Source organism: Streptomyces sp. NPDC026538, from assembly GCF_055567535.1.
Genome location: NZ_JBVHQG010000005.1, coordinates 98,650 through 210,022, shown reverse-complemented (window position 1 = coordinate 210,022; position 111,373 = coordinate 98,650). Strand labels below are relative to the sequence as shown.

At 71.6% G+C, this 111,373-nt stretch carries 109 protein-coding genes, 2 pseudogenes and 2 riboswitches (2 of these 113 running past the window's edge); of the genes and pseudogenes, 42 read left to right on the top strand and 69 right to left on the bottom strand.

Features of this window, described 5'->3' with window-relative positions; translation table 11 throughout:
* Positions 1-602: the start of an acyl-CoA mutase large subunit family protein gene (locus ACZ4N4_RS21435; protein ID WP_467590995.1), read on the bottom strand. It extends 979 nt beyond the left edge of the window; only the first 602 of its 1,581 coding nucleotides appear in the window; the start codon lies at positions 600-602; its stop codon lies beyond the left edge, outside the window.
* A 97-nt stretch (positions 603-699) separates the two neighbouring features.
* On the opposite strand from ACZ4N4_RS21435, the gene ACZ4N4_RS21430 reads away from it, so the two are divergent.
* Positions 700-1,599: a L,D-transpeptidase family protein gene (locus ACZ4N4_RS21430; protein ID WP_467590992.1), complete on the top strand. Its 900-nt coding sequence runs from the start codon at positions 700-702 to the stop codon at positions 1,597-1,599.
* 217 nt (positions 1,600-1,816) lie between these two features.
* Here the strand turns inward: ACZ4N4_RS21430 and ACZ4N4_RS21425 are convergent, their stop codons facing one another.
* Together ACZ4N4_RS21425 and ACZ4N4_RS21420 are read right to left on the bottom strand one after the other, a co-directional pair.
* A complete protein-coding gene (locus ACZ4N4_RS21425) occupies positions 1,817-2,848 on the bottom strand; it encodes a hypothetical protein (RefSeq protein WP_467590989.1) in 1,032 nt (343 codons plus the stop codon).
* The gene (locus tag ACZ4N4_RS21420) at positions 2,848-3,513 is read right to left on the bottom strand and encodes an RNA polymerase sigma factor (RefSeq protein WP_453568945.1); all 666 of its coding nucleotides are present in this window, start codon (positions 3,511-3,513) and stop codon (positions 2,848-2,850) included. The genes ACZ4N4_RS21425 and ACZ4N4_RS21420 overlap by 1 nt, the downstream gene beginning before the upstream one ends.
* Positions 3,514-4,231: 718 nt before the next feature.
* Between ACZ4N4_RS21420 and ACZ4N4_RS21415 the strand changes: the two genes are divergently transcribed.
* The gene (locus tag ACZ4N4_RS21415; RefSeq protein ID WP_467590987.1) at positions 4,232-6,496 is read left to right on the top strand and encodes a peptidoglycan recognition protein family protein; all 2,265 of its coding nucleotides are present in this window, start codon (positions 4,232-4,234) and stop codon (positions 6,494-6,496) included.
* A 6-nt stretch (positions 6,497-6,502) separates the two neighbouring features.
* On the opposite strand, the gene ACZ4N4_RS21410 is transcribed toward ACZ4N4_RS21415, so the two are convergent.
* The 5 genes from ACZ4N4_RS21410 to ACZ4N4_RS21390 all read right to left on the bottom strand — a co-directional run bounded on the left by ACZ4N4_RS21410 (position 6,503) and on the right by ACZ4N4_RS21390 (position 10,430).
* Positions 6,503-6,670 (bottom strand): hypothetical protein, encoded by a 168-nt coding sequence (locus ACZ4N4_RS21410; RefSeq protein WP_467590984.1) that lies wholly within the window; start codon positions 6,668-6,670, stop codon positions 6,503-6,505.
* 8 nt (positions 6,671-6,678) lie between these two features.
* Positions 6,679-7,059, bottom strand: a complete 381-nt coding sequence (locus ACZ4N4_RS21405; protein WP_450754470.1) for a hypothetical protein — start codon at positions 7,057-7,059, stop codon at positions 6,679-6,681.
* 156 nt (positions 7,060-7,215) lie between these two features.
* On the bottom strand, positions 7,216-7,755 hold the full coding sequence (locus ACZ4N4_RS21400; protein WP_467590981.1) for a hypothetical protein: 540 nt from the start codon (positions 7,753-7,755) through the stop codon (positions 7,216-7,218).
* Between the two features lie 199 nt (positions 7,756-7,954).
* Complete coding sequence (locus ACZ4N4_RS21395) at positions 7,955-8,743, bottom strand: DUF4328 domain-containing protein (RefSeq protein ID WP_467590978.1); 789 nt, start codon at positions 8,741-8,743, stop codon at positions 7,955-7,957.
* A gap of 76 nt (positions 8,744-8,819) precedes the next feature.
* Positions 8,820-10,430 (bottom strand): beta-N-acetylhexosaminidase, encoded by a 1,611-nt coding sequence (locus ACZ4N4_RS21390; protein WP_453568949.1) that lies wholly within the window; start codon positions 10,428-10,430, stop codon positions 8,820-8,822.
* 209 nt (positions 10,431-10,639) lie between these two features.
* On the opposite strand from ACZ4N4_RS21390, the gene ACZ4N4_RS21385 reads away from it, so the two are divergent.
* The 5 genes from ACZ4N4_RS21385 (at position 10,640) to ACZ4N4_RS21365 (ending at position 14,822) form a co-directional block, all read left to right on the top strand.
* On the top strand, positions 10,640-11,212 hold the full coding sequence (locus ACZ4N4_RS21385) for a 2-oxo-4-hydroxy-4-carboxy-5-ureidoimidazoline decarboxylase (protein ID WP_467590976.1): 573 nt from the start codon (positions 10,640-10,642) through the stop codon (positions 11,210-11,212).
* A 188-nt stretch (positions 11,213-11,400) separates the two neighbouring features.
* The gene (sdhC, locus tag ACZ4N4_RS21380) at positions 11,401-11,781 is read left to right on the top strand and encodes a succinate dehydrogenase, cytochrome b556 subunit (protein ID WP_043406142.1); all 381 of its coding nucleotides are present in this window, start codon (positions 11,401-11,403) and stop codon (positions 11,779-11,781) included.
* Between the two features lie 5 nt (positions 11,782-11,786).
* Positions 11,787-12,269 carry a succinate dehydrogenase hydrophobic membrane anchor subunit gene (locus ACZ4N4_RS21375; protein WP_453568951.1) on the top strand — a complete coding sequence of 161 codons (483 nt, stop codon included), beginning with the start codon at positions 11,787-11,789 and terminating at the stop codon, positions 12,267-12,269.
* Between the two features lie 19 nt (positions 12,270-12,288).
* Entirely contained in the window at positions 12,289-14,043 is a 1,755-nt protein-coding gene (sdhA, locus tag ACZ4N4_RS21370; protein WP_453568952.1) for a succinate dehydrogenase flavoprotein subunit, read from the top strand.
* Positions 14,043-14,822: a succinate dehydrogenase iron-sulfur subunit gene (locus tag ACZ4N4_RS21365; protein WP_453568953.1), complete on the top strand. Its 780-nt coding sequence runs from the start codon at positions 14,043-14,045 to the stop codon at positions 14,820-14,822. The genes sdhA and ACZ4N4_RS21365 overlap by 1 nt, the downstream gene beginning before the upstream one ends.
* 16 nt (positions 14,823-14,838) lie before the next feature.
* Here ACZ4N4_RS21365 and ACZ4N4_RS21360 read toward each other — a convergent pair whose 3' ends face one another.
* Positions 14,839-15,315 (bottom strand): hypothetical protein, encoded by a 477-nt coding sequence (locus tag ACZ4N4_RS21360; RefSeq protein ID WP_453568954.1) that lies wholly within the window; start codon positions 15,313-15,315, stop codon positions 14,839-14,841.
* 136 nt (positions 15,316-15,451) lie between these two features.
* Here ACZ4N4_RS21360 and ACZ4N4_RS21355 point away from each other — a divergent pair, with 136 nt between their 5' ends.
* The 4 genes from ACZ4N4_RS21355 to ACZ4N4_RS21340 all read left to right on the top strand — a co-directional run bounded on the left by ACZ4N4_RS21355 (position 15,452) and on the right by ACZ4N4_RS21340 (position 17,596).
* The gene (locus ACZ4N4_RS21355; protein WP_453568955.1) at positions 15,452-15,862 is read left to right on the top strand and encodes a VOC family protein; all 411 of its coding nucleotides are present in this window, start codon (positions 15,452-15,454) and stop codon (positions 15,860-15,862) included.
* 94 nt (positions 15,863-15,956) lie between these two features.
* The gene (locus tag ACZ4N4_RS21350) at positions 15,957-16,364 is read left to right on the top strand and encodes a hypothetical protein (protein WP_453568956.1); all 408 of its coding nucleotides are present in this window, start codon (positions 15,957-15,959) and stop codon (positions 16,362-16,364) included.
* Complete coding sequence (locus ACZ4N4_RS21345) at positions 16,361-16,855, top strand: thiol-disulfide oxidoreductase DCC family protein (RefSeq protein WP_453568957.1); 495 nt, start codon at positions 16,361-16,363, stop codon at positions 16,853-16,855. Before ACZ4N4_RS21350 ends, ACZ4N4_RS21345 begins: the two co-directional genes overlap by 4 nt.
* A 9-nt stretch (positions 16,856-16,864) precedes the next feature.
* Positions 16,865-17,596, top strand: coding sequence for a TetR/AcrR family transcriptional regulator (locus tag ACZ4N4_RS21340; protein WP_467590969.1), 732 nt, complete (start codon positions 16,865-16,867; stop codon positions 17,594-17,596).
* A 21-nt stretch (positions 17,597-17,617) separates the two neighbouring features.
* Here the strand turns inward: ACZ4N4_RS21340 and ACZ4N4_RS21335 are convergent, their stop codons facing one another.
* Positions 17,618-20,026, bottom strand: a complete 2,409-nt coding sequence (locus ACZ4N4_RS21335) for an MMPL family transporter (RefSeq protein WP_467591802.1) — start codon at positions 20,024-20,026, stop codon at positions 17,618-17,620.
* Between the two features lie 175 nt (positions 20,027-20,201).
* On the opposite strand from ACZ4N4_RS21335, the gene ACZ4N4_RS21330 reads away from it, so the two are divergent.
* Positions 20,202-20,891: a response regulator transcription factor gene (locus ACZ4N4_RS21330; RefSeq protein ID WP_360487851.1), complete on the top strand. Its 690-nt coding sequence runs from the start codon at positions 20,202-20,204 to the stop codon at positions 20,889-20,891.
* Positions 20,888-22,321, top strand: a complete 1,434-nt coding sequence (locus ACZ4N4_RS21325; RefSeq protein ID WP_467590966.1) for a sensor histidine kinase — start codon at positions 20,888-20,890, stop codon at positions 22,319-22,321. The genes ACZ4N4_RS21330 and ACZ4N4_RS21325 overlap by 4 nt, the downstream gene beginning before the upstream one ends.
* A 34-nt stretch (positions 22,322-22,355) precedes the next feature.
* Here the strand turns inward: ACZ4N4_RS21325 and ACZ4N4_RS21320 are convergent, their stop codons facing one another.
* The 3 genes from ACZ4N4_RS21320 to ACZ4N4_RS21310 all read right to left on the bottom strand — a co-directional run bounded on the left by ACZ4N4_RS21320 (position 22,356) and on the right by ACZ4N4_RS21310 (position 24,887).
* A complete protein-coding gene (locus ACZ4N4_RS21320; RefSeq protein WP_453379403.1) occupies positions 22,356-22,778 on the bottom strand; it encodes an ATP-binding protein in 423 nt (140 codons plus the stop codon).
* A gap of 61 nt (positions 22,779-22,839) precedes the next feature.
* Entirely contained in the window at positions 22,840-24,396 is a 1,557-nt protein-coding gene (locus ACZ4N4_RS21315; RefSeq protein WP_453568961.1) for an ABC transporter substrate-binding protein, read from the bottom strand.
* 251 nt (positions 24,397-24,647) lie between these two features.
* Positions 24,648-24,887, bottom strand: a complete 240-nt coding sequence (locus tag ACZ4N4_RS21310; protein ID WP_360487833.1) for an SCO4848 family membrane protein — start codon at positions 24,885-24,887, stop codon at positions 24,648-24,650.
* 91 nt (positions 24,888-24,978) lie between these two features.
* Between ACZ4N4_RS21310 and ACZ4N4_RS21305 the strand changes: the two genes are divergently transcribed.
* Positions 24,979-26,277 carry a D-alanyl-D-alanine carboxypeptidase family protein gene (locus tag ACZ4N4_RS21305; protein ID WP_467590961.1) on the top strand — a complete coding sequence of 433 codons (1,299 nt, stop codon included), beginning with the start codon at positions 24,979-24,981 and terminating at the stop codon, positions 26,275-26,277.
* Here ACZ4N4_RS21305 and ACZ4N4_RS21300 read toward each other — a convergent pair.
* From ACZ4N4_RS21300 to ACZ4N4_RS21285, 4 genes are read right to left on the bottom strand one after another with little or no spacing between them, the layout of a single operon-like run.
* Positions 26,225-27,130, bottom strand: coding sequence for a YihY/virulence factor BrkB family protein (locus ACZ4N4_RS21300; protein ID WP_453568965.1), 906 nt, complete (start codon positions 27,128-27,130; stop codon positions 26,225-26,227). The two genes, ACZ4N4_RS21305 and ACZ4N4_RS21300, sit on opposite strands and share 53 nt — an antisense overlap.
* Positions 27,118-27,543, bottom strand: a complete 426-nt coding sequence (locus tag ACZ4N4_RS21295) for a GtrA family protein (protein ID WP_467590957.1) — start codon at positions 27,541-27,543, stop codon at positions 27,118-27,120. The genes ACZ4N4_RS21300 and ACZ4N4_RS21295 overlap by 13 nt, the downstream gene beginning before the upstream one ends.
* The gene (locus tag ACZ4N4_RS21290; protein ID WP_467590954.1) at positions 27,540-28,694 is read right to left on the bottom strand and encodes a decaprenyl-phosphate phosphoribosyltransferase; all 1,155 of its coding nucleotides are present in this window, start codon (positions 28,692-28,694) and stop codon (positions 27,540-27,542) included. Before ACZ4N4_RS21290 ends, ACZ4N4_RS21295 begins: the two co-directional genes overlap by 4 nt.
* Complete coding sequence (locus tag ACZ4N4_RS21285; protein WP_467590951.1) at positions 28,691-29,215, bottom strand: phosphatase PAP2 family protein; 525 nt, start codon at positions 29,213-29,215, stop codon at positions 28,691-28,693. The genes ACZ4N4_RS21290 and ACZ4N4_RS21285 overlap by 4 nt, the downstream gene beginning before the upstream one ends.
* A gap of 150 nt (positions 29,216-29,365) precedes the next feature.
* Between ACZ4N4_RS21285 and ACZ4N4_RS21280 the strand changes: the two genes are divergently transcribed.
* Positions 29,366-30,766, top strand: a complete 1,401-nt coding sequence (locus tag ACZ4N4_RS21280; protein WP_467590948.1) for an FAD-binding oxidoreductase — start codon at positions 29,366-29,368, stop codon at positions 30,764-30,766.
* Between the two features lie 15 nt (positions 30,767-30,781).
* Positions 30,782-31,537: a decaprenylphospho-beta-D-erythro-pentofuranosid-2-ulose 2-reductase gene (locus tag ACZ4N4_RS21275; RefSeq protein WP_450754424.1), complete on the top strand. Its 756-nt coding sequence runs from the start codon at positions 30,782-30,784 to the stop codon at positions 31,535-31,537.
* Positions 31,538-31,694: 157 nt separating this feature from the next.
* Here the strand turns inward: ACZ4N4_RS21275 and ACZ4N4_RS21270 are convergent, their stop codons facing one another.
* From ACZ4N4_RS21270 to ACZ4N4_RS21260, 3 genes are all read right to left on the bottom strand, one after another.
* A complete protein-coding gene (locus ACZ4N4_RS21270; protein ID WP_467590946.1) occupies positions 31,695-32,273 on the bottom strand; it encodes a 2'-5' RNA ligase family protein in 579 nt (192 codons plus the stop codon).
* 236 nt (positions 32,274-32,509) lie between these two features.
* On the bottom strand, positions 32,510-33,523 hold the full coding sequence (gene trpS, locus ACZ4N4_RS21265) for a tryptophan--tRNA ligase (protein WP_453568975.1): 1,014 nt from the start codon (positions 33,521-33,523) through the stop codon (positions 32,510-32,512).
* A 142-nt stretch (positions 33,524-33,665) separates the two neighbouring features.
* A complete protein-coding gene (locus tag ACZ4N4_RS21260) occupies positions 33,666-35,120 on the bottom strand; it encodes a glycine hydroxymethyltransferase (protein WP_467590943.1) in 1,455 nt (484 codons plus the stop codon).
* A gap of 32 nt (positions 35,121-35,152) precedes the next feature.
* Positions 35,153-35,242: riboswitch (ZMP/ZTP riboswitch) on the bottom strand.
* Between the two features lie 102 nt (positions 35,243-35,344).
* On the opposite strand from ACZ4N4_RS21260, the gene rocD reads away from it, so the two are divergent.
* On the top strand, positions 35,345-36,550 hold the full coding sequence (gene rocD, locus ACZ4N4_RS21255) for an ornithine--oxo-acid transaminase (RefSeq protein WP_467590941.1): 1,206 nt from the start codon (positions 35,345-35,347) through the stop codon (positions 36,548-36,550).
* A gap of 121 nt (positions 36,551-36,671) precedes the next feature.
* On the opposite strand, the gene ACZ4N4_RS21250 is transcribed toward rocD, so the two are convergent.
* The gene (locus ACZ4N4_RS21250; protein WP_467590938.1) at positions 36,672-37,880 is read right to left on the bottom strand and encodes a glutathionylspermidine synthase family protein; all 1,209 of its coding nucleotides are present in this window, start codon (positions 37,878-37,880) and stop codon (positions 36,672-36,674) included.
* A 7-nt stretch (positions 37,881-37,887) separates the two neighbouring features.
* Positions 37,888-38,238 (bottom strand): hypothetical protein, encoded by a 351-nt coding sequence (locus ACZ4N4_RS21245; protein WP_453568982.1) that lies wholly within the window; start codon positions 38,236-38,238, stop codon positions 37,888-37,890.
* A gap of 14 nt (positions 38,239-38,252) precedes the next feature.
* On the opposite strand from ACZ4N4_RS21245, the gene ACZ4N4_RS21240 reads away from it, so the two are divergent.
* The 4 genes from ACZ4N4_RS21240 (at position 38,253) to ACZ4N4_RS21225 (ending at position 40,148) form a co-directional block, all read left to right on the top strand.
* Positions 38,253-38,429 carry a hypothetical protein gene (locus ACZ4N4_RS21240; protein WP_467590935.1) on the top strand — a complete coding sequence of 59 codons (177 nt, stop codon included), beginning with the start codon at positions 38,253-38,255 and terminating at the stop codon, positions 38,427-38,429.
* A 111-nt stretch (positions 38,430-38,540) separates the two neighbouring features.
* Positions 38,541-39,368 (top strand): DMT family transporter, encoded by an 828-nt coding sequence (locus ACZ4N4_RS21235; RefSeq protein ID WP_453379470.1) that lies wholly within the window; start codon positions 38,541-38,543, stop codon positions 39,366-39,368.
* 67 nt (positions 39,369-39,435) lie between these two features.
* Positions 39,436-39,927 carry a DUF2975 domain-containing protein gene (locus ACZ4N4_RS21230; RefSeq protein WP_467590932.1) on the top strand — a complete coding sequence of 164 codons (492 nt, stop codon included), beginning with the start codon at positions 39,436-39,438 and terminating at the stop codon, positions 39,925-39,927.
* Positions 39,927-40,148 (top strand): helix-turn-helix domain-containing protein, encoded by a 222-nt coding sequence (locus ACZ4N4_RS21225; RefSeq protein ID WP_450754410.1) that lies wholly within the window; start codon positions 39,927-39,929, stop codon positions 40,146-40,148. Before ACZ4N4_RS21230 ends, ACZ4N4_RS21225 begins: the two co-directional genes overlap by 1 nt.
* 75 nt (positions 40,149-40,223) lie before the next feature.
* Here ACZ4N4_RS21225 and pdxR read toward each other — a convergent pair whose 3' ends face one another.
* Positions 40,224-41,654 carry a MocR-like pyridoxine biosynthesis transcription factor PdxR gene (pdxR, locus tag ACZ4N4_RS21220; RefSeq protein WP_467590929.1) on the bottom strand — a complete coding sequence of 477 codons (1,431 nt, stop codon included), beginning with the start codon at positions 41,652-41,654 and terminating at the stop codon, positions 40,224-40,226.
* A 46-nt stretch (positions 41,655-41,700) separates the two neighbouring features.
* On the opposite strand from pdxR, the gene ACZ4N4_RS21215 reads away from it, so the two are divergent.
* Positions 41,701-42,198 (top strand): carboxymuconolactone decarboxylase family protein, encoded by a 498-nt coding sequence (locus ACZ4N4_RS21215; protein WP_453568990.1) that lies wholly within the window; start codon positions 41,701-41,703, stop codon positions 42,196-42,198.
* Between the two features lie 96 nt (positions 42,199-42,294).
* On the opposite strand, the gene ACZ4N4_RS21210 is transcribed toward ACZ4N4_RS21215, so the two are convergent.
* The 3 genes from ACZ4N4_RS21210 to ACZ4N4_RS21200 form a co-directional block, all read right to left on the bottom strand.
* On the bottom strand, positions 42,295-42,963 hold the full coding sequence (locus ACZ4N4_RS21210) for a chaplin (RefSeq protein ID WP_467590925.1): 669 nt from the start codon (positions 42,961-42,963) through the stop codon (positions 42,295-42,297).
* A 335-nt stretch (positions 42,964-43,298) separates the two neighbouring features.
* Positions 43,299-43,574, bottom strand: a complete 276-nt coding sequence (locus tag ACZ4N4_RS21205; RefSeq protein ID WP_453568994.1) for a hypothetical protein — start codon at positions 43,572-43,574, stop codon at positions 43,299-43,301.
* 75 nt (positions 43,575-43,649) lie between these two features.
* Positions 43,650-44,336 (bottom strand): hypothetical protein, encoded by a 687-nt coding sequence (locus ACZ4N4_RS21200; protein WP_467590922.1) that lies wholly within the window; start codon positions 44,334-44,336, stop codon positions 43,650-43,652.
* A 462-nt stretch (positions 44,337-44,798) separates the two neighbouring features.
* Between ACZ4N4_RS21200 and ACZ4N4_RS21195 the strand changes: the two genes are divergently transcribed.
* From ACZ4N4_RS21195 to ACZ4N4_RS21185, 3 genes are all read left to right on the top strand, one after another.
* Positions 44,799-45,284, top strand: coding sequence for a hypothetical protein (locus ACZ4N4_RS21195; RefSeq protein WP_453568998.1), 486 nt, complete (start codon positions 44,799-44,801; stop codon positions 45,282-45,284).
* A gap of 206 nt (positions 45,285-45,490) precedes the next feature.
* Complete coding sequence (locus tag ACZ4N4_RS21190; protein ID WP_453569000.1) at positions 45,491-45,778, top strand: hypothetical protein; 288 nt, start codon at positions 45,491-45,493, stop codon at positions 45,776-45,778.
* A gap of 220 nt (positions 45,779-45,998) precedes the next feature.
* Complete coding sequence (locus ACZ4N4_RS21185) at positions 45,999-46,286, top strand: hypothetical protein (RefSeq protein WP_450754398.1); 288 nt, start codon at positions 45,999-46,001, stop codon at positions 46,284-46,286.
* Positions 46,287-46,348: 62 nt separating this feature from the next.
* Here the strand turns inward: ACZ4N4_RS21185 and ACZ4N4_RS21180 are convergent, their stop codons facing one another.
* The 16 genes from ACZ4N4_RS21180 to ACZ4N4_RS21105 form a co-directional block, all read right to left on the bottom strand.
* Positions 46,349-46,693: a hypothetical protein gene (locus ACZ4N4_RS21180; protein WP_453569002.1), complete on the bottom strand. Its 345-nt coding sequence runs from the start codon at positions 46,691-46,693 to the stop codon at positions 46,349-46,351.
* Between the two features lie 300 nt (positions 46,694-46,993).
* Complete coding sequence (locus tag ACZ4N4_RS21175; protein WP_453569004.1) at positions 46,994-47,314, bottom strand: hypothetical protein; 321 nt, start codon at positions 47,312-47,314, stop codon at positions 46,994-46,996.
* A gap of 96 nt (positions 47,315-47,410) precedes the next feature.
* Positions 47,411-47,776 carry a hypothetical protein gene (locus ACZ4N4_RS21170; RefSeq protein ID WP_467590917.1) on the bottom strand — a complete coding sequence of 122 codons (366 nt, stop codon included), beginning with the start codon at positions 47,774-47,776 and terminating at the stop codon, positions 47,411-47,413.
* Positions 47,777-47,783: 7 nt separating this feature from the next.
* Positions 47,784-48,029 (bottom strand): hypothetical protein, encoded by a 246-nt coding sequence (locus ACZ4N4_RS21165; RefSeq protein ID WP_453569007.1) that lies wholly within the window; start codon positions 48,027-48,029, stop codon positions 47,784-47,786.
* 229 nt (positions 48,030-48,258) lie between these two features.
* Positions 48,259-49,671, bottom strand: coding sequence for a condensation domain-containing protein (locus ACZ4N4_RS21160; protein WP_467590913.1), 1,413 nt, complete (start codon positions 49,669-49,671; stop codon positions 48,259-48,261).
* Positions 49,672-49,795: 124 nt separating this feature from the next.
* A complete protein-coding gene (locus ACZ4N4_RS21155) occupies positions 49,796-50,746 on the bottom strand; it encodes an ABC transporter substrate-binding protein (protein ID WP_467590911.1) in 951 nt (316 codons plus the stop codon).
* Between the two features lie 2 nt (positions 50,747-50,748).
* Entirely contained in the window at positions 50,749-52,683 is a 1,935-nt protein-coding gene (locus ACZ4N4_RS21150; RefSeq protein WP_467590908.1) for an ABC transporter permease, read from the bottom strand.
* Positions 52,683-54,062, bottom strand: a complete 1,380-nt coding sequence (locus tag ACZ4N4_RS21145; protein WP_467590905.1) for a quaternary amine ABC transporter ATP-binding protein — start codon at positions 54,060-54,062, stop codon at positions 52,683-52,685. The genes ACZ4N4_RS21150 and ACZ4N4_RS21145 overlap by 1 nt, the downstream gene beginning before the upstream one ends.
* Positions 54,062-55,588, bottom strand: a complete 1,527-nt coding sequence (locus ACZ4N4_RS21140; protein WP_453569016.1) for a GMC family oxidoreductase — start codon at positions 55,586-55,588, stop codon at positions 54,062-54,064. The genes ACZ4N4_RS21145 and ACZ4N4_RS21140 overlap by 1 nt, the downstream gene beginning before the upstream one ends.
* A gap of 114 nt (positions 55,589-55,702) precedes the next feature.
* Complete coding sequence (locus ACZ4N4_RS21135; protein ID WP_467590902.1) at positions 55,703-57,214, bottom strand: aldehyde dehydrogenase family protein; 1,512 nt, start codon at positions 57,212-57,214, stop codon at positions 55,703-55,705.
* 163 nt (positions 57,215-57,377) lie between these two features.
* Positions 57,378-58,121: a DUF2637 domain-containing protein gene (locus ACZ4N4_RS21130; RefSeq protein WP_467590900.1), complete on the bottom strand. Its 744-nt coding sequence runs from the start codon at positions 58,119-58,121 to the stop codon at positions 57,378-57,380.
* A gap of 23 nt (positions 58,122-58,144) precedes the next feature.
* Entirely contained in the window at positions 58,145-58,324 is a 180-nt protein-coding gene (locus ACZ4N4_RS21125) for a hypothetical protein (protein ID WP_467590897.1), read from the bottom strand.
* A gap of 178 nt (positions 58,325-58,502) precedes the next feature.
* Entirely contained in the window at positions 58,503-59,291 is a 789-nt protein-coding gene (locus ACZ4N4_RS21120) for a hypothetical protein (RefSeq protein ID WP_467590894.1), read from the bottom strand.
* A 278-nt stretch (positions 59,292-59,569) separates the two neighbouring features.
* A complete protein-coding gene (locus ACZ4N4_RS21115; protein ID WP_467590891.1) occupies positions 59,570-59,920 on the bottom strand; it encodes a hypothetical protein in 351 nt (116 codons plus the stop codon).
* The gene (locus tag ACZ4N4_RS21110; RefSeq protein WP_467590888.1) at positions 59,910-61,664 is read right to left on the bottom strand and encodes a hypothetical protein; all 1,755 of its coding nucleotides are present in this window, start codon (positions 61,662-61,664) and stop codon (positions 59,910-59,912) included. Before ACZ4N4_RS21110 ends, ACZ4N4_RS21115 begins: the two co-directional genes overlap by 11 nt.
* A gap of 115 nt (positions 61,665-61,779) precedes the next feature.
* Positions 61,780-62,007 (bottom strand): hypothetical protein, encoded by a 228-nt coding sequence (locus tag ACZ4N4_RS21105; protein ID WP_467590885.1) that lies wholly within the window; start codon positions 62,005-62,007, stop codon positions 61,780-61,782.
* On the opposite strand from ACZ4N4_RS21105, the pseudogene ACZ4N4_RS21100 reads away from it, so the two are divergent.
* Both ACZ4N4_RS21100 and ACZ4N4_RS21095 read left to right on the top strand, forming a co-directional pair.
* Positions 61,907-62,301, top strand: a pseudogene (locus ACZ4N4_RS21100) (MFS transporter); the annotation flags it as partial. The gene ACZ4N4_RS21105 and the pseudogene ACZ4N4_RS21100 overlap by 101 nt on opposite strands.
* 39 nt (positions 62,302-62,340) lie before the next feature.
* Positions 62,341-63,027, top strand: coding sequence for a siderophore-interacting protein (locus ACZ4N4_RS21095; protein ID WP_453569030.1), 687 nt, complete (start codon positions 62,341-62,343; stop codon positions 63,025-63,027).
* Between the two features lie 9 nt (positions 63,028-63,036).
* On the opposite strand, the gene ACZ4N4_RS21090 is transcribed toward ACZ4N4_RS21095, so the two are convergent.
* From ACZ4N4_RS21090 to ACZ4N4_RS21060, 7 genes and pseudogenes are all read right to left on the bottom strand, one after another.
* Entirely contained in the window at positions 63,037-63,684 is a 648-nt protein-coding gene (locus tag ACZ4N4_RS21090; protein WP_467590882.1) for a hypothetical protein, read from the bottom strand.
* Positions 63,685-64,617: 933 nt separating this feature from the next.
* Positions 64,618-65,607 (bottom strand): malate dehydrogenase, encoded by a 990-nt coding sequence (locus tag ACZ4N4_RS21085; RefSeq protein WP_362731749.1) that lies wholly within the window; start codon positions 65,605-65,607, stop codon positions 64,618-64,620.
* 349 nt (positions 65,608-65,956) lie between these two features.
* Positions 65,957-67,003 carry a helix-turn-helix domain-containing protein gene (locus ACZ4N4_RS21080; RefSeq protein ID WP_467590879.1) on the bottom strand — a complete coding sequence of 349 codons (1,047 nt, stop codon included), beginning with the start codon at positions 67,001-67,003 and terminating at the stop codon, positions 65,957-65,959.
* A gap of 345 nt (positions 67,004-67,348) precedes the next feature.
* Complete coding sequence (locus ACZ4N4_RS21075) at positions 67,349-67,810, bottom strand: helix-turn-helix domain-containing protein (RefSeq protein ID WP_453569036.1); 462 nt, start codon at positions 67,808-67,810, stop codon at positions 67,349-67,351.
* 259 nt (positions 67,811-68,069) lie between these two features.
* Positions 68,070-68,278, bottom strand: a pseudogene (locus ACZ4N4_RS21070) (response regulator transcription factor); the annotation flags it as partial.
* Positions 68,279-68,441: 163 nt separating this feature from the next.
* Positions 68,442-68,870 (bottom strand): DUF3017 domain-containing protein, encoded by a 429-nt coding sequence (locus ACZ4N4_RS21065; protein ID WP_467590876.1) that lies wholly within the window; start codon positions 68,868-68,870, stop codon positions 68,442-68,444.
* On the bottom strand, positions 68,860-69,714 hold the full coding sequence (locus ACZ4N4_RS21060; protein ID WP_450754350.1) for a bifunctional methylenetetrahydrofolate dehydrogenase/methenyltetrahydrofolate cyclohydrolase: 855 nt from the start codon (positions 69,712-69,714) through the stop codon (positions 68,860-68,862). Before ACZ4N4_RS21060 ends, ACZ4N4_RS21065 begins: the two co-directional genes overlap by 11 nt.
* A 230-nt stretch (positions 69,715-69,944) precedes the next feature.
* Between ACZ4N4_RS21060 and ACZ4N4_RS21055 the strand changes: the two genes are divergently transcribed.
* A complete protein-coding gene (locus ACZ4N4_RS21055; protein WP_453569040.1) occupies positions 69,945-70,541 on the top strand; it encodes an RDD family protein in 597 nt (198 codons plus the stop codon).
* A gap of 97 nt (positions 70,542-70,638) precedes the next feature.
* Here the strand turns inward: ACZ4N4_RS21055 and purH are convergent, their stop codons facing one another.
* The gene (gene purH / locus ACZ4N4_RS21050; RefSeq protein WP_467590872.1) at positions 70,639-72,204 is read right to left on the bottom strand and encodes a bifunctional phosphoribosylaminoimidazolecarboxamide formyltransferase/IMP cyclohydrolase; all 1,566 of its coding nucleotides are present in this window, start codon (positions 72,202-72,204) and stop codon (positions 70,639-70,641) included.
* Complete coding sequence (gene purN / locus ACZ4N4_RS21045; protein WP_453569044.1) at positions 72,201-72,830, bottom strand: phosphoribosylglycinamide formyltransferase; 630 nt, start codon at positions 72,828-72,830, stop codon at positions 72,201-72,203. The genes purH and purN overlap by 4 nt, the downstream gene beginning before the upstream one ends.
* A 358-nt stretch (positions 72,831-73,188) precedes the next feature.
* Here purN and ACZ4N4_RS21040 point away from each other — a divergent pair, with 358 nt between their 5' ends.
* On the top strand, positions 73,189-73,938 hold the full coding sequence (locus ACZ4N4_RS21040) for a hypothetical protein (protein WP_467590869.1): 750 nt from the start codon (positions 73,189-73,191) through the stop codon (positions 73,936-73,938).
* Positions 73,939-74,090: 152 nt separating this feature from the next.
* Here the strand turns inward: ACZ4N4_RS21040 and ACZ4N4_RS21035 are convergent, their stop codons facing one another.
* Entirely contained in the window at positions 74,091-75,578 is a 1,488-nt protein-coding gene (locus tag ACZ4N4_RS21035) for a cell division protein PerM (protein WP_467590866.1), read from the bottom strand.
* On the opposite strand from ACZ4N4_RS21035, the gene ACZ4N4_RS21030 reads away from it, so the two are divergent.
* Entirely contained in the window at positions 75,522-76,712 is a 1,191-nt protein-coding gene (locus ACZ4N4_RS21030) for an RNA polymerase sigma factor (RefSeq protein ID WP_467590863.1), read from the top strand. The genes ACZ4N4_RS21035 and ACZ4N4_RS21030 overlap by 57 nt on opposite strands.
* Positions 76,713-76,950: 238 nt before the next feature.
* Here ACZ4N4_RS21030 and sucD read toward each other — a convergent pair whose 3' ends face one another.
* From sucD to ACZ4N4_RS20995, 7 genes are all read right to left on the bottom strand, one after another.
* Positions 76,951-77,835 carry a succinate--CoA ligase subunit alpha gene (gene sucD, locus ACZ4N4_RS21025; protein WP_351318330.1) on the bottom strand — a complete coding sequence of 295 codons (885 nt, stop codon included), beginning with the start codon at positions 77,833-77,835 and terminating at the stop codon, positions 76,951-76,953.
* Between the two features lie 27 nt (positions 77,836-77,862).
* Positions 77,863-79,041 (bottom strand): ADP-forming succinate--CoA ligase subunit beta, encoded by a 1,179-nt coding sequence (sucC, locus tag ACZ4N4_RS21020; RefSeq protein WP_351693433.1) that lies wholly within the window; start codon positions 79,039-79,041, stop codon positions 77,863-77,865.
* A 426-nt stretch (positions 79,042-79,467) separates the two neighbouring features.
* Positions 79,468-79,866, bottom strand: a complete 399-nt coding sequence (locus ACZ4N4_RS21015; RefSeq protein ID WP_467590860.1) for a hypothetical protein — start codon at positions 79,864-79,866, stop codon at positions 79,468-79,470.
* Between the two features lie 222 nt (positions 79,867-80,088).
* The gene (locus ACZ4N4_RS21010) at positions 80,089-80,985 is read right to left on the bottom strand and encodes a hypothetical protein (protein ID WP_467590857.1); all 897 of its coding nucleotides are present in this window, start codon (positions 80,983-80,985) and stop codon (positions 80,089-80,091) included.
* Between the two features lie 599 nt (positions 80,986-81,584).
* Complete coding sequence (locus tag ACZ4N4_RS21005; protein WP_467590853.1) at positions 81,585-82,769, bottom strand: VWA domain-containing protein; 1,185 nt, start codon at positions 82,767-82,769, stop codon at positions 81,585-81,587.
* The gene (locus ACZ4N4_RS21000; protein ID WP_467590850.1) at positions 82,766-85,192 is read right to left on the bottom strand and encodes a DUF5682 family protein; all 2,427 of its coding nucleotides are present in this window, start codon (positions 85,190-85,192) and stop codon (positions 82,766-82,768) included. The genes ACZ4N4_RS21005 and ACZ4N4_RS21000 overlap by 4 nt, the downstream gene beginning before the upstream one ends.
* Positions 85,189-86,307: an ATP-binding protein gene (locus ACZ4N4_RS20995; protein ID WP_467590847.1), complete on the bottom strand. Its 1,119-nt coding sequence runs from the start codon at positions 86,305-86,307 to the stop codon at positions 85,189-85,191. Before ACZ4N4_RS20995 ends, ACZ4N4_RS21000 begins: the two co-directional genes overlap by 4 nt.
* A gap of 132 nt (positions 86,308-86,439) precedes the next feature.
* On the opposite strand from ACZ4N4_RS20995, the gene ACZ4N4_RS20990 reads away from it, so the two are divergent.
* Together ACZ4N4_RS20990 and ACZ4N4_RS20985 are read left to right on the top strand one after the other, a co-directional pair.
* Positions 86,440-87,795, top strand: coding sequence for an SWIM zinc finger family protein (locus ACZ4N4_RS20990; RefSeq protein WP_467590845.1), 1,356 nt, complete (start codon positions 86,440-86,442; stop codon positions 87,793-87,795).
* Positions 87,796-87,943: 148 nt separating this feature from the next.
* On the top strand, positions 87,944-89,578 hold the full coding sequence (locus ACZ4N4_RS20985; protein WP_467591799.1) for a DUF5691 domain-containing protein: 1,635 nt from the start codon (positions 87,944-87,946) through the stop codon (positions 89,576-89,578).
* A gap of 184 nt (positions 89,579-89,762) precedes the next feature.
* Here ACZ4N4_RS20985 and ACZ4N4_RS20980 read toward each other — a convergent pair whose 3' ends face one another.
* Complete coding sequence (locus tag ACZ4N4_RS20980; RefSeq protein ID WP_467590842.1) at positions 89,763-90,179, bottom strand: cobalamin B12-binding domain-containing protein; 417 nt, start codon at positions 90,177-90,179, stop codon at positions 89,763-89,765.
* 316 nt (positions 90,180-90,495) lie between these two features.
* Between ACZ4N4_RS20980 and ACZ4N4_RS20975 the strand changes: the two genes are divergently transcribed.
* Together ACZ4N4_RS20975 and ACZ4N4_RS20970 are read left to right on the top strand one after the other, a co-directional pair.
* Positions 90,496-91,350, top strand: a complete 855-nt coding sequence (locus ACZ4N4_RS20975; RefSeq protein WP_467590839.1) for an esterase/lipase family protein — start codon at positions 90,496-90,498, stop codon at positions 91,348-91,350.
* A 268-nt stretch (positions 91,351-91,618) separates the two neighbouring features.
* Positions 91,619-93,148: a M23 family metallopeptidase gene (locus ACZ4N4_RS20970; RefSeq protein WP_467590836.1), complete on the top strand. Its 1,530-nt coding sequence runs from the start codon at positions 91,619-91,621 to the stop codon at positions 93,146-93,148.
* Between the two features lie 125 nt (positions 93,149-93,273).
* Here ACZ4N4_RS20970 and pcrA read toward each other — a convergent pair whose 3' ends face one another.
* Positions 93,274-95,760, bottom strand: a complete 2,487-nt coding sequence (gene pcrA, locus ACZ4N4_RS20965) for a DNA helicase PcrA (RefSeq protein ID WP_467590833.1) — start codon at positions 95,758-95,760, stop codon at positions 93,274-93,276.
* A 323-nt stretch (positions 95,761-96,083) separates the two neighbouring features.
* Positions 96,084-96,257: riboswitch (cyclic di-AMP (ydaO/yuaA leader) on the top strand.
* 8 nt (positions 96,258-96,265) lie between these two features.
* Here pcrA and ACZ4N4_RS20960 point away from each other — a divergent pair.
* Complete coding sequence (locus tag ACZ4N4_RS20960; protein WP_467590830.1) at positions 96,266-97,426, top strand: C40 family peptidase; 1,161 nt, start codon at positions 96,266-96,268, stop codon at positions 97,424-97,426.
* Between the two features lie 78 nt (positions 97,427-97,504).
* Positions 97,505-97,666, top strand: a complete 162-nt coding sequence (locus ACZ4N4_RS20955; protein ID WP_467590827.1) for a hypothetical protein — start codon at positions 97,505-97,507, stop codon at positions 97,664-97,666.
* Positions 97,667-97,669: 3 nt separating this feature from the next.
* On the opposite strand, the gene ACZ4N4_RS20950 is transcribed toward ACZ4N4_RS20955, so the two are convergent.
* A complete protein-coding gene (locus ACZ4N4_RS20950) occupies positions 97,670-98,023 on the bottom strand; it encodes a hypothetical protein (protein ID WP_467590824.1) in 354 nt (117 codons plus the stop codon).
* Between the two features lie 496 nt (positions 98,024-98,519).
* Between ACZ4N4_RS20950 and ACZ4N4_RS20945 the strand changes: the two genes are divergently transcribed.
* Positions 98,520-99,578, top strand: coding sequence for a C40 family peptidase (locus ACZ4N4_RS20945; RefSeq protein WP_467590821.1), 1,059 nt, complete (start codon positions 98,520-98,522; stop codon positions 99,576-99,578).
* A 44-nt stretch (positions 99,579-99,622) separates the two neighbouring features.
* Here ACZ4N4_RS20945 and ACZ4N4_RS20940 read toward each other — a convergent pair whose 3' ends face one another.
* Complete coding sequence (locus ACZ4N4_RS20940) at positions 99,623-100,336, bottom strand: response regulator transcription factor (RefSeq protein ID WP_351742085.1); 714 nt, start codon at positions 100,334-100,336, stop codon at positions 99,623-99,625.
* A complete protein-coding gene (locus tag ACZ4N4_RS20935) occupies positions 100,333-101,625 on the bottom strand; it encodes an ATP-binding protein (protein ID WP_450754309.1) in 1,293 nt (430 codons plus the stop codon). The genes ACZ4N4_RS20940 and ACZ4N4_RS20935 overlap by 4 nt, the downstream gene beginning before the upstream one ends.
* Before the next feature lie 183 nt (positions 101,626-101,808).
* Between ACZ4N4_RS20935 and ACZ4N4_RS20930 the strand changes: the two genes are divergently transcribed.
* Positions 101,809-103,236: a PspC domain-containing protein gene (locus tag ACZ4N4_RS20930; protein WP_467590819.1), complete on the top strand. Its 1,428-nt coding sequence runs from the start codon at positions 101,809-101,811 to the stop codon at positions 103,234-103,236.
* Positions 103,223-103,432 (top strand): hypothetical protein, encoded by a 210-nt coding sequence (locus ACZ4N4_RS20925; protein ID WP_453569077.1) that lies wholly within the window; start codon positions 103,223-103,225, stop codon positions 103,430-103,432. Before ACZ4N4_RS20930 ends, ACZ4N4_RS20925 begins: the two co-directional genes overlap by 14 nt.
* A 15-nt stretch (positions 103,433-103,447) precedes the next feature.
* On the opposite strand, the gene ACZ4N4_RS20920 is transcribed toward ACZ4N4_RS20925, so the two are convergent.
* Together ACZ4N4_RS20920 and ACZ4N4_RS20915 are read right to left on the bottom strand one after the other, a co-directional pair.
* Positions 103,448-103,978: a DoxX family protein gene (locus ACZ4N4_RS20920; protein ID WP_467590816.1), complete on the bottom strand. Its 531-nt coding sequence runs from the start codon at positions 103,976-103,978 to the stop codon at positions 103,448-103,450.
* Positions 103,979-104,178: 200 nt separating this feature from the next.
* The gene (locus ACZ4N4_RS20915; protein WP_467590812.1) at positions 104,179-105,456 is read right to left on the bottom strand and encodes a hypothetical protein; all 1,278 of its coding nucleotides are present in this window, start codon (positions 105,454-105,456) and stop codon (positions 104,179-104,181) included.
* Between the two features lie 188 nt (positions 105,457-105,644).
* On the opposite strand from ACZ4N4_RS20915, the gene ACZ4N4_RS20910 reads away from it, so the two are divergent.
* The gene (locus ACZ4N4_RS20910; protein WP_467590809.1) at positions 105,645-106,532 is read left to right on the top strand and encodes a DUF4429 domain-containing protein; all 888 of its coding nucleotides are present in this window, start codon (positions 105,645-105,647) and stop codon (positions 106,530-106,532) included.
* 138 nt (positions 106,533-106,670) lie between these two features.
* On the opposite strand, the gene ACZ4N4_RS20905 is transcribed toward ACZ4N4_RS20910, so the two are convergent.
* Entirely contained in the window at positions 106,671-107,465 is a 795-nt protein-coding gene (locus ACZ4N4_RS20905; protein WP_467590806.1) for a class II aldolase/adducin family protein, read from the bottom strand.
* A 139-nt stretch (positions 107,466-107,604) separates the two neighbouring features.
* Between ACZ4N4_RS20905 and ACZ4N4_RS20900 the strand changes: the two genes are divergently transcribed.
* Complete coding sequence (locus ACZ4N4_RS20900) at positions 107,605-108,108, top strand: pyridoxamine 5'-phosphate oxidase family protein (protein WP_467590803.1); 504 nt, start codon at positions 107,605-107,607, stop codon at positions 108,106-108,108.
* An 11-nt stretch (positions 108,109-108,119) separates the two neighbouring features.
* On the opposite strand, the gene guaA is transcribed toward ACZ4N4_RS20900, so the two are convergent.
* On the bottom strand, positions 108,120-109,700 hold the full coding sequence (gene guaA, locus ACZ4N4_RS20895; RefSeq protein ID WP_453569089.1) for a glutamine-hydrolyzing GMP synthase: 1,581 nt from the start codon (positions 109,698-109,700) through the stop codon (positions 108,120-108,122).
* A gap of 286 nt (positions 109,701-109,986) precedes the next feature.
* Between guaA and ACZ4N4_RS20890 the strand changes: the two genes are divergently transcribed.
* Complete coding sequence (locus ACZ4N4_RS20890) at positions 109,987-110,292, top strand: chorismate mutase (protein WP_467590800.1); 306 nt, start codon at positions 109,987-109,989, stop codon at positions 110,290-110,292.
* Between the two features lie 661 nt (positions 110,293-110,953).
* Here ACZ4N4_RS20890 and ACZ4N4_RS20885 read toward each other — a convergent pair.
* A protein-coding gene (locus ACZ4N4_RS20885) for a hypothetical protein (RefSeq protein ID WP_467590797.1) crosses the window boundary here: on the bottom strand, positions 110,954-111,373 show its final stretch. 726 nt of this gene lie beyond the right edge of the window; 420 of the gene's 1,146 nt are visible here — the last part of the coding sequence; its start codon lies beyond the right edge, outside the window; it ends in the stop codon at positions 110,954-110,956.

Genomic DNA, 111,373 nt, shown 5'->3' with positions numbered 1-111,373 from the left:
CTCGGGATCTCGGTACGGCAGTATCGGAAGATGTCCGCGGTGAGCCGCAGGGACGGTCCGGGCGGGTAGATGTACGTGCCGCGCGCGATGTACTCCTTGAGGACGTCGTTCTGGATCGTCCCGGTCAGCCGGTCGGCGCTCACCCCCTGTTCCTCGGCCACCAGCTGGTACAGCAGCAGCAGCACGGCCGCCGGGGCGTTGATCGTCATCGACGTCGACACCTGGTCCAGTGGGATCCCGCCGAACAGCACCCGCATGTCGTCGACCGAGTCGATCGCCACGCCCACCTTGCCGACCTCGCCATGCGCCAGGTGGGCGTCGGAGTTGTGACCCATCTGGGTGGGCAGGTCGAAGGCGACGGACAGCCCCGTGGTGCCGTGGGCGATCAGCCGCCGGTAGCGGGCGTTGGACTCGGCCGCCGTACCGAAGCCGGCGTACTGGCGCATGGTCCAGGGGCGGGCGGTGTACATCGTCGGGTAAACGCCCCTGGTGAAGGGGTACGACCCCGGGTCGCCGAGTTTCTCCGCGGGGTCCCAGCCCGCGAGGGCCGACGGGCCGTAGACCGGCTCGACGGGCAGTCCGGACTCCGACTCACGAACCATGGCGGCTGACCTCCGCGGTGCGCCGGTGCGGCGGGGCGTCTCACTTCCCACCATGCCCCCTTGTTCGGCGACGGTCACGCGGGGAAGCATCCTCCGCATGAAGGTCTCGGGGTACTCAGGGATCGTGGGGCGGCCCGCCGGCACGCTCGCCTCGGCCGCCGTACTCGCGGCACTCACCGCGCTCTGCGCCTGCACGGTGCAGCCGCCGGACGGCCCGGACGGCAAGGGGAACTCGCCCGTCCATATCGAGCTCCCGCACAGCCGGACACCCGCCGGAACAGGAGGTCCGGCACCCGGCGAGGCATCGAGCCGGCCACCCCGTGAGACCCCCGCCCCGACGCCGTCCGTCGTCGAGACCGACCCGCCGCACATCGTCTTCACCCGCGGCGACACCGGTACCGGCGTGCGTGAGCTGCAGGCCCGGCTGCGCCAGGTCGCCTGGCTGTTCGACGGGCCGACCGGGACGTACGACGACCTCACCGCCGAGGCCGTCAAAGGCTTCCAGGGCAGGCGCGGGCTGCCGCAGACGGGCGAGACCGACGCCGTGACCTGGCAGCGGCTGCGTCGGATGACGCACACGCCGGGGAAGTGGGAGCTGTACCTGATGGGCGGTCAGCCGGCCGCCGCGCCCGATCCGCGGTGCCTGACCGGACGGGTGCTGTGCATCAGCAAGACCAGCCGGACGCTGCGCTGGATGATCGACGGACGCACGGTGTCGACGATGTCGGTGCGGTTCGGAGCCCAGTACACCCCGACCCGTGAGGGCGTGTTCCACATCTACTGGAAGTCACTCCACCATGTGTCGACGCTCTACCACTCGCCGATGCCGTACGCGATGTTCTTCAGCGGCGGCCAGGCGGTGCACTACTCGTACGACTTCGCGGCCCGGGGGTACGCGGGCGGCTCGCACGGCTGCGTCAACGTCCGGGACGAGGCGGCCGTCTCGGCTCTCTTCGATCAGGTACGCAACGGCGACAAGGTCGTCGTCTACTGGTGAGTGACGGAGTGTGTTTGGGGCGCGGGCGGGACCGGGGGAACGTGTCCCGCCCGCGCCGATGCACGAGCCACGGGTACGGGGGGAACCCCGGCTCTGTGCGACGGCCGATGACCAGTCGGCTCACTCTGTACTGCGCCACCACCGCTGAAAACGTCACACCCTGCCGGAAAAAAGTTCAGGGGGTTTCGAAATCGCAGGTCACAGCGGTGCGTAAAGGTCAAAGCGCTCCGTATGCGGGGTCGGTCGAGGGACCCGGCCGGTTCGGCAGCAGGGGTGCGAAGGCCGTCGGGGCGGGTGCGGCCACACCGTCCTGTCGGTGGTCGTGGCCCCGGCCGTCACCGCCGCGTCGGCCGGGACGGCCGTCGTCGTCACCGCCCTGGCCGGTGCCGTTGCCGCCCGAGCCCTTGTTCTGATCGTCCTGGCCGCTGCCGTCGCCCTTGTCGGCGTCGGAGTCGCCGTCCTGGCCGGCCGAGCCGACGCCGAGGAGGACCTTGCAGAACCTGTCGACCCGTCGGGAGCCGCCCGCCATCCCCTCCAGGGCACGTCTGCGGTCGGTACCCAAGGACTTGCCGTCCTGGATGTCCCGGCAGAACCTCAGGGCACGGTGCCACCGGTTCCCGGGGGTGCCGTCCGAAGAGGTGCCCCGGTCCTTCGGCTTGCCGGACGGGTCGGGCGAGGGGCGGACGGGGGCCCGGGGGGTGGCGTCCGCGGAGGGCGCGCCGGTCTCGCCGCCGAGCAGGGACTCGGTGGACGGCGAGTCCTGCGGGTGTGCGGGGGTGCCGGCCGCCGAGACGGAGGCTCCGGGCGCGGGGCGGTGACCGTCGAACGGCGACGGCAGCACCCCGGTGCCCGCGGCCACCGCGACCCCGCCGAGCATGCCGACGGTCAGCACGGCGGCCAGGGCGAACCGCGCGGGGCGGGCCCAGCCGGGGACACGGAGCGGCCGGGGACCTGCTCCGATGCGGACGAGGCCCGCGTCGGAGCCCCGCCCCGGCCTGCGCGGCTGCCGCGCCACGGACGTCCACTCGTCCTCGGCGGATTCGCGCGCTTTGCGGAAGGCAGCCAGCGCGGCTTCCTCGCCGGGGAGTTCGGCGGTGTCCGGCACGCTCCGCACGGAGAGCGCCCCGAGCGTCCTGGCGAGGCGTTCTGCCTGGTCACGGGCGGATTCGTCGACGGCTTCCAGCGACTCACCGCGCAGCAGACGTTCCGCCGTCACCCGGTTCAGCCACTTGTTCTGCTCGTCGGCCATCACATGTCCTTCTGCGTCCGCGAACGCGTATGCGTCACAGTGGCGGACGTCACCGCACGATCCTTCGGTTCTCGCTGGGGCGGGAGCGCGTCGAGGACGACGCCCGCCTGCTCCGGGTCGGCGCCGAGCAGTTCCGCGAGTTTCTTCAGGCCCCGGTGGGCGGCCGTACGGACCGCGCCGGCGCGTTTGCCGAGCGTCTCGGCCGCTGTCTTGGCGTCGAGGCCCATGACGACCCTGAGGACGACCGCCTCGGCCTGGTCCTGGGGCAGCCGGGCGATGAGGGAGAGGGTGGAGTCGGTGGTCAGCGCCTCGATGGCCTCGCCGGCGGTGTCCGACTCGGCGGCCCGGCCGGTCAGTTCCGTCTCGTCGCCGCCGATCGCGGGGCGGCGGCCGCGCATCCGTATATGGTCGAGGGCGCGGTTGCGGGCGATCCGGGCGGCCCAGCCGCGGAACCGGTCCGCGTCGCCCTCGAACCGGTCGAGGTCGCGGGCTATCTGCAGCCAGGTCTCGGAGGCGACGTCCTCGGCGTCCGGATCGCCGACCAGCGTGCGGACGTATCCGAGCAGGCGAGGCTGCACAGCGCGATAGACGATGCGGAAGGCGGTTTCGTCCCCGTCCTGTGCCGCACGTACCGCGGTGGTCAACTCCGCGTCGTCCCCCAGCACCCGATCCCTCTTCGCGCCTAATCCGGCGCCGCTCTCGCGGACGTGGTTCTCGCCGTCGTGGTTCCTCAATTGATGGTTGCGGTAATCGGGACGCAGATGGTTGCGGTGGTCATGCGTCCTCCGCGGCCCGGCGCGAAAGGCACGTTACGACCTGAAACCGCTCGCCGTCCACGTCCGTACAAAGTGCAACTAACTCGTGACGCCCTGAGGTGTGACAGAAAACGCACTCACGGCGCTGAAGAGAGTACGGGCCGCCGCGCGGTCCGTGCCGCGCGACGACCGGGGCCTCTCCTGTGGGGGGTGGCGGCCCCGGTCGTTGCTTCGGTGCCGCGCGGATGCGCCAACGCCGAGCGATTCAGGGCCGGTTGGCCACCTCGATGCCCGATACGCGGGATCGGTGGCCCTCTTCGAACCGCCCGTGGTGTCGGGCTGGTTCGTATTGCTGGACTTGCCCTTCTCCTTTCCATTCGTGATCGTCTGCGGCAGCACCTGGGCGCGGTACACGGTTACGTTCGTCTCACCGCCCCCCGGCCCGCATCGACCGCTGCCAGGCCGTGTTCACATCGGCGGCCATCGGCGAGTGACGTTTGGTCAGGACCGGACGCTGTCTCTAAGGGTTACCTGTGCGACAGGTGTGCCAGGTGCGACAGCCGTGGTCTTTTTCTAGGGGTGGGGACGAGTGAGTTCACGCGGAAAGCGTGCGTACAGACCGTTGAGCATGAAGCGACGGGCATGGCTGACGCTCGGCGCGGTGGTCCTGGGTGGCGGGGGTGTGGTGACATACGCCGTCGCCAGCCCGTCCGCCGGCCACGGCGTCCAGGGGCGGGCCAAGCGGCCGGTGAAGGTCTACGAACTGGCCCTGAAGGGCAGCGCGAGCGGCGAGCGGGAGCTGCCGCGTACGAACACCGAGCAGTTCTCGATGCTCGGCGTGTCCTGGACGGGGGCGACGAAGCGGCTGCACGGCACGGCCCAGGTACGCACCCGGAGTGTCGCCACCGGGGAGTGGACCGCCTGGCAGGACCTGGAGGCGGCCGACCCGCTGGAGGACCCGAAGGCCGAGCCCGACGCGCGCGGCGCGTCCGAGCCGCTGTGGGTCGGTCCCTCCGACGGTGTCCAGGTCCAGGTCGTCCACCGGGACGGCTCCACCAGCTCCGGTCTGCCCAAGGGGCTCCAGGTGAACCTGGTCGACCCCGGGGTGGCGACCAGCGCGGAGACGAAGGCCGAACCGGCCGCGTACGTGGCGGAGGGCACCCCGAGCGACAGCGCTGAGCCCACCGACAGCGCCTCACCCGCCGACTCCGTCTCGCCCAGCGAGTCCGTGACGGCCTCTGCCCCGGCTTCCCCGAGCGACAGCGCGTCGGCGTCACCGAGCAGCTCGGCCTCCGCGTCGGCGTCCCCCTCGGCGTCGGCTTCGCAGAGCGCGTCCGCGAGCCCGTCGGCCACCGCGCCCACCGCGCCGCCGTCCACCGTCCCCGAGCCGCCGATCGTCTCGCGCGCCGGCTGGGGCGCCGACGAGTCGCTGAGTCCCGACCCGTCGGAGTACAACGCCGACGTGAAGGCCGTCTTCGTCCACCACACCGACGGGGCGAACGACTACTCCTGCTCCGACTCCGCGGCGATCGTGCGGGGCATCTACGCGTACCACACGCAGACCGAGCTGTGGAACGACATCGGCTACAACTTCCTCGTCGACAAGTGCGGCACGATCTTCGAGGGCCGCAAGGGCGGTGTCGACCGGCCCGTGCTCGGCGCGCACACCTACGGCTGGAACCGGGAGTCGGCCGGTATCGCGGTGCTCGGTGATTACACCTCCACCGGCGCCACCGACGCGGCCCTCGCGTCGGTCGCCCGGATCGCGGCCTGGAAGCTCGGCCAGTACGGCGCCGACCCCGCCGGCACCGTCAAGCTCACGGCGGGCGCGACCCAGACGAACTTCTTCGGCACCAGCTTCACCGCGGGTAGCGCGTACACCTTCAACCGGATCTCCGGTCACCGCGACGGCTACAACACCGAGTGCCCCGGCAACTCCCTCTACCCGCAGCTGCCGACGATCCGCGCCTGGGCGGCCGGCCCGGTGCAGGGCCTGAAGCTCACCTCGCTGTCCGGCGCGAGCCTGTCCGGCTCGACGTACTACAGCAAGGGCGCGATCACGGCGAAGTGGTCGACCACCACCCCCGGTTCGCTGATCTCGAAGTTCGAGCTGCTGGTGGACGGCAAGGTCACCGCCACCGCCGCCGGCACGGCCACCTCGGTGAGCGCCACGCTCGGCACGGGCAGCCACAGCGTCGCTGTACGGGCCGTGCACCAGTCGGGCAGGACCACGACGACGGCCGCGGTGACCGTCGTCACCGACACCACCGCGCCGACGTTCACCACCGCGCCGAAGCTCTCCCTGCGCACCGGCACCGTCAGCACCACGGCCGTCCCGGTCACCCTCGGCTGGAAGGCCACCGACAGCGCCGCGCTGAAGTCGGTGAGCCTGCTGACCCCGACGACGGCCACCTTCGGACCGACCACGACCGGTTCCAGCCGCACGGCCAAGTCCGGTACCGCGAGCACCTGGTCGATGAAGGCGTACGACTACGCGGGCAACACCCGCACCTCGTCGTCGTCCTTCACCCCGGTGATCCTCCAGGAGACCTCGGCCACCAAGTCCGGTACCTGGACGGCCCGTTCGTCCACCAACTACCTGGGCGGCAAGTCGTACTCCAGCGGTTCCAAGGGCGCGAGCCTGACCTGGACCTTCACCGGACGGTCCGCGTCCTGGGTGGTCTCCCGGGCGTCCACCTCGGGCCAGGCGTACGTCTACGTCGACGGCACCAAGGTCGCGACCGTCGACCTGAAGTCCTCGACGACCTCCTACCGCCAGGCGATCTGGACGAAGACCTGGTCGTCCAGTGCCAAGCACACCGTGAAGATCGTCGTGGTCGGCACCAGCGGCCGTCCGACGATCACGACGGACGGCCTGGTCTACCTCAAGTAGGCGGGCTCAAGTAGCCGAGTCGACCGGTTCGGGCGTCCACTCCCGCGCAGTCCGCGGGGTGGGCGCCCGGTCCGCGTTCACGACCACTCCGGCGACGAGCGCCGCCGGCAGCAGCGCGGCCATCGCCCACCAGGTGGCGACGTTGGAGCCGTGCACCAGCGGTGTTCTCGCCAAGCCCCCCGCTATCCCATGGCGTCCCGGCACAGCAGCCGCAGCGAGCCGTGGCCGCCGTAACACCGCCGGGCCTCGTCGACGGGGTCCCAGAGCCGGCCGTCGGGGGTGCGGACCCAGTGGTCGCCGCCGGACGACCACCATTCTGCGCCGGTGTGACGGGCGATCACCTCGCCGGCGTAGCACCCGAGGCCGCGCAGCATCTCCCGTACCGCGTCGTACGGCGCGCCCTCCCGGCGTATCTCCTCGATCATCCGGTCGACCCGCCACAGACTCTGTGCGGAGTAGTCGAGCCGGACCCGCGCGCCCTCGCGCATCATGGCCACCGCGTCCGCCGCCCAGCGGGCCGGTTTCGTGGCGGCGTGCGGCCTGGTCTGCTGCTGTGCTGTCACGTAGTGAACTGTCACATAGGGAAAAGCGAGGTCAGCAACGGTTTCGTCACTCCGGTTCGGGGTGTTCCGGCAACCGGTGCAGGACCCCCGCAAGTCCGCCGCAGCTCCGTCGCACAGCGCTCACAGGAACCTCTCGGGCGGACCTTCGCGGCCGGTTCAGCCGCGCCCGCGGGCCCGGCGTGACACCACCGCGCGCAGCACCCGGCGGCCCTCGGTGGAGACGTCCAGCGCGCGGCGCAGCCCGGCCGCGCCGTGTCCGGCGAGCAGTTCGAGGACGGTGACCTGGCGGCGCAGTTCGGCGGCGACCAGCGGGGACATGTCCTCGGTGCCGCCCTCGCGGCGGGTGTCGACGGAGGGTGCCGGGTCCTCGGCGGGGTCGAGGAGCCGGTGGATGCGCAGCGAGGCGACGGAACAGGCGTCGGCCCACAGCCGCACCTCGTCGGGGGCGCGGTGCACGGGGGCGGCGTCGAGCATGCGACGGGCGAGCAGCTCGGCCTCGGCCTCGCCGGTGTCGAGCGCGTCCCGGGCCTGCTCCAGACCCGCACCCCATCCGGAGCCGTCGGCGAGGCTCGTCCACAGCGGCCGCAGCACCAGGTCGTCCCCGCCGAGCAGCGGCACGCACCGATCCAAACAAGCCAGTCCGCTGGCGGCCAGCCCGCGTTCATCGGCCTGCGCGATCAGCTCCACCAGGCTCATCCCACGCCCCCAATAGGTATGTACCAAGGCGCCGACCTGTACGGAGCCCGCACTTCCCCTTACTGCGTGCAAGGGCCCGGGAGTGTCACAGCGGTGGGACGCCCAGCAGACCGGGCACCCGGAAGAAAGGGTTTTCGGCCAACGGCGCCGACGGATCGGGGCCGGCGGTCAGTACCGGGGAGACGCGTGCGGCCGTGGATCAGAGCGCGGCCGGGGCGGTGCCCGCCAGCGCCTTCTCGTGCTGCATCCGGGTCAGCCGTACGACGACGAGGATCGCGAGGACGGCGGCGGCGATGTCGAGGGCGTCCGAGACCAGCATCCCCAGGGCGTCGTCACGGGCCTGGGCCGCGCCCTCGGCGTCGCCGTTGCCGCCGGTCACGGCACGGCCGACGAACAGCGAGGCCAGCCAGAGCGTCCACCAGGCGTTGACCAGCGCATGCGAACGGGTTGTCCCCCAGGGGCTGCTGGCGTCCCAGATGTCGAGGGTGATCCGGCGCGGCATCCAGAGGTTCGCGACCGGCACGAACCAGCCGCCGATCGCCCAGCCCGGCGATCTGCGGTGCCCGAGCGGGTTGAAGACCTGGGCGTTGGCCCGCACCCGCTGGAACCAGCACAGGTACACCACCGCGCAGCTGACCAGCGACACGGCCTGGGCACCGGCGGCGAGCCCGGAAAGCGCGTCGGCGCGGTCGGCTCGGCGGAACGCGGCGGCGCCGGTCTCCCCGTCGGCCAGGGCGCCCGTGGTGTCGTACTGGAGCAGGTCCGCCCAGACGGCGAACAGGTCGGCGGCGACGACCGCGCCGAGCAGCACGGCGGCGGCCCAGCCGAGCCCCGCGGGCGAGCGCGGCCACAGCCCCGGCGCGCCGCCGAAGACCGGGACGGGCTCGGGCGAGGCGCCCAGGCAGCGTTGGCACAGGGTGGCGCCGGGCGCGGCGGCGAAGTGATGGCAGCGGGCGCAGATCAAGACGGTTCCCCCGGGGTAGGGCACGGGACCCTCCCCTGGTCCGCGCGCGGAAGCGGAACATACGGCCCGTCACCGCCGTACGTCCACCTCTCGTCGCATGTCAGCCCAGCTTGCCCGCCAGCGTCTTGAAGTCGGTCCAGGACATCGCCGGGGTGCCCGGGTCCCAGAGTTTCTGGATGGTGGCCCGCAGCGGCATCCGGATGCCGGCGGCGACCTGGTCCTGCGTCTGGGAGTTGGCGAGGTCGCACCAGACGGCGAAGGAGCCGCCGAGGATCTGGGGGTCGTACCGCGTGGCCACGGCGCCGGTGCCGCGCAGCACGCGGGGGGTCCACTGCTGGTAGATCCGCTGCCCGGTCGGATAGACGAAGGTGTTGGGCTCACCGAGGACGTAGTAGAGGAACTCGTCGTTGTAGTTGAGCACCTTCCGGCCCGCGCGGAGGTACTCCACCGGCTGCCGGGCGCCGATCTCCTTGCCGGTCCAGTAGGCGACCTGGAGGTCCTCGGCGGGCTGCACGGAGGTGCCCCGGAAGAAGCCGTCGTTCCAGACCCGCATGGTGCGGTCGTGGGCGCGGACGGTGTCGGCGCGGTCGTTGAGCCAGCCGGTGGTGAGGTCGGCGACGGTGCCCGAGGCGCCGTACGCCTGCTGGGCGGCGTCCGCCAGCTGCGGGTAGGAGGCCTGCGGGTCGGTGACGGCGAGCGCCTGGTACTCGTCGCCGCCGAGGTTCCAGTAGGAGCCCGGGAACAGGTCGGCGTACTCGTCGAGCAGGTCGTCGACGATCTCCGCCGAGTCGTCCTGGGAGATGTCGATGGCGCCCTTGGTGGCGACGCCCTGCGCGTTGCGCAACTGCAGATCCGGGTGGGCGGCGAGGACGGCGCCGAGGTGACCGGGCGAGTCGATCTCGGGCACCACCTGGATGTGCCGGCTGGCGGCGAGGGCCACGATCTCCTTGACCTGCGCCTTGGTCAGATGGTCCGAAGAGACGATCTCCGGGTGGGTGCTGGACTCGATCCGGAACCCCTGGTCGTCGGAGAAGTGCAGCCCGAACTGGTTGAACTTCAGGTCGCCCAGTTCCTTTATCCGGCTCTCGATCCAGCCCGCCGTGAACGGCTTGCGCGCGATGTCCAGCATGAACCCGCGCTGCGGCTTGGCCGGCTGGTCCTTCACGACCCCCTCCGGGGCGCTGCCGCCGCCGCGCACCTCCTGCTTGAGCGTCCGGGTGCCGTAGAAGACACCCGCGTCACCGGCCCCGCTGATCCGCACCGACCCGCCGCGCACGGTCATCGTGTACGACTCCGGGTCCCCCGTCCCACCGAGGTCGAGCCGCAGGTCGCCCGCCTTGACGTCCTCGTTCGCCGCCTTCTGCCCGGCGTACGACAGCCCCAGCTCACCCGCTGTCAGCCGCCCCTCGTCGACCAGTGCCGCGTCGCTCACCACGACCCGCTCGCCCTTCCGGGGGCGCCAGCCGGGTCCGCGGGCGGCGGTGTGGGAACGCACGGCGGGGATGGTGCGCGGGGCCTGGGACAGGGGGTAGCTGCGGGTCGGCGTGGGGGTCGGGGTCGCGGCCCGATCGGCGGACGAGGCGGCCGTCCCGCTGCCGGACGGTTGCCGGGCGGCCGATCCGGCCGGGGTCCCGCCGTCGCCCGAGGTGGCGGCCCACACACCGATGCCGGTGCCGATCGCGACGGTCCCCACGAAGGCCGCGGCGATCATCGCCCGTCTCCGTGTCCCCTGCCGTGCCGAGGGCCTGCGCTTGTGCTGGCTCACCGGTCCAACCTATGACGCATCCACCGCTCAGGCGTCATCCAACCGCTCCGAAACTCTCCCCTTCGGGTGAAATTGAGGCAACCAACCGACACACCATGAACGTCCTCGATAACGTCGACGACACATCTCTCACAGCATCCCCTGCCATACCGCATGTGACGCGAGGACCCACGCTGCCCGCCCACCGCCCGCCCCAGCTCCCCACTCCGCTGGACGCGTTCAACGCCGCCCCGGACGACGAGGTCGGCGCCCTGCTCCTGCACTGCCTGCGCAGCCCGCGCTGGTCCCGGCGACTCGCCGACCACCGCCCCTACCCGGACATGGAGTCCCTGCTGGCGGCGGCGGACGAGGCGGCCTACGACCTGTCCCCGGCAGACCTCGCCGAGGCCCTGGCGGGCGAGTGCCTCCCCGAGCTGCCCGAGGACACCTACTCGGCGGCCCACACGGCCCTGACCGCGGCCCACGCGGCCTACGAGGCCAAGTTCGGACATGTGTTCGTCATCTCCCTGGGCGACACATCCCCGGGCGAGTCCCTGGACCGCGTCCTGGAAGGCATCCGGTCACGTTTGACAAACGATCCGGAGGAAGAGCGGGTCGTGGCCGCCGATGAGCTTCGGTGCCTGGCAAGGGAACGGCTGGCGAGCTACCTGAGGGGTGCGGGGCTGCGTACATCAGCGGCTCCGCCGCGGGGCGCGGCCAGCCCCAACGCTCCCGCACCCGGCAAATAACCGGACCCCCCACCCCGGATGCCGCCCGGCTAACCCATACGCGTGCCACTTTGATCACACCGGTAGGCCCGGCGTAAGCCCAGCCGCACCGCATCGCTACGATGCTGGGGGCCGGTGGACCGTACCCGGCCGGGCCCGACCGACACCAAGCCGGCGCGGCCCCAATCCCCGCTCCCGGAGGGACTTCCGTGCCGGCTGGAACGCTGTACCGCGGCCGGGAAGGAATGTGGTCCTGGGTGGCTCACCGAGTCACCGGCGTCCTCATTTTCTTCTTCCTGTTCGTTCACGTGCTGGACACCGCTCTCGTCCGTGTCTCCCCAGAGGACTACGACAAGGTCGTAGCCACGTACAAGACGCCGATCGTCGCGCTGCTGGAGTACGGCCTCGTGGCCGCCATCCTCTTCCACGCGCTCAACGGCCTGCGCGTCATCGCCGTCGACTTCTGGTCGAAGGGCCCGCGCTACCAGAAGCAGATGCTCTGGACGGTCGTCGGTGTCTGGGTCGTCCTGATGGCCGGGGCCATTTACCCCGTTCTCGGCCACGCCGCTCGTGTCCTGTTCGGGAGCTGACGCAGATGTCGACCACTGAAACCCCCGCAGCCGGCGTCGGCCCCGTCGAGGGCGCCCCCCTCTTCAACGTCGACAACCCGGCCCCCCTCATCGAGGCGCCGCGCAAGCGCACCAAGAAGTCCCCGAAGTCCACCCGGGGCAACTTCGAGATGGCCGCCTGGCTGTTCATGCGGCTGTCCGGCGTCGTGCTGGTCGTCCTGGTCCTCGGCCACCTGCTGATCCAGCTGGTGCTCGACGGCGGCGTGTCGAAGATCGGCTTCGCGTTCGTGGCCGGCCGCTGGGCCTCGCCGTTCTGGCAGGTCTGGGACCTCCTGATGCTGTGGCTGGCGATGCTGCACGGCGCCAACGGCCTGCGCACGGTCATCAACGACTACGCGGAGCGCGCGAACACGCGGCTGTGGCTGAAGGGCCTGCTCTACACCGCCACGGTGTTCACCATCCTGCTGGGCACGCTGGTGATCTTCACCTTCGACCCGAACATCCGCTAGGCACGGGGCTGCGAGAATCATGAAGATCCACAAGTACGACACCGTCATCGTCGGCGCCGGTGGCGCGGGCATGCGCGCGGCCATCGAGTCGACGAAGCGCAGCCGCACCGCGGTCCTGACCAAGCTCTACCCCACCCGCTCCCACACGGGCGCCGCGCAGGGCGGTATGGCCGCCGCGCTGGCCAACGTGGAGGAGGACAACTGGGAGTGGCACACCTTCGACACGGTCAAGGGCGGTGACTACCTGGTCGACCAGGACGCCGCCGAGATCCTGGCGAAGGAGGCCATCGACGCCGTCCTCGACCTGGAGAAGATGGGCCTGCCGTTCAACCGGACGCCCAACGGCACGATCGACCAGCGCCGGTTCGGCGGTCACTCCCGCAACCACGGCGAGGCGCCGGTCCGCCGGTCCTGCTACGCGGCCGACCGCACCGGCCACATGATCCTCCAGACGCTGTACCAGAACTGCGTCAAGGAGGGCGTGGAGTTCTTCAACGAGTTCTACGTCCTGGACCAGCTGATCACCGAGGTCGACGGCGTCAAGAAGTCGGCCGGTGTCGTCGCCTACGAGCTGGCCACCGGTGAGATCCACGTCTTCCAGGCGAAGGCCGTCATCTACGCCTCCGGCGGCACCGGCAAGTTCTTCAAGGTGACGTCGAACGCGCACACGCTGACGGGCGACGGCCAGGCCGCCGTGTACCGCCGGGGTCTGCCGCTGGAGGACATGGAGTTCTTCCAGTTCCACCCGACCGGCATCTGGCGCATGGGCATCCTGCTGACGGAGGGCGCCCGTGGTGAGGGCGGCATCCTCCGCAACAAGGACGGCGAGCGCTTCATGGAGAAGTACGCGCCGGTCATGAAGGACCTCGCGTCCCGTGACGTCGTCTCCCGGTCCATCTACACGGAGATCCGGGAGGGCCGCGGCTGCGGTCCCGAGGGCGACCACGTCTACCTCGACCTCACCCACCTCCCGCCGGAGCAGCTGGACGCCAAGCTCCCGGACATCACCGAGTTCGCGCGCACCTACCTCGGTATCGAGCCGTACACGGACCCGATCCCGATCCAGCCCACCGCGCACTACGCGATGGGCGGCATCCCGACGAACGTCGAGGGTGAGGTGCTGATCGACAACACCACGGTGGTGCCGGGCCTGTACGCGGCCGGCGAGGTCGCCTGTGTGTCGGTGCACGGCGCCAACCGGCTGGGCACGAACTCCCTGCTGGACATCAACGTGTTCGGCCGTCGGGCCGGCATCGCGGCGGCGGAGTACAGCCACACCGCGGACTACGTGGAGCTGCCGGAGAACCCGGCCGAGTTCGTCGTCTCGCAGATCGACCGGCTGCGCACCTCGACGGGCAACGAGCGGGTCGCCACGCTCCGCAGGGAGCTGCAGGAGACCATGGACGCCAACGTCATGGTGTTCCGCACCGAGCAGACGATCAAGACGGCCGTGGAGAAGATCGCGGAGCTCCGCGAGCGCTACCTGAACGTCTCGATCCAGGACAAGGGCAGGCGGTTCAACACCGACCTGCTGGAGGCCATCGAGCTCGGCAACCTGCTGGACCTGGCCGAGGTCATGGCGGTCTCCGCGCTGGCCCGCAAGGAGTCGCGCGGCGGTCACTACCGCGAGGACTACCCCAACCGCGACGACGTCAACTTCATGCGCCACACCATGGCGTACCGCGAGGTGGGCGACGACGGCGCCGAGTCCATCCGTCTCGATTACAAGCCGGTCGTCCAGACCCGCTACCAGCCGATGGAGCGTAAGTACTGATGGCAACCCCGACCCTGGAGAAGGCGGACGCGGCCGGCCGGCCCGAGCCCGGCTTCGCCGACTCCCCGTACATCACCGTCACCTTCCGCGTCCGCCGGTTCAACCCGGAGGTCTCGGCCGAGGCGGTCTGGGAAGACTTCCAGCTGGAGATCGACCCGAAGGAGCGCGTCCTCGACGGCCTCCACAAGATCAAGTGGGACGTCGACGGCACGCTGACCTTCCGCCGCTCCTGCGCGCACGGCATCTGCGGCTCGGACGCGATGCGGATCAACGGCAAGAACCGCCTCGCCTGCAAGACGCTGATCAAGGACATCAACCCCGAGAAGCCGATCACGGTCGAGCCCATCAAGGGCCTGACGGTCCTGAAGGACCTGGTCGTCGACATGGAGCCGTTCTTCCAGGCGTACCGGGACGTGATGCCGTTCCTCATCACGAACGACACCAACGAGCCGACGCGCGAGCGTCTGCAGTCCGCCGAGGACCGCGAGCGCTTCGACGACACCACGAAGTGCATCCTGTGCGCCGCGTGCACCTCGTCCTGCCCGGTCTTCTGGAACGACGGGCAGTACTTCGGCCCGGCGGCGATCGTCAACGCGCACCGCTTCATCTTCGACTCGCGTGACGAGGCGGCCGAGCAGCGCCTGGAGATCCTGAACGACCGCGACGGCGTGTGGCGCTGCCGCACGACCTTCAACTGCACGGACGCCTGCCCGCGCGGCATCGAGGTCACCAAGGCGATCCAGGAGGTGAAGCGAGCGCTCATCACGCGCCGCTTCTGATCTCCACGCCCCTGCCTCAGGGCCCGGTTTCCGTTCGGGAAACCGGGCCCTGCGGTGTTCCGGCAGGTCTGTGCCACTCCCTGGCGCCCGCCGCGCGCATCAGGGCCAGGGCCGGGTCCGGGGCGCCGGAGACCAGGGGGTGGACGAGTTCGACGTAACGGATCTGGCCGGTGAGGGATCTGCGCAGTTGCCGGAGGCTGCGAGCCCCGAAGGAGACGCCGCGCCGGCGGTCCACGACACCCGCCGCGCGGGCCAGTCCCGCGACGCCGACCTTGCACACGGTCGAGGCGGTCTCCCGGCAGGCGTGGATCTCGAGGTCGCCCTGCCACAGGCCGAGGACCACCTGGTAGGTCACTCCGGACCCGGTGTAGGTGGCCACCGCGAGATGCCGGTCCGGCTCGCCCGCACCCGGCCCGTCCAGCCCCAGTCGCTCCGCGACCTCGGCGAAGGCCACCCGCACCTCGCCGAAGAAGGCCTCTGTCCCCGGAGTCATTTCCGCCCCCCCTCTACGCAGCCGCCGTGCCGACGGCCGCCCAGCGTAGCGAGGCGGCGGGCGCCGTCTCGGCCCAATGAGTGACCCCGCGGTCTGCCCGCACCACAAGTGTCATCTCCGCACCTAATCTGATCGCATGTCAGATGACGAGTCGTACGAACTGCTCGGGTTCGACAACGCGCTGTTCCCCGTCGGGGATCTGGCGGATGCCGTCGGCTTCTACGAGCGGGCCGGGTTCACGGTCGGGTTCCGGTTCGACGAGGGCGGGATCGCCCTGCTGAAGGTCGGGGGCGAGACGCCCGGGATCCTGCTGCGGGCCGAGGCCGGACTGGGACGGCGGGCACCGGTGTGGGCCGCGCCGCGGCTGTGGCTGGAGGTGCCGGACGCGCGGGTGGCGGCGCGGCGGCTGGCCGAGGCCGGGATCGCCGTGCTCGACGCGCCGTTCTCCGTCGCCACCGGATGGACCGTCGAGATCGCCGACCCCTGGGGGAACGTCCTCGGGTTCACCGACTACAGCAAGCGGCCGGAGTTGGCGCGGCGGGCGTGAACGGGGTCACTCCGCCTTTGAGTTGAACACGTTCAAAAGCAGGTCTACAGTCATCCCTGTCAGCGTTTTGAACGCGTTCAAGAAGGGGTGGGGCATGGACCGCACGGTCATCGCCTACGTCATCTACCTGCTCGTCAGCATCGGACTGACCATCTGGGTGGCCCGCACGCTCAGCCGCAACGGGCGGATCTTCCTCTCCGACGTACTGCACGGGAACGAACAGCTCGCCGACGCCGTCAACCACCTTCTGGTCGTCGGCTTCTACCTCGTCAACCTCGGCTTCGTCGCGCTGTACCTGCACACCAACAACACCGTCGACGACACCCGGGGGATCTTCGAGGCCCTGTCGGCCAAGCTCGGTGTCGTGCTGCTGGTGCTCGGCGCGATGCACCTCGGCAACGTGTACGTCCTCAACCGGATACGGCGGCGCGGGGTCATGGAGAAGGAACAGCTCCCGCCCGTTCCGCCGCAGGGCTGGACCGCGCCGGCGGCCGGGGCGTGAGCACCGTGCCGGCCACCCACGACCGGGGCGCCGCGCGCGTCCCGGTCCGCGGGCTCACCGTTCTCTACGACGCCGAGTGCACCCTCTGCACCCACCTGCGCGACTGGCTCGGGCGCCAGCCGCAGCTGGTACCGCTCACCCTGGTCCCGGCGGCGTCGGACGAGGCCCGTGCCCGATTCCCCGGGCTCGACCACTCCGCCACCCTGGACGAGGTCACCGTCGTCGGCGACTCCGGACAGGTCTACCGGTCCACCGCCGCCTGGATCGTCGTCCTGTGGGCACTGCGGGAGCACCGGCCGCTCGCCCACAAGCTGAGCACCCCGGCCGGAGCCCGGCTGGCCCGGGGCGCGGTGCTCGCCGCCGCCCGGTGGCGGGGCGCCCAGTGGGGCGGCAAGGTCTACCGGCGCGAGGACGGGTGGACATACGACCCCGGGCTCGGGTGGGTGTACGACCCTCCGGGCTGTGCCGACGGCGTCTGCGCCACTCGTTAGGCTCTGTCCGTGTCCGCGAAGAACGACGGTCCCGTCGAGGCCGATACGCCGAGCAAGTCCGAGCAGACCCGCGCGCTGATCCTGGAGACGGCGATGCGGCTGTTCCGGGAGCGCGGCTACGAGAAGACCACCATGCGGGCCATCGCCACGGAGGCCGGGGTCTCCGTCGGCAACGCGTACTACTACTTCGCCGGCAAGGAACACCTGATCCAGGGCTTCTACGACCAGCTCGCCGCCGAGCACCGGGTGGCGGTCCGCGAGGTCCTGGACCGGGAGACCGACCTGGAGGCACGGCTCGCGGGCGTCCTCAAGGTGTGGCTGGACATCGCCCGGCCCTACCACGAGTTCGCGGTCCACTTCTTCAAGAACGCCGCCGACCCCGACAGCCCGCTCAGCCCGTTCTCCCCGGAGAGCGAGCACGCGCGCGTGGAGGCGATCAGCGTGCACCGGGAGGTGCTGGCGGGAGCGAAGACCAAGGTCGCCCCGGAACTGCGGGACGTCCTGCCCGAGTTGATGTGGCTCTCGCAGATGGGCCTGGTCCTGTACTGGATCTTCGACCGGACCGAGGGCCGGGAGCGCAGCTACCGGCTCGCCGAGCGGGGGGCCCGGCTGACCGCGCGAGGCGTCTCCCTCGCGCGGTTCCGGGTGCTACGACCGCTCGTGCTGGAGGTGCACGAACTCTTCACGGACTTCCTGCCGGGAATGACCCGGGTGCTGCCGGATCCGTCGGGCAGGCCTTGACGTCCACGAGATCCGCGGGGGCTAGTTGACCGCGTCCACCTCGTCCCCGGTGAGTTCCACGTCGTACACCAGCGGCCCCTCCGCCACCACCACGTGCCGGGCGCGGGAGCCGTACGCCGTCGACGTCACCGCCAGCAGGTAGGAACCCGGCGCCGGGACCGAGAGGATGTAGGAGCCGTCCGCCAGGGACGTCACGCGGTCCAGCTGGCGGCCGCCCTTGGACATCAGGGTCACCGACGCGTCCTCCACCGGGTCACCGTCCGCGGTACGGACGAAACCGTGGATCGCCGTGGCCGGGCCGGTCGGCTCGGCGGGCTCCGGGGCGGCCTCCTCCGACGGCTCCACCGCCAGATGCGGCAGCCGCTTCTCCAGCCAGTCCGGCAGCCACCAGTTGGACGTGCCGAGCAGATGCATCGCCGCCGGGACCAGTGCCGTACGGAGGATGAACGCGTCGAGCGCCACCGCCGCCGCCAGACCCACGCCCGCCATCGCCGCGCCCGAGTCGCCGCTCAGGACGAAGGCCAGGAAGACACAGACCATGATCAGGGCCGCGCTGTTGATGACCCGGCTGGTCTCGGCCAGGCCGACCCGGACCGCCCGCGCGTTGTCCCTCGTGTGCACCCACTCCTCGTGCATCCGGCTCACCAGGAACACCTGGTAGTCCATCGAGAGGCCGAACAGGAGGGACAGCATGATGACGGGGAGGAACGCGTTGATCGGGCCCTCCTTGCCGAGGCCCAGCAGGTCCAGGCCCCAGCCCCACTGGAAGACCGCGACCAGGACGCCGAAGGAGGCGGCCGCCGCGATCAGGTTCATCACCGCCGCCGTCAGCGGGACCACCAGGGAGCGGAAGGCGACCAGGAGGAGCAGGAAGCCCAGGCCGATGATCGTGGCGATGAACAGCGGCAGGCGGTCGCCGGTGACCGAGGCGAAGTCCTTGGAGACCGCCGTCACGCCGCCCACGTGGGCCTGGGCGCCCGCCTGCGGGATCACCCGGTCGCGGAGGGTGTCGATGAGGTCGTCGGTCTCCTTGGACTGCGGGGAGGTGGTCGGGATCACCTGGATGACGGTGACGCCCCGCGCGGGCGGCAGCGCGGCGGCCCGGGCGACTCCGGAGGTCGCCTCGATGCCCTGGACCAGCTTCGCCGTGTCACCGCCCGCGCTGACCACCTGGAGCGGGCCGTTGAAGCCGGGACCGAAGCCCTCGGCTAGCAGGTCGTAGGCCTTCCTGGTGGTCGTGGACGCGTCGTCGTTGCCCTGGTCGGTGGCGCCGAGGCGCAGCGACAGGACCGGGATGGCGAGGATCGCCATGACGACCACGGCGAGGGCGGCGATGCGCCTCGGGCGCTTCTCGACGTTCACCGACCAGCGGGCCGCGAGGCCGCTCGCCCTCTCCGGTTCGGGGCCCTCGGCGGCCAGCCGGCGGCGCTGGCGGCGGCTGAGGACGCGCGGGCCGAGGAAGCCGAGCAGGGCGGGCAGCAGGGTGGTCGCGGCCAGGACGCTGAGCACCACCGTCAGGGAGGTGCCGATGACCACGCCGTCCAGGAACCGCAGCCGGGTGACCAGCATGCCGGCCAGCGCGATGCAGACCGTGCCGCCCGCGAACAGCACCGCCCGGCCCGAGGTGTTGAGGGCGGTGACCGCCGATTCCTCGGGCTCCATGCCGCGCAGGATGCCCCGGCGGTGCCGGGTGACGATGAACAGGGCGTAGTCGATGCCGACGCCGAGGCCGATCAGGGAGGCGAGCAGCGGGGCGATGTCGGGGATGTTCGTGGTGTGGCTGAGGAGCTGGGTGGAGAACAGGCCCATGCCCACGCCGAAGACCGCGATCGCGATCGGGAGGGTCATCGCGAAGAACGAACCGAACGCCAGGAAGAGGACGACCGCGGCCGCGATGATGCCGACCATCTCGGAGAGGCCCTGCGGCGGCTCCTGGACGCGCTGGATGGCCTGGCCGCCCAGCTCGACCTGCAGACCGCTGCGTTCGGCGGCCTGGGCGGTGTCGACGACCTTCTGGACGACGTCCTTGGGGATCTCGTTCGCCCGCTGGACGAAGGTGAGCTGGGCGTAGGCGATCTTGCCGTCCTGGCTGATCTGCGCGGCTCCCCGGGCGCCTTCGTAGGGGCTGGTGACCGCGCCGACGCCGGTCAGCTTCGCGATCGTGTCGAGGGCCGGCTGGACGCGGCCGCGGACCGCCTGGTCCCTGACGGAACCGTCGGTGACCTTCCAGACCACGGTGTCCGTGTCGCCCGAGGTGTTCGGGAAGGCCTTCTGCATCAGGTCGTACGCACTCTTGGAGTCCGTGTCGGGGAGGGAGAAGACGTTCGCGTAGTCCGTGCCCGCCGTCGAGGCCGAGAAGCCCACGCCGAACAGCGCCCCCACCCACAGCAACAGGACCACCAGCCGGTGCCGATAGCACCACCGTGCCAATGCCGTCACGCTCAACAGCTCCTTTGATCAAGTCGGTTCGGTCGGTTGGTCCCCCAGGTCCTGGGCACCAGGATTGGCGGCGACGGGCACGCCCGGACACGGGGCGCGCATGACTCTCAAGGAACTCCAAAGCTGTGCGCCCCCGGCTGTCGGCGGTCGCGCCGATACTGGGGGCATGACGGCTCCAGGCAGCACCGTGCTCATCGTGGAGGACGAGCCGAGCATCGCGGACGTCCTCGCCATCGCCCTGCGCTACCACCGGTTCGAGGTGATGACGGCCGGTACGGTCCGGGACGCCCTGGCGCTGGCCGAGCGCACCCGCCCCGACGCGGCCCTGCTGGACGTGATGCTGCCGGACGGGGACGGCCGGGCCCTGGCACGTGAACTGCGGGCCCGGCAGCCGGACCTGGCGCTGGTCTTCCTGACCGCGCGGGACGCCCCCGCCGAGATAGTCGGCGCGCTCGGCTACGGCGACGACTACATCACCAAGCCGTTCAACATCGACGAGGTCGTCGCCCGGATCGGCGCGGTGCTGCGCCGCACCCGCCCGGCCGACGTCATCCAGCAGCGCCCGCCGCTGCGCTACGGCGACCTGGAACTGGACGAGACGACGTACTCGGTGCACCGGGCCGGCCGTACGGTCGAGCTGACCCCGACCGAGTACGCGCTGCTGCGCTTCCTGGTGCGCAACGGCGGCCGGATCGTCCCCAAGGAGCAACTGCTCAGACACGTCTGGCAGTACGAGCACGTGCCGTCCGAGTCGACCGTCGTGGAGACCTACATCAGCTATCTGCGGCGCAAGCTGGACGCCCTGGGAGCGCCGGTGATCACCACTCGGCGGGGCGTCGGATACGGCCTGGCATGAACGTCGGGAAACGCCGGCACCGGCACGGCATGCACTCACTGCGCGGCAAGCTGACCCTCGCCAACGTCGGCCTGCTCGCCGTCGGCATCGTGGCGGCGACCACGATCAGCATCATGGGCATGCGACTGTACCTGCTCGACCAGGTGGACTCCTCGCTGCTCAAGATGCGCACCTCGCTGGGGAGTTCGGGGCTCACCCTGCGGCAGGTCGACTCGCTTGGCACGCTCGGCGTCATCCGCGACCGGGTCGTACCGGCCGAGTCCGACCCGGCACCGGGCTCGATCTTCACCGTGGTCGACACCGAGGGCAGCGCCGTCGAGGTCTTCGACATGGCGCCGACCGAGGCCCAGCGCGGACTGGCGGCCGCCGTGCACGACCCGCGCGCCCTCGCCGCCGCCCCCGACCCGGGCGACGTCACCGTGCACGGCGCGATGTACCGGGTGACGGCGACCCGGCTCGCCGACGGCCCCTACATCCTGCTGGCCACCTCGACCGAGCTGCTGCACGAGGGCATAGCCAAGGCGCTCCGGCTCGACTTCGCCGTCGGCGCGCTGCTGCTGGCACTGCTGGCCTGCCTGACCATGTTCAGCTCGCGGCGCTGTCTGCTGCCGCTGGAGGACATGGTGGAGACGTCGTCGGCGATCGCCGAGGGCGACCTGACCCGCCGGGTGCCGTCGAGCCAGCATCCGACGGAGGAGGTCGAGCAGCTGCGGCTGGCCCTCAACTCGATGCTGCACCAGGTGGAGACGGCGTACCGGACCCGCGAGCGCAGCGCGGCCCAGCTGCGCCGGTTCGTCGCCGACGCCTCGCACGAGCTGCGGACGCCGCTCGCCGCCATCCGCGGCTATCTCCAGCTGTACGACAAGGGGATGCTGCGCGAGCCCGGGGAGCGGCGGCGGGCCTGGGACCGGATGCACGGCGAGGTGGACCGGATGGGCCGGCTCGTCGACGAGCTGCTGCTGCTGGCGCGGCTCGACCAGCGGCCCGAGATCCGGTTCCGGAACGTCGACGTGAGCCGGCTGGTGCGGGACGCGGCGGAGGATCTGCGGGCCCAGCAGCCGGCGCGGCGGGTCGCGGTGAGCGCCGAGGGGGCGGTGCTGGTGCGGGCCGACGAGTCGGGGCTGCGGCAGGTACTGGGGAACCTGGTGGCCAACGTCCGTACCCACACGCCGGTCGAGGCGGCGGTACGGCTGGGGGTGGAGCGGTCGGACGGGGTGGTGCGGGTCTGTGTCGCCGACGAGGGGCCCGGACTGGCGGAGGAGGACGCGGCGCGGATCTTCGACCGGTTCTTCCGGGTGGGGAGTGCGGAGGGGAGCGGGCTGGGAATGGCGATCGTGCAGGGGGTGGTGGACGCCCATGGCGGGGAGGTGGCGGTGAGTACCTCGCCCGGGGAGGGGCTGGCCGTGACGGTGACGTTGAGGTGCGGGTGAGAAGGGGCGAGACGGGGTGAGGAGCGGGTGAGGTTCAGGTGCCGGGGCACTGGTGCTGGGAACCGGCCAGAACCAGCGCCCATACCGTCTTCCCGTGGGAGCCCCTGCTCCATACCCCCCACGCCGCCGCGACCGTCTCCACCAGGTGCAGACCCCGGCCTGCCTCGTCGTCCTCCCGGACGATCCGGAGCCGCGGCTCCACCCGGCCCTCGTCGGAGACCTCGATCAGGCACGAGCCGTCCGCCAGCGCCGTCACCGCGACCTCGAACTCCCGCTCGAGCAGCGGGCCGTGGCGTACGACATTGGTGGCCAGCTCGGACACCAGGAGCACGGCGTCACCGACCGCCGGGTCGTCCGGGCCGTGGCCCCAGTCGGCCAGATGGTCCCGGACCCGGTGCCGGGCCAGGCCCACGGACGCCGGATGCCGGGGCAGCCGGAAGGAGTTGCGTCTCAGCACGTCTGCTCCTCACCCCACGCACACCTCCGTCACATGGTGCCGCGCCGGGTGTCCGCCCCCGTCAGATCCAGTCCAGACTCCACAGGCGGAACAGGCCCGTGCTGTCCGTGAGGTACTGGGTGCCGCCCACGTCCTCGCTGCTGACGACGTAGTCCGTGCGCTGCCAGAGCGGGATCAGCGGCACGTCGTTCGCGACGTCCGTCTGGATGTTACGGAAGTCCGCGTCGACGCGGGCACGGTCGGCGTACTGCTGGCTGTCCTGGATGAGGTGGTCGACGGCCTTGTTGCTGTAGCCGGTGCTCATCACCGAGTCGCTGCCGACCAGGGAGGCGCCGAAGGTGTCCGGGTCGGGGTAGTCGGCGACCCAGCCGACCGCCCAGGCGTCCATCTTGCCCGTGGCCCACGACTTCTGAAAGTCGGTCCACTCGTACCCCTTGACGTCGACCTTGAACAGGCCGCCCACCTCCAACTGCTTCTTCAGCGCGGCGGCCTCCTCGGCTCCCGCGCCGTGGCCGATGCCGTAGCCGAAGGTGAACTCGACCGGGAGGCTGACGCCGGCCTGCTCCAGCAGCGCCTTCGCCTTGGCGACGCTCTGCGAGGGGTACTCGTCGAAGAAGGACGTGGTGTGGCCGGTGAGACCGGTCGGGATCAGCGAGTACAGCGGCTCCACCGTCCCGTCGTACACGGTGGCGGCCAGCTGCTCGCGGTTGACCAGCCAGGCCAGCGCACGGCGGACCAGGACGTCGTGCAGGGCGGAGTTCTTACGGGTGTCGAAGTACAGGTTACGGGTCTCGGCGCTGTCGGACTCCGTCACGCGCTGGTCGGGGTCGCTCGGCGAGAGCTTGGACACCATGGCCGGCGGCAGCGTGCGGGTGGCGACGTCGATCTGCTTCGCCTTGTACGCACTGCTGAGCTTGGCCGAGTCGGCGTAGTAGTCCAGCTTGATGGGACGGCCGGTGCCGCCGAGGTCGCCCTTGTAGTCACCGTTGGGCTGCAGGTCCGCCTGCTTGCCCTTCGTATACGACGTCAGGCGGTACGGGCCGGTGCCGTCCACCGAGTTGTCGGTACGCAGGCTGTTCGCCGGGTACTTGTCCTTGTCGACGATCGAACCGGCGCCGGTGGCCACCTTGAACGGGAACGTCGCGTCCGCGGACGACAGATGGAAGGTCACGGTCTTGCCGGAGGCGGTGACCGACGAGAGCGTCGAGAACAGCGAGGCCGGACCGACGTCCGAGTTGATCTTCTTGACCCGGTCGAAGGAGAACTTCACGTCCTCGGCGGTCATCGCCCGGCCGCTCGGGAAGGTGATCCCGTCCCGGATGACGCAGCGGTACGTCTGCAGACCGGTGTCCGTGAAGTCACAGCTCTGGGCCGCGTCCGGGACCGGCTGGACACCGCCCGGCTCGAAGCTGAGCAGTGACTGGAAGACGTTGTTGAACAACGCCCACGAACCGGCGTCGTAGGCGCCTGCCGGATCGAGCGCGGTGACGGCGTCGGTCGTGCCGACGGTGATCGTCTTGTTCTTGTTCTCCTGCGACGGCAGCAGCTGCCAGCCGCCGATCCCCACGATCGCCAGTACCACAAGCGTCACGAGAATCCGCATGCGAACAGATCGCATGGTTGGTGCCCTCCCCAGGGCCCTCACGGACCCGTTCCAGGCCCTACCCAGGCCCTCCACAAGTGCCACTCCCCTAAGTGACGCGGCTCACCTAACCACAGGAGTTTCATGTGGGGGAAGAGTGATCTGGCTAGATGAGGAAGAACTTACCGAGCGCTTGTTTCCCCGGGATTTCACAGCCTCTCCACAGGCACCCGGAGTTCAGACCCGCTCCGACGCCGGTTCGACGACCGCGGCAGGCGTCCCTCTTGCTATGACGTTCGGCGCAGTGCGCGTACTCCGCGCAACCCGATGCCCCCGATGACCGTCCCCAATACGAAGGACACGACGGCCAGCGTCAGGTGGACCCAGAAGTAGGCCGTGGGGTGGCCGTCGTCGAAGGCGAGCCCACTGCCGTCCTTGACCAAGTTCTTGATGAAAGTGATCCAGATGAACCAAGACCACACTCCGAACGCGAGCAGGAACCAGGACACCGGGCGGCTGAGCTTCATGGGTTCAGTATCGCCGTCGGCTGTCCGGTTCCGTGTCCGGGGTGGGGTCGGTGGCGGGACTTCGCCCTCCGTGCCGGGTACGTTCTCGTCCGTGTCCGCTCCGAAGTCCCCTGCCGGCCGGTCTCTGCTGGTCGCCTCCGCCGCCCTGCTGTCCCTGTCGCTCACCGCGCCGGCCGCGCTCGCCGCGCCCACGCCCTCGACCAGTCCGTCGGCCACTCCCCCGGCGCGCATGTCGTCGGTCGGCGGCACTCGGCTCGGGCAGCCCGGTACTCAGGTCGATCTGGCCGCCGGGGTGCCGGTGCTGCCGAAGGACATCACGGCCCGTTCCTGGATCGTCTCCGACGCCGAGTCGGGCGAGGTGCTCGCCGCGCACAACGCGCACTGGCGGCTGCCCCCGGCGAGCACCCTGAAGATGCTGTTCGCGGACACCGTGCTGCCGCGGTTCCCGAAGTCGACCCCGCACAAGGTGGTGCCGACCGACCTCGCGGGCATGGGCGCCGGTTCCAGCCTGGTGGGGATAAAGGAGGGCCAGACCTACACGGTCCACGACCTCTGGCTCGGTGTCTTCCTTCGCTCCGGCAACGACGCCGTGCACGTGCTGTCCGCGATGAACGGCGGTGTCGAGCAGACCGTCAAGGACATGCAGTCCCACGCCGACGACCTCCAGGCGCTGGACACGCATGTGGTGAGCCCGGACGGGTACGACGCGGCCGGCCAGGTGTCCTCGGCGTACGACCTGTCGCTGTTCGCCCGGTCCGGACTGCAGAAGAAGGACTTCCGGGAGTACTGCTCGACCGTGCGGGCCGCGTTCCCGGGGGACACGACGAAGAACGCCAAGGGCAAGTCGGTGCGTCAGTCCTTCGAGATCCAGAACACCAACCGGCTGCTGAGCGGCGACACCGACGTGCCGGTCTACCAGGGCATCGCTGGCGTGAAGAACGGCAACACCACCAACGCGGGCGCCACCTTCACCGGGGTCGCGGAGCGGGGCGGCAGGGTGCTGCTGGTCACGGTGATGAACCCGGAGAAGAAGGAGCACAACGAGGTCTACAAGGAGACCGCCCAGCTCTTCGACTGGGGTTTCCAGGCGGCCGGCAAGGTGACTCCGGTGGGCGAGCTGGTCCCGCCGAAGGGAGCGGTGGACTCCAGTGTGCAGCCGGGGACGACCGCCTCGTCCTCCGGGTCGGGTTCCGACTCCGACTCCGGTTCCGGTTCCGGGAAGAAGTCCGGGTCGAAGCCGGTGGCCGCCGCCTCCACCGACGGCTCCAGCGGGGTCGGGGTCGCGCTGGGGATCGCGGGCGGGGCGCTGGTGCTGCTCGTGGGCGCGGCGTTCCTGGTCAACCGCCGTTGGCCGCTGCCGGATCTGGTACGTCGGCGGCCTCGTCCGTGACCTCGGTGCCGCTCTCGGTCGCCGTCCAGGCGGCACAGAACAGGACGAGTTTCGAGGTGAAGTTGATCCACAGCAGCAGGGCGACCGGCACGCCGAACGCGCCGTACATGCTCTTCGTGGCAACGCCCTGGATGTAGCCGCTGAGCAGCAGCTTGAGGAGTTCGAAGCCGACCGCGCCGATCAGCGCCGCGACCAGCAGGCGGCGGCGCGGCGGTTCGACCCCGGGCAGCAGGGTGAGGAGGTAGAGCAGCACCAGGAAGTCGGCGACCACCGCGACGACGAACGCGATGATCCGCAGCAGCAGGCTGCCCCAGCTGTGCTGGTCGATGCCGAGCTGTCCCGCCGTCCAGCCGACGGCCGCCGTGGCGACCGCGGACACGGCGAGGGTGACCATCAGCGCGCCGCCGAGACCGATCAGGATGCCGGCGTCCTTGGCCTTGGCGACGATCGGGTTCTGGTCCTTGTCGGGCAGTTCCCACACCGTGCGCAGACAGTCCCGCACCTGGCCGACCCAGCCGATGCCGGTGAACAGCAGGACGGCACCGGCGATGAGACCGACCGTGCCGGCGTTCTGCACCAGCGAGTTGATGTCCAGCTGGTCGGAGATCCCCGGGAACTGGTCCGCGATCTTGCCTTCGAGGGTGTGCTGCCGTGACTCGCTCAGGGTGGCGGCGGCGATCGCGGCGGCCACGGTCAGCAGCGGGAAGAGCGAGATGAAGCTGATGAAGGTCATGGCGGCGGCCAGCCGGGCCCACTTCACCCGGTCGAGCCGCTCGTACGACCGCCATACGTGCGTGTGCATCAGCCAGCCGACGAGCGGGCCGACGACGGGAAGTTTTCTCAGCCAGTCCATGATCCGACTCTGCCCTCCGCGCGGAAGACAAATGTACGGGTACCCCAGAAGCGCAGAACCGTGGCAAGCGCCATGCCGACGACCGCGCCGGAGACGGTGTCGGCGCGCTGCGAGGTGAGGCCGAGACCGTAGTGGCTGACAGCGAGGCAGAGCAACTGGACCAGGGCGCCTGCGAGGTTGACGGCGACGAAGACGGCGTAGGGGCGCAGCCCCGACAGGCGCGCGTTGCGATAGGTGCCGCGCGCGTTGCCGACGTAGGCGACCGTGCAGCCCGCCAGGAAGGACAGGGCCTTGGCGGTGAGCGGATCGAGGGCGGCCGGGCCGCGCAGACAGCTGAAGAGGGCGAGGTCGGCGGTGTAGGCGAGCAGGCCGACGGCCGCGAAGCCGATCAGCTCGCGCTGGTGCGCGGTCACCAGTGGGCCACCGCGAGCCCGTACATCGCGAGCCAGGCCAGGCCGATCAGCGCGAGGGCCCGGTCCCGCAGGACGACGTCCTCGGGTTCGCCGGCGGTGCCCCGGTCGGCGAAGACGGCGTAGCGCAGGATCGCCAGGATGAAGGCGACCATGGACAGCTGACGCCAGGGCAGCAGGCCCGCGGCGGGGGTGCGGTGGCCTTCCAGGGCCCACAGGCAGTAGGCGAGGACGGCGACCCCGGCGGCGAGCTGCCAGACGAAGCGGAGGTAGCCGGTGGTGTATTCGGTGAGCAGCGCGCGCGTGGCGCCCGCTTTCCCTGCCAGTTGCACGGCCTCGGAGTAGCGCTTGGCCGACACCATGAAGAGCGCGCCGAAGCCGGTGGTGATCAGGAACCAGCGGGACAGCGGGATGCCGAGCGCGACCCCGCCGATCACCGCCCGCATCAGGAAGCCGGTCGTGACGACGACGAGGTCGACCACCAGGACGTGCTTCAGGGCGACGCAGTACGCCAGTTGCATGCCGAGGTAGGCGATCAGGAGGGCCGGGACGAGGGGCGGGGTCAGCCGAGCCGCGAGCAGCGGTCCCAGGACCGCCAGGACGCCTCCTGCCACGTAGGCGACGGGAACCGGGACCTGGCCAGCGGCGACCGGGCGGCGGCACTTGGTGGGGTGGGCGCGGTCGGCGTCCGCGTCCCGGGCGTCGTTGATCAGGTAGACGGCGGCGGCGCAGGCCGTGAAGAGGAGGAAGGTGAGGGTGAGGGTGAGGAGCGCGTGCGTGGCGAAGAGCCGCCCGGCGGCGGCCGGGGCGGCGATGACGAGGGTGTTCTTGACCCACTGCTTGGGGCGGGTGGTCTTCAGCAGGCCCTTGAGCAGACCGCCGGGGGTGACCCGCGCGCACACCGGTCCGTGCGCCGGTCCGCTCGTCGGCGCGCACGCCGGTCCGGTCGTCGGACCGGGCGCCGATACGGTCGTCGGACCGGGCGCCGATACGGTCGTCGGACCGGGCGCAGGTTCGTGCGGCCGGGCGGGGTGGCCGCGCTGCTCGTGCAGATTCGTTTCAGCAGTGCCGTCGGCCGTCGCTTCGGTGGCACCGGCCGACGCTTCGATGGAGTCGGCGGTCGCTTCGGTGGCGGCGTGCGCGGTCTCGGTCATCCACGCCTCCCCGCGCACGCGACATCCAACACTCCCCCACGCATCCACCGCGCCCCGGCGCGCGCCGTGAGCGCCCCCAGGGCCGCGCCCGCGGCGACGTCCGACGGGTAGTGCACACCGACGACGAGCCGGGAGAGGCACATGGCGGCCGCCAGGGGCGCGAGGGCGGGCGCGCCGAGCGCCCCGAAGGCGACGGCGGCTGCCGCGGCGGAGGTGGCGTGCGAGCTGGGGAAGGAGTGCCGGCCCGCGGTACGTACCCGCGGCCGCACATGCGCGGGGCGCGCACGGCGCACGATCCGCTTGACGCCCATGCTGCCGAGGTGCGCGCCCGCGACGAGCGCCGTTCCGCGCAACCAGGCGCCGCGTCGCGCGCCGTCCACGGCGGCCCCCGCGAGGCCGGCCGCGAGCCAGAGCGCGCCGTGCTCACCGGCGACGGAAAGACCGCGCGCGGCCGACGCGACGCGTGGATCGGCACCGCAGGCGTGCAGCGCGGAGAGGATCCGGTGGTCCATGTCGTCCATTGGACTCACTGTTCACCTTGACCCCGCCAAAGCTACGACCATATTGAGCGACATTCCGATAATCACCCGTTTCGGGGAGTCAGGTGATCTTCCGTAACCAATCACCAATAGCACCCATAACACCCATACGGCAGCGATACGGTCGTCCTTATGCCTGGAAAGCCTGGCGGGCCCGCAGGTCCCGCCGAGTCCGCACCCCCCGGAACCACCGTCTCCGTCACCGGCTGGGGCCGCACCGCCCCCACCGCCGCCCGCCTGATCCGTCCCCGGACGTACCAGGAGGCGGCGAACGCGATCCGGAGCTGCGGGGAACGCGGCGGCATCGCGCGGGGCCTGGGGCGCGCGTACGGGGACGCGGCGCAGAACGCCGGCGGCGCCGTGCTCGACATGACGGGCCTCGACCGCATCCACGCCATCGACGCCGACGGCGGCACCCTCCTGTGCGACGCGGGAGTCTCCCTGCACCGCCTGACGGAGGTGCTGCTGCCGCTCGGCTGGTTCGTCCCGGTGACCCCGGGGACCCGCCAGGTGACGGTGGGCGGCGCGATCGGCGCCGACATCCACGGCAAGAACCACCATGTCTCGGGATCCTTCTCCCGTCACGTGCTGTCCTTCGAACTCCTCACCGCGGACGGCCAGGTCCGCACGGTGAGCCGCGGCACCCCGCTGTTCGACGCGACGGCCGGCGGCATGGGTCTGACCGGAGTGATCCTCACGGCGACCATCCGCCTCCTCCCGGTCGAGACGTCGTACATGACGGTCGACACCGAACGCGCCACCGACCTCGACGACCTGATGCACCGCCTGACCACCACGGACCACCGCTACCGCTACTCGGTCGCCTGGATCGACCTGCTGGCGCGCGGGGCGGCGACCGGGCGCGCGGTGCTCACGCGGGGCGACCACGCGCCCCGGGAGGCGCTCGGCGAGGACTCGCGCGCCGGGCGTGCACCACTCGCCTTCCGCCCCCGTCGGCTCCCGGCCGCCCCCGCGTTCGTCCCCGAGGGCCTCCTGGGCCGCACCTCCGTCGGTCTCTTCAACGAACTCTGGTACCGCAAGGCGCCACGCGCGCGTACCGGCCAACTCCAGCGCATCTCCGCGTTCTTCCACCCCCTGGACGGCGTCCCGCACTGGAACCGCGTCTACGGCCGCGGCGGCTTCGTGCAGTACCAGTTCGTCGTCGGCTACGGCCAGGAGGACGCCCTGCGCCGGATCGTGGCCCGTATCTCCGAGCGCCGCTGCCCTTCCTTCCTGGCCGTCCTCAAGCGCTTCGGCGACGCCGACCCCGGCTGGCTCTCCTTCCCCCTGCCCGGCTGGACCCTCGCGCTCGACATCCCGGCCGCGCTGCCCGGCCTCGGCGTGTTCCTCGACGAACTGGACGAGGAGGTTGCGGGCGCCGGCGGCCGTGTCTACCTCGCCAAGGACGCCCGGCTCCGCCCCGACCTGCTCGCCGCGATGTATCCACGGCTCGCCGACTTCCGCGCCCTGCGTGCGGAGTTGGACCCGCGCGGGGTGTTCGTCTCCGACCTGTCCCGCCGTCTCGGCCTCTAGGAGCTGATCGCTGTCATGAAGGACGCCTTCGGAATGCCCCAGTCCCTGCTCGTGCTCGGCGGTACGTCCGAGATCGCGCTGGCCACCGCGCGCCGGCTGATCGCCCGCCGCACCCGCACGGTCTGGCTGGCCGGCCGCCCCTCCCCCGCCCTCGACCACGCCGCCGGACATCTGCGCACGCTCGGCGCCGACGTCCGCACCGTCCCCTTCGACGCGCTCGACCCCGAGTCCCACGAAGCCGCTCTCGGGAAGGTCTTCGCCGAGGGCGACATCGACATGGTGCTGCTCGCCTTCGGCGTCCTGGGCGACCAGGCGACCGACGAGCGGGAGCCGGTGCAGGCCGTGCGGGTGGCGCAGACCAACTACACGGGCGCCGTCTCGGCGGGCCTGGTCTGCGCGCGGGCCCTGCAGACACAGGGCCACGGCTCACTGGTGGTGCTGTCCTCGGTGGCCGGGGAGCGGGCGAGGCGCTCCAACTTCATCTACGGCTCCAGCAAGGCGGGCCTGGACGCGTTCGCCCAGGGCCTGGGCGACGCGCTGCACGGGACGGGCGTGCACGTGATGGTCGTAAGGCCGGGGTTCGTGCGGTCGAGGATGACGGCCGGGCTGGCGGAGGCGCCCCTGGCCACGACCCCGGAAGCGGTGGCGACGGCGATCGAGACGGGGCTGCGCAGGCGCTCGGAGGTGGTGTGGGTGCCGGGGGCGCTGCGGGTGGTGATGTCGGCGCTGCGCCACGCACCACGGTCGGTGTTCCGACGACTGCCGATCTAGTACCGACGGCTGCCGATCTGGTTCCGGCGGCTGCCGATCCAGTACCGACGGCTGCCCATCTGGTTCCGGCGGCTGCCGATCTGGTTCGACGGCCGCCGGTCTGGTTCCGGTCGGCTGTGACGCCCCTTCAGGGGTGCGGAGCTGTGCCGACGTGCGGCTACCGACTGGCGATGGTCCCCCGCTCCGCGTGCCCCACCTGAGGCGGCACGACGGAGCCCCCGAACACGTACTCGTGCAGCTTCCGCCACACACCGTCGGAACCCTGCTCGTAGAGCGCGAACCCCATGCAGGACCAATCGGCCTCGTACCCCGCCAGCTCGGCGAAGGCCCGGTCCATCGCCGCCTCGTCGATCCCGTGCGCGACGGTGACGTGCGGGTGGTACGGGAACTGCAGCTCGCGGTCGAGCGGCCCGGACGCGGCGCGGATCCGCTGCTGGAGCCAGGCGCAGTCGTCCGCCCCCTGGACCACCCGGACGTACACGACCGGCGAAAGGGGCCGGAAGGTGCCCGTGCCGCACAGCCGCATCGGGAACGGCCGGCCCACCGCGGCGACCTCGCCCAGGTGGGCCTGGACGGCGGCCAGCCCGCCCTCGGCGATCTCCGTCGGCGGCAGCAGCGTGACGTGCGTGGGGATGCCGTGGGCCGCGGCGTCGCCGAAGCCCACGCGCCGCTCCTGGAGCAGGCTGCCATGAGGCTCCGGGACCGCGATCGAGACGCCGATCGTTACGGTCCCCACGTCATCTCCTGTCGGTCGTGATGGTCGGACGCGTGTCGGGTTCGTACCCGGCCGTCCGGCTATCGACTGTACGACCACGGCCGCCTTCCGGGCAGCCGTGGCCGAAGTGATGTGCAGCGCTCCCGTGCGCTCCCCGGAGCGCCCCGAGCGCCCCCGGCGCCCCGCTCGGTACCGTCGGCGCTCCGCCGGTGCTCGGCGGGTCAGCGCTTGGCGGGTCCGGGTCAGTGCTTGGCGGGTCAGTGCTTGGCGGGCAGGAAGCCCACCCGGTCGTAGGCCTGGGCCAGGGTCTCGGCGGCGACGGCGCGGGCCTTCTCCGCGCCCTTGGCGAGGATCGAGTCGAGCGTCTCCGAGTCGTCCAGGTACTGCTGGGTGCGCTCCCGGAACGGGGTCACGAACTCGACCATGACGTCGGCGAGGTCGGTCTTGAGCGCGCCGTACATCTTGCCCTCGTACTCCTGCTCCAGCTCGGCGATCGACTTGCCGGTGAGGGTGGAGTAGATGGTGAGGAGGTTGCTGACGCCCGGCTTGGCCGCCACGTCGTAGCGGATGACCGTGTCGGTGTCGGTGACCGCGCTCTTGACCTTCTTGGCCGTCGCCTTCGGCTCGTCCAGGAGGTTGATGAGGCCCTTGGGCGTGGACGCCGACTTGCTCATCTTGATCGACGGCTCCTGGAGGTCGTAGATCTTCGCCGTCTCCTTGAGGATGTACGGCTTCGGGATCACGAAGGTCTCGCCGAAGCGGCCGTTGAAGCGCTCGGCGAGGTCGCGGGTGAGCTCGACGTGCTGGCGCTGGTCCTCGCCGACCGGCACCTCGTTGGCCTGGTAGAGCAGGATGTCGGCGACCTGGAGGATCGGGTACGTGAACAGGCCGACGCTGGCGCGGTCCGCGCCCTGCCTGGCCGCCTTGTCCTTGAACTGGGTCATCCGGCTGGCCTCGCCGAACCCGGTGAGGCAGTTCATGACCCAGGCGAGCTGCGCGTGCTCGGGGACGTGGCTCTGCACGAAGAGGGTGCAGCGGTCCGGGTCCAGGCCGGCGGCGAGCAGCTGGGCCGCGGCGAGGCGGGTGTTGGCGCGCAGGTCGGCGGGGTCCTGCGGGATCGTGATCGCGTGCAGGTCGACGACCATGTAGAAGGCGTCGTGGGATTCCTGGAGGGCTACCCACTGGCGGACGGCGCCGAGGTAGTTGCCGAGGTGGAACGAGCCGGCGGTGGGCTGGATACCGGAGAGCACGCGGGGTCGATCAGAGGCCATGCCCCCATTCTCTCAGAGGGTGGGGGCGGGATTGGTCTCCGAGGCGGAGGGTTGTCCGGTGCGCGGGGAACTGCGGCGCCGTAGTGGCTGGTCGCGCAGTTCCCCGCGCCCCTCGGGGGGCGCTGTCCCCCGGCGGCGTTGATCAGCCCAGGTCGATCTCGGGGTACAGCGGGAAGCCCGCGACCAGGTCCGTCGCGCGCTGGGCGATCTCCGTCGACACCTTCTCGTCCAGGACGTGGGAGGCCTTGCTCGGGGCGCCCGACTTCGTCGTGCCCGGCTCGGTCGCCGTCAGGACGCGGTCGATCAGGGCCGCCACCTCGTCCATCTCGGCCGTGCCCAGGCCGCGCGTGGTCAGGGCCGGGGTGCCGATGCGGATGCCGGAGGTGTACCAGGCGCCGTTCGGGTCGGCCGGGATCGCGTTGCGGTTGGTGACGATGCCGGAGTCGAGGAGGGCCGTCTCGGCCTGGCGGCCGGTGAGGCCGTAGGACGACTCGACGTCGATCAGGTTGAGGTGGTTGTCGGTGCCGCCGGTGACGAGGGTGGCACCGCGGCGCGTCAGGCCCTCGGCCAGTGCGCGGGAGTTGTCGACGATCCGCTGGGCGTAGTCCTGGAAGGCGGGCTGCCGGGCCTCGGCGAGGGCGACGGCCTTGGCGGCCATGACGTGCGGGAGCGGGCCGCCGAGGACCATCGGGCAGCCACGGTCGACCTGGTCCTTCAGGGAGTCGTCGCACAGGACCATGCCGCCGCGCGGGCCGCGCAGCGACTTGTGGGTGGTGGTGGTCACGATCTGGGCGTGCGGGACCGGGTCGAAGTCACCGGTCAGGACCTTGCCTGCGACCAGGCCCGCGAAGTGCGCCATGTCGACCATGAGGGTCGCGCCGACCTCGTCGGCGATCTCCCGCATGATCCGGAAGTTCACCAGACGGGGGTACGCGGAGTAGCCGGCCACCAGGATCAGCGGCTTGAACTCACGGGCCTGGACGCGCAGCGCCTCGTAGTCGATCAGGCCGGTCGCCGGGTCGGTGCCGTAGGAGCGCTGGTCGAACATCTTGCCGGAGATGTTCGGGCGGAAGCCGTGGGTGAGGTGGCCGCCGGCGTCCAGGGACATGCCGAGCATCCGCTGGTTGCCGAAGGCCTGCCGCAGCTCGGCCCAGTCGGCCTCGGAGAGGTCGTTGACCTGGCGGGCGCCCGCCTTCTCCAGGAAGGGGACCTCGACGCGGTCGGCGAGGACGGCCCAGAAGGCGACCAGGTTGGCGTCGATGCCGGAGTGCGGCTGGACGTAGGCGTGCCGGGCGCCGAACAGCTCGCGGGCGTGCTCGGCGGCGAGCGCCTCGACGGTGTCGACGTTGCGGCAGCCGGCGTAGAAGCGACGGCCGACGGTGCCCTCGGCGTACTTGTCGCTGAACCAGTTGCCCATCGCGAGCAGGGTCGCCGGGGAGGCGTAGTTCTCGGAGGCGATCAGCTTGAGCATCTCGCGCTGGTCGTGGACCTCCTGGCCGATGGCGTCGGCGACCCGCGGCTCGACCGCGCGGATCACGTCGAGGGCGGCGCGGTACGCGGTGGACTCGGTGGAGAGGGGCGCGGACTTGTCTGACATTCGGGACCTCCGGACATGGCGTTCGGCGTTCACGGTTCGGCCCAGGCGCACGGCACTCGATCAGACGCGGGCCGCTCCCCGATGGTCGGTCCCATCCCAGCGCGCCAGTCACGGCCCGCTGGTCAGACTACCCGGCACGCCGGGTCCGGGGGCCGTGGCGTCCACCAGTCGGGCAGCGGCAGAGGGTAGTAAGGGGGCACCTCGCCGCGTTCTCTGGAGTCGCCGTGACCACTACGGAAGCCCTCATCGCCGCCGCCGACGCGCACAGCGCGCACAACTACCACCCGCTGCCGGTGGTGATCGCCACGGCCGAGGGGGCGTGGATGACGGACGTGGAGGGGCGCAGGTACCTGGACTTCCTGGCGGGCTACTCGGCGCTGAACTTCGGGCACGGCCACCCCCGGCTGGTGGCGGCGGCGAAGGCGCAGCTGGAGCGGGTGACGCTGACGTCCCGCGCCTTCCACCACGATCGGTTCGCCGCGTTCTGCACGGAACTGGCGGAGCTGTGCGGGATGGAGATGGTGCTGCCGATGAACACGGGCGTGGAGGCGGTGGAGACCGCCGTGAAGACCGCCCGGAAGTGGGGTTACCGGGTCAAGGGGGTGCCGTCGGAGAGGGCGAAGGTGGTGGTCGCCGGCGGAAACTTCCACGGCCGTACGACGACGGTGATCAGTTTCTCGACCGATCCCGAGGCACGGGCGGACTTCGGGCCGTACACCCCGGGCTTCGAGATCGTGCCGTACGGCGACCTGACGGCCATGCGGGCCGCGCTGACCGAGAACACGGTGGCGGTGCTGCTGGAGCCGATCCAGGGCGAGTCCGGGGTGATCGTGCCGCCGGAGGGCTATCTGGCGGGGGTGCGGGAGCTGACGCGCGAGCGGGACGTGCTGTTCGTCGCGGACGAGATCCAGTCCGGGCTCGGGCGGACCGGGCGGACCTTCGCGTGCGAGCACGAGGGGGTCGTACCGGATGTGTATGTCCTCGGGAAGGCGCTGGGCGGCGGGGTGCTGCCGGTGTCGGCGGTGGTGGCCCGGGCCGAGGTGCTGGAGGTTTTCCGGCCCGGCGAGCACGGGTCCACCTTCGGCGGGAACCCGCTGGCCTGTGCGGTGGCGCTGGAGGTGATCGCGATGCTGCGCAGCGGTGAGTACCAGGAGCGGGCCGCCGAGTTGGGGGAGGTCCTGCACCGGCGGCTGGCGGAGATCGCGGGCAGTGGGCGGGTGACCGCCGTGCGGGGGCGGGGGCTGTGGGCGGGCGTGGACGTGGATCCGGGGGTGGGTTCGGGGCGGGTGGTGTCGGAGCGGTTGATGGAGCGGGGGGTGCTGGTGAAGGACACGCACGGGGCGACCGTGCGGGTGGCTCCGCCCCTGGTGGTGGCGGAGGAGGATCTGGAGTGGGGGGTCGAGCAGTTGTGGGAGGTTCTGAGCACCTGAGGGGGGTGCCACCGCGGGAGGAGCGCGAGTGCCGGTGCGTGGTGGCTTGCCGCGCCCAGGCGGCGGTGGCCGCAGAGCCGGTACCGCCCCGCGCCCCTGCGGGGGCCCCTGTGCGGGGCGTTCAGAGAATCACGTGCGGCAGGAAGCGCGCGTAGTCGTCCGTCACCAGGCCCGCCGACTCCCTGATGCCCAGGCCCGCCGGCTCGTCCCCCACCACCCACGCGCCCAGCACCACGTGGTTGCCGTCGAAGGCCGGCAGGGGGGCCAGCTCCTGGTAGCAGCAGGCCTCGTCGCGTGTGCCTGACGGCATCGCTTCGTCGCCGGCGGCCGCCGCGCCCGGCGGGTGCACCCGCACGCCGGCTCCCTCCCGGCCCAGCAGCGGCTTGCTGACGTACCCCTTGCCGGCCGCCAGCTCCCTCGGGCCGTCGACGTAGGCCGGCAGCAGGTTCGGGTGTCCCGGGTACAGCTCCCAGAGGATCGCCAGCAGGGCCTTGTTGCTCAGGAGCATCTTCCAGGCCGGCTCTATCCACATCGTGCTGCCCGTACCGCCGCCGTTGTCCAGGGTGTCGAGGACGTGGCCGGCGAAGGCGTCGGTGGTGAGCCATTCCCAGGGGTAGAGCTTGAAGCAGCTGCGGATGAACCGGAGCCGGCTGTCGACGAAGCGGCCGGAGAGGGTGTCCCAGCCGATCTCCTCCATGGAGATCCACTCGGTGTCCAGGCCCGCCTGCTCGGCGGTCTCCTTCAGGTACGCGACCGTCATCAGGTCCTCGCCGAGTTCGTCGGCGGAGGAGTGGGCGAAGTGAAGGGGGATGCCGGGCGGGAGCAGCCGGGCCTGCCGCCGCCAGGCGTCGACGAGGCGTTCGTGGAGGCTGTTCCACTGGTCGGCGCCCGGGAAGCGGTCCTCCATCCAGAACCACTGGGCCGAAGCGGCCTCCACCAGTGAGGTGGGGGTGTCGGCGTTGTACTCCAGGAGTTTCGCCGGGCCGGTGCCGTCGTGGCGGAGGTCGAAACGGCCGTAGAGGGAGGGGAGTTCGGAGCGGCGGTGCCAGGACTCGGTGACGGCGGCGCGTATGCGGGGGTCGGTGATGCCCAGCTCGCCGAAACGATCCTGCGCCACGATGTGGCCGGCCGCGGCCAGACACATGGCGTGCAGCTCCTCGACCACCTCCTCCAGCGCCTCCACCTCCTCCAGGGTGAAGACGTAGTAGGCGCTCTCGTCCCAGTACGGGCGCAGGACGCCGTCGGGATGGCGGGTGAGGGGGTAGATCAGGCCCTGTTCCTCGACGGTCCGCTGCCAGTCGGGGCGGGGTGCGACGGTACGGCGCTCCATCGTGGGGTCAGCCGCCGGAGCTGCCGTGGCCGCCGCCGTGCCCGAACCCGCCGCGGTGGACGCTGTGGCCGCCGCTGGACGAGCCGCCGGAGCCCTTGGCCGGCTTGGTGAACGAGCCGCCGCTGACCCAGCCGCTCCTCTTCTTGCCGCCGTAGTAGTAGGCGCCGTTGACAGCGGTCTTGGTGGAGCCGCAGTTCTTGTCGGAGACGACCTGGTAGCCCTTGGTGGCGGTGTAGCTGTTGCGGTCGACGCAGCGCTTGTCGGGGTCGGAGGAGCAGGCGGTGAGGGCGGCGGCCAGAAGACCCATGCCGCCGAGGATCACGGTGCCCGAGCGGAGTTGTCGGCGTGCGTCAGCCATGTTCGTTTTCCCCCGTGTGGCGTGCGGTGGGCCGACGGCAGTCGAGTGATCGTCGGCCGGGTGTCCGGCGACAGCTTAGACGAACGGACTCAGCCACCCTGGGCACGCTGTACGACGGCTGGAACGACAGCGGCGCCACCAACGCCGCCCTCGCCCTCAACGCCACCGCCTGGCTGGCCGGCGCCAGCTGACGCACCGGCTGCGACGGCGGGTCCGGGCACCGTCCCGGGCCCGCCGTCCCGCCTTCCCCCGATCACTTCACTCCTTACCCCCTCCCCTACAGTCCCTTTGTGCTCTTTGGAATGGTGTGCGCGCTCGCCGCGGCGCTCTGCTTCGGTACCGCGACGGTTCTGCAGGCGATGGCCGCCCGGGCGGCCGGTGACGGTACGGGCGGGGAGGCCGCGCTGCTGTTGCGGGCCGTCCGGCAGTGGCGGTACCTCGTCGGGCTGGGGCTGGACGGGCTGGGGTTCGTGTTCCAGATCCTGGCGCTGCGCTCGCTCCCCATCTACGCGGTGAGCGCGGCGCTGGCGTCCAGCCTCGCGGTGACCGCGGTGGTCGCGGCCCGGCTGCTGCGGGTGCGGCTGAGCGGGCTGGAGTGGGGCGCGGTGGGGGTGGTGTGCGCGGGGCTCGCGATGCTGGGGCTGGCGTCGGGGCCGGAGGGCGACCGGGCCGGGTCCGACGCGCTGAAGTACGCGATGCTCGCGACCGCGGTGGGCGTGCTGCTGCTCGGGCTCGTCGGCGGTCGGCTGTCCGGTCGGTGGCGGGCGCTGCTGCTGGGTCTCGGAGCGGGGTTCGGGTTCGGGGTGGTGGAGGTGTCGGTGCGGCTCATCGACACCCTGTGGCCGGGCGGGCTGCTCACCAACCCGGCGGCCTACGCACTGCTCGTCGGCGGCGGCGGCGCCTTCCTGCTGCTGACCTCGGCGCTGCAGCGCGGCTCGGTGACCACGGCGACGGCCGGGATGGTGATCGGCGAGACGATCGGCCCGGCGGCCATCGGCGTGGTGTGGCTCGGGGACCGCACCCGCGAGGGGCTCGCCTGGCTCGGGGTGCTCGGCTTCACCGTGGCCGTCGCGGGGGCGCTGGCGCTGGCCCGGTTCGGGGAGGCGCCGGAGAGGGTCGAGGAGGACTGAGCCCCACCCTTGTCACACCTATCGAGAAACGATAGATTCCCATCGCCAGTCGATGGAAGGATGGGTCGTGGGGAAGCTGACAGTGCGCGCGTTGCGCGCCGTGCTCGCGGTGGTGCTCACCGGCACCGTGTTCGTGCAGGCGGGAATGGTGTGGACGCTCGCCAGGGGGAACGATCCCGAGGACGGGTCGCTCCCGCTGACCGCGTTCCGCGTGATCACGATCCTGGGCATGGTGTCGGCCCAGGTGGCCCTGGTCTGCGTGTGGCGGCTGGTGACGATGGTGCGGCGCGGAACCGTGTTCTCCGACGCGGCCTTCCGGTACGTGGACAGGGTGATCGGCGCGATCGTGGCGATCGCCCTGCTGTGGTTCACGGTCACCGCCCTCAACGCGCCCGGCCAGCGGGACGACCCGGGCGTCACGATCATCATGGGCGGGGTGGGCCTGGCCATCCTCGGGGTCGCGCTCATCGTGCTCGTCCTGCGGATGCTGCTCGCCCAGGCCGTCGCGCGCGACGTCGAAGCGGCGCAGATGCAGGCCGAGCTGGACGAGGTCATCTGATGCCGATCGCCGTCGACATCGACGTGATGCTGGCCAAGCGGAAGATGTCCGTGGGCGAGCTCGCGGACCGGGTGGGGATCACGCCCGCCAACCTGGCGGTACTCAAGAACGGCCGCGCCAAGGCAGTACGGTTCGCGACGCTCGCCGCGCTCTGCGAGGTGCTCGAGTGCCAGCCGGGCGACCTGCTGCGCTGGGAGGCCGAGGACGCCGCCGGCGGATGACGTGCCCCCGGGCGGGCGAGAAAGCGCCTCCGCAGGTGATTTCCGGGCCGTCGTACCGGAACTCGGTCCGGGGATTCACCCGACGCCGGTCACGGCCGGGCCCGACAGCACCGTGCACAGCACGTCCAGCGCCCCCGACCAGGCGTGGTCGGCGGGCGTGCCGTAGCCGAGGACGAGGGCGTCCAGGGGTGCGGTGACCGCGTCGGGGTGGCGGTGGCGCGGGGTGAGGCCGTCGAGGGCGAGGCCCTGGGCGGCGGCGGCCCGGATCACCCGGTGCTGGGTGCCGGGCGGGAGCCGCAGCAGCATGTGCAGGCCGGCCGCGATGCCGGTGACCCGGATCTCCGGGGCGCGCTCGGCGAGGGCCGCGACCAGGGCGTCCCGGCGGCGCCGGTAGCGGGAGCGGGACGCGCGGACGTGCCGGTCGTAGGCGCCGGAGGTGATGAACTCGGCGAGGGTCAGCTGGTCCGGTGCCCCGCAGGTGTCCACGCCGCCCTTGACCGCCGTCACCTCCCGGGCCACACCCGGCGGCAGCACCATCCAGGCCAGCCGCAGTCCGGGCGCCAGGGACTTGCTGGCCGTGCCCAGGTAGACGACCTCGTCGGGGGCGAGGCCCTGGAGGGCGCCGACGGGACGGCGGTCGTAGCGGAACTCGCCGTCGTAGTCGTCCTCCAGGACCAGGCCGCCGGTGCGCCGCGCCCAGTCCACGACGGCCGCCCGCCGGTCGTGGTGCAGCGGCGCGCCCATCGGGAACTGGTGGGCGGGGGTCAGCAGCACCGCGGCCGGTCCCTGCGCCAACCCCCTGGTGTCCGTGCCGCGTTCGTCGAAGGGCAGCGGGCGGGTACGGAGTCCGGCCGCCGTCAGCAGCTGCCAGTGTTCGTCGAGGCCGTACGACTCCACGGCGACCGTGTCCGCCCCACGGTCCCGCAGCAGCCGGCCGAGCAGCCCGAGGCCGTGCGCGAACCCGGCGCAGATCACGATGCGCTCCGGGTCGGCGCGCACCCCCCGGGCGCGGGCGAGGTAGGCGGCGAGCGCGGTGCGCAGTTCGACGCGGCCGCGCGGATCGCCGTAGCCGAAGGCCTCGTTGGGGGCGGCGGTGAGGGCGCGGCGGGCCGCCCTGAGCCATTCGGTGCGCGGGAAGACCGAGACGTCGGGGTGGCCGGCGCGCAGGTCGTAGGCGGGGTGGTGGGCGGTGGTACCGGTGGCGGGCGTCGTTCCGTGCCGCCCGGACGGCGACGCCGTCGGCTCCCTGGTCGCGACCCGGGTGCCGGAGCCCTGGCGGGCGGTGAGCCAGCCCTCGGCGACCAGGTCGGCGTAGGCGTCGGCGACGGTGTTGCGGGCGATGCCCAGGTCGACGGCGAGGGACCGGGAGGAGGGCAGCCGGGTGCCGGGGACCAGCCGGCCGCCGCGGACGGCTTCGCGCAGGGCGTCGGTCAGGCCCCGGCGCAGCCCCGGACCGGCCGGTTCCAGATGGAGGTCGAAGCCCAGAGTGGCCCATGTTTTCCCCATGGAAATGGACCATACTCCTGGGCTGCCTGGCTCCTAGGGTCGAGATATGACCACAGAACACCCCACTGCGTACGCACCGGAGCACACCCCCCGTCTGGCCTGGTCGGAGCTGGTGCCCGACGTCTACCGGGCGATGGTCCGGCTGGACACCGCCGCCCGGAAGGGCCTCGACCCGAAGCTCCTGGAGCTGGTGAGGATCCGGGCCTCACAGCTCAACCGCTGTGCGCTCTGCGTGGACATGCACAGCAAGGACGCGCTGGCGCAGGGCGAGAGCGTCGGGCGGATCATCCAGCTCAGCGCCTGGGAGGAGTCCGAGCACTTCTACACCGAGAAGGAGCTGGCGGCGCTGGGACTGACGGAGGCGGTGACCGTCCTGACGGACGGCTTCGTGCCGGACCACGTCTACGAGCGGGCCGCCAAGCACTTCGAGGAGGCGGAGCTGGCGCAGCTGATCGCCGCCATCACGGTCATCAACGCCTGGAACCGGTTCGGGGTGACCTGCCGGCTGGTGCCGGGGCACTACACGCCGGGGCAGCACGCGTGAGCAGGGCCGGTGACGTGCGGGCCGGGGCTCCGGCGGTGGGCCGCGGCGGCGGTCCGGGAGATCGCCGCCGGGCTCCGTCGAACGGGGCGGCCGGGATCACCCCACGTGGCTGACCGTCCTCGGGCGGAAGCGCCGGTACAGCACCACTCCGGCCGTCAGCGAGGCCAGGCTCGCGGCCGCCGGCGCCCAGGGGTTGCCCGTTCCGGTGTGCGCGAGCGTGCCGGTCGTCCGCTGCCGGACGACGGTGGCGGGCGGCTTCGGCGCCGGGTGGGCCTTGGCCGGGTGTGACGGCTGGTGGCGGACGGGGGGCGGGGGAGGTGTGGACGGGCCGGGCTCGTCGGGATGGCCGTTGACGGACTCGTTGCCGAAGACGGGATTGCCGACACCCACCGCGTTCACGCTGTTGCCGACGACGTTCAGGGGAACGTCGATCGGAAGCTGGATGTTGTTGCCGGAGAGGACGCCCGGCGAGTCGTGGGCGCTGCCGACGGCCGCTGCCCCTTCCTTCTTCTCCGCGGACTTGCCCCCCTCGTTGGCGCACCGGTTGCCCATCGCGGGGTTGAGGAGCCCGACGACGTCGACGGTGTTCCCGCACACGTTCACCGGGATGTGCACCGGCAACTGGATGTCGTTGCCGGACACCAGCCCGGGCGAGCCGGCCGCGGAACCGTCCGCGGCCGAGTCGGCCCACGCGGGCCCCGCGACCGCCATCGCACCAGACGCGACGGCGAAGGCGATCACACTGTTTCGGGTAGCCCGTTTCATGGGTTCCCTGCCCTTCCAGACACGTCGCGGGCACTCACCCGCGATCGGCGAAATCCAAGCAAAGCGAAATAAGTAGTACCTTTTTGGGCCGGTATCGAGGCGATACGGGCGTGCCGGGCTGGATCGTGCGGACCCGCCCGGCCGTGGACGAGACGAGGCGAGTCGTGCCACGGTCGTCCGGTCCGGCGCCCCGCCGACGTCTCGCTGCGCCGAGGTTCGCTTCGGGCAGCGGATGCGCGCACGACGGCGGGGGCACCCGGCCGAGGATCGACGCGGCCGGCGGCTGTCGCGCGTCGGCCTGTGGCGGCACAGGCCGGGCGGGCGGCGGCGAGGTGTCAGAGCGCCTGGTTGTTGCAGCCCATGTCCGAACCGAGGTGGCTCTGCTGTGCGCCCGGGTTGCCCTCGCCGTTCAGCAGGTTGCCCGCCAGACCGGTGATCGCGCCGACGCTGCCGATCACCTCGATGTTCATGTCGTGCGAACGGCACTCGGTGGCCTGGGTGATGTCGAGGTCGCGGCCCAGGTCGTCGTGAGCGGACGCGGTGTTGGCACCGAAGGAGCCGACACTGCCGAGCATGGCGCCCACGAGGACTGCCTTGTGGAACTTGCGCATGGGTTCTCCATTGGTCTGGCGGATGGAATCTGCAAGAGGTCGTGCGGAACGTGCGGATGTTCGCCGGCGCGGCCGTCAGCCGAGCCGGGGCAGCCCCAGCTGGCCGACCGGAGGTGCCGCGACCTGCCCGAGGCCGACCGGGGAGAGCTGCGGCGCGCCCGGCGACCCGAGCTGCGGGCTGAGGAGCGGGTTCACCTGCGGGTTGAGCTGGGGGTTCACCTGCGGGGCGACGATCGCCGGCGCCTGCGAGGCGAAGCTCTGGGGTACCTGGGGTACGGCCAGCTGCGGGGCGACCTGCGGCATGACCTGGGGCATGACCTGCGGCACCACCTGGGCCGGCTGCGCGGGGGCGGCCTGGACCGGTTGCGGCGGGGCGGCCTGCTGCGGGTACTGCGGCGCGGCCTGCTGCTGGTAGGGAGGAGGGGCCTGCTGCTGGTACTGCGGTGCCGCCTGCTGCGGGTACTGCGGGGCCGCCTGCTGCGGGTACGGCGTGGTGGCGGCCTGCGCAACTCCCTGCGAGGAGGCCGTGCTGGAGGCGTAACCGGTCGGCTGTGGGGCGGGCGCGGGCGCTGCCTGCTGGACCGGCTGGGGCGCGGGTGCCGGGGCCGGCTGGGGAGCGAACTGCTCGGGAGCCGGAGCCGGAGCCGGAGCCGGGGCGGGACTGCCTTGTCCGATGGGAGCGGCATGACTGACACCGCCGCCGAGTGCGGACAGACCGCTGGCCGCCACTGCAAAGAGCGCGGCCTTGTGAAGCTTGCGCATGAAACCCTCGGCCCTTCGATACCTGATGGGGAAGTCCATTGCATTCAGCGCGGTCGCACGTGCAGTCGGTGTGATACTCGTACTGCATCGCCGGCAGCATTAATTCCGATAAGCACGCGGACTTCGCATTCGGAGCCGACAGCGATTGCCTCACCCTCTTCAGGTCCACGGTCGCTGCCCTCTCCTCGTCGGAACGACGATCGAGCGGCTGCGGTCACGGGATCCAAAAGCCCGTCACCCATTTGCCTCCCCACGGGGCGGACTTCATCACCCGCACACCCTGCGGCAAATGGGTGACCACGACCCGGCGACCGTTTCTGGGTCTGCGCGCGTCTCGTTCCCCACGGGGCAAGAACGATGGTTCACCGCAGCCGCGCAGGGGCGGCAGGAACAGCGAAAACTGCGCTGTCATAAGCATTTCATCAGATTCCGTGCACAGGTCAATGAAGGGCCGAGAATTCCATGCGCAAGCTTCGTAGGGTCGCGCTCGTCGTCGCAGCAGCCGGAGGTCTCACCGCCGTCGGTGCCGGCCCAAGCTCCGCCGTCACTCCCGCCGCCTACAACGGGGCTGTGCCGCCTCCCGTTTCACAGCCGGACGCCCAGGCCGCCTCGGCCGCCTCCGCTCAGGCGACCGCGCAGTCCTACGGCTCGCCGGCCCCGCAGCAGGCGCCCCCGCAGCGTGCCACCGAGGTCGCCCCGCAGATCAATCCGCAGCTGAACCCGCAGATCAACCCGCAGCTTTCCTCGCCGGCCCCGCAGCCGGCGCAGGGCCAGGCCGCCCCGGTGAGCCAGACCAACATGTTCCGTCCGTCCCAGGAGTGCAGCCCGCAGAGCCTGCTCGACGCGAACGTCCCGGTCGCCCTGCTCGCCGCTTCCCAGACCCGCGGCATCGACTGCTCCCAGGCCAACAGCCAGTCGAACTCGCTCGCCAACGCGCGCCAGGGATGACGGCCAAACGTCGCCGCGCGGCGGGGAGTTGTCGAAAATCGCCACCGACGGGTCCATGTCGACGCGATACGACTTTCGGGTGCTTTCGCCTTGTGATCGCGAAATCGGCGCGTCGTCGCCATCATTGGCGTATTTCGTACTAATCTCCCGTAACTGTAATAAGTCGATCTCCCACAGATCGCACCCACTCACTCCCCGGAGATGACATGCGTAAGCTTCGCAACGTTGCCGTCCTGATCGCCGCAATCGGCAGCATCGGACTCGTCGGCGGCACGGCCCACGCCGACCAGGGCGGTAAGGGCGGCGAGCACGGCGACAAGTTCAACATCCAGCAGAGCTCCAACTGCAAGTCGCACGACCTGAACCTGGACGTCCTCGGCGAGGTCGGTCTGCTCGACGGCGTCCTGGGCAACGCGCTGAACGGCGAGGGCAACCCGGGCGCCCAGGCCACCGACATCGGCTCCACCATGGGCTGCAACAACAGCGCCTTCTGAAAATCTGATCGGCGCGAAAACGTCGGTTGACAAATGGTCCCGGTGCCGGGCTTCAGGCCTGCGCCGGGACCATTTGTGTGCGTCGGCAGACCTCCGAGGTAGCGAAAATTACGCGAGTTCGGCGCGCCGCTGGATTATCTCGGTTATTTCGTATCAACCTTCAGGTCAAGGATGTCGATCTTTTCACCGATCGCGTCTACCTCACCTCACCGGAGATGAAATGCACAAGGTACGTATGGCTGCCGTCCTCTTCGCCGCATTCGGGAGCATCGGGCTCCTGGGCGCCGGCGCCGCCCACGCCGACCAGGGCGGCCACAAGCGAGGCGACAGCTTCGACATCCGGCAGAGCAGCACCTGCACGTCGCACGACGGCAACGTCGACATCCTCGGCGAGGTCGGCATCGGCAACGGCCTGGGCGGCAACCTGCTGAACGGCGAAGGCAACGCCGGTGCCCAGCAGAGCCACCTCGGTTCGGACATGGGCTGCAACAACAGCTTCGGCAAGTAGGCCGAAACGACAGATCCCGGTGTCCCGGCAACGGCCGGGGCACCGGGATCTGTCAATGGCGCTCAGAACTCGATGTGCGGCTTCTTGAAGCCCTTGGGCAGCTCCGCCGTGTTGGAACAGTCCACCTCCGGCCCGGCGTTCGTGGATCCGCTGCCCAGCAGTCCGTCCTCCGGATACACCACGCTCGGCCGGTCGGTCGTGTCGCAGTTCTGTGTCTGCCGGATGACGTGCGTGCCGTCCTTGTCGGAGTGGATCTCGCTCTTGCGGACGCAGACGGTGTCGCCCTGCGCGTTGGTCTTGCAGTCGCCCGAGTGGCCGTCCGCGTACGCGTGTCCGGCGCCGACGCAGATCGCCGCGAGACTCCCGACGAGGCCCGTGACGGTGGCAATCTTCTGCCGAGTGAACATGTGCTGCTTTCCTTTGCAAAAGAGGCCCGGTCGCGTGCCGTTACCGGCGTGCGTCCGGGCCCGAGAAGGTCGAATCAGGGCATCCTGCGCCGGGACGCGGCGGCGACCGCTACCGACGACAGGATGGCGGCAGCCCGGACGCGTGCCCCGAGGGAGCGGTGCGTCCGGGCTGCCTTCGCCACGGGGTGTCACTCAGCAAGCCGCTGAACGGACCCCGGAGTTCGTGCGATGTTCCTCGGGCTTCCGAAGGAGGCCGATGCGCTCGTGACGGCGCCGAGAGGACAAGTCCTCGGTACGCCGTTACTCGCCCTCGCCGCCCTGCTGCTGGCCGTACCCCTGCTCGGGCTGCTCAGACTGGTCGGGGCCGGCCTTCTGCTCCTCCGGCTGACCCTCCGGCTGCCCCTCCGGCTGACCCTGCGGCTGCGCCTCGGGCTGGCCCTGAGGCTGCGCCGCGCCGTAGTAACCGCTGCCGACGGCGACGGCGTTGGCCGACGAGTTGGCCACGGCGGTGACGCCCTGGCCCGCGTCCTCGCCGCCGGCGGCGAAGCTGGCCCCGGCACCGACGAAGGACAGGCCGGCAATCGCCGCCGCTACGACCGCGGCGCGCTGAAACTTACGCATGATGTGACCCTTTCTTGTCCGGGCAGGACAGCCCGGCTTGACTACACAATGTGAGCATATACACACATTTCGTAGTCATTCAGGATCTACACTCGGTCATGTCGCGTCGTTCTCGCCTCGCGTCGTCGCCCGCCACCGCCGCGCGTGCCGGTCCTCGCGGGTGCCGGTCGACCCCCACGTCGAGGGGGAACAGGTCACCTCGGGCCCGAGCCGCGCCCTCCCGCTGCCCAGGACGGCGGGCACCTCCAGAGGCTGCACCGTCTGGCAGGTGTCCTGATGGGGCGGGAGTTCGCCTTCGGGGACCTCGCCCTTGAACCGCTGGGTGCAGGTGAGGTTGCCCAGGAGGTCACGGGTGCAGTCCCCCGGGTCCGCTGCGGCATACGCCTGGCCGACGCCGGCACCGGACGCGACGAGACCGCCGACGAGCACCGAGAGGGCCGCGATCTTCTTCCTGTTCACCATGTCAAGCTCACCCTCTGAAAGCGGTGTTGTACTGGCCGCAGGTGGTGTCCGTGGTGCCCGCGAGACCAAGCACACCGATCGGCACGTCGTTCTCGGCGACCGTCTGCGGACTGCATTCCTGGTAGGGGCGGTAGAGGTCGGACACCTGCAGCCCGTTGCCGGAGCTGTCGGCGACAGCGGTGCCGGCGCCGAGGGCAGACAGGCCGCCGGCCGCCGCCACCGCCGCGAGCACGACCTTCTGAAGCTTGCGCATGGAAACCTCGATTCTTTTTCTGTACATCGAGACCGATTGCCTAGCGTGACCGCGCAAACACTAGCAGTAGCCGCATGCGTCTTACCGCACGGGAGATCCGTGTTCCCCATGGGGCATATAGCCCGACGAAATCACCAGACGGACGCCAATTGACGGTACGGGGACGCGAGTTGTGGTTGGCCGCATAAAGACGCCGATACCAATACGGTCGTATCAGAGGGAAGTTGGGTCAGAGGAGTTCCGGCTGCGCGGCCCGCAGGTGATCGCTCGCCGGCACGGAGGCGATCAAGTCCCGCAACTTCTCGGCATATCGCCGCACGTTCTTGTAGGCGGCCTCGGTGTCCGGGTAACGGCAGGCGAACCACAGCCCCTCGTGCAGTCGGCTCACCCAGGCACACACCTGGTCGCCGTACGACACCCGGATCAGCCCGTACGTCTTCTGCTCGCTCCAGTCGGCCGAGCCGGGGGTGAGGCGGGCGTCCACGTACGAGACGATCGAGTACATGTCGGGCGAGGTCGGCCGGAAGTCCGCACCGAGCAGACGCAGTACGCGGGCCAGCGGAATGCGCGCCAGCGACCGGTTGGCCCGCAGTTCGGCGCGGACCGTGGCGAGCGCGCCGTCGAAGTCCCGTGCCGCCGGCACCTCGATGGGTGCGCCGCCGACGTACCAGCCCACGGAGTCCGACCACTCGGACTTCAGCCGGGTGTGGAACGGCACGACCGTGCGGTAGACCGGCTGCCCGCCCAGCTCGTGGACGATCAGACTGGTCGCGGCCAGGATGCCCACCAGGCTGCCGCCGTAAGGGCGGCAGTGCGCCTCGAACGCGGCGGCGGCGTCCGCGTCGACGAGCGGCTCGCACATCAGCTTCTGGGCGGGCAGCGCGCCACCGGGTTGCAGACCGAGGTCGACGGGGAACTCGGGAAGCCTCCCGTCACACCGGGCGATGAACTCCCGCCAACGCGCGACGATCGCGTGTGTGTCGTCGATCCCGTCCGCGTTCGCCCGCTCGTGCCGGCAGAAGTCGACGTAACTTCCCACCGGCGTACCGGTGACGGGCCGCCCCGTGACACCCGACGTGTACAGCCCGTGGATCTCGTTCGAGGTGAGCTGGAGGGAGTAGGCGTCGACGTTGGTGTGGTCGAAGGCCATGTACACACTGGTGGAGTCGTCACGGACGACCGCCGCGTAGATGAGGTTCGGCCAGTCGAGCGCGTCCGCCGCGACGTCGAACCGGTCCTGCAGGTAACGGGTCAGCACCTCCGCGTCGGCGAAGTCGCCGACCACCTCGCGGTGCAGCGTCACGTCGTTCGCGTCGAGCGTGAACCGGTGCATGTCGTCGCCGACCCAACGGAAGCCGCTGCGCAGCGTCTCGTGACGCAACGTCCAGCCGTGCAGGGCCTCTTCCAGCGCGTCGAGGTCGGCCCGGCCCGGCAGGTCGAACGCCGTGCCGAGCCAGGTCGGTACGAACAACCCGTCCTCGCGCACCGCCCGCGCCGTTCTGATGTGCGACTCCTGGATGTACGCCGGCGGCCGCGGATCCGGCGGCAGCGCTGTCGCGGCCGCGACGGTCGCCGGGCTGAACGTCCACTCGACTAGCCGTCCGGGCCGGACCTCGCAGCGCTGAATGTCAGAAATTCGCACGATGGCGTCTCCTTCACAGAAGACACCAGCTTGATCAAGTCAAAGCCGTGCGCGAGCGATGGCCGCTGTGTCGCCCACTTTTCAGCGAGACGTGTGACACCTCGAACGAGTTGACGGAAGCGGCTCAGGACAGCCACTTCTTCCACACCGAAGGGTGGTCGTCCACCCACTTCTTGGCGGCCTCCTGAGGGCTCAGCTTCTGGTCGGCGATCATCAGCGAGACCTCGTTCTGGTCCTCGGTCGTCCACTTGAACTTCTTCAGGAAGGCCGCTGCCTTGCCACCGCTCTTCGCGAAGTCCGCGTTGAGGTACTTCTGCAGCGGGGTGTGCGGATAGGCGCAGGCGATCTTGGCCGCGTCGGCGTCACAACCCTCCCGGTACGCCGGGAGCTTCACCTCGGTCATCGGCACCTTCTTGAACAGCCACTGGGGCGAGTACCAGTAGGTCAGGAAGGGCTTCTTCTCCTTGGCGAACTGCTTCATCTGGGTGATCTGGGCGGCCTCGGAACCGGCGAAGACGACCTGGTAGTCCAGCTTCAGGTTGTTCACCAGCGCCTTGTCGTTGGTGACGTACGACGGTGACCCGTCCAGGAGTTGGCCCTTGCCGCCGCTCTCCGCGGTGCGGAAGAGGGAGGCGTACTTGTTGAGGTTCTTCCAGTTCGTGATGTCGGGATGCTGCTTGACCAGGTAGGTCGGCACGAACCACCCGATGTGCCCGGTGACCCCGAGGTCCCCGGCACGGCCGATGGTCTTCTTGTCCTCGACGTACCGCTTCTCCTGGTCCGGGTGGCCCCAGTCCTCCAGGATCGCGTCCACGCGTCCCTGGCTGAGCGCGTCCCAGGCGGGCACCTCGTCCACCTGCACGGTGTCGACGCGGTAGCCGAGTTCGTGTTCGAGGAGGTACTGGGCGACGGCCACGTTGGACTGCGCGCCGACCCAGGACTGCACGGACAGGGTCACGGTCTTCGATCCCTGCGCGTTGGCGAAGGGCGAGGCCTGCTTGGTCATGTCGGCGGCACCGCAGCCGGTCGCGAGGACCAGCACGGAGGCGGCGGCCACGAGGGTCGTACGACGCATGGTCAGGCTCCCTTCCCCGTACGGCGTTCCGTGGGCTGGGTGACGCGGTCGAGCATCAGGCCCAGGCAGACGATGGCGGCACCGGCCACCAGCCCGGTCGCCAGGTCGCCCTGGGCGAGTCCGAAGGCGACGTCGTAGCCGAGGGCGCCGCCGCCGACCAGGCCGCCGATGATGACGACGGCGAGGACCAACACCACACCCTGGTTGACGGCGAGCAGCAACGCGGGCCGTGCGAGCGGCAGTTGGACCTGCCACAGCTGCTGACGGCCGGTCGCGCCGAGCGACCGCGCGGACTCCAGGGCGGCGGGGTCGACCTGCCGCAGCCCCTGGGCGGTGATCCGTACGACGGCGGGCAGCGCGTAGACGACGGCGGCCGCCACGGCCGGGGCGCGGCCGACGCCGAACAGGGCGACGACCGGGATCAGGTACACGAACTGTGGCATGGTCTGGAACACGTCCAGGACCGGGCGCAGGGCGCGTTCGACGCGGTCGCTGCGGGCGGCTGCGATACCGGTCGCGAAGCCGAGGACGAGGGTGACGGCGACGGCCGCGAGGACCTGGGACAGCGTGTCCAGCGACGGCTCCCACACGCCCAGCACACCGATCGCGGCCATCGCGAGGACGGCGGTGAGCGCGGTGCGCCAGGTGCCGATCAGCCAGGCCAGGGCGGCGACGATGAGCAGCACCGACCACCAGGGCAGCCACTGCAGGCCCGACCGGACGGGGTCCAGGATCCAGGTGGTGAAGTGGGCCGCCCAATCGGCGGTACCGCCCACGACCGGGACGCCCGAGTACAGGTGGGCGGTCATCCAGTCGACGGCACGGTTGACCGGTTCGGAGAAGTTCAGGGTCCAGGCCGCGGGCCAGTCCAGGTCGCCGAGGAGACGGGCGGCGACGGCGACGGCCACGGTGGCGGCGAGGGCGTAGAGGAGGCCGAGCGGGGAGGGGCGGGTGTCGCCCCGGTCGCCCGCCGCGGCGGTGATGCGGTCCAGGACGACCGCGAGGAGCACGATCGGGATGCCGGCCGCGAGGGCCGCGCCGACGTCGACCGAGGCGAGGGCCTGGTAGACGCGGTCGCCGAGGCCGCCGGCGCCGATGACGGAGGCGATGACCGCCATCGACAGCGCCATCATGATCGTCTGGTTGAGGCCGAGCAGGAGTTCCTTGCGGGCGAGCGGGAGACGGGCGGTCAGCAGCCGCTGCCTGCGGGTGGCGCCCAGGGAGTCCACGGCCTCCAGGACTTCCGGGTCGGCGCCGCGCAGGCCGAGGGCGGTGAGCCTGGCCATGGGCGGGGCGGCGTAGACGACGGTGGCGAGCACGGCCGCGGGGACGCCGATACCGAAGACCAGGACGACGGGGAGGAGGTAGGCGAAGGCCGGGAGCACCTGCATGGTGTCAAGGACCGGACGCAGGGCGCGGTGCAGCCGGTCGGAGAGACCGGCGCCGAGGCCGAGGACCAGGCCGACGGCGACGGACGCGAGGACCGCCACGACCATCAGGGCGAGGGTCTGCATCGTCGGCACCCACATGCCGAGGGCACCACAGGCGAGGAACGCGGCGGCCGTACCGGCGGCGAGCCGGAGGCCGGCGACGCGGTGCGCGACGGCGGCGGCGAGCACGGTGACGCCGGGCCAGCCCGCGGCGAGGAGCGCGAGGTAGACGACACGGACGGCGAGGACGACGGCGTTGCTGATGTAGCCGAGGAAGTAGAGGAAGAGGGGGTGTGTGTCGCGGTTGTCGATGACCCAGTTGCTGGCGGAGGTGAGCGGTGCGGAGAGGTCGACGGTGAGGGTGTGGGGCCAGGCGGCGCTGGTCCAGTGGGAGTCGGCGAGGGGGACGAGGACCGCGGCGACCACGGCCAGGGCGAGGAGCTTGCGCACGGCCTGGCTGGCGGGCAGGGCCATGCGACGGGGGCTCGGGACAGTGATCGTCGCCATCAGACACCCTCCGGACTGGTGCGGGGGGCGGGGGGTTGCACTTGCCCGCGCTCGCGGGGTGCCGCCGCGCCCACCCTCCCCGGCTCTCGGCTTCGCTCGATCGGGGGGACCCCCGTCGCCCCAGCGGCACGACTGCCCGCGGCTGAGTCGGCTGAGTCGGCGTCCGGCCCGCCCGCGGCGGCGGAACTGTCGGCTGCGGGACCTCGCGACGGGCCGTCCCCCTCCCCACCTGGGGGCGGGGGGCTCTGACATGTGCGGCTCTGCCGCGTGGGCGCGACCAGCCCACCACGGCCCGCAGCCGAATGACTGCCCACAGCCCCCTTCGCCACGACGCCGAGCAACGTGTCCGCGTCGACGACGCCGACGCACCGGTCCCCGTCCACGACCCGCGCCGGGGCGCCGGCCCCCGCCACCACGTCGATCGCCTCGGCGACCGTCGCGGCCGTGCCGACCGCGGGTCCCGCCGAGGCCTCCCCGTCCTTCGCCGGCCTCATCGCGGAGCGCACCGTCAGGACCTGCTCGCGCGGCACGTCCCGCACGAACTCCCGGACGTAGTCGTCGGCCGGGGACCCCACGATCTCCTCCGGCGTCCCGAGCTGCACCACCCGGCCGTCCCGCATCAGCGCGATGCGGTCGCCGAGCTTGAGCGCCTCGCTCAGGTCGTGCGTGATGAAGACCATCGTGCGGCCCTCCTCCTGGTGCAGGCGGACCACCTCCTCCTGCATGTCCCGCCTGATCAGCGGGTCGAGCGCGCTGAACGGCTCGTCGAAGAGGAGCACCTCGGGGTCGACGGCGAGCGCCCGCGCCAGCCCCACCCGCTGGCGCTGGCCGCCGGACAGCTGGCCGGGACGGCGCTGCTCCATGCCCTCGAGACCGACCTTGGCGACGACCTCGGCGGCCCGCCTGCGCCGCTCGGACCTGCCGACGCCCTGGATCTCCAGGCCGTACCCGACGTTGTCGAGGACGGACCGGTGCGGCAGCAGCCCGAAGTGCTGGAAGACCATCGCCGCACGGTGCCGGCGCAGCTCCCGCAGCCGGCCCTTGTCCATCGCACGGACGTCCTCGCCGTCGATGGCGATCGTGCCGGAGGTGGGCTCGATGAGCCGCGTCAGGCAGCGGACCAGCGTCGATTTCCCGGAGCCGGACAGGCCCATCACCACGAAGACCTCGCCCTTGCGCACGTCGAAGGAGACGTCACGGACGGCGGCCGTACAGCCGGTGCGGGCGCGCAGCTCGGCGGGCGCGAGCCCGGTCAGCTCGGGGTCCGCGGGCACGCGTTCGGCCTTCGGTCCGAAGACCTTCCACAGGCCGTCGACCGAGAACACAGGGGTCGAGGCAGGGGGTGTGGCAGGGGTCGTCACAGGGGTCGTACTACTCATCACGCACCGCCCTTCAGCAGGTCCACGGCCCTCTCGCCGACCATCAGCACTCCGATCATCGGGTTCACGGCCGGCATGGTCGGGAAGACGGACGCGTCGGCGATACGGATGCCGTCCAGGCCGCGGATCCTCAACTCCGGGTCCACCACGGCCAGTCGGTCGTCCGCCGCGCCCATCCGGCAGGTGCCCGCCGGGTGGTACACCGTGTGCGCGACCTTGCGGGCGTACTCGCTGAGCTCGGCGTCGCCGAGGATCTCCGGCCCGGGGCACACCTCGCGCTTCAGCCAGCCGGCCAGCGGCTCGGTCTTCGCGATCTCGCGGGCGATGCGGATGCCGTCGACGAGGGTGCGGCCGTCGTAGTCGTCCTCGTCGGTGAAGTAGCGGAAGTCCAGCGCGGGCTTCACGGACGGGTCGGCGCTGGTGAGGTACAGCCGGCCGCGGCTGCGCGGCTTGGGGATGTTCGGGGTCATCGAGACGCCGAACTCCGGGCGCCGGTAGCCCAGTCGCTCCGGGTTGTCCGTGAACGGGATCTGGTAGAAGTGGAACATCAGGTCCGGGCCCGCGTGTTCGGGGTCGCGGCGCACGAACAGGCCCGCGTCGGAGTCCATCGCGGAGTTCTCCGGGATCGGGCCGTTCGTCTCCCAGACGATCACCGACTCGGGGTGGTCGAGGAGGTTCTCGCCGACACCCGGGAGGTCCAGCACGGCCGGGATGCCGAGCGCTTCGAGGTCCTGGGCCGGGCCGATGCCCGAGTGCAGGAGCAGCCGCGGGGAGTCGACGGCGCCGGCGCACAGCACCACCTCGTTGCGGGCCCGTATCAGCAGGTCCTCGCCGTCCTTGGTGCGGACGTGGACGCCCTCGGCGCGGGTGCCGTCCAGCTCCAGCCGGTGCGCCCAGGTCTCCAGCAGGATCGTCAGGTTGGGCCGCTCGTCCATCACGGGGTGGAGGTAGGCCACCGAGGCGCTGGACCGCTTGTTGTCCTCGGGGTGGTAGGCGAGGTCGAAGAAGCCGACGCCCTCGGTGAACGGCTTGCGGTTGAAGCCCTCCACGCGCGGGACGCCCAGCGCCTCCTGCGCCGCGTCGACGAAGTCGCGGGCGATGGCGTTCCGGTCCTTCTCGTCGACCGGGACGATGTTGTTGAGGAGGCGGGCGTAGTACGCCTCCATCGGGACCGCGCCCCAGCCCTTGGCGCCGGCCTCCTCCCACTCGTCCCAGTCGGAGGGCAGCGGCTTGAAGGCGATGAGCGTGTTGTGGGACGAGCAGCCGCCGAGGACGCGGGCCCGGCTGTGCCGGATGTGGGAGTTGCCGCGTGGCTGCTCGGTGGTCGGGTAGTCGTAGTCCAGCTCGCCGCCGAGCAGGCCCATCCAGCGGCGCAGGGTGAGGACGTCGTCGCGGCCGACGTCGCTGGGACCGCCCTCGATCACGGCGACCGTGACGTCGGGGTTCTCGGTGAGACGGGAGGCTATGACGGAACCCGCGGTTCCGCCGCCTATCACGACGTAGTCGTAGGTGTGGGACTGGGACATGGGGGGTGCTCCAAAAGGCTTCCGAAGACCTCGGTGAGGCTTCTCGCGTAGCCGCTCTCTCGTCCGGCGGCTCTTCTCGCGTCGCTGCTTCCTGGGTACGGCGGCCGGGTGGGCTCAGCCGGCGAACCAGCGCACCGGCCGCGGCGCGAGGTTCTGGTAGACGTGCTTGGTCTCGCGGTACTCGGCGAGCCCGGCGGGTCCCAGCTCGCGGCCGGTTCCGCTCTTACCGAAGCCGCCCCACTCCGCCTGCGGGAGGTAGGGGTGGAAGTCGTTGATCCAGACGGTGCCGTGCCGCAGCCGCCCCGCGACCCGGCGGGCGCGTCCGGCGTCGGCGGTCCAGACGGCACCGGCCAGGCCGTACTCGGTGTCGTTGGCGAGGGCGACCGCCTCGTCCTCGGTGCGGAAGGTCTCGACCGTGAGGACCGGTCCGAAGACCTCCTCGCGCACGACCTTCATCTCCCGGTGGCACTGGTCGAGGACCGTCGGCTCGTAGAAGTAGCCGCCGGCGGGACGGTCGGCGGACGGCTCGGGGCGCTTGCCGCCGGAGCGCAGCACCGCGCCTTCGGCCAGCGCCGACGCCACGTACGCCGCGGTCTTGGCGCGCTGCTGTTCGGAGACGAGCGGGCCGCACTCGACGCCGTCCGCGGTACCGCGTCCGAGGCGGATCCGGGCGGCGCGGCGGGCGAGTTCGGCGACGAACCGTTCCCTGAGCGGCTCCTCGACGATCAGCCGGGCGCCCGCCGAGCAGACCTGACCGCTGTGGATGAAGGCGGCGTTGAGGGCCTGGTCGACGGCGGTGTCGAAGCCCTCCTCGGTGGCGCAGGAGTCGGCGAAGACGACGTTGGGGTTCTTGCCGCCGAGTTCGAGGGCGACCTTCTTGACCGACACGGCGGCCGCCTGGGCGACCTTGACCCCGCTGACCAGTCCGCCGGTGAAGGAGACCAGGTCGACATCGGGGTGTTCGGCGAGGCGGGCGCCCACGCTGTGGCCGGGGCCGGTGACGAGGTTGGCGACTCCGGCCGGCAGCCCGGCCTCCACCAGCAGCTCGATCAGCGCGACGGTCGTCAGCGGGGTGATCTCGCTCGGCTTGATCACGAAGGTGTTGCCCGCCGCCAGCGCCGGAGCGATCTTCCAGCTCGCCTGCAGCAGCGGGTAGTTCCAGGGGGTGATCAGGGCGCAGACACCGACGGGCTCGTGGACGACGACGCTGTGGATGTCGGGCGAGCCCGCGTCCACCACCCGGCCCGCACCCTCCGCCGCCACCAGGTCGGCGAAGTAGCGGAAGGCGTCGGCGACACAGTCGATGTCGACCCGGCCCTCCTCGACGGTCTTGCCCGCGTCCCGGCTCTCCAGGAGGCCGAGCTTTTCGCGGTCGCGCACGAGCAGGTCGGCCACCCGGCGCAGCAGGGCGGCGCGCTCGGCGACCGGGGTGCGGGGCCAGTCGCCGGTGTCGAAGGCGCGCCGGGCGGCGGCCACCGCCACCTCCGCGTCCTTCTCGTCACCCTCGGTGACCACGGCGAAGGGCAGGCCGTCCGCGGGGTCGATGATCTCGCGTGTCGCGCCGGAGACGGCTTCCAGCCACTCGCCGCCGGCATGGATGGTCGCTTGTGCCGTTCGGTCCGCCATGATCGGTATTGCCTTCCGTTCCTGTTCAGTGCCCCTGTGTGACAGAGGAGTCACACTCGGGGACCGTCAGCACCTGCCCTCGGCCGGGGATTGCATGCGCAATCCGTGGCCGAAAGTGGGCCGCCTCACTGAACAGGCGGGCGAAACGGGGCAAAAAAACCTCTCAGGGCGTGGCACCCGCCGCCTCGGTGTGCGTGGCGTGCCGGGGCCTGCTCTTGGCCGAGATCTGACCGACGAGTTCCCAGAAGCACACCAGGGCAGTCACCGGCGGAATCCCGAAAATCACTAACGACAACAGTGCATGCGACGAGTGGCTGGCGCACAGCGCCACGGCGAGGACGGAGGCGGCCAGCACCACACACCAGGACCGGCGCGCACTGCGGCGCTGAGCGGTGGCCCGCAGGACGGAGAGCGCCGCCACGAACCAGGGCCCGTACACCGTCAGCGGCCAGTACCGCGCCAGCCCCGCGGGCAGCACGCCCGAGGCGATCCCGCGCAGCTGCCCGTAGGAGTAGCAGACGGACCAGGTCAGCATGCACACCGCGCACAGCGAGACCGCCGCGATCAGGAACGTGATGTGCGTGACGCGCCGGCCGCCGTCGAGCAGGTGAGGCTCCTGGCGGGGTCGCCGACGGCTGCCCCTGCGCTGGGCCGGCACGTCCAGCAGGGTGGGAGCCGCGCTCGCACTCACGCCGGTCGGCGCGGACAGCATCTGCGCCAGCTCCTCGACCGGATCCCAGTCGTTCGGCGCGACACCCGGCTCGGGTGCGCTCCAGCCGTGCTCGTAGCGACCGGTGTGGTCGTAGAGACCAGAGTGGTCATAGAGGCCGGCGTGATCATAGAGACCAGGGTGGTCGTACAGACCGGTGTGATCATAGAGACCGGCGTCATGCTGAATCCCGTCCATCGGTAAAACCTCCGCACCCTGCCTCAGAACGCTCTGTAGAGGTCCGCCAGCGTCCGCCGATATTCATTTTCCATCATGTTGATTCTCTTCAGGAAATCATCGAGCAGGTCCGAGCATGAGGTGATATCCATACTTCCGGGCCAGCGGAGCACCGCCGTCGGATGATCTTCTGCTGCATGCCAGTCCAATCGCGTCACGGTCACCTAACGACCATCGCCCGGGACGGGACTTGGGGCATTCGGGGGAATTAAGGTCACCCGGAAGAGAAGCTATAGAATGCCCATCGGCACACAATTGAAGAAATTGCTCATTGGCGTACGGATATATCCCGTGAATACGGAAAGTAAATGAACGAAGATGTGACCGGTTGGGGGCCGGCGCTCAGTCCACGGCGGGGTCCGCGTCACAGAGCGTGTCCGGCGGGCAGAACCAGTCCACCGCCGTAGTGAGCTGGGCGAGCTCGTCGTCGCGGCCGTCGGAGTCGGGGCCGTAGGAGGCGACGGCATAGATGTTGCCGTCCGGTGCGACGAATCGCTCGTCGACGACATGCCAGGTACCGACGTCCGGCTCGCCGCCGATCCGGCCGGCCAGGTACTCCAGGCGGGAGCCGGTGAACCGGCCGTCGTCGAGGTCGGTCAGGCCGAGCTCCCGGAAGCCGTCCGGCTTGGGGGTCTCGGCGGAGAGGTAGAGCTCGAAGGAGGCGGCCGGGGAGTCCTCGGCGACCTGGTAGACCTGCAGCCGGTGCTCGCGGTCGGGGCTGCGGTAGCTGACCACGGCGATGCCGTACGAGGAGTCGACGGTGGACCGCGACCAGCCCTCGGGGACGGCGATCCGGAAGCCCTCGGCGTCGTGGCGCAGCTCGTATCCGGCGGGAGGCGCGGAGGCCGACGGGGACGGGGAGCCGGTGTCCGTGGGTGACTCGGACGCCTCCGTGGGCCGCGCGGAGGGAGTCGGGGTGGCCGAGGCGGCGGCCGTGGCGGGCCCGTGGCCGTCACCCCTGCCGACCACCAGGCTCAGAACCAGGCTCGCGGCCACGCCGACGACGGCGGCCCCCACGACTACGGACCAGGCCAGCCTGCGATCACGCCCCCGGTAAGCCACGTTTACCGGGGGCTGCTCGGGGGGCGCCCAGCCGCCGCCCGCGCCCGACCACCACTCCGCCTCCGGCACCGGACGCTCCGGAGCGGACGCCAGACCCTCCGGAGCCGTCGGAACCGGTGTCGTCGCAGTCGCTGCCGTCGGAGCCGCTGCCGGTGCCGGTGCCGGTGCCGTCGGAGCCGCTGCCGGTGCCGGTGCCGGTGCCGTCGGAGTCGCTGTCGTTGTGGGATGGGTCTGGGGGTCTGTCGGAGGTCGTGGTGGGGCCGGCTTGGTGGCGGGTCGGAGGGCGTCCTCCCACCGCTGTGCGTCCTCGTTCCAGTGCCGCGTTCCCCCGCTGGTCATCGGGTCTCTCACCTCCCCAGCAGGCCGGCCAGTGTGCCTGCCGAGGCCAGTAGGTTGACGAGGGCCTGGGAGTCGGTGAGGAGTTCGCGCAGCCGTTCACGGCGGGTGGGGCCCGCCTGGCCGGTGCGGGCGATCTCCTCCTCGGTCTCGGCGAGCGCCGTGCCCAGCGCCGCCGTCTGCTCGGTGCCCCGCACCCGCTCCAGGTCGGCCCGCAACTCACGTACCGCCGCGAGGAGTTCCTCGTCGGCCGGGGAGCCGGCGGCGCCGTGGTGGTGGCTCTCGGCGTGCGCGTGGCTGCCGATGGCGAACGTGCTTCCGGAGATGTTCCCCAGGGTGACCTGCGGCTCGTCACTTGCCATTGCTGTCGGGCCCCTTCTGCGTCGTGTGACTGACGGCGGTGGCGTGGCTGCCGAAGGCGAAGGTGGAGCCCTCGACCCGGTCGATGCTCACGTTGGTGCTGTTGTTGACGGTCTTCTGGACGAACTCGCCGGTCTGGTAGCCGGCTTCGGCGAGCGCGGCCCGTACGCCGTTCGTCACCCGGTCCTGGATACTGCGCAGGTACCGGACGACGTCCATCTCCTGGAAGTGGGAGCCGACGTCCACCGCGCCCAGTTCGCGCACGGACAGCGCGGGCCCCTCGGGCAGCGCACCCGCGTGGCCGCCGGTCAGCAGCCGCCAGAGGTACACCGCGCCCCGGCCGAGCTGGCCCAGCGAGCGGCCCACCGAGCCCGGGACCAGAGCGATCGCGGCGGCGGTCTTGCCGGCCCAGTTGTTGTTCCGGAACCGGTGGGCGGTGCGGTCGGCGCCCTTGAAGTCCGCGCGGACCGGGGTCAGGACGTGCGGGGCGATCTCCAGCACGAGCATCCGGCCCTGGGTGTGGATGCGCACGAACACCGTGACGACCACCTCCTCCTCCCAGCCGCCGACGCGGATCCGCAGGAAGTGCCGGCGCTTCTCGGCGCCCTCCTCGACGGCCCGCGCCCGGTGCTCCTCGAAGGCCTGCGGGACGTAGGGCGCCTGGTCCCGGGTGAGCAGTCCCTCGGTGGGCAGGAACACGCACTCGTCGATCTCCAGCTGGCGCAGCCGGTCGCGGTTGCCGGGCCCGGCGTACTCGGCGGGGACGCGGAGCTGTTCGAGCAGCGGGCGGATCTTCTCCAGGATCGCCCGGTTGCTGAGCGGCTGCTGCTCCTTCTTCAGTTCGTCGGGCTTGAGTTCGACGGCGAGCACCCACGTGTCGTAGGCGGTGCCCGCCCCGCAGAACGGGTCGGCCTCGTTGTACATGATCAGCGGCGCGTGCTGTTCGATCCGGATGCGCTGCTTGAGTCGCTGGAAGCGAGGGTTCTCGGCCTTCTCGGCGGGGTCGCTCGCCGCGTCCGGGAAGCGCTGCGGGGAGAGTTCGCCGGCCAGTGCCCGGCTGAACTGGGTGCGCTGGGCGTGCGCGCACAGGGCGATGCCGGCGAACACGGCGAGCGTGAGCCAGGCGTGCCAGGCCTCCGCCAGACCGCCGAAGTCGCCGAGGCCCGGGGCGAACAGGTCGCCGACGCTGGTCGAGTCGGAGTAGCTGGAGCCGTAGCCGTCGGAGCTGTACGGGTCGTACGAGGAGCCGTCGTCGGAGCCGCCGCCGAACGCGACGGCGAGGGTCGCGATCAGGGCCACCGCGTAGAACGACCGGCCCCACCAGCGGACCAGGAAGGCGGCGATCACCCGGTACAGCGGCGGCCGGGCGTCGCGGCCCCTGATCCAGGGCGCGACGGCGAGCGCGATGCCCGGAACCAGGAAGAGCACGAGCAGCCCGCCGCTGAGCGGCAGCCCCACCACCCACAGGCCGAGGATCGCCGCGGCCCACAGCAGTTCCTGGCGGCGGGCGCGCAGGGCGTGGGCCAGGACCCGGGCGGCGTCGAAGCCGAGCGAGGGCGCCGCGATCCGCTGTTCGTTGAGGTGGAGTTCCTCGATGACCCGGTCCCGGTAGGCGGAATCCAGATAGGTGCCCGCGCACAGCAGCCGGGTGGCCTCACTGGCGTACGGCGGTGTGGGCGGCAGCGCGGGCGGCGCCCCGGCGGGCGGTCCCGGATGCGGTTGTTGCGGCACGTAAGCGGTGCTCACGACGATCCCCCGATGCGTGTGACGTGCGGTGCTGGAAGTGCGTTACTGGACGTCGAGTTGACAAACCATCAGCATAGGGCGACGGCCGTGGCCGGTGAAACGGAATTGCCCGAAGTCACCGCAGGTCAGAAGTCGGCCGACCGGACTGCGACTCATCGACGGCAACGGCACCGGGCCCGTCGGCGATCATCAACTCCCTTACGCGGCCCCGGAGCCAGGCGCGTGCCGGGTCGGCGCGAACAGCGCCCGGCCTGCTCGGCGCCTCCACCGTCGACGCGTCCACGCCGTACTGGGCGTACGCCTCCTGGCTGCTGGTCAGCTCGGCCGGCACCGGCCTGTCCATGCCGGCCCTGACCCTGGGCGTCGTCACCTCGCTCCCGCCGCATCAGGCGGCTCTGGGCTCGGGCCTCGGCACCACGGCCCGCGAGACCGGCGCGGCCCCGGGCGTCGCGGTCACCGGCACGATCCTGTCCGCCCACGCTGACTGGCCTCCGGCATGGGCCCGGCCCTGCGTACCGTCGCGCTGCCGGTCCTCGCGGCGACGGTGCTCGTGGTGGCCGGTTACCGCGACCGCACCCCGACACGCACTATCGCGTCCGACCGGGAACACGTACTATCGCGTTCATCCGGTGCCTGACCAACTCCCCTCACCATACGGCCCGTTGAGGAGCCTCCCATGCCCGCCCTGCTGAATCCCGTCCTCGACCTGCTGACCCTGCGCGGCACCGTCACCGAGGCGGAACAGATCACCGCCCGCATACGCCGGCTGCGCATCGACGGCGACCAGCTCGCCGGTCTGGACGTGCGGCCCGGTCAGCAGGTGCGCGTCCTGGTCGCCGGCCTGACCCTGCGCACGTACTCGGTGTGGCACTACGACCCGTCCGGTGTCGTCGAGTTGTGCGTGCTGGACCATCCCGAGGGCGGGCCGGGCGCCCAGTGGGGGCGCACGGTCTCCACCGGCGAACAGGTGCGGCTGCGCAGGCCCGAGGGCACGTTCACGCTGCGCCCCGAGGCCGCCCACCATGTCTTCGTCGGCGACGAGACGGCCTCGGTCGCCTTCGGCGCGATGCTCGCGGCGCTGCCCGAGGAGGCCGCCGTCTGCGGCTGCGTGGAGACGGCGACCGCGGCGGACCGGCTGCCCCTCGCGTACGCGGAGCGCCTCGACTGGGTGCTCCGCGGCGAGACCTCCCTGCCGGAGGCGGTCCGCCGGCTCGCCCCCGAGCCCGGCGGGATCGCGTATGTCGCCGGGGAGGCGCGGGCCGTGCAGGCGGTACGGAAGGTGCTCGTCCAGGAGGCGGGGTGGGACCGGCGGGCGGTGCTCACCAAGCCGTTCTGGACGCCGGGCAAGAAGGGGATGGAGTGACGACGACGCTCACGAACACCGGGCGTCGGCAGGGCAGAAGGAGTCGAGCGCCGTGGTGAGCGGCCCCCGGACCAGCGCGGCGGGAAGACTCCCGGGGCCGCTGGAGCGGATCGCGTACAGGGTGCCGTCGGCGGCCTGGAAGCGGTGGTCGATGACCTGCCGGGTGCCCTTGTCCTTGTCGTCGTAGCGATACGACAGCTCAGCCCAGGTGTCGCCGGAGGTACGGTCACCTGCCTGGTAGCCGGGTTGCTTCGCGTACCCGTACCCGGGGTCGTTCTCGGCGAGGTCGAGGGACTCGGCCGGGGTGGCCTCGGCGAGCGCGAAGATCTGCAACTGGCGCCCGTCGGACGGGGAGTCGTAGTACACCACCGGCGCCTTCTCACCCTGCTGCTGCCGCCGGGTCCACCCCTGGGGCACGTCGAGGGTGTACCCGACGGGATCGCGCACGACCCGGTATCCGGCGGCGACGGAAGGGGCGGGGGTGGGGCTGGCCGTGGGCTCGGGAGACTCGGGCGCCGACGACTTGGCGCTGACGCTCACGCTCACCGACGGGGCGGCCCCGGTACCGGTACCGGTACCGGAGCGATCACCGTCGTCCCGGCCGAAGTACCAGAACCCCAGTCCGGAGAGACCGGCGACCAGAACCAGACCGACCACCGCGGCGAGCGCCCGACCGGACCGCCGCCGGGAGGTGTACCCGACCGGCGGGGGCGTGGCCGCAAGCCGCTGCCCCGAGGTCGGGTCAGCGGACCAGGGAGGCGGCGTGTAGCCCCGCCGAGCCTCACCCGGTGACGGGGGCGGGGACGGCGCCGGACGGCGCCCACCGGGCGGCGCCGAGACGGGCACCGTGGGGGGCGCCGCCGATGCGGCAGGCAGGTTCGCGTAAGGGGGCGAGGACGGCGCGGACGCGGCAGGCAGGGTGGGGGACGGAGTCCGGGGCGGCGCCGACGGGACGGGCAGGGTCGGCGACGGAGACGAGAACGCGGCCGGGAGCGGGGGCAGGCCCGGAGGTGGCGTCGGGGGCCAGGCCGGGCGTCCCTGGTCCTCACCCGGTAGCCGCCCGGGACCGTACGGCTGGTCACCACCGCCCTGTCGCGGGGGAAGCGCGCCGGGCACGGAGCGCTCCGTGCGCCGCGGTTTCTCCAGGGACACCGGCCCCTCGGCCTGCCGCGAACTCTCCGACGTGGGCGGACACTCGGGCTGCCTCGGGCCCTCTGGCGTGGGCGGCCACTCGGACCGCGAACTCTCCGACGTGGGCGGCCACTCGGACCGCCTCGGGCCCTCCGAATGCCAGGAGTCCTCCGGCTCGGGGCGTTCCTGTCGCCATGGGCTCTCCGGGACCCCCGTGTGCTGCGGCGTCACCGTCGGCCATCTCTGCGTGCTCGGCTCCTCCTCCGATTCCTCCGGATCCGCCGGCCGTGGACCCTCCGGCGGCTCGCTCGCCGTGCCGTCCTCGGTCCAACCGCTCCTGTCGCTCATCGCGAACCCCCCGATTCACTCCACCGCTTACCTCTTCCGACGGTAGCGGCGGAAACGGGAACGGGCCCCGTTCCGGACGAAACCGGAGCGGGGCCCGTGGGCGCGGGAGGCTCAGATGAGGCCGAGGGCGCGGACCGCGTCGCGCTCCTCCGCGAGCTCCTGCACCGAGGCGTCGATGCGGGCGCGGGAGAACTCGCTGATCTCCAGACCCTGGACGATCTCGTACACGCCGTCCTTGGTGGTGACCGGGAAGGAGGAGATCAGGCCCTCCGGGACGCCGTAGGAGCCGTCCGACGGGATACCCATGGAGGTCCAGTCGCCGTCGGCGGTGCCGTTGACCCAGGTGTGGACGTGGTCGATGGCGGCGTTCGCGGCGGAGGCGGCGGAGGACGCGCCACGGGCCTCGATGATGGCCGCGCCCCGCTTGGCGACGGTCGGGATGAACTCCTCGGCCAGCCACTTCTCGTCGTTGACGACCTCCGCGGCGTTCTTGCCGGCGACGGTCGCGTGGAAGATGTCGGGGTACTGGGTGGCGGAGTGGTTGCCCCAGATGGTCAGACGCTTGATGTCGGCGACCGTGGAGCCCGTCTTCTTCGCCAGCTGGGTCAGCGCGCGGTTGTGGTCGAGGCGGGTCATCGCGGTGAAGCGCTCGGCCGGTACGTCCGGCGCGGCGGCCTGCGCGATCAGCGCGTTCGTGTTGGCCGGGTTGCCGACGACCAGGACCTTGATGTCGTCCGCGGCGTGGTCGTTGATGGCCTTGCCCTGCGGCTTGAAGATGCCGCCGTTGGCCTCCAGGAGGTCACCGCGCTCCATGCCCTTGGTGCGCGGGCGGGCGCCCACGAGCAGGGCGACGTTGGCACCGTCGAAGGCGACGTTCGGGTCGTCGGAGATGTCGATGCCCGCCAGGAGCGGGAAGGCGCAGTCGTCGAGCTCCATGGCGGTGCCCTCGGCGGCCTTGAGCGCGGGGGTGATCTCCAGGAGGCGGAGCCGGACCGGCACGTCCGCGCCGAGCAGCTGGCCGGAGGCGATGCGGAAGAGCAGGGCGTAACCGATCTGGCCGGCCGCGCCGGTGACGGTGACGTTCACGGGAGTGCGGGTCATGGCGTTCTCCGTATGACAGCTGGCGGTGGGCGTCCTTGCCCTGGGGTGCGGACGTACAAATGATCGATCTCTCGGTATCAAGAGATCCACCGGTCAGGCTATCGCGCATTCCGGATGCCGGACGTGGAGGGGTCGGTGTGGCTCACCCCACAGACGTGTCCCAGAGACATGACCCACAGACGTGACCCTACCGACGGCGGGCGTAGGCCACATACGGAAAAGGCGGCCGCCCGTCCGGGAGAGGTGAGACGGGGCGGCCGCCACCGGGGGTACCGGAATCCGGACTCCCGCGGGGGGTACGGTTCGCGTGCCCAGGAATCGTGACGGCATTCCTGGGCACGCGGAGTTTCTACGAGGTGCACCCCGTCCGCCCCGACGCCAGCGTCGCGCACGCCTTGGCCTGGGCCGCGTCCCGTACCGCGACCATCGGCGTGTAGGCGATCGTGTCGCCGACGGCCGTGACGTCGCCGGTCTTCGTGGTGGTGCCGGCCGTGACCCGCACCGAGTCGCCCGGCGCGGCGCCGGTGATACGGCCCCAGGCGGCGCCGCAGGTGCTGCTGTAGCGGACCTCCAGGGTGGTCGCGCCGACCGTGGCGGTCTTGGCGGTGGTCACGAGGTCGCCGCTGCACCCCATGGCCTCCGCGTCCTTGCCGGTGCAGCCGGCGCCCGCGCACTTCACACCGGCCGGCAGGTCGGTGCCGGCGCTGGTGGACGGGGCGGACGAGGTGGCACCGCTCCGGTTCTTCTTCCCGTCGCCGCCGTTGTCGGTGAGGAAGAAGACGGCGGCGACGACCACGGCCACGCCGACCAACCCCGCGAGGAACATCGTCAGCCGCCGCCGGCCCCCGCCGGGGACACCCGGCCCCCCGGGCACGGCCGGCCCGCGGGAGACCGTGCCCTCCCGGCGGTTGGCGTCGGGTGCCGTCGGCTGGGGCGGGATGGTGGGCGAGACGCCCGCCGGCCCCGCGATCCCCGGCGTCGCGACGGCGCTGCCCGCCCGGCGCGGCGCCTTGCCCCCGGCCGTGGTGGTGGACGTGGACGTGACCGGCGGCCCCCCGAACTCCCCCAGCGCGGCCCGTGCCTGGGAGATCCGGATCGCCTCCATCGTCATGTCGTGGCGCTGCTCCGAACGGCTCCAGGCCCGTTCGGCCAGCTCCCACATGGTCGTCAGGTGGACGGGATTGGCGCCGGTGACCTCGGCGAGCGCGACGATCGCGCCCTTGGGCGCCAGCAGGCGCCCGCCCAGGTACCGCTCCCAGGACGTCCTGCTGTAGCCGGTGCGGTCGGACAGTGCCGCGACACTCAGCCCGCTGCGGTCCACGAGCCGCCGCAACTGCGTCGCGAACTCCTTGACCTGCGGATCGAGTTCATCCGGCAGGGCCTTCCAACGAGGCATTGCTTCCCCCCTCATTCCCCCGGTCCTCTCGCCCCCGGTTCGGTGGCGTGTCTTCCCCCGCGTTCCCCTTGCGCGTGGTGCCCCCGCGCCGGTCCCGTTCTGGTTACCCAGCGGACCGCGGCGCCCCCGGAACCCGGTCCCCCGGCAGGGGGCGCACAGGAGCACTGGCCCGCCCGCGTGCACCGTCGCACGCCGACCGCGAAGCGGTCCAACGGGCCTTCGGCTCGCCCCGATTGGACACGTTAGCCCGCTTGTGAGTCGGCTTCGTGACATATCCGCGAACTTGTCAACACATCGACACACCGGTCATCGGGCCGTGACCTCGCAGGTCACGGGAGACCCAGCTCACCCGAGAGCCACGGCACCGACGACCGCCACGAGAAGCAGGACGAGCAGCAGCAGGACCGCGGCCGTCAGCAGCCGGCCGTGCGGGCGGCCCGTCCCCTCCTCTTCCGGGCGGTCCCACCAGGGAAGGGTGGGGTCGTCCTCGTACTCCCCGGTACCGGGCGGCGGTTCCGGCACGTCGGCCGGGCGCGGCCAGGCCTGGACGGCCAGCTCCCAGCGCACGGTGTGCCGTTCGGCGTCGGCGCCGGTGAGTCCCGCGACCCGGCACAGCGCGGCGACGGCCTGCCGCGGCGGCGGCTGAACGGCGTTGAGGTACCGCTGCCAGGAGGACTTGCTGTACGCGGTGCGGGCGCCCAGCGCGACCAGGCTGAGACCGGTGTCGTCCTTGAGGCGCCGCAGTTGCTCCACGAAGTGCCGCACCTCCGCCGGGAGCCCCTCCGGCAGCGGCTGCCAGCCGCCCATCACACACCTCCGCGGCTTCCCGCGTTGCCAGTTCGTTGCCAGTTCAGACCGGGTGACGACGGGGGGCGGTCCGACGGTTCCCGCAGGCTGTGGCAGTGCGGACGGTCCGTCGCGGAACTGTCACCTCTGTGCCACAGCCGGCGGACAGCCGTTGAAGAGCCACCGCGCGACGGGAAGGCTGAAACCCGACGGCGGTCCGTCCTGCTCGGGGGAGGGGACGGGCCGTCTTTCAGCCGCTTTCCATCGCTGTCAGCCGCTGTCAGCCGCCGAGGCCTGCCGGCCCGCCCAGCCCGCCCGGCGTCACCAGTCCCGTCTCGTACGCCCCCACCACCGCCTGTGCCCGGCGGCCCAGGATGAGCTTGGCATCGTGCGGTTGAGGTGGGTCTTCACGGTGGCCTCGCTGATGTAGAGGCGGTCGGCGATCTCCAGGTTGGACAGCCCACGCGCGGTGAGCTCGAGGACCTCGACTCACGGGAGGTCAGGTGCGGGCCGTTCTTCCGTCGCGGGGCGCACCTTCAAGCGCCCGCACCGGAGGGTCCCGTAAGGGGCGCGGGGCCGTGTCGACGGCGGCTACCGCCGCGTGGGCGCGACCAGCCCCCACACACCCGCAGCCGCCCCCGAACCGAACCCGCTAGCTCCTCATCGTGAAGTGCAGCGTGTCCTTCAGATACGGGATCACCAGCCACGGCTTCGGCTGCGCCATCAACGCCAGCATCACGATCGCCAGCCCCAGCACCCCGTAGGTCGCGATGTCCGTGAACCGGGACCGCACCGCCAGCATCCCCACGCTCGGCAGTATCCAGCGCATCACCGCCCCCGCGAGCAGCGCCGCCCCGATCAGCAGCGCACCCACCCGGAACTGGTCCAGCGAGGTCAGCAGCAACCCCACCGCGACGGTCGCCAGCACCACCAGCACCGGCCACTGCCGAGCCGGCGCCGGCAGGTCACCCGACGCGGCCCTGCCGCCTCCCTCGGGGCGCGCCGTGTCCCGTGTGAACAGCGGGAAGCGCCGGGTCGTACGGCGCCCCGCGTCCTGTCCGTGACCGCCGTCAGCCGACACTGCGCTCCGCCGCCTCGACCACGTTGACGAGCAGCTGGGCCCTGGTCATCGGTCCGACACCACCGGGGTTCGGGGAGAGCCACCCGGCGACCTCGGCGACGCCGGGGTGCACATCGCCGACGATCTTTCCCTCGGCGTTGCGCGAGACGCCGATGTCGAGGACGGCCGCGCCCGGCTTGACGTCCTCGGCACGGATCAGGTGCGGGGAGCCGGCCGCCGCGACGATGATGTCGGCGCGCCTGAGGTGGGCGGAGAGATCACGCGTGCCGGTGTGGCACTGGGTGACCGTCGCGTTCTCGCTGCGCCGGGTGAGCAGCAGCGGCATCGGGCGCCCGATGGTCACGCCACGGCCGACGACCACGACCTCGGCGCCCTTGATCTCGACGCCGTGGCGGCGCAGCAGGGTCAGCACGCCGTTGGGGGTGCAGGGCAGCGGCGCGGGCTCGCCGAGCACCAGCCGGCCCAGGTTCATCGGGTGCAGGCCGTCCGCGTCCTTGTGCGGGTCCATCAGCTCCAGGATGCGGTTCTCGTCGATGCCCTTGGGCAGCGGGAGCTGGACGATGTAGCCGGTGCAGGCCGGGTCGTCGTTGAGCTCGCGGACGACGGCCTCGATCTCCTCCTGGGTCGCGGTGGCGGGCAGCTCGCGCTGGATGGAGGCGATGCCGACCTGCGCGCAGTCGCGGTGCTTGCCGGCGACGTACTTCTGACTGCCGGGGTCGTCCCCGACCAGGATCGTGCCGAGGCCGGGCGTGACGCCCTTCTCCTTCAGCGCCGCCACGCGGGCGGTCAGATCGGACTTGATCGCGGCTGCGGTGGCCTTGCCATCGAGAATCTGGGCGGTCATGGCTCCATCCTCGCGGATGCCGGTGTCCCGGTTCCAATCGGGTGTGCGGTCATGATCAATGATGTTGCACTTGCACAACACCTCGCGAATCGGACTGGACAACAACTCGCCCTTACTAAACGATGAGCGGCGCAGTATCGCGGTCCGGTTGGGGGGCAAACCGCTCAGAACATGACGTACCTCCGTCCCTGTCCGCGTCGTCCCCGCAGGTCCAACGGAGGAAATCGGCCATGAGTTTCGGCTCGCCCAACAGCCCCTACGGTCAGCAGCCGCAGAACCCGCAGCAGGGTCAGCCCGGCTACGGCTACCCGCAGCAGCAGCCCGGCTACCAGCAGGCCCCGCAGGGCGTGCCGCCGCAGCAAGGGTACGGCTACCCCCAGCAGCCCGGTTTCCCGCAGCAGGGCGGCTACGGCTACCCGCAGCAGGGCTACGGCGCCACCCCGCCGTACGCGAACTGGGGCCAGCGCTTCCTCGGCACCCTCGTCGACGGCCTGGTCTTCCTGGTGCCCTACATCCTGGTGATCGCCGGCAAGAACACCCCGGCGCTGGTGGCCATCGGCGGTCTCGCGCTCGTCGGCCTGGGGATCTGGCAGCTGATCATGGAGGGCCGCACGGGCCAGACCGTCGGCAAGAAGGCGCTGGGCATCCGCCTGGTGAAGGAGGCCACCGGCCAGCCGATCGGCGTCGGCATGGCCTTCGTGCGCCGTATCGCCCACTTCCTGGACAGCCTCGCCTGCTACCTGGGCTGGCTGTGGCCGGCGTGGGACGCCAAGCGCCAGACGTTCGCCGACAAGGTGTGCGGCACGATCGTGATCCGCAGCAACTGAACGACCTGAGCCTCCGGCCGACTCCCGCACACTCCAAGGGCCGTGCCCCCCGCGCAGGGGGGACACGGCCCTGGTGTCTGTCCGCTTGACCCGCGGCTCAGTGGAAGAAGTGCCGCGTCCCCGTGAAGTACATGGTCACGCCCGCCTTCTTCGCGGCCTCCACGACGAGTTCGTCACGCATCGAACCGCCCGGCTGGGCCACGGCCCGCACCCCGGCCGCGGTGAGGATCTCCAGGCCGTCGGGGAAGGGGAAGAAGGCGTCGGAGGCGGCGTAGGAGCCGCGCGCCCGCTCCTCCCCCGCCCGCTCGACGGCGAGCTTCGCGGAGTCGACGCGGTTGACCTGGCCCATGCCGACGCCGACCGAGGCGCCGTCCTTGGCGAGCAGGATGGCGTTGGACTTCACGGCCCGGCAGGCCTTCCAGGCGAAGGCGAGTTCGCGGAGTTCCTCGGGGCTCAGTGCCTCGCCGGTGGCCAGCGTCCAGTTGGCCGGGTCGTCGCCGTCGGCCTGGAGCCGGTCGGTGACCTGGAGCAGCACACCGCCGTCGACGGGCTTGACCTCCACCTGGTTGGCGGGGGCGCCCGGGGCCTTCAGCACCCGGATGTTCTTCTTCTTCGCGAGGGCCTCCAGGGCCCCCTCCTCGTAGTCGGGCGCCACGATGACCTCGGTGAAGATCTCGGCGACCTGCTCGGCCATCTCCTTGCTGACCGGCCGGTTCACGGCGATGACCCCGCCGAACGCCGACAGCGGGTCGCAGGCGTGCGCCTTGCGGTGCGCCTCGGCGACGTCCGACCCGATCGCGATGCCACAGGGGTTGGCGTGCTTGATGATCGCGACGCACGGCTCGTCGTGGTCGTACGCGGCACGGCGCGCGGCGTCCGTGTCCGTGTAGTTGTTGTACGACATCTCCTTGCCGTGCAGCTGCTCGGCCTTGGCGAGGCCACCGCCACTGGCGTCGACGTAGAGGGCGGCGGGCTGGTGCGGGTTCTCGCCGTAGCGCAGGGTGTTCTCGCGCTCCCAGGTGGCGCCCAGGAAGTCGGGGAACCGCGACTCGTCCACGGGTGCGTACTCGGAGGCGAACCAGCTCGCGACCGCCACGTCGTACGACGCGGTGTGCTGGAAGGCCTCGGCGGCCAGCCGCTTGCGGGTGGCGAGGTCGAAGCCGCCCGCGGCGACGGCGGCGAGCACGTCGGCGTACCGCTCGGGGCTGGTGACCACGGCGACCGAGGGGTGGTTCTTGGCGGCGGCGCGGACCATCGAGGGGCCGCCGATGTCGATCTGCTCGACGCACTCGTCGGGCGAGGCACCCGAGGCGACGGTCTCACGGAACGGGTAGAGGTTCACGACGACGAGGTCGAACGGCTCGACACCGAGCTCTTCGAGCTGCTCGCGGTGGCTCTCCAGACGCAGGTCGGCGAGGATGCCGGCGTGCACCTTGGGGTGCAGGGTCTTGACCCGGCCGTCCAGGCACTCCGGGAAGCCGGTGAGCTCCTCCACCTTGGTCACGGGGACCCCGGCGGCGGCGATACGGGAGGCGGTGGAGCCGGTGGAGACGAGTTCGACGCCCGCCTCGTGCAGCCCGCGCGCGAGGTCTTCGAGGCCCGTCTTGTCGTAGACGCTGACGAGCGCCCGTCGGATGGGCCGCTTGTTGCTCTCGGCGGTCACTGGATAACTACCTTTCGTCCCTCGATGCGATAGCCGTTGCGGGCGATCCGCCCCACGACCTCGACGAGCAGGCTTCGCTCGACTTCCTTGATGCGCTCGTGCAGAGCGCTCTCGTCGTCCTCGTCCCGGACCTCCACCACGCCCTGAGCGATGATCGGCCCGGTGTCGACGCCGTCGTCGACCAAGTGGACGGTGCAGCCGGTGACCTTGGCGCCGTACGCGAGCGCGTCCCGTACGCCGTGGGCCCCCGGAAAACTGGGCAGCAGGGCGGGGTGGGTGTTCACGGTCCGCCCGCCGAACCGCGCCAGGAACTCCTTCCCGAGGATCTTCATGAACCCTGCGGAGACGACGAGGTCGGGCTCGTGGGCGGCGACGGCGTCGGCCAGCGCCCGGTCCCACTCCTGCCGCGTCCCGAAGTCCTTCACCCTGGTCACGAAGGTCGCGATCCCGGCGCGCTCGGCGCGCGCGAGCCCCTCGATGCCGTCGCGGTCGGCTCCGACGGCGACGACCTCGGCGCCGTAGGCCTCGACGCCGGCCTCGGCGATCGCGTCGAGGAGCGCCTGGAGGTTGGTGCCGGATCCGGAGACCAGCACGACGAGGCGCTTGGCCACGGGCTTGGCGGCCACGGTGGGGCCCTTTCTCGGGGGAGCGTCGGTACGGCGGCCGGACCCGTACCGGCTTTGTACATTCGTACGAGTGCTTCGCGCCCCGGGATACGGGGAAGTCTACGAAGCGGCCGACCGTCAGCAACGATACCGGCACACCGGACGGCCCCCACGGGACGGGGGCGTGGCCGGAAGGTAGCGTCTGGGAGGTACCGAGGCGGGAACGCGTCCGGGATACGACGCGTTCACGAAGTAACCAGCCGTTTCGCCCGCTGTATCGATCAGCCGTAGCCATCAGCTGTATCCGTGCAGTCGTATCCGTAAGCCACTCGTGGCCATCAGCTCTGTTCATCTTGATCTAGGGGAAGACGCTCACTTGATGCCGGACCGCAGCCTGGGACTTCGTATGCTCCCCCCGCAGTCGGTGCAGGGAGGGCCGCGTTTCGCCGTGCTGTTGCGGGAGCGGCCGGCCTCGCCGCCGGAGGCGCCCTCGGACCGGCCGAAGGGCGACCAGCAGGACGACAACCCCTTCGCCCCGCCGCCGGAGGGCTCGCCGGACAAGCCGTGGCAGCCGCGCCGCCCGGCCGGTGACGGAGACCAGGAGTCGCCCTGGGGCAGCCAGTGGAGCGACCGCCAGCCCGGCCGGCAGTCCGGCGGCTTCGGCCAGCGTCCCGACGAGAGCGGCCCGGGCGGCGGCGGTCAGGGCGGCCCCGGTGGCCCGGGGATGCGCTGGGACCCGACGGACCCGGCGCAGCGCCGCGCGCGGTACGCCCTGCTGAGCGGCATGTGGGCCTTCCTCTTCGCCCTCTTCGGCTGGCCCTACGTGGCTCTGCTGCTGGGCGCCCTGGGCATCTACTGGGGTGTCAGCGCGATCCGCGCCAGGCCGCGCAGCCCCGAGGAGGCCGCGGCCAACGCCAACGCCGGCCGCCCGCAGACGACGGCGGCGATCAGCGGCCTGGTCACGGCGTCGCTGGCGCTGGCCCTGGTGGCGGCGACGTTCACGGCCCAGATGGTCTACCGCGACTACTACACGTGCGTCTCGGACTCCCTCACCAGCGAGGCCAAGCAGTCCTGCGACCACCTGCTCCCGAAGGAACTCCGCACCATCCTGGGCACCACGAACAGCTGAGGGACCGCCCGAAAGCGGTCCGGACGACCCACTGACGGGCGGTCAGGTCCCGTCGGGGGCCGTCCGACACTCAGGCTTCGCGGGGGCCGTCCGACCCTCAGGCTCCGTCGGGGCTGACTCACGCACAAGCCCCAACGGGAGCTGTCCGACGCTCAGGCTCCGTCGGGGCCGTCCGGCGCTCCGGCTTCGTCCGGGCTGTCCGGCGGCTCGGATGACTCTCGTGGTGCCGCCCACCGGGCCTTGCGGGCCGTCTCGTCCTGCCAGGTGTCGGACGGCGGCGGGGCGGCCGGCGGCATCTCGTACGGCTCGGCGGGCAGCGCCTCGTACGGCTCGAACGTGTCGCCGTCGCCCTGGTCGGGCAGGAGGACGGCCACCGGGGCCGGGGCCGAGGGGGTCCCGCTCTTCTTCTCCGCCGGCGGCTCCTCCTCCGGCTTCTGCTTGCCGAAGCCCAGCCATGCCGCGAGCGAGCCCGGGCCCAGCCCCCGCCAGGCCCGCAGCACCAGGGCCGCCGGTAGGCCCACCGCCAGGAGCCAGCCGCCGGCCGCCGCGCCCGTCTGCCACCAGACCGGGCCGAAGCGGGTGAGCGCGGCGACGCCCAGGGGGCCGCCCGCCAGCTCGGCCAGGGCCGCGAGCAGCAGCGCGCACAGCAGGGCCGCGAGCGCCATCACCCCGGCCGTACGCCCGGCCGGCCAACGCCGTCTGGCCGCCCCGCCCACCACGAACCACGCCATCGTCACCCCGGCCACCAGCGGCACCGCCCCGGCCAGCCAGTTCGACGGCGTGCCCGGCCCGTGCGCCGGCACGGCCGCGAGCAGCGGAAAGGGCGGCAGCAGCGGGGCCGGGTCGGCGGCCAGGAGGTTCACGACATGACCGGCGCCGAGCGCGAAGCCGGGGCCGACGGCGTACGACGCCGACCACACCGCCGCGTTCGGGATCAGCGAGACGCAGAGCAGCAGGACCGCGAACCGGCCGGTCCATCCCTCCGTCAGCTGCAGGAACGACGTCCGGGCCGGCTCACCGTGCAGCACCAGCGACACCGCGAGCAGCAGCGTCCCGCCCCCGAAGAACACGGCCACCCCGGCCAGGGACGCGCGGAGAGCCGTACCCCAGCGCGCCCGGGTGTCCCGGCCCAGGAGCAGTCGCCGTACCGGCCCCGGGACCACCCCCACCAGCCTCAGCAGCGGCTCGCGCGGACGGCCGTACGCCGTCCACACCCCGGCGCCCGCCGCGGCCGCCGCGAGCAGCGGCAGACACACCGCCACCCACCCCCACACGGGCCGCAGTTCGCCGCCGGACGCGTACAACGCGGCGCAGCCGCCGACGCCGAGGTAACCGGTCACGACGCCGGTCCACGCCGTACGGGCCCGGACCGGGGGCGGTGCGTCCACCTCGACACCGTCGCCGTGGCCGTCGCCGTCGGTGTCCGGGGCGTCCACCGCCTCCCGCGCCCCCCGGTACACCAGCAGCGCCGGCAGCACGAGGAGCAGCAACGGGGTCACCCCGACCGGGGCCGGCACCCCGGACAGGGTGTCGGTGCGGACCAGTTCGACCCCGTGGGCGAGCAGCCACAGCGCCGCCGCGAGATGCAGCGCGCCACCCGGTCCGCTGTCGGGGTACGGCGAACTGACCCACAGGGCCATCACCAGCACGGAGAAGCAGGCGAGTCCGAGCCCGGCCGCGATCGCGCCGCCCAGGAGGCTCGCGCCCAGCCCGGGGGATCGGTCGCGCAACCGGGTGAGCAGGAGCGACAGAAGCGGCGGGCGCGGCGGGCGCGACGAGCGCGACGGAGGTGCCGACGGCGGCCGGTGGGCGGGCATCCGAATCACGACGGCCATGCTCCCAACGACACGCGCTTTCCCGTCGTAACAGGCGAACCACCGAAGTGTCGCCCAATATATGTTTATGTGTTTTTTCGAAGGAAGGTGCGCCCGGTGACGCAGAGCCCTGTCCCCGCCGACGAGGCCGTACCGTCCGCTGCCCTGACGCCCACTCAGGCCTTCGACGCGCTGTACGCGTTCTGCGCCCCGGCCCTGGTACGGCAGACCTACCTGCTCACCGGGCGCCGGGAGCTGGCGCGCGAAGCCGTCGAGCGGGCCTTCCAACTCGCCTGGCAGAACTGGCCGCAGGTGGCCCGCGACCGGGACCCGGCAGGCTGGGTGCGGGCGGTGGCGCACGAGTGCGCCCTCTCCCCCTGGCACCGGTTCCGGCTGCGCTACCGCCAGCCCGAAGCCCTGCCGGCCGACGCGGCCGACCGCGCGCTGCTGGAGGCACTCCTCGAACTCCCGCCGTCGTACCGCCGCACGCTCCTCCTGTACGACGGGGTCGGCCTCGACCTGCCGGAGACGGCGGCGGAGACGGAGGCGAGCACACCGGCGGCGGCGCGGCGGCTGACCCATGCGCGGCGGGCGGTCGCCGACCAGGTTCCCGAGCTGGCGGACCCCGCCGCGTTGCACCGGCGGCTGGCCGAACTGGCCTCGACGGAGCGGCTGCGGGCGGCCCAGCCGCCCACTGTGCGGACCTGTGCCGAACACCGGACACGTTTCTGGACCCGGTCCGCGCTGGCGTTCACGGCGACGATCATCGCGGCGACGACGCTGACGCTGCGGACGGCGCCGACGCACTACGAGGCGCCGATCGGTCCCGCGCAGGCGATCAGCGGGGTACCGGCGGAGGTGGGGCTGGGGCCGTTGTCGGCGGGGGAGCGGGCCTTGCAGGCGAAGCTGCGGAGGATCGCCGAGAAGGGGCCGGAGAGATTGGTGCCGGTGGCGAGGTAGCGCGTTCGGGTGCGGGGGGATGGGGGCTGGTCGCGCAGTTCCCCGCACCCCTGAGTGGGGCGCCGTAGTCGCGTCAGCCACCCAGCTGCGGGCAGTCGTGCCTCCCCCAGTGCCGCTCGAGCGAAGCCGGGTGTGGCGGAGGCACCCCGCAGGCGCGGGTGAGCGAAAACGCCGGTAGGCCCGCCCCCACCTCGGGGAACGGGCCTACCGGCGTTCAGTCGGACGGCGTCGAAAACGGTCAGCCGGCGAGAAGCTCGCGCGCCAGCTTCGCCGTCTCGGTCGGGGTCTTGCCGACCTTGACGCCCGCGGCCTCCAGGGCCTCCTTCTTCGCCTGGGCGGTGCCCGACGAACCGGAGACGATGGCGCCGGCGTGACCCATGGTCTTGCCCTCCGGCGCGGTGAAGCCCGCGACGTAACCGACGACCGGCTTGGTCACGTTCTCCTTGATGAACGCGGCCGCACGCTCCTCGGCGTCGCCACCGATCTCACCGATCATCACGATCAGGTCGGTGTCGGGGTCGTCCTGGAACGCGGCGAGCGCGTCGATGTGCGTGGTGCCGATGATCGGGTCGCCACCGATGCCGACGGCGGTCGAGAAGCCGATGTCACGGAGTTCGTACATCATCTGGTACGTCAGCGTGCCGGACTTCGAGACCAGGCCGATACGGCCCGGCTTGGTGATGTCGCCCGGGATGATGCCGACGTTCGACTGGCCCGGGGTGATGATGCCGGGGCAGTTCGGGCCGATGATCCGGGTCTTGTTGCCCTTCTTGCCGGCGTACGCCCAGAAGGCCGCCGAGTCGTGCACGGCGATACCCTCGGTGATCACGACGGCCAGCGGGATCTCGGCGTCGATGGCCTCGTCGACCGCGGCCTTGGTGAACTTCTCCGGCACGAAGATGACGGAGACGTTGGCGCCGGTGGCCTCGATGGCCTCCTTGACGGTACCGAAGACCGGTACCTCGGTGCCGTCGAAGTCGACCTTCTGACCGGCCTTGCGCGGGTTGACGCCGCCCACGACGTTGGTGCCGTCGCCCAGCATGAGCTTGGTGTGCTTCATGCCCGTGGCGCCGGTCATGCCCTGGACGATGACCTTGCTGTCCTTGTTGAGCCAGATAGCCATGGTGTGTTCTGTCCTCGTCCTGAGTGCTTACTTGGCGGCGTGGGCCAGCTCGGCGGCCTTGTCGGCCGCGCCGTCCATGGTGTCGACGCGCTGCACCAGCGGGTGGTTGGCGTCGGTGAGGATCTTGCGACCCAGTTCGGCGTTGTTGCCGTCGAGACGGACGACCAGCGGCTTGGAGACGTTCTCGCCGCGGTCCTCCAGGAGCTTCAGGGCCTGCACGATGCCGTTGGCGACCTCGTCGCAGGCGGTGATGCCACCGAAGACGTTCACGAACACGGAGCGGACGTCCGGGTCGCCGAGGATGATCTCCAGGCCGTTCGCCATCACCTGGGCGGAGGCGCCGCCGCCGATGTCGAGGAAGTTGGCGGGCTTGACGCCGCCGTGCTTCTCACCGGCGTACGCGACGACGTCCAGGGTGCTCATGACGAGACCCGCGCCGTTGCCGATGATGCCGACCTCGCCGTCGAGCTTGACGTAGTTGAGGTTCTTCTCCTTGGCGGCCGCCTCGAGCGGGTTGGCCGCGGCCTTGTCGTGCAGCTCGTCCCAGTCGTGACGGAACTCGGCGTTGTCGTCCAGCGACACCTTGCCGTCCAGGGCGAGGACCTCGCCGGAGACGACCTTCGCGAGCGGGTTGACCTCGACGAGGAGGGCGTCCGACTTGATGAAGGTGTCCCACAGCTTGACCAGGATGTCGGCGACCTGGTCGGCGACGTCGGCCGGGAACTTCGCCGCGGCGACGATCTCCTTGGCTTTGGCCAGGTCCACACCGTCGATCGCGTTGATCGGGGTCTGGGCCACGGCCTCCGGACGGGTGGCCGCGACCTCCTCGATCTCCATGCCGCCCTCGACGGAGGCGATGGAGAGGAAGGTGCGGTTCGCACGGTCGAGGAGGAAGGAGACGTAGTACTCCTCGACGATCTCCGGGGCGGTCTCGGCGATCATCACCTTGTGGACCGTGTGGCCCTTGATGTCCATCCCGAGGATGTCCGTCGCACGGGCGACGGCCTCGTCCGCGGAGGCGGCCAGCTTGACGCCACCGGCCTTGCCACGACCACCGACCTTCACCTGCGCCTTGACGACGGACTTGCCGCCCAGACGCTCGGTGATCTCGCGCGCCGCCTCAGGCGTGTCGATGACTTCACCGGCCAGCACCGGTACATCGTGCTTGGCGAAGAGGTCCCTCGCCTGGTACTCGAACAGGTCCACGCGCTTCCGTCCCTATCAGTGATCTCGCGGTTCGTTGGATGCGTGGGCGTGCCGCGAAGGGCAACGTGACGTCCGCAATGTGTCACAAGGGGGGCGCACACGGTGTCCGAGCGCGCGGCATGTCCGTCTCGCAGATTATCGCCGCTCGCGGGGGGTCTCTAAATCAGGGGTCACACCTGAGCGGTGATACCTGTCACATGATGCCGGGTATCCGTGGTTCTGGTGGCACGGCGTGCCGTCTTGCGGACGATGTGCGAGGCCTCACCGGGCTGGGGTTTGCCCGATGAGGCCTCCGCCCGGGGGCTGCGCGCCTCCGGGGTGGACCGCCGCTTCCCGCCCCACGGGGATCGACCGGCCCGGACCGCGGGGTCCCGGCGGGGGCGAACCGACGGTGTTCGGCCGCCCACCCCGAGTCACCCCGCGGAGTCAGACGGAGTAGGCCCTGGCCTGTGAGGCGTGGCCGTACTCCGGGGTCATGGGGGCGCCGCTGGATCCGGCCCCGCCGCCTCCGTCGACGCCGGTGAAGAGCGCGGAGGCCGTTTCGGGGCCCGTGTCGGAGCCGATCATGGTGGCCGCCCGCCTCTGCAGGGCCCGGGCGTGCGCCCTGGCGATGGCCTGGGCCTCGACCGTGGCCTGCGCGGCCCGCGCCGCCCGGGCCCCCTGGATGGCCTGCGCGGTACGGATCCTGGCCGCCTGGCCGGGGCCCTGCCGACGTGCGGCGTCGTCGGCGGGTATGGCTGTGGTCGCGGCAGTGGCAGTGCCTGTGGCGGTGGCGGTGGCGGTGGCGGTGGCGGTGGCGAGGGGGCCGCTGATGTTCTGGTTCATGCGTACGTCAGTCCTTCGGGGCTCCGGTGCGTGTGTCACGCACCCGCGGAGCCGGGAGTGCCTCCGGTGGGCCGGAAGCGCGGCTGGGGACATCGCCGTCCGAAGCGGTGGGGGGACTCCGCAGGGGGGATCCGAAGTGCGGGATCCGAAGAGTCCGGACGGACGGGCAGACCTGTTCCGCCCCCGCGCGACAGGTCTGTGGCGGGGGGTGGGCCGGCCGTCCTAGCCGGGGAAGACGGGGATGTCCCGGTGCCTGTCCCGGGTCCCGGCCGCGCCGACGTGCGCGGCGGCACCGGGCACCAGCCACAGCGGCGCCCGGTCGTCGAAGGTCACGGCGTGCGCGTCACCGTGCCTGGCGGAACTGCCGTCGACCACCGACTTGCCCTGCGCGCCGTCCGGGTCTCCGGTGGGTGCGGGGCGGCTCGGGCCGTCGTGGGCGCGGGCGGCACGGTGGCCGCCCGCGTGCGTGTGCGCCGCCGTCCCGGAGACGGGCGCGAGGGCGAAGGTGGTACCCCGCGGCCCGTACGACCCGTCCGACCGGTACGACCCGACGGTCGCCGCCGGCTTCTTCGTACGAGCGGTCTGCTGCCGGCCGCCCTCCGTCACCGCGGGCCGCGCCTCGGTGGTGCCGGGCACCGAGGTGACCGGCGGCGGGACGGACCCACCGGGCGGTTCCGACACCGGCAGGGTGGCGGACGTACCCGGCAGCGCCGGAAGCGCGGGCAGCCGCGCGGGCAGCGTGACCAGCTCCGTCGGCAGCTCCGTCACCTGCTGCACCACGTCACCAAGCCCCTGAACCACGGCCGCGGTCACCGTCACGGGCGCTGTCGCGGTCGCTGTCGCTGTCGCGGTCACCGAGCGAACCGTTTCTCCCACGACCGGCACGAGCTGGACCACCGGCGCGGTGGGCAGCACGGGGGCGGGGGATGCCGTGCGGGACACGGGTGCCGTGGGGGCCACGGATGCCGTGGAGGTGGAGGAGGGCGCGGAGCTGGAGGAGTGCGTGGCGGCGGAGGAGTGCGTGGCCGCGGAGGCGTGCGTGGAGGGCGCAGACGTGAAGGGGGTGACGCGCTTGCGGGGCGTTGCCTCGCGGGGTTCAGCCGCGCGGTGTGTGGTCACGCGGGGTGTTGCCTCGTGGGTCGTGGTCCCGTGGGGCGCTGCCTGGCGAGGCGTGCTCTCGTGGGGTGCCGTCTCACGGGCCGTGGTCTCGTCAGGCGCCGTGGTCTCGTCAGGCGCCGTTCTCCCGTCAGGCGCCGTTCTCCCGTCAGGCGCCGTTCTCCCGTCAGGCGCTGTCTCACTGGTCGGGAGGATCCTGTCCACGCCCAGCCGACTCACCAAGGACGTCAACGGCGGCGTAGACGACGTCGACGGCACCGATCCCGCCCCTTCGGCCGCCTGCGCCCGCCCTCCGCAGAGGAGGCCGAGCACGAGCAGTCCGCCGGCCAGCAACGCCAGTTGCAGCGCACGACGCCCCGCCGCCGTACGCGACTCACGCGCGGCGGAACCGGGCAGAACGGCTGGCGAGGTCAAGACGGGGAGGATCCTCCGGTGCGGCGGAACGCGGACACGAAGCAGGGGTGCGGCGCGAGAGCCCGGAGAACACGGACCGCCACGCGGGCGTCGATCCTCGCACGCCCGGCCCACCGCCGCGCAAGCCCCCTGACCGCCAAGTCATCATGTCCGGTTCACAAGACCTCTTTGACTTGATGCGGTCTCCTTCACAAAGTGTCCGGTACCGGGAGCGGCCGCTTCTCGATCGCCGCGGCCATCACCTCGGGAAAGAGATCGGGCGTACAGGCGAACGCCGGTGCCCCCAGCGCGGCGAGCGCGGCCGCGTGCTCCCGGTCGTAGGCCGGCGCCCCCTCGTCCGACAGCGCGAGCAGCGCCACGAACTGCACCCCCGACGCCTTCATCGCCGCGACCCGCTTCAGCATCTCGTGCCGTATCCCGCCCTCGTAGAGGTCGCTGATGAGCACGACGACGGTCTCGGTCGGCCGGGTGATCTGCGACTGGCAGTACGCGAGCGCCCGGTTGATGTCCGTACCGCCGCCCAGCTGGGTGCCGAACAGGACGTCCACCGGGTCGTCGAGCTGATCGGTGAGGTCGACCACCGCCGTGTCGAAGACGACGAGCCGGGTGTCGATGGACCGCATGGACGCCAGCACCGCCCCGAACACCGAGGCGTACACCACCGAGGCCGCCATCGATCCGGACTGGTCGATGCAGAGCACCACTTCCTTCTTCACCGACTGTGACGCCCGCCCGTACCCGATGAGCCGCTCCGGCACGATCGTCCGGTACTCGGGCAGGTAGTGCTTGAGGTTGGCCGCGATCGTGCGGTTCCAGTCGATGTCGTGGTGGCGCGGCCGGCTGATCCGGGCGCTGCGGTCGAGGGCGCCGGTGAGGGTGGCCCGGGTGCGGGTGGCCAGCCGCTTCTCCAGGTCCTCGACGACCTTGCGCACGACCGTCCGTGCCGTCTCCTTCGTCGTCTCCGGCATCGCCTTGTTGAGCGAGAGCAGCGTGCCGACCAGGTGCACATCGGCCTCCACCGCCTCCAGCATCTCCGGTTCCAGCAGCAGCGCGGCCAGCCCCAGTCGGTCGATGGCGTCGCGCTGCATGACCTGGACGACGGAGGACGGGAAGTACGTCCGGATGTCCCCGAGCCAGCGCGCGACCGACGGCGCCGACGCCCCCAGCCCCGCCGAACGCTCCCGCCCCGACTGCGGTCTGTCCCCCTTCCCGTAGAGGGCGGCCAGCGTCCCGTCCATCGCCGCGTCCCGGCCGGACAACGTGCAGCCGGTCCCGTCGGCGGCCTCGCCCCCGAGCACCAGCCGCCAGCGCCGCAGCCGTTCCCGGCCCGTGTCGTCAAGGCCGGTGCCGCCGTCCGTCAGGCCTGCTGTCATCTCCCCACCCCCACGAGGTCGTTGTCCGGTGTTGTCTCGTCGAGGCCGAGCAGCAGCCGCAGCGCCGGCAGTACGGCGGCGGCGCGCTCCTCGTCCGCCTCGGCGCCGAAGCCCGGTGTCCCGCCGGCCTGCCCGGTCGCATCCGCCCGCCTCCCCGGCCCGCGGCGCAGCAACTCGCCGATCGTCCTGCGTACCCCCGGCTCGTACGCCGAGAACGTCCGCCGTAGCAAGGGCAGGACGTCCGTGAACGCGTCCGCCGGCACCCCTGTGAGCCAGGTGTCGACGAGGCCGAGCAACCGCTCGTCGTGGACGAGCAGCATTCCGCCCCCGCCACCCCCGACGAACCCCTCGACCCAGGCGGCCGCGTCCGCGGGCGGAGTCCCCGGCGAGAGCACCAGCCCCATCAGCCGGGCCGCCTCCTCCGGCTCCAGCTCTCCCTCGTCCAGCAGAATCCGCACCGCCCGCCCCCGCAGCACCCCGGGCACGGTGTCCCGCCCCGCCAGCGTGCGCAGCACCGCCCGCCAGCGCCCCCGCAGATCACGGCCGCCGGAATCGACTCGCGTCCCGGGCTCCCCGAGCAGTCCCACCGCCGTGTGCACCGCGTCCACATGGCCCCGCATCTCCTCCGCCGCGTCCGCGTCGAGAGCGGCGCAGGCCGGCGGGAGCCCGACGAAGACCCGCTCGGCGAGGCCGGCGGCCACCTCGGCGAGCGCCCCGGTGTCGGTACCCCGTACATCGCCGTAGCGCAGGGAACGGACCAGGGCCGGCAGGGCCTGGGCGAGTTGGCCGACGTCCGTGTCCAGCGCCGCACGGTCGGCGAGGGCCCGCATCACCACCGGCAGCGCGTCCGGCAGAGCGGCGAGCAGGCAGTGCTCGGCGAGCGCGGTGACGTCGGCGAGGGCGGTCGCCTGCTCCGCGTCGGTCTCGGCCCTGGCCGTCGCGGCACCCTCGACGGTCGTCCCCCATACCCCGGCCTCGGCGACCCGCACCGACAGCTCCGGCTCCCAGCGAAGCCGCCAGGTCTCCCGGAACGTGCCCGTGCTCCCCCGCGACTGCGTCTGCTCACCCCACCCGATGCCGAGCAGCCGCAGCCGGTGCAGGAGCCGGCTGCGCCCGGTGTCGGTCTCCTTGCGCAGGTCGAGCTCCAACTCCCGTTCCAGCGCTTCCGGCTTGAGCCTGAGCCGGCGCTGTTCCCTGGCCAGGTCGCGCTGCAGCGGAACCGCGGGCGCCGTCTCCGGCACCTCCCCGAGCACGTCCCCTACCACCAGCCGGTCGTGCACCAGCGCCAGCGGAACGTCCGAGCCCTCGCAGAGCACCGCCCGCACCGCGTCGGTGGTCTCGCCCAGGCCGGGCAGCGGGCGGCCGCGCATCACGGCGAGGGTCTCGGCCAGCCGTACCGCCTCGATGACATGGGCCGAGGAGACGATCCGGTCCTCCTCACGCAGCAGTCCGGCGACTTTGGTGAGCCACCGCTCGACCGGCCGGTCCGGGGCCCGGAACAGATGCCCGTACCAGCCCGGCGAGTCGATGCCCGCGCCGTACCCGCTCGACCGCGCCAGCCTGCGATTGGTCCACGGCACCCAGGTCAGGTCCGTCTTGACCTTGGGCAGTCCCTTCAGCAGCTCCTTGTCGGCCGCCACAGTGCTCCGCGCGCGCAGCGCCGGCACATGCCACGCCCCGCACACCACCGCCACGTCCTCGCCGAACTCTCGTTGTGCTGAGCGTAGTTGGAGCCGCATGTACGCCTCGCGGACCGGGTCCCGGTCGCGCCCCCCGACCCCGTACGTCTCCCGCAGCACCTCCATCGCCTCCGCCACCGCGGCGAACGGGGCGAGCACGTCCCGCTCCCGCTCCCCGGCCCCGCCCCGGTGCTCGACGACGTCCTCCCACCAGCGCTCGGGGTCGTCGTAACCAGCGGCCTCGGCGAGGGCGGCGAGCGGGTCGACCCGCAGCCGCTCATCGGCGTCGGACTCACCACCCGCGGCCTCGGGTTCGCCGGCCTCGGCGTCGGGTGCACCGGTCTCTGCGTCCGGTCCACCGGTCTCGGCGTCGACAGGCGTCGCCGCTTCCTCACCCGCCCTCCCCCACGCCAGCGTGTGCGTGGCCGGCAGGTCGATGAAGCGGGCCGGGACCTCGTGCTCCAGGGCCCAGCGGATGGCCACCCACTCGGGGCTGAAGTCGGCCAGCGGCCAGAAGGCCGAGCGGCCGGGCTCGTCCACGGCGTGCGCGAGGAGGGCGACCGGGGGCCGCATCTGCGGGTCGGCGGCCAGCGGGATCAGCGCATCGGCCTCGGGCGGCCCCTCGATCAGCACGGCCTTCGGCCGGACGGCCTGCAGGGCGGCCCGCACCGCCCGCGCGGAGCCGGGCCCGTGGTGCCGTACCCCGAGAAGCAGCGGCCCGGTCCGCCGCGCGGAGTCGCTCACGCGCTCACCTCCCGGCAGGCGCGGTAGAAGTCCTTCCAGTCGTCCCGCTCGCGGACGACCGTCTCCAGGTACTCCTGCCAGATCACCCGGTCGGCGGCCGGGTCGCGGACGACCGCGCCGAGGATGCCGGCCGCGACGTCGCCGGCCCGCAGCACGCCGTCGCCGAAGTGGGCGGCCAGGGCGAGACCGCTGGTGACGACGGAGATCGCCTCGGCCGTGGAGAGCGTCCCGCTCGGCGACTTCAGCTTCATGCGGCCGTCCGTGGTGATGCCGTCACGCAGCTCCCGGAAGACGGTGACGACCCGGCGGATCTCCTCGATACCGTCGGGCACGGCGGGCAGGTCGAGGGAGCGGCCGATCTGGTCGACGCGGCGCGCGACGATGTCGACCTCGGCGTCCGGGCTCTCCGGCAGCGGCAGGACGACGGTGTTGAAGCGGCGGCGCAGGGCGCTGGAGAGGTCGTTGACACCCCGGTCGCGGTCGTTGGCGGTGGCGATCAGGTTGAAGCCGCGGACCGCCTGCACCTCCTGCCCCAGCTCCGGGATCGGCAGGGTCTTCTCGGACAGGATCGTGATCAGAGTGTCCTGTACGTCGGCCGGGATCCGGGTCAGCTCCTCGACTCTCGCCGTCATCCCCTCCGCCATGGCGCGCATGACCGGGCTCGGCACCAGTGCGTGCCGGCTCGGGCCGTTGGCCAGCAGCTGGGCGTAGTTCCAGCCGTAGCGGATCGCCTCCTCCGGGGTGCCGGCCGTGCCCTGCACCAACAGGGTCGAGTCACCGCTGACCGCGGCGGCCAGGTGTTCGGAGACCCAGGTCTTGGCGGTGCCGGGCACACCGAGCAGGAGCAGGGCGCGGTCGGTGGCGAGGGTGGCGACGGCGACCTCGACGATACGGCGCGGGCCGACGTACTTCGGTGTGATCACCGTGCCGTCCGGCAGGGTGCCGCCCAGGAGATAGGTGGCCACCGCCCAGGGCGACATCTTCCAGCGGGCCGGGCGGGGCCGGTCGTCCTGCGCGGCCAGCGCGGCGAGTTCGGCCGCGAAGGCGCGCTCGGCGTGCGGTCGCAGCGCACCCTCGGTGGTCGTCGGGTCGGTCGGTTCCACGGACACAGTCATGGCTGAGGCCCCCTCCAGCTCGGCCGGTTCGGATCTGGTGTCCACCGTGCACCACGCCACTGACAATCGCTCTGACCTGCACAAACATGCTCGCAGGGTCGATTGTCAGTGGGGGGATCTACCTTCGATGGCATGACTCAGCAGGGGGTGCGCTGGAGTGCGGACCAGGTGCTGGCACTGGCTCCTGACGCCGCGTCACGCAAGGCGGGAAGCAAGCTCGGAGCGGCGGGGCCGTGGTCCGAGGCGGGGAGTTGCGAGGAGGGGACCGTATGGGGACTGTGCAAGGGCAGCGGCAGCAAGCCGTACCAGACGATCGTGGACATCGCGGACCCGGCCGGGCTCGCGTACAAGTGCAGTTGTCCCAGCCGGAAGTTCCCCTGCAAGCACGCCCTCGGGCTGCTCCTGCTGTGGGCGGGCGAGGACGACACGGTGCCGACGGTGACGGAGCCGCCGGACTGGGCCGAGCAGTGGATCGCGGGCCGACGCAAGCGCGCGGAGGACAAACGGACGGCGGGCGGCGGGAGTTCCCCGGCCGCCGCTGATCCCGAGGCGGCCCGGCGGCGGGCGGAGCGGCGGGCCGAGCGGGTCACGGCGGGCGCCACGGAACTGGAGCAGCGCCTGACCGACCTGCTGCGCGGCGGCCTGGCCGCGGCCGAGCAGGCGGGGTACGGGCTGTGGGAGGAGACGGCGGCCCGCATGGTCGACGCCCAGGCGCCCGGGCTGGCCGCGCGGGTGCGGGAGTTGGGTGCGATACCGGGCTCCGGGCCGGGCTGGCCGGTGCGGCTGCTGGAGGAATGCGCCCTGCTGCACCTCCTCGACCAGGGCTGGCTGCGCCGCGACCGGCTCCCGGAGGGCCTCGCCCCCACCGTCCGCTCCCGTATCGGCCTGCCCGCCTCGGCGGACGGCCCGCCGGTGCGCGACCGCTGGCTGGTCCTCGCCCAGTACGACACGGCGGACGCGAAGCTGACGACCCGCCGGATCTGGTTGCACGGCGCCGACACGGGCCGTACGGCGCTGCTCCTCTCCTACGGTGCGGCCGGCCGCGCCCCGGAGCTGGCGCTGCCGGTCGGTCTCGCCCTGGAGGCGGAGCTCTCCGCCTATCCCGGAGCGGGCGAGCACCGCGCGGCCCTGGGCGAGCGGTTCGCCACGCCCACGCCCCTCTCGATCCGGCCGCCCGGCATGACGACGGCCCAGGCGGCGGCCCGGTACGGGGAGGCACTGCGGGAGGACCCGTGGCTGGAGTCGGTGCCGGTGACGCTGGGCCGGGTGGTGCCCGTCCAGGACGGCGACTCCTGGCAACTGGCCGATGCGGAGGAAGACTTGGCGCTTCCCCTCTCTCCCGCCGCCCGCTCCCGCCCCGGTCTGTGGCGGCTGGTCGCGCTCTCCGGCGGGGCTCCGGTCACGGTCTTCGGCGAGTGCGGCCACCGGGGCTTCACACCCCTGACGGCCTGGCCGGAGCACACGGGCGAAGCGGTACCGCTGTGCTGACCCGACCGGCTCACGCAGCCCGATCAACTCGCACAACCCGACCGTCCCACGGGACCCGACGGACTCGTACAACCCGACCGACTCACGGGACCCGCCGGACTCACACAACCCGACCGACTCACGGAGCCGGGCCGGCTCAAGGAACTCGATCGGCTCGCACAGCCCCGCCGACTCGCAGAAGGGAAACCCCGTGACCGCTTGGGAAGACCTCGTCACCACGGCCCTGCTGGGCACGGACCGGCGTCCGCCCGCGACCGGCGGCCCAGGGCGGGAGGCTCCGGTGGCCCTGCTGGACGACGCGGCCGTGGCGACCGTACGGCGACGGGCCGGACTGCGGCCCGCGCAGGCCGCGCACCGCCCCGAACCGGCACCCGAGGACCCGCGCCCCACGCTGCCGGCCGCGGCGGCGCGCAGGCTGGCGATGCTGCTCTCCGACCGCCCCGGCACCGGTACCGGCGGTCGCCGGGGCACCTCGCCCGACCTCATGGAGCTGCTGCCCCAGTGGCTCGCGGCGGCCAACACGCGCGGGTTCGCCGCGCCCCCGCAGACGCTGCCCGCGCTGCTGGACGCGGCCCGCGGCCGTACCGACCTGCGGCCCGCCGCGCTGGCCTTCGCCGGACCGCGCGCCCTGTGGCTGGCCCGGCTCAACCAGGACTGGCGGTTCGCCCTGCGCGCGGCCCCGGGCGGCGGCGCGAGCCTGCCCGGCCCCGAGGACACCGGCGGGATACGGCGGCTGTGGCAGGAGGGGTTGTTCGCCGAGCGGGTCGCGCTGCTGGCGGCGCTGCGGGCCCGCACGCCCGACGCGGCGCGCGAGCTGCTGGCCGGGACCTGGGCGACGGAACGGGCGGAGGACCGGCTGATGTTCCTCGACTCGCTGCGCACCCAACTGGCCTCCGGGGACGAGCCGTTCCTGGAACTGACGCTGTCGGACCGGAGCCGTAACGTGCGGACGACGGCGGCGGAGCTGCTGTCCGCGCTGCCGGGCTCGGCGCTGGCGGGGCGGATGGCCGTGCGGGCCGGGGCGTGTGTGGCCGTCGACCGCACGGGGGACGGCCCGGCGATCGCCGTGGAGGCGCCGCCGGAGTGCGACCCGGGCATGGAGCGGGACGGGGTGGTGGCCAAACCGCCGAACGGACGCGGTGAACGGTCCTGGTGGCTGGCCCAGTTGGTGGAGGCGGCCCCGCTCGCCACCTGGCCGGCGCGGCTCGGCGGCCGTACGCCCGGGGAGATCGTGGCGCTGCCGGTCGCGGACGGCTGGCAGGGCGAGCTGCACGCGGCCTGGTGCCGGGCCGCCGTACGGCAGGGGGACGCGGAGTGGGCGCGAGCGCTGCTGGGGGTCCCGGCGGCGCCGGAGGCGGGCGGTCCGGGCGCGGTGTCCCTGGCCGAGCGGGCCAAGCTGCTGGGCACGCTGGACGGTGCGGAACGGGCCGGGTGGGTGGCCGGGTTCATCGCGGCGCACGGCCTGTCGGAGGCGTTCCAGCTGCTCGGTGTCTGCGCCGTACCGTGGTCGGCACCGCTCGGCCGGGCCGTGGTGGATGCCCTCAACATCGCTCGGGACGCCGGGAGTTACCCCTGGAGCTTCAGCGGGGTGATGGGCCTGGCCGAGCGCTGTCTGGATCCCGCGGAAGCAGGCCGGCTGGACGCGTTGCTGGCGGTGCCGGACGAAGGGGAGGACGCGTCACCGGGTGCCGGCGGGTACTGGGCCGAGGCGTTCCAGCGGCTCGCGACGACCTTGAGGCTGCGGGCGGTGATGCTGGAGGAACTGGGACCGGCCGGCGACTGAGCACCCGGTGCCGCGAGGGCTCCCGGCGGCCTGCGCCGCCGAGCCCCCGGCGAGGTGAACGGTCTCGTGCCCGGACGCGTTCCGACCGTCACGGCCCGGCCGCCGGGGTCAGGACGGATCGGATCGGGTCCGTCCGGGCAGGGTCGGGTCGGGTCGGGTCGGGCCGCCGTGACGTGAACGCGGGTCACGCCTCCGTGGGCTGCCGGACGTTCTCCCGTACCCACTCCACGATCGACGTCGTCGTCGCCCCCGGCGTGAAGATCGCGGCGACGCCCTTGTCCTTGAGGGGGGCGATGTCGTCCTCGGGGATGATGCCGCCGCCGAAGACGAGGATGTCCTCGGCCTCACGCTGCCTGAGGAGGTCGATGACCGCGGCGAACAGGGTGTTGTGGGCGCCGGAGAGAATGGAGAGGCCGATCGCGTCGGCGTCCTCCTGGATGGCCGTGTCGACGATTTGTTCCGGCGTCTGGTGGAGTCCGGTGTAGATGACCTCCATGCCCGCGTCGCGCAACGCCCGCGCGATGACCTTGGCCCCGCGGTCGTGGCCGTCGAGCCCCGGTTTGGCCACCACCACGCGGATCGGACCGGCTGCCACACCCATCAGTGCCTCCATGACCATGCAACGAGCACGCCAACATGCGTGCGTACCGAGAAGTACCGCACATTTGGCGCGTTCCGCCACCCGTCTCCAGTGAACGAACGTTATCTCCAGCATCCCGCAACCGGCAGTTTCGCGGAGGTTACCGAGGGGGAAATCACACACAGTGGGACACGTCAGGGAGCCGCAGCGTGGTCCGCGGGGGCAACAGGGGCACGCGACGCGGCCCGTCGTCGTACCCTCGCCACCTCCGGTCGGCCTCCCATGAGGGCACACGGGGGACAGAGCCGTCCTCCGCGCGCCGACAGGAGGTCGGCCGATGAAGGTCACCGCGGCACTCGAGCCCTTTATCCCGCTCTGCCGTCGTTTTCTGCCCGGCAGACTCGCCGGCCTGTCGCTGGCCCTTCTGAAGTCGACCGCGCTGGAAGCCGCGATCCTGGCCGGGCACCTGCTGCTCTATCCGACCGGCCTGACCCCGGAGCGCCGCTCCCCCGCCCAGCCCGCGCCGCAGGACGGCACGGCCCTGCTGCCGGTCCGGACGGCCCCGCCGGTCGTGCTGCTGCACGGGTTCATCGACAACCGCTCGGTCTTCGTCCTGCTGCGCCGCACCCTCGCCCAGCACGGCGGCCAGCGCGTCGAGTCGCTCAACTACTCGCCACTGACCTGCGACATCCGCACCGCCGCCGGCCTGCTGGGCCGGCACATAGAGGAGATCTGCCAGCGCACCGGCAGCCGCCGGGTCGACATCGTCGGGCACAGCCTCGGCGGCCTGATCGCCCGCTACTACGTCCAGCGGCTCGGCGGCGACTACCGCGTCCGCACCCTGGTGACGCTCGGTACCCCGCACTCCGGCACCCGGGTCGTGCCGCTCGCGGACGCGCACCCGATCGTGCGGCAGATGCGCCCCGGCTCGGAGGTCATCGAGGAGCTGACCTGGCCCGCGCCCGGCTGCCGTACCCGGTTCGTCAGCTTCTGGAGCGACCTCGACTCACTGATGGAGCCGGTCGAGGCGGCCCGGATCGACCACCCGGACCTCATGGCGACGAATGTGCGGGTGACCGGGATCGGTCATCTGGCCCTGCCCGTCCACCCGGCGGTCGCGACCGGCATACGGCAGGCCCTCGACGAGGTGCACTCGGAGGAGCGGGTCGCGGACGGCCTGACGGTGGCCTGACAGCGACCAGAGGACGAACGGGGCGAGTCGGGTATTCGGGGTGGTTCGGGCGGGCAACGATCGCCCGGCACCACCTGTTTGGACCCCCGCATTCTCGAACACTCCTCGAACACAAGGCCAAACCCGCGCCCGTCGTCCCCCGAAACACGGCCGAATGCCCGTTTCCCGCAACGACGAAACCTGCTGAAGATTGTCGCGCCCGTATACCGCCGGGTACAGTCGCCGCACTGCTCTGGCAGCCCCTGTTGTCGAGGCGAAAGAGAAGTTGGTGAACGACCGTCACCCGTCGGGGACCATGACCACCCCGGCCCCGGCTTCCGACGCCGACCAGGCGCACTACGCGCCGTACGGCACCCAGGAAGCCCAGTACGGCGACTTCACCACGTACGGCGACCACGGCGCTGCCGGCACCTCGTTCCACAGCGACCCGCTCTTCGGCCACCTCCCCGGCGAGGCCCAGGCCACCGGCGCGTACGACGCCACGCAGTGGCAGACGACCGGCCACCACACGCTGAACTACGACCCCTACGCGGCCCAGCACCACGCCGCCTACGACTCCGGCGCCTACGACAGCACCGCGTGGACCATCCCGTCGCAGACCGCGCACACCGCGCAGACCGCGCAGGCGACACAGGGCACGGTCGGCGACGGCAGCGGCCACTGGGACGCGAACGCCTGGCTCCAGCCCGACCAGTCGCACCTGGCCGGCGCCACCCAGCAGTGGGAGTGGGGCACCCAGGTCTTCGACACCGGCACGTACGACGCCACGCAGTGGAACTCCGACGGCACCCCGGCGCAGCCCGCGGAGCCGGAACACGAGCACGAGCACGAGACACAGTCCGCCGAGTCCTTCGAGCACTCGGCGACCCAGACGTTCGAGCAGGTTCCCTTCGAGCAGGTCCCCTACGACGAGTTCGAGGAGTACGCGGAAGACCCCACGGACGCCGGGGAGTTGACCGCGACCGGAGAGCTACCGGCAGTAACGCCACTGCTGGAGGACCAGGAAGAGGTCACTCCGGCCGCTCCTGCCGCGACACGCGCCGGCGCCCGTGCGGGGGCGCGTTCCCGTCGCCGTACGCCCCCCAAGCGCTCCGCGCTGCTGACCGTCGCCGTGCCCTCGGCCTGTGTGATGGGGGTCGCCGGAATCGCGGCCGCCTCCGTCGGCACCCTGACCGGCGGCGAGGGCCAGGACACCACCGCCTCCGCCTCGGACGCGCAGTCGGTGAAACCGTCCGCCGCCAACAGCAAGCTGGACGCCCAGCTGAGGACGCTCTCGGCGGGCGCCGACGACTTCGCGGACCGGGCCAGCCGGACCCAGGAACGCATCGACCTCAAGACCCAGCAGGAGGCCGAGAAGAAGAAGGCGGCGGCGGAGGCGGCCCGCAAGGAGAGGCTGCGCCCCAAGTACGTCCTCCCGGTCACGCAGCGGGGGCTCAGCGCCTACTTCGGCCAGGCTGGCGTGAACTGGATGTCCGTCCACACCGGCATCGACTTCCCCGTCTCCTACGGCACGACGGTGATGGCCGCGACCGACGGCGTCGTCTCCACCAAGTGGAACAGCGCCTACGGCAACATGATGATCGTGACGGCGAAGGACGGCACGGAGACCTGGTACTGCCACCTCTCGTCGTACCGCGTCGCCGCGGGTACGACCGTGAAGGCCGGGGATCCGATCGCGTACTCCGGGAACTCCGGGAACTCGACCGGCCCGCATCTGCACTTCGAGGTCAGGCCGGCGGGGGGCGCCGCCATAGACCCGCTGCCGTGGCTGCGGAGCCACGGACTCGACCCGACCTGATCCTGGTCCTGAACCTGAACCTGGTCAGCAAGCACTGATCAGTGAGCCCGATCAGCAGGCCCCGCTCACTGAGCCCCGCTCGTGGCAGCGGGGCCCAGCCTTCTGTCCTCACAGCGCTCGTGCGGCTACAGCTTCTCCACCGGCGCGTACCGCAGCAACAGCCGCTTCGGCTTGGTGTCGCCGAAGTCGATCGTCGCCTCCGCGTTGCCGCCCGTGCCTTTCACCCCGACGACCGTACCGAGGCCGAACTGGTCGTGGGTGACCCGGTCACCGACGGCCAGCGAGACCACCGGCTTCTCCGAGGTCCGCCGGGTGGCGAAGCCGGACGCGCCGGAAGCCGAGGAGCGCGAACGGGTCGAGGAGAGCGAGGCCGCCACGCCCGACGCGGGCCCGGAGGACACCGGCGCCATCGCCCCGGTCCGCTTCCACTCCAGATACCCGGCCGGGATCTCCTCCAGGAAGCGCGAGGGCGGGTTGTACGAAGGCTGCCCCCAGGCGCTGCGCATCGCCGACCGCGTGAGATACAGCCGCTCCCGCGCGCGCGTGATGCCGACGTACGCGAGGCGGCGCTCCTCCTCCAGCTCCTTGGTCTGGCCGAGGGCGCGCATGTGCGGGAAGACGCCGTCCTCCATGCCGGTCAGGAAGACCACCGGGAACTCGAGGCCCTTGGCGGTGTGCAGGGTCATCAGGGTGATGACGCCGGAGCCGTCCTCGTCCTCGTCGGGGATCTGGTCGGAGTCGGCGACCAGCGCCACCCGCTCCAGGAAGGCGGACAGCCCGCCCGACGCCTCCTCCGCCCCGGACTCCTGCTCGAACTCCAGCGCCACGGAGGCGAGTTCCTGGAGGTTCTCGATCCGGGTCTCGTCCTGCGGGTCGGTGGAGGCCTGCAACTCGGCGAGATAGCCGGTGCGTTCCAGGATCGCCTCCAGGACGGTGGCCGGTCCGGCGCCGGACTCCACGACCGTACGGAGGTCCTCCATCAGCGTGTTGAACCGCTTGACCGCGTTGGTCGACCGCGCGGCCATGCCGTACGCCTCGTCGACGCGCCGGAGCGCCTGCGGGAAGCTGATCTTCTCGCGCTGGGCGAGGGCGTCGATCATCGCCTCCGCGCGGTCGCCGATACCGCGCTTGGGGACGTTGAGGATCCGGCGCAGCGGGACGGAGTCCTCGGGATTGGCGAGGACCCGCAGGTAGGCCAGGACGTCCCGGACCTCCTTGCGCTCGTAGAAGCGGACACCGCCGACGACCTTGTAGGGCAGGCCGACGCGGATGAAGATCTCCTCGAAGACACGGGACTGCGCGTTGGTGCGGTAGAAGACGGCGACATCGCCCGCCTTCGCCTCGCCCGCGTCCGTCAGACGGTCTATCTCGTCGGCGACGAACTGTGCCTCGTCGTGCTCGGTGTCGGCGACATAGCCGGTGATCTGTGCGCCCGCGCCCGCGTTGGTCCACAGGTTCTTCGGGCGGCGGGACTCGTTGCGCTCGATGACCGCGTTGGCGGCGGAGAGGATCGTCTGTGTGGAGCGGTAGTTCTGCTCCAGGAGGATCGTCGTCGCGTTCGGGTAGTCCTCCTCGAACTGGAGGATGTTGCGGATCGTCGCGCCCCGGAAGGCGTAGATCGACTGGTCGGCGTCGCCCACCACGCACAGTTCGGCGGGCGGGAGGTCCTGCTCACCCGGCGGTACGTCCTCCTCGTGCGCGCCGGTGCCGACCAGCTCGCGCACGAGGGCGTACTGGGCGTGGTTGGTGTCCTGGTACTCGTCGACCAGGACGTGCCGGAAGCGGCGGCGGTAGTGCTCGGCGACATCCGGGAAGGCGCGCAGCAGGTTGACCGTCGTCATGATCAGGTCGTCGAAGTCGAGGGCGTTCGCCTCACGCAACCGCGACTGGTACATGGCGTAGGCCTGGGCGAGGGTCTTCTCGAAGCCGTCGCTCGCCCGGGCGGCGAAGTCCTCCTCGTCGACCAGCTCGTTCTTGAGGTTGCTGACCTGGGCGCTGAAGGACTTCGGCGGGAAGCGCTTGGGGTCGAGGTCCAGGTCGCGGCAGACCAGGGCCATCAGGCGCTTGGAGTCCGCGGCGTCGTAGATCGAGAAGGAGGAGGTGAAGCCGAGCTTCTTGCTCTCCCTGCGCAGAATCCGCACGCAGGCGCTGTGGAAGGTCATCACCCACATCGCGTTCGCGCGCGGGCCGACGAGGTGCTCGACGCGCTCCTTCATCTCGCCCGCGGCCTTGTTGGTGAAGGTGATCGCGAGGATCTGGCCCGGGTGCACGTTCCGCGCGCCGAGCAGGTGCGCGATGCGGTGGGTGAGCACGCGCGTCTTGCCGGATCCGGCGCCGGCCACGATCAGCAGCGGGGAACCTGCGTGCACGACCGCCGCCCGCTGGTTCTCGTTCAGCCCCTCCAGGAGCGCGGCCGCGTCCAGGGCCGGGCGGGCGGCGCCGTCGCGGTAGTAGGCGTCCCGGTCCGGGGGCGCGTCGAACTGCCCGCCGAACAGGTCGTCCGGAATCGGCTCCGGTACGTGCTCGTCCTCGGGCGGCGGCGGGGGTCCCTCCTCGTGGCCGCGCGGGGGCTGGAGGCTCGCCAGGAAGCTGTCGTCAAAGAGGCTGCTCATCGCTCTCCGAGTCTAGGGCGCCCCACCGACAACCGGTCCCCACCCCGGAAACTCACCCCGGTCACCCACCAGAATCGGCCCCTCACGGTCAGCGATCACACACCGTGAGCACGGGTGTCCCCGTCTGCCGGGAGTGCTGACCACCCGGCCGCACCGGACAAGTGGCCGCATACCATCCCCGATCAACCGATGCACCCGAGCCGCAACGCCAAGGTCACGAAAATGTATCGGGCATATCGCACATCAAACTTCACACAGAGCACACGAGTTGGCTACCGTGCCGAGCAGGCCGTACGACCCCCACCGGCGAACGTCGCCGGGCCGCACGGCCTCCGCCGAGTCCAGGGTGCCACCGCGCGCCCGGAGCCGGGGACCCACACCGAACCTTGGGGTGAATCGGTCCCGCCTTCCCACCGGGGAACGGACCGTAGGGCAACCCTTCCGAACCACCCGCCCGAACCCGACAGCTAACTCGGTAGGCGGAGCATGGAAGGAGTCGCCCCCGTTGGCGTCGCACCGCAAGTCGCGTCCGTCCGCAACGCGCGTAGCAGGCATACGCACCCCCGCCCTGGCCACCGCCGCCCTCACCTCCGTGGCGCTGCTCTCCCAGACGGCCAACGCCGCGCCCTCCGAGGACGGCAAGCCCAGCCTGGAGGAGGTCGAGAAGAAGGTCGACGCCCTCTACCGACAGGCCGAGTCGGCGACCGAGAAGTACAACGCGGCCAAGGAGAAGACCGGCAGGCAGCGCAAGCAGGTCGACACCCTGCTCGACGACGTCGCCGAGCGCACGGACCGGCTCAACAAGGCGCGTGAGGAACTGGGTTCCTTCGCCGCGGCCCAGTACCGGACCGGGGCCAGCGCCCCCGAGACGGCGACCTTCCTGCTCGCGGACAGTCCGCAGGACTACTTCGACCAGACGCAGCTGATGAATCGGCTGACCTCGCGCCAGAAGGACGCGGTCGACGACTACGCCACCCAGCAGTCCGCGACCATGGCGAAGCGGCAGGAGGCCGCCAAGAGCCTGGAGACGCTCACCGAGACCCAGGACGACCTCAGGACCGCCAAGACCACCGTCCAGACGAAGCTGGCCTCCGCGCGGGATCTGCTGTCGCAGCTGACCGCCCAGGAGAAGGCGCGGCTGGCGGAGATCGAGAAGAAGCAGCAGGCGGAAGCGGCACGCAAGGCGGCGGAGCTCGCGAAGCAGCAGGCGGCGGCCGCGAAGGACACGTCGTCGACGTCGACCTCCAGCGGCTCCTCTTCGTCCTCTTCGTCCTCTTCGTCCTCCTCCTCGTCCGACTCCGCCTACGGGACGAAGGCCGCCAAGGCGATCGCCTTCGCCCGTGCGCAGGTCGGAAAGCCGTACGTCTGGGGCGCCACCGGCCCCGGCTCCTACGACTGCTCCGGCCTCTCCCAGGCCGCCTGGAAGGCCGCGGGCGTCTCCCTGCCGCGCACCACGTACGACCAGGTGAACGCCGGCACCACCGTCTCCCTCGCCGACGCCCAGCCCGGCGACCTGGTCTTCTTCTACGACGACATCAGCCACGTCGGCATCTACATCGGCGACGGCATGATGATCCACGCCCCGAAGCCCGGCGCGTACGTCCGGGAGGAGTCGATCTACTACGGCGGCGAGTCGATCATCCACAGCGTGGTGCGACCGGCCTGAGGGGCGCCGGCGTGCCAGGGGGGCGCGCTGCGATGGCGCGTGCGCCGAGCGCGTGTGGTGAGGGCGACCGTGTTTCCGATGGGGATGACGGCCGCGGCGACGCTGTCGGTCGCGGCCGCCGCCGTGCACGTCCCCTGGCCGAGGTGGCCGGGGCGGGTGCGGGTCGCGGTGGCGGCCTGGCCGGCGGTGGCCGCCGGCGCGGTGGCGGTCACCCGCGCCGCGCTCGCGAAGGCTTCCTGAGGGTCACGTCCACAGCACGGCGATGAAGATGTTCGCCATGGTCAGCAGGCCCACCAGGCCGAAGGCACCCTTCTCCACCTTCTCGTCGTCCCGCTTCACGTAGACGAGCCCGAGGATCACGATCAGCAGCGCGAGCTTCACGCCGATCTTCACGGTGTTGACGTGGTGGTCGTCGGCCTCGTTGAGGCCGACCAGGATCACGCCGGTCACGAGCATGGTGAACGCGCCGTGCAGCATCCCGGGGACGAAGCGGGCCGTGCCCTGGCCCATCGCCTTCATCTGGGTGAGGAAACCGCCGAGGAGCGCGGCGATGCCGATGATGTGCAGGCCGACGAAGAGATGGATGAGTACGCCCATGACCCCGGAGCCTAATCAGGGTCCCCCGGGGCGCCGGGCACCGGCCCCTCCTCCCTCCGCACCCACCACCGCCCGCCGCCCATCGCCCGCTACCCGCCACCACGGCATCGCATATATGCACCCCATAGCACCCCGCGCGCCCCGCTCGCCCCGGAACCGCCGCTTCGGTCATCCCGCCCCGTGAAGCCGACGACTCCGCACCGGAATCCCGGTCACATACCGTCGGGTAACGATCCGGTCACACCAATTCCGTGCATCGCGTTACCAGGCCGACACAGACCGGCCTAGCGTCCTCCCCCAGGTGACCGACTCCCCACCGCCGCCCGGGCCAGGGGCGGCAGTCGGACACCACCGCCGAGAAAGTCCGGCGGCGGCCCGCTCCCCCTGTGCGGGCCGCCGCCGGACGCGTAATCCGCACCCCGCGGCCGTATACGCGCTTCCCCTGGCGTGCGTACGGACCAGACGGCGGTCGTACGAAAGGACGTGACCAGTCCAGGTGGCAGCGCACCGCAAGCCCCGACAGCGCTCGCTCAGCGGCAGTACGGCCCGCACGGCCGCCACCCTCGCCCTGGCGGGCGCGGCCACCGCGACGGGCTTCGAAGGGACCGGACACGCCGAGCCGCAACTGACACCGGCGCAGGTGAAGACCAAGGTGGACCAGCTGTACCAGGAGGCCGAGGCGGCCACCGAGAAGTACGACGGAGCGAAGGAGAAGGCCGACACCGCACAGCGGCGGCTCAAGGCGCTCCAGGACGAGACCGCCCGCAAGCAGGACAGGCTCAACTCCGCGCGGGACGCGCTCGGTCTGGCCGCGGCCGCGCAGTACCGCGACGGCGGTATCGACCCGGCATGGCAACTGGCGCTCTCCAGCGATCCCGACCGGTACCTGGACAACGCCGCGTTCGCCGAACGGGCCGGTGCCGCGCAGGCCGGCGCGGTGGCGCGGGTGCGCCGACAGCTGCGGGAGATCGAGCAGCTGCGCGGCGCGGCGCACGTCGAGCTGACCTCGCTGCGGTCCCGGCAGGCCGAGCTGAAGCGGCAGAAGACCGCCGTCACCGGCAAGCTGGCCGAGGCCCGGCGGCTGCTGGACCGGCTCTCGCCGCAGCAGCGGGCGGCGGTCACGGCGGACGGGGACTCCGCGCGCGCCTCCCGTTCGGCCTCCGGCGCCCGCGCCACCCTGGCCCCGGGCAACGTCGCCGCCCCCGACTCCCGGGCCGCGGCCGCCGTGGCGTACGCATACTCCAAGCTCGGCAGCCCCTACGTCTGGGGCGCGACCGGCCCCTACGCCTTCGACTGCTCGGGACTCGCCCAGGCCGCCTACCGCTCCGCCGGCGTCTCCCTCCCCCGTACCACCTACGCCCAGATCAACGCCGGCCTCCGCGTCTCCCGCTCCGAACTCCAGCCGGGCGACCTGGTGTTCTTCTACTCGGGCATCAGCCACGTCGGCATCTACGTCGGCAACGGACAGATGATCCACGCCCCCAATCCGTCGGCGCCGGTACGGATCGCCCCCATCGACGAGATGCCGTTCGCCGGGGCGACACGGGTGGTGTGAACCCCGTCGGCCACCATGCGGATCCGGGACCTCCCGGCGCCGGCTCAGACGAGGCGGCGCGCCGTCGCCCAGCGGGTCAGCTCATGCCGGTTGGACAGTTGCAGCTTCCGCAGCACCGCCGACACATGGGACTCGACCGTCTTGACGGAGATGAACAGCTGCTTGGCGATCTCCTTGTAGGCGTAGCCACGAGCGATCAGGCGCAGGACCTCGCGCTCACGCTGGGTGAGGCGGTCGAGGTCCTCGTCGACCGGCGGGGCGTCGGTGGAGGCGAAGGCGTCCAGGACGAACCCGGCCAGCCGCGGGGAGAAGACGGCGTCGCCCTCCTGCACCCGGAAGATCGAGTCGACCAGGTCGGTGCCGGTGATCGTCTTGGTGACGTAGCCGCGGGCGCCGCCCCGGATCACCCCGATCACGTCCTCGGCCGCGTCCGACACGGACAGCGCGAGGAAGCGCACCGGCCGTTCGGCGTCCGCCGTCAACGGGGCGCACCGGCGCAGCACTTCGACCCCGCCGCCGCCCGGCAGATGCACATCGAGGAGCACCACCTCGGGCCGGGTCGCGGTGATCACCGTGACCGCCTGGTCGACGTCGGCGGCCTCGCCGACCACCTCGACGCCGGTCTGCTCGGTCTGGCCGATCTCGGCCTGCACACCGGTACGGAACATCCGGTGGTCGTCGACGAGGACCACGCGTACCCGACGCCCGGCCTTCTCCGTGCCTTCCGCCGGGCCGTTCGCCTCGGTCGCGTCGCTCATGACGTGTTCTCCGCCCTCTCCATCTCCAACTCGACCTCCGTGCCGCCGCCCGGAACGGACCGCAGCCGTGCCGTACCGCCGTGGCGCTCCATGCGGCCGACGATCGATTCTCTGACACCCATGCGGTCGGCGGGTATCGAGCCGAGGTCGAAGCCGGGACCGCGGTCGCGGACGGACACGAAGACCGTCCTGCCCTCGGCTTCGGCGTAGACCTGGACGGCGCCGCCCTCGCCACCGTACTTGGCGGCGTTGACCATCGCCTCGCGCGCGGCCTGCATCTGCGCGCCCGTCCGCTCGTCGAGTGGGCAGTCGCCGACCACCACGACCTCGATGGGGACGCCGTGCTTGTCCTCGACCTCGGCGGCGTTGCGCCGGACCGCTTCGGCGAGGGTGGTGGGCTCGTCGGCCTCGTCCTTGCCGGTGCCCTCGGGCTTGTAGAGCCAGGTGCGCAGGTCGCGCTCCTGGGCGCGGGCGAGGCGGCGCACCTCGTTCGCGTTCTCCGCGTTGCGCTGGATCAGGGTCAGGGTGTGGAGCACTGAGTCGTGGACATGGGCGGCGACCTCGGCGCGCTCCTGGGCGCGGATACGCATCAGCCGCTCCTCGGAGAGGTCCTGGGTCATCCGCACGAGATACGGCCCGGCGAGCAGCGTGATGCCGACGAGCACGGCGAGCGAGGCCTGGAGCACCGCCCCGATGTGCGCGGCGGAGCCCTGCATCACGAAGACGCCCGAGACGCCCGCCGTGACGAGCAGGACGCCGACGCCCGCGCGCAGCAGCGAGAGCGTACGGCGCCGGCTGCCCACCTCGACCCAGCGGGCCCGGCGGGCGTTGTCCGCCTGGCGCCAGACCAGCGCGACACCGGCGGCGACCAGGACCGCCGGCAGGAGATAGGCCTTGGCGCCGCTGGTGAGGTTGACACTGCCGACGAACACCAGGGACACGACGACCATCAGGAGCAGCGCGACGATCTGGCCTCTGTCGGGTCTGCGGGCGACGAGTCTGCGGCGGCCGTCCGCCGAGGTCTCGGTGGTGACCAGGGAGGGCGGCTTCTGGTCGCCGACGCCGCCGAGACCGAGGGGCACGAAGAACCAGAACGCGGCATACAGCAGCGCGCCGAGACCGTTGGCCATGAACAGGCCGACGAAGACGAGCCGCACCCACACGACGGGCAGGCCGAGATGCCCGGCGAGGCCCCGCGCCACCCCACCGAGCCAGCGGCCGTCGCTGCTGCGGTAGAGCTTGCGCGGCGGCCGCGGGTCGTCGAGGGGCACTGCTGCGGCTTCCGGCATGCCATCGATGTTCACACGCCACAAGGCCCCGGGCATCAGGGTCGGTCCCCGATGCTCCCCTGATCTTCGGATTTCCCGAGGCCCGGTTCGAACGCCTCCCGGCCCGGCCTCGGGGCCGAATTCAGGGTTCGGCCAGGGTCATCCCGACTGCCGTTGCGGCGGCTCGCCCGTCACCATTGACTCATGACTGATCACGAGCACGCCGCGACGGGTCCGGGACCCGGCTCCGGCCCGCGGCCCGCGCCGGGCCCCGGGCCGTCGGATGCCGCGCCCGCCGCGGCGGAGGCGGCCGGGACGGGGGCGCCCGAGACGGAGGCCGACGCCACCGGCACCGGCGCGGAGGCGCTGCCCCGGTTCCGGCGCGACCGCCGGCACAAGATGATCGCGGGCGTGTGCGCGGGGCTCGGCCGGCACACCGACCTGGACCCGGTGATCTTCCGCATCACCCTGGCCGTGCTGGCCGCGACCGGTGGCATCGGGCTCCTCTTCTACGGCTTCGTCTGGCTCTTCGTGCCCTACGAGGACGACGAGGAGAACGAGGTCCGCAAGCTGCTGACCGGCAGGGTCGACGGGCAGGCCCTGGCGGCCGTGCTGTTCGCCCTGGTCGGCTGCGGAGTCCTGCTGACGATGATCAGGAACGGCGGGGTGCTGGCGTTCGCCGTCGTCCTTTCCGTTCTGCTGGCGGGCGCCGGGTACTGGTCGCGGCGGCGCGGCGCCCCGGATCCCGACCCACTGGCCGCTCAGACGGTCGCCGACGCCCCTCCCGAGGCCCAGGCACCGCCGATCTCGATCACCTACCCGTCCTGGTGGCGCGACCCGATCGTCAAGGACGGCACGCATGTCGGCGGCACCGGCTATCTGTGGGGCCCCACCGACGCCCGCGGCCGGGACGTCCCGGGACTCGACTTCCGGCTGAGCACCCCGTGGGTCCACGGCCAGGACATACGCGCCCGGCAGAGCACGCCCCCGAGGCCGCGCGGACCGCGCTGGATCGGCGGCTGGATCTTTCTGTTCGCCCTGCTGGCGGGCGGCCTGGGCACGGGCCTGACATGGGACACACACCCGCTGGGCACCAGCCTCCAGGCTGGTCTGGCCGGTGCGCTGATCGTGTTCGGCCTGGGCACGGCGGTCAGCTCGTTCCTGGGACGCACGGGGGCCGGCTCGCTGTTCCTTGCGCTCGTCACGGCGGGTCTGCTCGCGGCGTCGACGGCCCTGCCGTCCGACATCAGCACCCACTGGACGCGCGAGTCCTGGACCCCCGCGACGGCGGCCCAGGTGGAGTCGGGGTACGACCTGGGGACCGGGGTGGCCACCCTGGACCTGAGGCACATACGCGTCGCCGAGGGGCAGACGGTGTCGACGGCCGCCGAGGTGGGGGCGGGCCGGCTGAAGATCGTCGTGCCGGCGGACGTGACCGTGCGGATGAGCATCGACGTGGGGGTGGGCGACATTCAGTTGCCCGGTGACGACAAGGAGGACGTGGACGTGGAACCGGGCAAGCACAAGGACGTGACGCTGCGGCCGACGGGCGGCGCGAAGAACACGGGCACACTCGACCTGGATCTCCAGGTCGGCGCGGGACAGGTGGAGGTGAGCCGTGCTGCGGCATGAGTTCCAGCCCGGGCGGCTGATCGTGGGCGTCTTCCTGACGGCGACGGGGGTCGCCTACGCCGGTGACGCGGGGGGCCTGTGGACGACCGAGTGGTTCGCGGTCATCCCTCTGATGGTGGTCGGCCTCTTCCTGGCAGGCGTGACCGCGGCACTGACCCGGGCGATACGCAGGCGCCGCCGCGCACCGGAGAGCTGACGGAGAGCCGAAGGGCTAGCGCAGGCCGCCGGACCTTTGTCGGCGCCGGGAGCGCAGCATCGCGTCCAAGGAGAGGTAGGGGGCACCGGCCAGGACCAGGGGCAGCCAGGCCATCAGGTAGGCGAGGTCGTTGCCGTAGTAGTACGGGGAGTTGGCCCAGCTGATGGTCAGCCAGAGGCTGAGCGAGATCAGCGCACCGCCGAGGGCGGCCAGGCGGGCCAGCAGGCCGAAGAGGGTGCCGAGGCCGACGGCGAGTTCGCCGATGGCGATCGCGGTGCCGAAGCCGACAGGGTTCTTCAGGGCCAGGTCGACCAGGGCCGGGATCGCGGCGGAGTCGCGGACCCCGCGCATGATGTCACCGATCGAGCCGGAGCCGCCGGACTTCAGGAAGGCGCTGTCGGTCAGCTTGTCCAGACCGGCGTAGATGAAGGTGACGCCGAGGAAGATCCGCAAGGGAAGGAGGGCATATCGGGTGGCGGTATCGCGCAGTCCGCGATCGCCATCGAGATACGGGGGGTGCGTGTCCGTACGAATGCCGTGAGTCATCGTCACTAGCCGCCTCTCGCCGCTGTACCCAGGCCCCTCAACAGACCATACGTACGACAGCCGCGACCCGCTCAATCCTCCTCCGGATATTTTTACGAATTTCGGCCGGTCCACGTCACCCACCCGCAGGCCACCCTCACCCGACCGCCCTACCCCGGCCGGCCGCCCACGGATCCCCTCCCCCGGTCCCCTTACTCGGTTTACTCGGTCACCTCGACCACGCACCGGTTGGTGGCCGCCCCGGCCGCCGTCACCACCTGGACCTCGACCAAACCGGGTTCCACCTCGGCGGGCACGGGGACGGTGAGGACGCTGTCCGTGGGGTTGCTGAAGCCTCCGGTGACGGGGACCAGGGGCACGTGGACGTTGACCGCGCCGACGCGGACGACCATGCGGGAGAGACGGTCGGCGGTCTGGGCGCCGGGCGGGACGAAGCCGGTGCCGCGGATCTCGATGTCGTCGCCCGTGCGGATGGGCGCGTCCAGGTCACCGGCCTCCCGGGCGCGGACGACGGAGAGGATGACCGGACGGCCGCCCTCGGCGTACTTGCCGGCGAGGTAGGTCGCGGCGGAGATGAGGACCACCGTCGCGAGGCCCCAGGGCAGGTCGGGAAGCTGGTCGGGGCGGCGGGCGAGGCGTACGGCGGCGAAGACGAGGGCGACGGCGCTGATCACGACGTACTGGATGTCGGCGAAGGTGCCCCGGCCGGCGTCGTCGGTGAGCAGGTCGGCCGCGCGGGGGCGATGTGCGGGCACCTTCTGCAGACGCTGGCCGAGGATGCGCAGGCCGACCACCCGGCGCACCAGGACCGCGATGCCGCTGACCACGGCGAGGACGGTCACCACACCGGCGCCGCGGGCGAGGTCGAGGCCGGAGATGAGGGAATCCCGGTCGGCGGAAGAGGAGGCGACGGCCAGGCGGCCGGCCAGCACGAGTACGGCGTAGGCGACGAAGAGGACCCAGGAGGCGGCCACGGTGCGGGAGGTGGACATGCGGTTGTCCTCGCCGATCACGGGGGCGAGCACGCCGCCGCGCGAGCGGTGGAACCAGGAGGCGGCGGTCAGCGCGAGGGCCACGACCACGGCGGCGACCAGTCCGGCGGTGCGGGCGCTGGTCCAGCCGGCGCCGATCGCGGTGAGGGACTGGGTGAGCAGTGTGATCACGACGGCCGCCCAGACCGTGACCACGGTGCGCAGCCAGAGCCGGGCGACCCAGGCCTCACCCTCGGCCCGGCCGCGTTCGGCGACCACCTCGGCGGACTGGGAGAGTTCCTCGGAGACCCACTGGCGGGAGGCGGAGGCGGAGTGGGCCACCGCCGCCGGCAGCCCCTGGCCGGCCGCGAACTCCTCGCGTTTGAGGAGGAATTCGGCGACCGCCCGCCGGTGCCCCTCGCGTGCTCCGTGCGGACAGTCCCCGCACGCGCACCCGCCCCCGTGGACACCCGAAACGGCGCCCTGCCTCGCCTCCTGCACCGCCACGGCCGACGCCCGCCTTCCCCACGCCCGGGGCACGACGCGCAGGGCCCTCCCCGGGGCCGGACGACGCCGTGCAACTCCCTTGTGTCGAGAGCGAATTGTGCCCTACGCCACGCTGTCTGCGTTCAGCAGGTTGGTCACGACGGGTGAAGGTACGGCCGACAGGTTGACCCGGCTGCGAGAATTCCCCCATGGCCGAGATCATCCAGCGGGACGGGACCTGGGCCTTCGACGGCAGCACGGTCCGGATCACGCCGGGACGCCATCGCTCCGTGCCGCTGTTCCGGCAGACGTACGGGCAGATCGCCGTACCGCTGGAGGCGGTGTCGGGGGTGGTGTACGAGCCGGAGCGCAAGCGCGGGCGGCTGCGGATGCGGCTGCGCGAGGGCGCGGATCCGTTGCTGCAGGCGACGGGCGGCCGGCTGCCGGAAGCAGCGGATCCGTATCTGCTGACGGTGGACGGGGACCGGTCCGGAATCGCGGAGTACGTCGTGGCGGAGATCCGGCAGGCGCTGCTGCTGGACCAGATCCCGACGGAGCCGACGAAGGCGTACCTGCTGCCGGGGCCGCCGGTGCCGGTGTCGGTGCGTTCCTCGGACGGCACGGTGTCCTTCGACGGTACGCAGGTGCGGATCGACTGGGCCGACACCGCCGACCGGGTCAAGCGGGCGACCGGGCCGCGGATCATCGGGCTCGGCGACCTGGTGCAGGTGGAGTGGCTGCCCAACTCCGGTTACGAGGACGGCTTTCTGCGGTTCGTCACCCGGGAGACGGTGTTCTCGAAACTGCCGGCGGAGCGCGACCCCTACTCCCTGGACCTGTGGGGCAGTGTCCGCCGTGATCTGCTGACGGCGCTGGTCGCGGCGGCGGTCACGGCCCGGCTGCCGCATCCCTCGGCCCGCGCGGGCGCGGAGTACGCCGACCGGGCACGGCCGCCGGCGGCCGTGCCGCGCCAGTCGGCCGACCATCACGACATACTGCTGCGCAGGCTGCGGGAGTTGGGCGAGCTGCACCGGGACGGGGTGCTCACGGACGAGGAGTTCGCGCTGACGAAGGCGGCCGTGCTCAGGAGTTTCTGAGGCCGCCAGGGCCTCTCCGACCATTCCCGTCGGCGCCCGGAGGGCGGCCTCGCGGCGTCAGGTGCGTGCTCTCGGCGTGCCGGGCGTAGGCCCTCGTTGCATGGCGTCGCGAGGCAGACGGGAATGGTCGGACAGGCCTTAGCTCAGCAGGTCCGGTTCGGCGCGGCTGATGTCCTGCCACAGGGGCTGGTAGTTGATCCAGGCCACCAGGTCGCCGCCCAGCTGTTCGCGGGTGGCGACGGCGAGTTTGTGGTCGATGAGCAGCGGACGCCCGGCCGCCTTCGCGGTCAGCTGGACCTGCGCGGACTTCTCCATCGACAGGAACCACCAGGCGGCCGCGTCCACCGAGTCGCCGACGGTCAGCAGCCCGTGGTTGCGCAGCACCAGTGCCTTGCGGGAGCCGAGGGCGTCGGCGATCCGGCGGCCCTCCTCGGCGTCGACGGCGACCCCGGTGTAGGCGTCGTAGAGGGCGTGGTCCTCGTAGAAGGCGCAGCTCTCCTGACTGATGGGGTCGAGCAGGTCGCCGAGGGCGGACAGGGCGCGGCCGTGCACGGAGTGGCAGTGGGCGACGGCGACGACGTCCGGGCGAGCCGCGTGCACCTGGGCGTGCACGGTGAAGGCGGCCTGGTTGACGTGGTAGCGGCCCTCGATCACCTGACCGTCCTGGTTGGCCAGGACGAGGTCGCTGACGGTGACGTGCTTGAACGGCATGCCGAACGGGTTGACCCAGAAACAGTTCGAGTACTCGGGGTCGCGGGCGGTGATGTGCCCGGACACCCCGTCCTCGAGTCCGGCCCGGCCGAAGATCCGCAGCGCGCCCGCGAGCCGCTCCTTGCGATGCCGGCGCTCGTCGTCGAGCGAGTCGTGCATCGGCGGCATCGCGAACCGGAGCTGATCGGTGGGCAGCGGCAGGGGCGGAGTCGGCCCGTGCATAGGTCCTCCAGCACTGGGTTTGTGTTACGGCCGGAAGTTACCGTCGGTCAGCGCAGGAAAACAGAGCTGTTCTGTAAAGATGACGCGCGCGAGCAAATCACGACAGAAGATGTCGGGTATCGGCGGCACAGTGGCTCGTATGACACGTACAACCCTCACGAGCGGAACAGCCGGTACCGACTGGGCGGCCTTCGTCGCCGCCGCGCCCGACCTGGCGCGCACCGTCGAGGAACGCTTCGCCGCCCACCGCCACCACGTCCTGGCCACCCTCCGCAAGGACGGCTCCCCCCGCACCTCGGGCCTGGAGGTCCGCTTCCTGGCCGGCGAGGTCTGGCTCGGCATGATGCCGGACTCGCTGAAGGCGCTCGACCTGCTGCGCGACCCGCGGTTCGCGCTCCAGGCCAATCCGGGGGCCGGCACCGACATGGGCGGCGGGGACGTACGGGTCGCCGGACGGGCGTACGAGGTCGTGGACGCGGCGGTGAAGGGGGCGTACACGCAGGAGGTGGAACCGCCGGAGCCGTTCCACCTCTTCCGTACCGAGCTGACGGAGGTCGTACGAACCCGCGTCGAAAACGACACCTACCTGGTCGTCGAGATCTGGCGGCCCGGCGAGCCCCTGCGCACCGTCAGGCGCAGGTAGGCCCTACTCGGCTACTCCCACTCGATGGTGCCCGGCGGCTTCGAGGTGACGTCGAGGACGACCCGGTTGACGTCACGGACCTCGTTGGTGATCCGGGTGGAGATCTTCGCCAGGGCGTCGTACGGCAGGCGGGACCAGTCGGCCGTCATGGCGTCCTCGGAGGAGACCGGGCGCAGCACGATCGGGTGACCGTAGGTGCGGCCGTCGCCCTGGACGCCGACCGAGCGGACGTCCGCGAGCAGGACCACCGGGCACTGCCAGATGTCGCGGTCGAGGCCGGCCGCGGTCAGCTCCTCGCGGGCGATGGCGTCGGCCTCGCGGAGCAGGTCGAGGCGGTCCTTGGTCACCTCGCCGACGATCCGGATGCCGAGGCCGGGGCCCGGGAAGGGCTGGCGCTGGACGATCTCCTCCGGCAGGCCGAGCTCCTGGCCGACCATCCGGACCTCGTCCTTGAAGAGCTTGCGGAGCGGCTCGATGAGCTTGAACTCCAGGTCCTCGGGGAGACCGCCGACGTTGTGGTGGGACTTGATGTTGGCGGTGCCGGTGCCGCCGCCGGACTCGACGACGTCCGGGTAGAGCGTGCCCTGCACCAGGAACGCGACCTCGGGGCCCTCGTCCGCGATGATCTCGACCTGGGCCTGCTCGAAGACCCGGATGAACTCGCGGCCGATGATCTTCCGCTTCTGCTCCGGGTCGGAGACACCGGCGAGGGCCTTCAGGAACCGCTCCTCGGCGTCCACGACCTTGAGCTGGACGCCGGTCGCGGCCACGAAGTCCTTCTCGACCTGCTCGGTCTCGCCCTTGCGCATCAGGCCGTGGTCGACGTAGACGCAGGTCAGCTGGGCGCCGATGGCCTTCTGGACGAGGGCGGCGGCCACCGCGGAGTCCACACCGCCGGACAGACCGCAGATGGCGCGCTTGTCGCCGACCAGCTCGCGGATCGCGGCGACCTGCTCCTCGATGACGTTGCCGGTGGTCCAGTTCGGCTCCAGGCCCGCGCCCCGGTACAGGAAGTGCTCCAGGACCTGCTGGCCGTGCGTGGAGTGCATGACCTCGGGGTGGTACTGGACGCCGTAGAGCTTCTTCTCGTCGTTCTCGAAGGCGGCGACCGGGACGACGTCGGTGGACGCGGTCACGGTGAAGCCCTCGGGGGCGGCGGAGCAGGCGTCGCCGTGCGACATCCACACGTGCTGCTCGCCCGGGGTGCCCTCGAAGAGGGTGGACGACGTCCTGGAGACGTGCAGGTCGGTACGGCCGTACTCACGGGCGCCGGTGTTGTCCACCGTGCCGCCGAGGGACTGTGCCATCAGCTGGAAGCCGTAGCACATGCCGAAGACGGGCACGCCGGCCTCGAAGAGCGCGCGGTCCAGACGGGGGGCGCCCTCCTCGTACACGGACGAGGGGCCGCCGGAGAGGATGATCGCCGCCGGGTTCTTGGCGAGCATCTCGGCGACCGGCATGGTGCTGGGCACGATCTCGCTGTAGACCCGGGCCTCGCGGACGCGGCGGGCGATGAGCTGGGCGTACTGCGCGCCGAAGTCGACGACCAGGACGGTGTCGGGGGTGGCGGCAGCGGGAGTCGCTGATGACACGGGGTGCCTTCCGGCGGTGGGGCGGGGGTCTGTGACTACCGATTCTAACGGGGCGGGCGCGGGACACCCCGACGAGGTGCTGTGGCATACTCGCCCCCATGCTCACGCAGACGACCTTCTTCTTTACCTATGGCAACCGGCCCGCCGGCTGCCATGGTCGTGCCGCTTGAGCAACTGACAAGCGACTTCCCCAGGCGCCCCGGGCCGACAAGGTCCGGGGCGCCTGGTGTTTCTCCGGATCATGCCGGTCCGGGGCTCCCCCCTTCAGAGAACGAGGAGCCCCGACATGACCGTCAGCCCCGCCGAGCACATCAGCCCCGCCGAGAAGACCGGAGCCCGTACCGCCGAGGCCGCCGAGGTGATCGCCGGTGCGCGGGAGCGCATCGACGCGCTCGACGACCGGATCATCGGTCTGATCCAGGAACGGATGGCGGTCTCCGCCGTCATCCAGGAGGCCCGGATCACCTCCGGCGGCCGCCGGGTGAACCTGTCCCGGGAGATGGAGGTCCTCGGCCACTACAGCGAGGCGCTCGGCAGGCCCGGCACCTCCCTGGCCATGACCCTCCTCGAACTGTGTCGCGGGCGGATCTGAGCGGTCGCATCCGAGTCGGGCGGATCTGAGTTCGGGGCCTTCTCACCCGTACGGCGCGTGACCGGCACGGGAACCGCTTCGTTGGTGGGGTGTCCGTGCCAGCCAGGGGCGGGCCCGAAAGAACCACGCGTGGCTCACTGGAGCGGTGAGGCGTACGGAGAATGCCGTGCGCCGTGGGACCTCGCTCCAGTCACGTGACCGGACGGCAGGGGACAGCAGCCCGGTCACACCAGAGACGGTCGGCTCCGGGGACGCCCGGGGTCGACCGGCGGAAAATTGCAAAAATGCATAAGGGCTGGGTCAAACGGTTGCGGAGGCCCCGTGCATCCAGCACGATGCCTAGAAGGCCCCCAAGGCCTTCAGAAGTCCCCAAGTCCCAGTTCAGGCAACGGAATTGCCGTGTGCCGACCGTCCGGCGAAGGTCGAGACCTGCCGTACGCCCCGAGTGCGCCGGGGCGCCGACCCGGGGCACGGACGGTGGCACAGGGCACAGAGACCAGCGGCGCAACCCCCCGGCGCCGCTCCCCGGCACCGACGCTGCCCTGACGTCGGTGCTGACGGAAGAAGGGCCCCGCGGCTCCGTCCCGCGGGGCCCTTCGCCTTCCCGCAGGGAGCCTTCCCGCAGGGAGCCGCCCAGAGGGAGCCCGCCCACAGAGAGTGACTAGGTACGGCTCACCTTGCCGCACCCCTCCGGTCTGTCGCCGAGTTTCCGGCTGCGGTCGTAGGGGTCGATCGACGGGCCGGTCGGGGCGGCGCTGCTCGTCGGCGCCTGGGACGGGAACTGCGGGTGCAGGAAACCGTCGTTGACGTCGCAGGCCGAGTTGCCGGCGTCCTCGTCGTACCTCAGGAGGGTCAGGCGGCCGGGGGTCACCTGGTAGCGCGTGGGGTCGGGGAGTTCGGTGTCGATGACCCGGCGCACGATGGTGCGGGCGACCTCACCGGAGCCGTCGACGGGGACGACCGGGTAGACGAAGGTGAAGTCGGCGTGCACGGCCACGCCCGCGAACTTGCCCTTGGCGAAGGTGATCCGGCCGCGTGTCTTGATGACCTTGCCGGCCGGCATCACGTCCTCGGGGTCGAA

Bases quoted from the DNA above. Each gene is read 5' to 3' on its own strand.
- ACZ4N4_RS21430 (WP_467590992.1), top strand. From the start codon at position 700: ATGAAGGTCTCGGGGTACTCAGGGATCGTGGGGCGGCCCGCCGGCACG.
- ACZ4N4_RS21425 (WP_467590989.1), bottom strand. From the start codon at position 2,848: ATGGCCGACGAGCAGAACAAGTGGCTGAACCGGGTGACGGCGGAACGT.
- ACZ4N4_RS21415 (WP_467590987.1), top strand. From the start codon at position 4,232: ATGAAGCGACGGGCATGGCTGACGCTCGGCGCGGTGGTCCTGGGTGGC.
- ACZ4N4_RS21400 (WP_467590981.1), bottom strand. From the start codon at position 7,755: ATGAGCCTGGTGGAGCTGATCGCGCAGGCCGATGAACGCGGGCTGGCC.
- ACZ4N4_RS21390 (WP_453568949.1), bottom strand. From the start codon at position 10,430: ATGATCGCCGCGGCCTTCGTGGGGACCGTCGCGATCGGCACCGGCATC.
- ACZ4N4_RS21375 (WP_453568951.1), top strand. From the start codon at position 11,787: ATGTCGACCACTGAAACCCCCGCAGCCGGCGTCGGCCCCGTCGAGGGC.
- sdhA (WP_453568952.1), top strand. From the start codon at position 12,289: ATGAAGATCCACAAGTACGACACCGTCATCGTCGGCGCCGGTGGCGCG.
- ACZ4N4_RS21365 (WP_453568953.1), top strand. From the start codon at position 14,043: ATGGCAACCCCGACCCTGGAGAAGGCGGACGCGGCCGGCCGGCCCGAG.
- ACZ4N4_RS21360 (WP_453568954.1), bottom strand. From the start codon at position 15,315: ATGACTCCGGGGACAGAGGCCTTCTTCGGCGAGGTGCGGGTGGCCTTC.
- ACZ4N4_RS21355 (WP_453568955.1), top strand. From the start codon at position 15,452: ATGTCAGATGACGAGTCGTACGAACTGCTCGGGTTCGACAACGCGCTG.
- ACZ4N4_RS21350 (WP_453568956.1), top strand. From the start codon at position 15,957: ATGGACCGCACGGTCATCGCCTACGTCATCTACCTGCTCGTCAGCATC.
- ACZ4N4_RS21330 (WP_360487851.1), top strand. From the start codon at position 20,202: ATGACGGCTCCAGGCAGCACCGTGCTCATCGTGGAGGACGAGCCGAGC.
- ACZ4N4_RS21325 (WP_467590966.1), top strand. From the start codon at position 20,888: ATGAACGTCGGGAAACGCCGGCACCGGCACGGCATGCACTCACTGCGC.
- ACZ4N4_RS21315 (WP_453568961.1), bottom strand. From the start codon at position 24,396: ATGCGATCTGTTCGCATGCGGATTCTCGTGACGCTTGTGGTACTGGCG.
- ACZ4N4_RS21310 (WP_360487833.1), bottom strand. From the start codon at position 24,887: ATGAAGCTCAGCCGCCCGGTGTCCTGGTTCCTGCTCGCGTTCGGAGTG.
- ACZ4N4_RS21300 (WP_453568965.1), bottom strand. From the start codon at position 27,130: ATGGACTGGCTGAGAAAACTTCCCGTCGTCGGCCCGCTCGTCGGCTGG.
- ACZ4N4_RS21290 (WP_467590954.1), bottom strand. From the start codon at position 28,694: ATGACCGAGACCGCGCACGCCGCCACCGAAGCGACCGCCGACTCCATC.
- ACZ4N4_RS21285 (WP_467590951.1), bottom strand. From the start codon at position 29,215: ATGGACGACATGGACCACCGGATCCTCTCCGCGCTGCACGCCTGCGGT.
- ACZ4N4_RS21280 (WP_467590948.1), top strand. From the start codon at position 29,366: ATGCCTGGAAAGCCTGGCGGGCCCGCAGGTCCCGCCGAGTCCGCACCC.
- ACZ4N4_RS21275 (WP_450754424.1), top strand. From the start codon at position 30,782: ATGAAGGACGCCTTCGGAATGCCCCAGTCCCTGCTCGTGCTCGGCGGT.
- trpS (WP_453568975.1), bottom strand. From the start codon at position 33,523: ATGGCCTCTGATCGACCCCGCGTGCTCTCCGGTATCCAGCCCACCGCC.
- ACZ4N4_RS21260 (WP_467590943.1), bottom strand. From the start codon at position 35,120: ATGTCAGACAAGTCCGCGCCCCTCTCCACCGAGTCCACCGCGTACCGC.
- ACZ4N4_RS21250 (WP_467590938.1), bottom strand. From the start codon at position 37,880: ATGGAGCGCCGTACCGTCGCACCCCGCCCCGACTGGCAGCGGACCGTC.
- ACZ4N4_RS21245 (WP_453568982.1), bottom strand. From the start codon at position 38,238: ATGGCTGACGCACGCCGACAACTCCGCTCGGGCACCGTGATCCTCGGC.
- ACZ4N4_RS21235 (WP_453379470.1), top strand. From the start codon at position 38,541: ATGGTGTGCGCGCTCGCCGCGGCGCTCTGCTTCGGTACCGCGACGGTT.
- ACZ4N4_RS21225 (WP_450754410.1), top strand. From the start codon at position 39,927: ATGCCGATCGCCGTCGACATCGACGTGATGCTGGCCAAGCGGAAGATG.
- pdxR (WP_467590929.1), bottom strand. From the start codon at position 41,654: ATGGGGAAAACATGGGCCACTCTGGGCTTCGACCTCCATCTGGAACCG.
- ACZ4N4_RS21215 (WP_453568990.1), top strand. From the start codon at position 41,701: ATGACCACAGAACACCCCACTGCGTACGCACCGGAGCACACCCCCCGT.
- ACZ4N4_RS21210 (WP_467590925.1), bottom strand. From the start codon at position 42,963: ATGAAACGGGCTACCCGAAACAGTGTGATCGCCTTCGCCGTCGCGTCT.
- ACZ4N4_RS21205 (WP_453568994.1), bottom strand. From the start codon at position 43,574: ATGCGCAAGTTCCACAAGGCAGTCCTCGTGGGCGCCATGCTCGGCAGT.
- ACZ4N4_RS21200 (WP_467590922.1), bottom strand. From the start codon at position 44,336: ATGCGCAAGCTTCACAAGGCCGCGCTCTTTGCAGTGGCGGCCAGCGGT.
- ACZ4N4_RS21195 (WP_453568998.1), top strand. From the start codon at position 44,799: ATGCGCAAGCTTCGTAGGGTCGCGCTCGTCGTCGCAGCAGCCGGAGGT.
- ACZ4N4_RS21190 (WP_453569000.1), top strand. From the start codon at position 45,491: ATGCGTAAGCTTCGCAACGTTGCCGTCCTGATCGCCGCAATCGGCAGC.
- ACZ4N4_RS21185 (WP_450754398.1), top strand. From the start codon at position 45,999: ATGCACAAGGTACGTATGGCTGCCGTCCTCTTCGCCGCATTCGGGAGC.
- ACZ4N4_RS21180 (WP_453569002.1), bottom strand. From the start codon at position 46,693: ATGTTCACTCGGCAGAAGATTGCCACCGTCACGGGCCTCGTCGGGAGT.
- ACZ4N4_RS21175 (WP_453569004.1), bottom strand. From the start codon at position 47,314: ATGCGTAAGTTTCAGCGCGCCGCGGTCGTAGCGGCGGCGATTGCCGGC.
- ACZ4N4_RS21170 (WP_467590917.1), bottom strand. From the start codon at position 47,776: ATGGTGAACAGGAAGAAGATCGCGGCCCTCTCGGTGCTCGTCGGCGGT.
- ACZ4N4_RS21165 (WP_453569007.1), bottom strand. From the start codon at position 48,029: ATGCGCAAGCTTCAGAAGGTCGTGCTCGCGGCGGTGGCGGCGGCCGGC.
- ACZ4N4_RS21155 (WP_467590911.1), bottom strand. From the start codon at position 50,746: ATGCGTCGTACGACCCTCGTGGCCGCCGCCTCCGTGCTGGTCCTCGCG.
- ACZ4N4_RS21150 (WP_467590908.1), bottom strand. From the start codon at position 52,683: ATGGCGACGATCACTGTCCCGAGCCCCCGTCGCATGGCCCTGCCCGCC.
- ACZ4N4_RS21145 (WP_467590905.1), bottom strand. From the start codon at position 54,062: ATGAGTAGTACGACCCCTGTGACGACCCCTGCCACACCCCCTGCCTCG.
- ACZ4N4_RS21140 (WP_453569016.1), bottom strand. From the start codon at position 55,588: ATGTCCCAGTCCCACACCTACGACTACGTCGTGATAGGCGGCGGAACC.
- ACZ4N4_RS21135 (WP_467590902.1), bottom strand. From the start codon at position 57,214: ATGGCGGACCGAACGGCACAAGCGACCATCCATGCCGGCGGCGAGTGG.
- ACZ4N4_RS21130 (WP_467590900.1), bottom strand. From the start codon at position 58,121: ATGGACGGGATTCAGCATGACGCCGGTCTCTATGATCACACCGGTCTG.
- ACZ4N4_RS21115 (WP_467590891.1), bottom strand. From the start codon at position 59,920: ATGGCAAGTGACGAGCCGCAGGTCACCCTGGGGAACATCTCCGGAAGC.
- ACZ4N4_RS21105 (WP_467590885.1), bottom strand. From the start codon at position 62,007: ATGGACAGGCCGGTGCCGGCCGAGCTGACCAGCAGCCAGGAGGCGTAC.
- ACZ4N4_RS21095 (WP_453569030.1), top strand. From the start codon at position 62,341: ATGCCCGCCCTGCTGAATCCCGTCCTCGACCTGCTGACCCTGCGCGGC.
- ACZ4N4_RS21085 (WP_362731749.1), bottom strand. From the start codon at position 65,607: ATGACCCGCACTCCCGTGAACGTCACCGTCACCGGCGCGGCCGGCCAG.
- ACZ4N4_RS21080 (WP_467590879.1), bottom strand. From the start codon at position 67,003: ATGCCTCGTTGGAAGGCCCTGCCGGATGAACTCGATCCGCAGGTCAAG.
- ACZ4N4_RS21075 (WP_453569036.1), bottom strand. From the start codon at position 67,810: ATGGGCGGCTGGCAGCCGCTGCCGGAGGGGCTCCCGGCGGAGGTGCGG.
- ACZ4N4_RS21060 (WP_450754350.1), bottom strand. From the start codon at position 69,714: ATGACCGCCCAGATTCTCGATGGCAAGGCCACCGCAGCCGCGATCAAG.
- ACZ4N4_RS21055 (WP_453569040.1), top strand. From the start codon at position 69,945: ATGAGTTTCGGCTCGCCCAACAGCCCCTACGGTCAGCAGCCGCAGAAC.
- ACZ4N4_RS21040 (WP_467590869.1), top strand. From the start codon at position 73,189: ATGCCGGACCGCAGCCTGGGACTTCGTATGCTCCCCCCGCAGTCGGTG.
- ACZ4N4_RS21030 (WP_467590863.1), top strand. From the start codon at position 75,522: ATGCAGCGCGCCACCCGGTCCGCTGTCGGGGTACGGCGAACTGACCCA.
- ACZ4N4_RS21035 (WP_467590866.1), bottom strand. From the start codon at position 75,578: ATGGCCCTGTGGGTCAGTTCGCCGTACCCCGACAGCGGACCGGGTGGC.
- sucD (WP_351318330.1), bottom strand. From the start codon at position 77,835: ATGGCTATCTGGCTCAACAAGGACAGCAAGGTCATCGTCCAGGGCATG.
- ACZ4N4_RS21015 (WP_467590860.1), bottom strand. From the start codon at position 79,866: ATGAACCAGAACATCAGCGGCCCCCTCGCCACCGCCACCGCCACCGCC.
- ACZ4N4_RS21005 (WP_467590853.1), bottom strand. From the start codon at position 82,769: ATGACAGCAGGCCTGACGGACGGCGGCACCGGCCTTGACGACACGGGC.
- ACZ4N4_RS20995 (WP_467590847.1), bottom strand. From the start codon at position 86,307: ATGACTGTGTCCGTGGAACCGACCGACCCGACGACCACCGAGGGTGCG.
- ACZ4N4_RS20990 (WP_467590845.1), top strand. From the start codon at position 86,440: ATGACTCAGCAGGGGGTGCGCTGGAGTGCGGACCAGGTGCTGGCACTG.
- ACZ4N4_RS20980 (WP_467590842.1), bottom strand. From the start codon at position 90,179: ATGGGTGTGGCAGCCGGTCCGATCCGCGTGGTGGTGGCCAAACCGGGG.
- ACZ4N4_RS20975 (WP_467590839.1), top strand. From the start codon at position 90,496: ATGAAGGTCACCGCGGCACTCGAGCCCTTTATCCCGCTCTGCCGTCGT.
- pcrA (WP_467590833.1), bottom strand. From the start codon at position 95,760: ATGAGCAGCCTCTTTGACGACAGCTTCCTGGCGAGCCTCCAGCCCCCG.
- ACZ4N4_RS20955 (WP_467590827.1), top strand. From the start codon at position 97,505: ATGGGGATGACGGCCGCGGCGACGCTGTCGGTCGCGGCCGCCGCCGTG.
- ACZ4N4_RS20950 (WP_467590824.1), bottom strand. From the start codon at position 98,023: ATGGGCGTACTCATCCATCTCTTCGTCGGCCTGCACATCATCGGCATC.
- ACZ4N4_RS20940 (WP_351742085.1), bottom strand. From the start codon at position 100,336: ATGAGCGACGCGACCGAGGCGAACGGCCCGGCGGAAGGCACGGAGAAG.
- ACZ4N4_RS20935 (WP_450754309.1), bottom strand. From the start codon at position 101,625: ATGCCGGAAGCCGCAGCAGTGCCCCTCGACGACCCGCGGCCGCCGCGC.
- ACZ4N4_RS20930 (WP_467590819.1), top strand. From the start codon at position 101,809: ATGACTGATCACGAGCACGCCGCGACGGGTCCGGGACCCGGCTCCGGC.
- ACZ4N4_RS20920 (WP_467590816.1), bottom strand. From the start codon at position 103,978: ATGACTCACGGCATTCGTACGGACACGCACCCCCCGTATCTCGATGGC.
- ACZ4N4_RS20910 (WP_467590809.1), top strand. From the start codon at position 105,645: ATGGCCGAGATCATCCAGCGGGACGGGACCTGGGCCTTCGACGGCAGC.
- ACZ4N4_RS20905 (WP_467590806.1), bottom strand. From the start codon at position 107,465: ATGCACGGGCCGACTCCGCCCCTGCCGCTGCCCACCGATCAGCTCCGG.
- ACZ4N4_RS20900 (WP_467590803.1), top strand. From the start codon at position 107,605: ATGACACGTACAACCCTCACGAGCGGAACAGCCGGTACCGACTGGGCG.
- ACZ4N4_RS20890 (WP_467590800.1), top strand. From the start codon at position 109,987: ATGACCGTCAGCCCCGCCGAGCACATCAGCCCCGCCGAGAAGACCGGA.